This is a genomic window from Treponema sp. R8-4-B8, assembly GCF_054786175.1.
Window position 1 is genome coordinate 1 of the sequence record NZ_BDHE01000489.1, and the last position, 115,343, is coordinate 115,343.

Consider the following 115,343-nt stretch of genomic DNA (forward strand, 5'->3'; position numbering starts at 1 on the left):
CATGGCCGCGGCCTGAACTACCCTGCCGCCATTTTTTTCGATAAAGAGCCGCAGTTCGTTAAAGGAACCGCCGTTGGAGAAAACGTCATCAACGATAATATAATCGCGTCCTGATTTAACTTCGCCGTCAAAGGAAGGCCTGAAAGCGAAGCGGTGCCATTCGTCTTTTCCCGTGCGGTGCACCCTGTTAGTTTGGATAATATTGTTATTAACTTCCAAGCCCGTGCGGTTTCCTATGTATTCAGCGAGAGCTTCGGGTATTCTGTTTTTGCCTTTTGCTTCTTCTGCGTGAACTGGCACAACGATCGCTTCAGGGTATTTAAGTTTGAGCGTTTTTAACAGCGCCTGATTTTCCGGCAATTTAAGAAAGCTGTGGACGAGGCTGAGGGCGGCAATGCGGTCTTCATGGTTTTTGGCGTCGTCGTAATCGTAATGTTCTTCGAGGAGCTTCCAAGGTTTGGAGTAAGAGTCATCAAGGTCTATAAAGCGCATAACGGGGGGGAAATCGGGGTTCCAGGAGCCGTCATAACTCATTTTTTATCCTCGAAGCGGAATTCGATTTTCCCGGCGGCAAGTTCGAATTTCGCGTTAAATTCCTTTCCCGTTTTGCCGCTGACGCATTTTTTGACTTTGGTCAGTTTGCCGGAAAGCAGGGCTTGAACGTCCGCATGGGTAACGGCCGCTTGGGAAATATTTTTCCAAATTACAAACTTGCACAGGTTTTCCGCCTTGTAATTGCCGCAGTAATAGCTTTTTTGCCCTTCGTAAACGTCTCCGCCGCAGAGGGGGCATTTGCCGAGCGATTTTTTCTCGCGCCGGTACGCTTCCATGCCGGTGTTTTTTACCGCGCCGCGCACAAAGCATTTAATGCCCTCGATGAAGGCGGCGGTATCGTCGTGCAACTGTTCTTCCCATCTGGTGGTTTCCGGAACTGATATAAACGCCGCCAGATCGTCATTTTTTAAAACGTTTTCGATGAGGAAATTTCCGTCATCTGAAATGAGGATGTTTTTTCCCTTCAGGGAGACGTATTTTCGGTCAACAAGTTTCTGAAGTATCGAGCCGCGCGTCGCGGGCGTTCCAAGCCCCGTTAGGTGCTTTCCATCGTCTCCCCGGGGATTTTCCATCAGCTGCAGCAGGGAGGCGAAAGTGTAATGTTTTTTCGGTTCGGTTTGTTTTTCTTGAGCGTCAATTGATATTACAGGATACTCTTTATTTTCTTCAAGATTGGAATAATCTTTTTCCGGGTCTTTTCCGTCATCAATTCTATCATCATCAACGCCTTCAGAACCATATTTCCAACCTGAGTTTATCACTTCAATGCCTTTTCCTATAAATTTATGTCCTGAAATATCGACATCGATTAGGACGGAATTGTAAACATAGGGCGGTTTAAGGACGGTAAAAAATCTTTCGTACACAAGGTCGTATACAAATCTTTCTTGATCAGAAATGTCTAAAGGAAGAATGCCTAACGGAATAAGCGCGTGGTGATCCTGAAGTTCGGCAGAATTGAATATTCTTTTGTTGGAGGCGTTAATGAGGGAAATATCAGAGCCTTTAATATTTTCTTCATGCTCAGTTCCGGCATTAGAATATTCTTTTTTTAAAATCTCATAGATATTTTTAACCAGTTCAACATTATCGTCGCCCATAACTCGTGAAGGGGTGCGCGGATATGATAATATTTTATGTTTTTCATACAACGCCTGGGCGATTTCAAGCGTTTGTTCCGGGGAATATCCGTATTGTTTGTGGGCTTCTTTTTGGAGGGCGGTAAGGTTGAACAACTGCGGCGGCGGCAATGTTTTTTTCTCTTTGTTTATTTTTACGAGCGTTCCTGTTTTTACGGATTTTTTAATTTTTTCCATTTCTTCAATCTTTTTGACAACGGCTGCAGAAGAAAACCGAGTTGGAAATTCTTCATTATCGGGATTAAAGAGCTTTACCGAAAAGGGGGCGAAAACGTCCGGCTCATTAAAATTATTTCTGTTCATTACTGCCCGTATCTCAAAATATTTTTGCGAAGTGAAATTTTGGATCGCTTTTTCGCGCTCGTAAACCGCGCCCAGTACGGCGGTCTGCACGCGCCCGAAGTGCAGCAGTTTGTCCGTTTTCAGAGTGATAAGGCGCGTGAGGTTCATGCCTATGAGCCAGTCGGCGAACTGCCGGGCGAATCCCTGATCGCGGTAGGGTTTATATTCAGCTAACGGTTTGGCGCTTTCAACGCCTTTTTTTATCACTTCCGGAGTGAGGGCTTCGGAGACCCAAAAACGCCTGGCGTTGGCATAATTTGCGAATCCGACGTAATCGAGCAGTTCCGCGCCGATGACTTCCCCTTCGCGTTCCGCGTCGGTGGCGAGCAGGAACGGATCGTTTTTATGCCGGGCGAAGCAGCTTTTTACGGCGGCAAGCTGGGCTTTTGTTTTTTCGATTGCCTTGAATTTGACCTGATCGGGAATAATGGGCAGGGATTCAATATCCCATTTCTTCAGGCTGGGATCGTAGTCTTCGGGGGAATAATTCTCAAGAAGATGCCCCAGGGCGCTGACGACGCAGTGTTCGCCGTTTTCATAATAGTTTTCCTTGCGCGTAACGCCGAGGGCGTCCGCGAAAGCCTTCGCCACTGAAGGTTTTTCGGTGAGAATAAGCATGATTAATCCTCCTAATTATTTATTCGCGTTAAAAAACGCTTTTGCAAATTCGGGCGGGGTTATCGCCCTTATATCCGATCTTTTAAGCCCTAATCCTTTATATTCAGCTGCAAACAGGCGACGACAAGAGAAAGAGCTTTTTCCATGTCTTTTTCCGTATGCTTCGCATTAGAGAAATCGGTGCATGGAGGCGCTGCTAGAACGCCATAAACATTTTCAGGCGGGGAGTATGTGCGCATGTCGTATTTAGGGAGAGTAATAAGGCGGACGTCATATCCGGCGTCTTTATAAGGCTTGCTCCATGAGCCTGTCCCTCCGCACAGGTCAAGAATTATTTTTTTCATAAATTAATCCACCTAAAATAAATTGAATTGGTTTTGAACGGAAGAACCTTCCGCGAGTTTGGCTAGCGCGGGGTAATTGATTTTTCCGCGCCGTTCGAGGATGTACCAGAGGCGGGTGTAGAAACCGTCGTCATGCGCGAAAGCGCCTGATGAATGTTTGTTGAGCCAGCCTGCGGCGCGTTTGAGCTTGTCAACGCGGGAGGCGCGGACGCGGAACAGGATTTTGACTTTTTTTGAGAGTCCCGGAAGGGAAACGCCGTCATCATTCTGAAGGTTGCGAATAACGCACGCTTCGCGGTAGGTGATATAAGTGTAGTACAGGATGACGGCGGCGCCTGGTGCGTAATAAAGGAGCGTGCGTTTTTCAGCCTGATCATATGTTTTCCACGAGTGGGGGCCGTCCGAGTAGAGGGTGTAGAAAGAATTGTGATCAGGAATGGTGACACAAAGATGGTTCTTCATTTTTGACTCCTAGCCCGAATTCCCTGTTGAGGGCTTTAATCATGTTTTCACGTTTTTCGACTTCCGCCGGAACGAACGGATTGAAATTTATGTATATGTCATCGACTTTTTGCAAGTATTCATCCCGCCTGTCGGGAGTTAAGATTCGCAATTTTTTAAACAGGTCTATGTTTCCGGATGACGAATCTTTAGGGAGGGAGCAGAGTGGGCATTTCTCAAGCTCTTTGTCATGAACGGCGCCGCAGACCGGGCATTTAATTTCAACTAGCGGCGGCGGCTTTGGAGGCAGTTTTGAAAGTTTAAATTTCTCAACCAAGTTTTCAGCAAAAAACAACTTGAAGAAAAGGCCGTCGAAATTGTCCGGGTTGCGCATTTCGACCTGTTTGTAGAGCCAAATTAAATAGCTTCTGTCGAGGAAGTTAAGGGACATGAAGGCGGCCGCCCTGGGGTAAAAGTCGGATTTTAGAATAACGGAGCGGTCAATTTCTAAAATGGCTTTTTTAACGTCTTCGGGGGATAAAGCTTCTGCCGCCGCCGTAAGGGCTTCCTGATGCTTTTCCGCGGTTAAATCGGGTTGTTCCGTAGCGGTAGTAGTATTATTTATATATGTATTAGTAATATGGGGTGAAGTTTCTTCATCACCCTCCGGTGAAGTTTTTTCATCACCCCGGCGAAAATTATTCACTGCCGGTGAAGTTTCTTCATCACCCTCCGGTGAAGTTTTTTCGTTGCCCCGATGAAGATTATTCACCACCGGTGAAGTATTTTCATCACCCTCCCCATGAAGCAATTTCATCACCGGTGAAGTTTCTTCACTACCCTTATTTTTGTTATTTTCAGGCAAAAACTCCGGCGCAACCATATAGTCGCAGAATTTCAGGTTTCTTTCAAATCTTTCATATTTATTGATATAACCCTTCTTGACAAGCCCTTCCAGAATGGTAAAAACCTGCCTTTTTGAAATTCCCAGGGAGTCTGCGATATACTTCCCTGAGCCTTCGTATTTTGACTCTTCGTCCTGCGAAAAGCCGTGAATCATGGCGTAAGCCATGAGCTCGTTGCCGGACAGTTCCAGCCTGTTGACCATCCATCCCAAGATGGTGATGTAATTGTGATCTTTCATTAATTCCTCCCCTCCCAAATTGAAACGTTACACGTAACGATGCACGTGTACACAAAAACGCTTCTACTAATGGAAGTAGAAGAAGAGAATAAAAAAAAGCCCGTATCCGGAGGGGAGTCCGGATGCGGGCTTAAAAAAAACACAAAGGCGGGAAGCCGCCTTTAATTTAACGGTTAATAGATTTTATGGATGACGATTGATCCCGCGGCGCCTGAAGCTGAGCCGCCGCCTCTAGTTTCGTTGCGGTTGTTGCCGCCGTCCGAGCCATTTTGCGCCGCTTTCGCATTGCCGACGACTAGAGAGATGACCGGGGTAGAAAAAACGGATGAGCTTGTCCACGCATTCGGGGTCAAATTAGAAGATGTGGAGACGGAGGCGGATCCCGTGACGGAGACAGGGTCGAGAGATTGGGATGAGGCTCCTGCTCCGCCGAGTCCGGCGCAATGGAGCCATGACTGAGGGCCCGTCGGGTATGATAAAGAGGCGGCCGAGCCTCCCAATCCGCTGTTTCCGGAAAAGGAGAAAACCGTTCTTACGGAAGCTGCCCTGTCACTGGTGTTTTGCGGGGAAGGATAACTACTTAGATTGAATGTTCCCGAGGGATAGGCCATCAGGAAAGCGATATTAGGCGATATGTTAAAGTCGGAAGCTGAGTAAGAGGCCGCGCCCTGTCCTCCCGCCACGGATGAATTTGAAGAGAGGAAGGAAGCAGCGGATCCTCCGTTGCCCGCGGCCGCGCCGGCGGATCCCCCGCCGAAGCCGCCACCAGCGCCGCCCGTTCCGCCAGGCGCGGAATAATCGCCAGAGCCAACGGCGCTTGACATTGAGAAGGAACCCGATCCTCCGCCACCGGCGCCCGGGCCCAACATCATAAACTTAAGCTAGCAGACAATCAAAAAAAGCGTTAGGATCAGAAAAGGGGCTATGAGCGAATATGAAACTCGTTTGCGAATAGAACAGTTGTTTTTGGGAATACGCAGTGAATGGATAAGAGAGGCGGCCCGGCTGACCGGGGATTTCAGCAGTTGGACCCGGCGGCGGGATATGCCGCTTGAAGACATCCTGCTGTGCACACTTGCGAAAAAAGGATTGAGCGCGACAATGGAAACACGGCATTATTTTCAAGAGGCGGAAAAAACAGAACAAACGGTAAGCAAGCAGGATTATCTGCGGCAGCGGCAAAAATTAAATCCCGCAGTATTCAAGATATTGAACCTTAAATACCTCAAACAGTTTTACGGCGGGCAGGAAGCGGCACAGTGGCATGGGTATCTGGTAATGGCGATAGACGGGAGCCGCGCGGAGATACCTAACAGTGAAGAGAACCGGCTGACATACGGGGAAAGCATAAACCAATACGGGAAGGCCGCGGCGCGGGCAAATCTTAGCGTCACGCATGACGTGTTTAACCGGTTTTTGTTGGACATCGAGATACGCCATTACCTGAGCAGTGAGGTAGAGGCCGCCAAAGCCCATATTGGCGCGCTTAAGGAAATAACGGGGGAACGGCCGGTGTTAATCATGTTTGACCGTAACTACGAATCGCTGGAATTCATGGATTTTCTGGAACAAAAGGGGGTAAAATACCTGATTCGGCTGCATAAGGGGCATTATGAGGCTGAGATATCCCAGATGCGCGGCGATGATGAGGAAGTGGAACTGGGTTACGGCAAAAAGCGGCTGTGGCGTCTGGGGAGGAAGTCGCCTGAACGGATGAGGGAACTGGCAGGACAAAAATCGAAGCGGGTGAGGATAATAAAAACGAAATTCGCCAACGGGGAAGAGGCGGCTTTTATTACGAACGCGCGGGAAGGGACAACTGCGGAGATGCTGGGGCTGTACCGGAAGCGGTGGGCGGTAGAACAAAAATACCACACGCTGAAAAACAAGCTGAAGTTTGAGAGCGTTACGGGAAAAGCGAGCATTTATGTGGAGCAGGACTTTTGGGCGCAAACCTTGGTGTTCAACATGGTGCAAGACCTCATAACCGAGGCTGAGTTCCGCGCGGTGAAAAAGGCGAAGAAAAAACGGCTGAAGTATGAAATGCGTATAAACGAGAACATCGCGATAGGATTGTTCAAGGAAAAGTTTATCCGGCTAATGATTGAGGAAAACGACAGCCGGAAGGATGAAATGTTCAGGCGGCTTACGGCGGACATGGAACGAAACATTGTTCCAATACGGACGCTGAAAAGCGCTCCCCGGAAATGGAAATATTACAATAAATACAAATGTAACCAAAAACCTTCATTTTGAGGCTTAAGTTTATGATGTTGGGGCAGGCTGCGTGCGATGTAAAAACATCTTTCGGGTGTTCCCCGCCGGAGAGACTTTGGAATAAAACAAAGAAAATTCAGAGAATAAAAGTTCGGCGACGTACCCTAGATAAAGCTTTCTAACTACCGCCATTTAGTCGCCGAAAGGCTCGTAGGCGGACTCTTACGAAGTTTTTACAGCGTGCGCAGCCTGCCCGCCTGTACTAAATAAATTCTTTGGGCATACATCGTGTTATCCGCGTTTGTCCAAGTCAAAGCTGACACCATGAGCATTAATTTTCACGCAACCAAACCCCACAAACAGTGTCTCAACCTATGTGAGAATAATAACAAAAAATTCAACGGCGGCTGTTCTGCCTTTTTATACAATTGGTGAAGAAATAGCAAATTCAGTACTCCACGGTATTGGCGCGCTTGTTGCGATAACGGGACTTGTTTTTTTGAGTCTGAAAAATACAGGATTTTTGGGCGGACATAGGGCTGCAAATATGGATATTGCGGCAACGGTTTTATTTGCCGCGACAATGACCGGAATGTTTTTGATATCAACCTTGTATCACGCGATACAACATCAAAGCGTTAAAAGTTTATTCCGTAAACTGGATCATTCGGTAATATTTGTTTTTATTGCCGGAACTTACACTCCTATATGTTTAAGCGGCCTTCGCGGAGCGTGGGGCTGGAGTCTTTTTGCGGTTGAATGGGCGCTGGCCTTGACCGGCATTATTCTGAACATTCTGGATTCTAAAACCATAAAAAAAGTTGAAATAGCGGTTTATATAATGATGGGTTGGGCAATAATTATCGGCTTCGTTCCCCTGATTCACCGCGTTCCGGTAATCAGCATAATTTTGTTATTGGCCGGAGGAGCCGCATATACACTGGGAGCCGTTTTTTATAAAAAGAAAAACATCAAGCATACTCATGTTATATGGCATACTTTTGTTATTATCGGAGCCGTATGCCATTGGTTTTCAATATGGCATTTAAATTAGGAGACTTGTCAATTTTAAATTTTTCGAAAGAAGTTCTCACTAAGATCACTAAGAGACAAAGATCACAAAGAAGAGGGAAAAGGGATTTTTGTCCGAAGGCTATGCTTAGGCTTCACGATAAGATAACGGACAAAAACACCTGATTCCTCTTTGTGTTCTGCGCACTGGCGTCAGCCTAAAGGCTGCCTTGCTTTTATTACAGACAGCGACATTTATTGGTGCTACGTTGTGCGGCATTAATCATCTACACGGCTACGCCATGCGTTCATTTAACGTGTGAGAACCTCTTTAGAATAATTTACTAATTACCCGCAGGAGCAGTCCCTGACTTGGGTTTTCTTCGGCGGCGTCTCTTTTTGGGGGCGGGTTTGCCTTCTTCTGCCGCGGGTTTTGGCGGCGTTCTTTTAATTGTTATTCCTTTGGAGGAAAGAAATTTCTTAACGGCGTATTCAAGTTCAAAGCGGGGAGGATTCATGGGCATGACAAATAGGCGGACTGTTTTGCAAATCTCTTTAAAATTTTCAATTGGGCCGGGTTTCCAGTCGCCCGTGCTTTCAAGATAATCGGAAAAAAGTGATGAAAGAGCCTGACCGCGCTGATTTTCAACGCCTTTTAAGGCCGCCAATGTTTGCAGATAACTTTTTCTAAAATTCGCGTTCTTATGCATCAGTTCTGCCGCTTGCGGCTGCATGTAGGAATAAAGCCCCATCTTATCAAGCAAATCTACAATTGCGCCTGCTTTATCAGAGTTTACAATTTTAAAAATTTCTTCCGTAAGGCGCGAAGGGGAAATTAGCTTAAGTAAATTTGACTGATTTACAATTTTCCTTTTTAAATTTAACGGAATGGAAAAACCTGTCGCGGCGGCGTATTTTACGGCGCGGATCATCCTTACGGGATCGTCCGTGAAAATAACAGAAAGATTAATAATGTTTTTTACCTGTTTGTTTTTTATGTCTTTCATGCCGTTTACATAGTCCACTACAATTTGCTGTTCGGGATCGTAAAATAGGGCGTTCATTGTAAAATCGCGGCGTAAAACGTCATCATCTATTGTCCCAAACGTATTACTTGTGTGTCCGTCTTTTAATGAGCGGAAAGTAGCGACTTCAAATATCCGCTCGCCAAAATACACGTGAACAAGACGGAAACGCCTGCCAATAATTCTTGAGTTACGAAATATTTTTTTTATGCGGCCGGGGCTTGCGGCGCTTACAATGTCAAAGTCTTTCGGTTTTTTCCCGAGTATCAAATCCCTTACCGCCCCGCCTACAATGTAAGAATCAAAACCCGCGCCTCTTAATCTTTTGATAATGCTGATAGCTTCGCCGTCAACATCGGCAAAATTTATCCCATGCTCGTCGCGAGTGTAAATAATCGCTTTTTTTATCAATTTACCGTCTTCTGTGGCGGAATATCTATATCTCATTCACAATGTTTATTTATCCATGAAAGAAGGTTGTCCATCACTTCTTCACGATTGGTTTCATTTAATGTCTCATGCCTGGCGCCCGGATAAAGCACAAACTCGCAGTCATTTATTCCCAATTTTCGGTACGCGTTAACTAAAGCGGTAGGGCTTTTGCTCATTTCGCCCACCGGATCATCGCTTCCCGAAAAAACATACACCGGTAAAGAACGTTTTATCCTTGCCAACGCGTCAGCGCGGTGAATGTTATACAGTAATTTTAAAAGGTCCCTGTAGAACCCTGAGGAACACAGGAATCCGCATAATGGGTCATTAACATATTTATCTACTTCTTCATCATCTCGGCTAATCCAGTCAAACGCGGTGCGGTTTGGCTTGAACGGTTTGTTATACGCCCCGTCCGCGATTGATTTGGCAAAGCGCGACACTTTACGCTGTCCGGTTAATGTCGCTATTAAAATCATTAAAGGCACTCCCGCCATTATTATAAAACCGTCGGGCCCTTTTGTCCCCGATAAAATACATCCGTTAATTAATAAATCGTCTGAATATTCAATATAATTTTGAACTATAAAAGATCCCCATGAATGTCCAAAAAGAAATATGGGAACATTTGGCGTTATCTTATGAATTTCACTGTTAATGGCATGAATATCGGCTGTTACATTGGCAACGCCGTTACCGTCGCCGCAATGCCCTAAAAGCCCTCCCTTGCCAATATCGTTTACGTCAGGATTAGCGGTCTTGCCGTGCCCACGTTGATCTGCCGCCCATACTTCTATTCCCGATTGGGTCAGTTTTTCCGCAAGACGGCGGTAACGGAGAGCGTGTTCTGCCATTCCATGAACAATATGAAGAATTGCCTTAGGTTTTTGCCCCTGGTCCAACCGCCATTGATAAAGATAAAGCTTAGTCCCATCATGGCTTTTAAAATAACTTTCGTTTTGAACCATGGGTAATTATAACTAATATAAGGTGTTATGGCAATGTATTATCTTTTAAAAACAGCCATGCTTTCCAAGTGCGCCGTCTGCGGATAAAAATCAAAGAATGATAGTTTTTTAAGGGAATATCCGCCGTTTGTTAATATTTTACAATCACGGGCAAGGGAAGCGGCATCACAGGAAACATAGGCGAGAACAGGCGGTCCATTCTGCGCCAGTACTTCAGCCAAGTTTGACGCAAGCCCCGCACGCGGCGGATCGACAACGGCAAAGCCAAATGAATCTTTACGGCGCAAAAATGCGCGCGGCCAATCTGTGTCACGAATAGCGAAAAATTCCGCCTCCGTCCCCCTTAAATTTTCCCTTGCAAGACTGACGGCAGCTTTATTTTCTTCCGCGAGTACTATTTTTGTAAACATATCTTTTAAAAAATAGGCAAATGTCCCTACGCCGCAATACAAATCCGCCATAGGCATATTGACATCAGCCTCTTCTGCAATTATTCGCAGTTCTGTAATTAGTTTTTCTAACATAAAGCAATTGCTCTGAAAAAAAAGCCCCGCGTCAATTAGAATCTCTTTATCCAGCAGCGTTATTTTCCCTTTTTGTCTGCCGCCCTCGCTTAATAACACCTCGTCTTTAGAAAAAACCGTAAATCGATCTTTTTCAACCGGCAATGTAAGTTCATTTCCTTCCCTGTTGTTCCCTTTTGGAGTCTTTAAAAGCTCCCTAATCCCCGCAACAGCCACTGGGCAATCTTGAATGTCGATTATTTCCCCGCTGTGCCGCCCCATAAGCCCGTATTGACGCGTTTGTGTCCCCTTTGCCTGTTGCCTAAGGCAGTGAAATTGCATTCTATTACGGTATTCCCACGGCGGCGAAGGGACAATAACGGTTTCTGGCGGTTGTAATTTTGCAATCCTAAGAAATAAATCTTTTAAAATTGCCGCCTTCGCAGTAAGCTGGGCGTTATAGTCAATATGTTGAAGATTACAACCGCCGCATTGGGAATAAAAAGCGCAAGCTGCGTTTACCCGCGCGGGGGACGGTTCGACAATTTCCAGCAATTCCGCCCTTGCCCATGTATTATGCTCTCGTTCAATACGGCAATAAACAGTTTCATCGGGCGCACCGCCTTCGACAAAAACAGGTTTCCCCTCAAAGCGGCCAAGCGCGTCTCCGCCCGGCGCGATACTTTCAAGGCGTAATTTGTAAACGTCTTTAATAGCCATTATAATGTAGTATACTTAAAATGATGAAATTTTTCCTGAAAAACTGCGTCTTATTGCTCTTTACCGCCTATCCCCTCTTCGCGCAAAGCGCAATACGCGAACAAGGCCTTGTAACAAACGATCCATTCTGGCGGCAAGCCCTTGGGGGAGCGGTGCTGTCTTTGCCCTCCGTTCAAGCACAATCCGCGGTTGTCGCCCTTGACGGCGGAAACATCAGGGCGTACTCTACGGCGGGGAAACCGTTGTGGAACTATTCCGCGAGGGGTAAAATAAGCCCTTATGTTACGCGCTCACGCGAGGGCTCTTCGTATTTTTCAAGAACTAACGGAATATTAATAGCGGTGAACCGCGCCGGACGCGAATTGTGGCGGCGCGATTTAGGCTCTCCTCTGTGCGCGGGCGTTGTTACAGGGTGGGACGGCAGATTGTTTGTTCCGGTTGAAAAAAAGATTTTTTGTTACACGGCGTCTGGAACTCTTTTATGGACAAAAGTTTTAGAATCCCCGTTTTTAATCGCGCCAAAACTTGACCATAACGGAAGCATAGTATTCGCGTTAAACAACAACGAAATTTGCCGTATGGATCATTTTGGAAACGCTAAAAATTGGCCTCTTACCAAAGCGCCTGTCGCGCTTGTTCCCGCTTCTCAAACGCAAATTATTGTCATGTACAAAGACGGGACAATGGAAGCGTTAAAATTACAAGAGGACGAAAAACTTCCCGCAAAAGGAAAAACAAAACCTTCGGCGCTTCCAAAATCTCCGGCGCTTCCAAAACTTCCTTCCATTCCGCTTGCTGCAATCGGCAGGGACGGCAATATCGCCGTCATCATGAATGACGGCAAGCTTGCGTTCATATCGGCTAATGAGAGAAAAATAATCTGGTCAGGTGACACTCATATAAGAGAAATGATTAAATCCGGCGGCAAACCTGAAATGGAAGCTGAGATGCTTTTTGATGAAAGGGGAATTTATATTCTTAGCAAAAACGGCGCGACTGGTTTTTCAAAAGACGGCAGAAGACTCTGGTTTACAAACCTGCAAAACGCAGCTTCAATACCCGCCTTTGGAAACGACGGAGTTTTGTATTCGGGGGGAAGGGACTGGATACTTTATTCCTATAAAATTGAAGATCGCGTTCTGCCGGAAATAAACGACCTTTACGGGCCAATTCCCGAAGGAAATTACGGTTTGGGACGCCCTCAGGTTTTTAATACGGTTGACATTCCTTTTAATGAAAACGAAAAAAAGGAGCAGCTTACGCTGATTACGGAAGCGATAAATTCAGGCAATGTGGGGGAAAACGAACCTGTCTGGACTACATTTTTACTAACGACTTCCGCGGGGCAGGAGCATATACAACTGCGGGTTGACGCTCTTAGACTTTTAGGCAAGATCGGCTCTCTGGAAACAATTCCCTGGCTTGTAAATATTTTTCTTAAAGATAATGAACCGACTATCAGAACAGCGGCCGTCTTAACGATAGGTGACATCGGCGTAGACCCGGAAGGATTCGCGATTGAAACATTTCTTCATTCGATAACTTATGACGGCAGTATAAAAGATGAAACTTTATTAATAGCGTTAGCCCAAGCAACAGGCGCGTTATGCCGTTTTTCAGGACCGCCGCTAAGCGGAACAGGTATAAGAATACTCACCCAGTTAAACGCCCCCAAATATCCGCAAGTAGTAAGAAAACAGGCAAACAGGGAACTTGCTTCACTTAGATAGCAAGAATTTTATCGAAAAATTTCACACAAAGATCACAAAGGAACAAAGATCACAAAGGGGGAGAGAGGGGTTTTTGTCCGTTATCTTATCGTGAAGCTCTTCCATGCCGCTATTACCCTAGAAGATGTATGCCCAATAAATGTAATGTATCAACTTTTTCAACCTCGTCCATAAGGCTGCCGCGATGCAAAAAAGCATTGAGTTTTATAAGATATTCTCCCAGATGAAAAAAGTGGTTTTTCTTTAGACCTTGCAGTTCTTCATCAACCTGTGAAAGTTTATTCTGAATCGCTTTTGTCTTGCTGGTATTATTGTAAATGGCAATATCTATAGCGACAATCGCGCCTAGGATTGAAGTAAAATAAGGAGCTAACACTTTAAGCAATTCAGTATTCATGCTGACAATTATAATTGATTCAAAGGCAAACAACAAGTTGAAAATTTACCACATAATCTCACTTTTTTTCCGTTTTTTCCTTGCATACTGCTCCGGCAAACACTAGAGTTAATATATGGAAGCTTTGCTCGCCCAAAAGAGGCGGATTCGCAGCCCGGTTGGAGCCGGAATGTTTTATCCCGAAGACAGGAAGGAAATCCTCAATTATCTAAGGTCTTTTAGTATGGAAGAAGGGCAGGGCGGCCACGCGAAGGCGATAATTGCCCCACACGGGGCATGGAGCTACTCAGGAACGCTGGTAGCGAAGGCTTTTTCCTCGGCAATGGGCAGAAGCGGCAACATCAAACGGGTGGTCATTTTAGGGCCAATCCATGATAAGAGGGAAAAAGGGCTGTTTTTGTCAAATTCTCACTCTTTTCATACGCCTATCGGGAATATTCCCGTTGACAGGGAAATGTCAGAAGAACTGGAATTTCACGGTAATTTTTTTGAAATCAATGATATTCCGCACCTTGGGGAACACTCAATAGAAATCCTCCTGCCGTTTGTAAAATATTGTTTTCCCGACGCGTCTATTGTTCCTATTTTAATGGGGCAGCCGAAAGCTCAGTACATTTACGACCTCGCGCAGTCTTTAAAGGCGGTAGTCGCGCCTGTTTTGGACGAAACATTGATAGTAGTTTCTTGCAATCTTTCCTGTAATACCGACCAAAAAACGGCTCAAGTCTTGGCTGAAGAAGTTTTGCGCCTTTTCTTTGAAAAAGATTCGCCCGCTCTCGCATCAGCTATTTTAGAGGGGCGTCTTAACGCCTGCGGCGGGGCGCTGGTCGCCGGTCTGTTTGAAAGCGGCCTGCTTGACAATACCCATGCCTGTACCGCCGATAACAACATGGTCAGCGCCATTAGCGCGGAAAACAACACCGTCTATTACAGTGAATTATCTTACATATAAGACGGGAATATTCAAAAAATCAAATTAGAGTTCCTTAAAGTTCAAAAAATTTGTCGATATTATAAGTATGCGTAAAATTTATTTTATTTTATTTGCTTTACTGTTTATAACATGTAAATCGCAGCCAAAAATTGAGGAATTGCCCGTCAATATAATTGAGCCTGAATTTCAAGTTATCTCGATCTACATAATTCAAGCTGATCTTGTCGTTACGGAATTTGAGGCGGTTATAAAAATTGACAACCCCAATGACTTTGCTTCTGTTTTGTCGTCGATAAAATATGATTTATACGGCAACAATTTTCATTGGGCGGAAGGCATTGCCAATGATATTTTAAATATACCGGCAAAAAGCTCACGCGAAACCAAGTTTCGTTTTTCAATGAATTTTATCAATACTAACAGAAGGCTATTAGACGATGTTATCGCCATGAGGCAGATTAAATACCGTTTCAAAGGTGAGGCTGACATGAAGTTTGATATTCCCAAATCCCATGTTTATAGCGTCAATTTTGATTGTTCCGGTCTTTCTGATGTAAAGAAAAAAGCGGACTAGGTTCCGAAGACCTCACACTAAGATCACAAAGGTACAAAGATCACAAAGAGGGAAGAGAGCAGTGAATAGTGAGCAGTGTGCAATGAGCGTGGGCTTTACGATAAGATTACGGACAAAAACTCCACTCCCTACTCCCTTTAAGATACAATAAAATCTATTACCCCGTCTATTGTGGTTTTGCCGGTTAGCGACATTATTAGCCTATCTAGACCAATCGCTACGCCTGAACAATTAGGGAAGGTTTTAAAGATTTTCCAGTAATCATGATCTACCTTGTGCTTTACAACCGCGGTTCTGTTTTTTTCGGCTTCTTCGCTTATAAAAAAATCTTTTACAGCCTGTGGATTGGTTTCCTCTGAATAGCAGTTTGCCAACTCTATTCCGTTGCAGTACAATTCCCAGCGTTCTACTGTGCGCCCGTTAGGTGATTTTTTGGCTAGGCAGGGGACAAAGGTGGGATAATCAATTAAGGCGACTGGTTTTTGAGACTTTAGTTGCGGTTCTACGGCGTGGATAAAGATTAAATCGTAAAGTTGCGGCGTTGTCAGGCCGGGCATTGGGTCAAGCCCCAGTTTACGCGCCTGCAAGTCCATGGCGGCTTGTCCTTCTTCCGCTGTGGCGAAAAGGTCAAAACCGGCCCATTTTGCAAAAGCGTCGGCTACTGTGATACGTTCAAACGATTTAATGTTACGCAATTTTTTTTCGCTTGCGCCGTTATTTGCCTCCGTGTTGCCATTTGAACAAAAGGAATCTTCGGTTAAGAAGGAAAACAGTTCCTCCGTCAGCGTTAGAGAATCCATATAATCGGCGTTTATTGTGTAGTACTCAAGCATTGTAAATTCGCTGTTGTGTAAATGGCCGCAGGATTCGCCGTTACGGAAACATTTGCATATTTGATATACGTTTACATTGTGCTTCGCGATTATTTTTTTCATCCAAATCTCAGGGGAGGGAATCAGCCAGAGAGGGCGGCTTTCTTTTTTGCTTCCGCGCGGGAAAAGACGCTCAGTTTGAAACACTTCAAGACACGATTCGGGGATTAAATCGCCGCAGAGCAGCGGGGTGTCCAGTTCAAGGTAATTTTTATTGTCAAAAAAAGAGCGTACCCGTTTAATGATAGCCGCTCTTTTATAAAGCATATCTAAATCCATAAATTAACTCCCTCTTTATATTTTACCACGAACCACATGAACTAGTAATCTGAAACATCTAAATATTCCCAAGAATATCCTCTCGCAAAGGCGCAGGAGACTGTAGGAAAACATCGGAGAAGAGGTTCACGCGAAGGCGCGAAGGCGCGAAGGCGCAAAGGACGCAAAGTTGTTGTTTGCAGGATCGTCGTTCTTCTTTCAAGATTTGTAGTTAAACTAATATATCTAGTCAATAATGAGCTGTCGGACATGAACTTTGCGCCTTTGCGCCTCTGCGAGAGAAAATTTGAGAATAATGTTTTGTAAGGTTTTAGATTACTTGTTTGTGTAGCTCGTGGTAGATAATACAGACTCCTTCCACTTTCTGCCTCGATCAAATTCATTTAAAAACATTCCAAAACTCGCGCAGCCGGGGGAGAGCGCCACAACGGTTCCTTTCGCGGCTTTCTCAACGGCGCAGAGGACGGCTTTGTCTAAGTCATCAAAGGGGCCGCTGTAAGAGACGTTGTTTTCACGTAACAAGGGGATTAGTTTTGCGCTGCCTGTGCCTTCAAGAAGGATGATCGTTTTTGCTTTTTTGACCGTGTCCGCGAGAGGGGAAAAATCAAGGTTTTTGTCGGTGCCGCCTGTGACAAGGATGAGGCCTTCTTGAGTTACGGAAGGATCGGTTAGCGCTTCGACGCAGGCGGCTGCGGCTTCTGGAATAGTGGCGGCGCTGTCGTTGTAGTAGCGTACTCCGGCGGCTTCATGGAAAAATTCAAGGCGGTGCTCGATGCCGGGGAAAGTTGACAGGGCGCCGCGGATAGCGTCCGCTTTTCCGCCAAGGGAGAAGACCGCGAGGGCGGCGGATAGCATATTTATTTTTTGATGACTGCCTGGTGTCAGTACTTGAGACGGAACCAATTCCGTAATTTCATCGGGGACTCCTTCCCAGTTAAGAAGACGCGCGATGCCGCGCCCGCTTGAATCAACGCAGCCGCCGCTTTGACCTTCGCTTAACGCTGAATGTATGTCGCGCTTTAAAGACCAGATTAGGGGGCGCGCTTTTGTTTCGGCGCGGAAACTTTTTCCCCAATCATCGTCCCCAGCGATTGTTACGCAGTTTGAGTCCTGGCCGCGGTAAATGTTCCGCTTGTCGTCGATGTAGGCTTCCATTGACGAATAACGGTCAAGGTGATCGCTCATAATAGATGTTAAAATTGCGGCCTTGGGTTTTAACAGCGGCTCGCCGTCGGCATTTACATAATTTTTTATGTCTCCCAACTGGAAGCTTGAAAGCTCAAGAACAACATCGTCATTTTCAGTAAGTCCGTCTAAAAATGTTAATGGGGAGACGGTGATGTTTCCGCCAAGATAGGCTTTGCCGACTTTTCTGTCTTTGGAGAGAATCCAGTGGAGGGCGGAGGATGTTCCGCTTTTTCCTTTAGTTCCCGTTACCGCGAAAAGCCTCGCCTTGGATTCCGTCAGGAAAAGGGAAAGATCGGTTTCTATTTTTTTGGAAGCCAACAAAAAAGGCGAGTCAGGTTTTACGCCGGGATTTTTTATTACGATGTCGGCGTTTTTAAAATCTTCAATTTCATGTTTTCCCAAAACATAGCGGACGGCGGGGCAATCAATTTTTTTACAAGCCACGTCCAACTCATTTATCGAGGGCATAAGAGTTTTCTCGTCTCTAAGGTCGGTAACCGTAACTTGAGCGCCGCGCCTGAGCAGAAAAAGCGCGGATTGGAGTCCTCCGCCGTGCAGGCCAAGCCCCATTACTAACGCTTTTATTCCTTTGTAATCCATGTTATCTTAATACCATGCCGATACTTATATGTAAACAGGTTGATTATGACTCAAAATGAAATTTGCGAATTTCTGCCGCTATTTGACGACACGGGGCATCCTATTAATTCCGGTTGGGCAAGGCAGGATTACCTTTCTTATGATCCGGCGCTGGTTTATGCGGCAAGGCACAGATTATCGGAATCGGATCGATACATAGTGCATACCCCGACTCACATGGTTGTCTTTGAAATAAGGGACGACGGCTGGCTTGGATATGTAAGTATTTCCGTCATCTCGCTTAGGGATAGAAAACGTTCCACACAGACTTTTAAGACATGGCTGCCTCTTGGCTCTTATAGCATGCCTGTCAGCAGTAAAGCGGGCAGTATTCGATGGCGCTTAAAAAAAACACACCTCGATTTTATTTACATGGACGGCGGGGCCAGGATCATTAAAACCGATATTCCAAAATTCGGGCGGCATCGAAGTTTGCGGGGCGAGCTGGTTTTAAGCGAATTTGACGAGTCTCAGTCGCTTATGACAAACCAGCAGTGGAGAAATGAAAAATACGCGTTTAGATACACATGCGTTTCCCCATGTTTTTTTGTCGAAGGGGTGATTCAATTTGGCGGTACGGAAATTGTTTTTACCCGCGGAAACGCATGGGGTATCCTTGACTGGAACAGGTGCGCCCGTCCAAATGCCGATATTCGTTATTGGGCTTCGGCCTGCGGAATAAGCGACGGCAAACAGCTAAGTTTCTGTGTTGGCTTCAGTTGGGCGGATTTTTCTCAGGGGACAGAAAACGGCTTTTTTGTAGATGGAAAACTGCACAAACTCGATCAGGTGACTTTTCATATCCCACTTTCTAACTGGCTTTCTCCCTGGCGTTTTACAAGCAACGACAACCGCCTAGAAATGACATTCCAGCCTCATCAGGAAAGGCTCGACCGCCGCAGTTTTTTATTGAATAATTTTACGCGCCATCAGGTTTTCGGTTTTTTTTCGGGAAAAGTTCAGTTGGATGACGGCTCATTTTTGGAATTTCAAAATTTAACCGGTCTGGCAGAACGTATCAAAATGAGGTATTAAGGTAGTTTTTACTAATTTTCATTAAAAAACCCTTGTTTTGTTATTTCCATTTTATTAAAAATTTGATATAATATATTCTAAAGGAAGTATATGCGGAAATTCTTATACAACTGGAGATTTTACTCATTTGGGCGCGAGCAGTACCAGCAATGTATGAGCAATTCATTTATTAATAACCTGCAAAGTTTAAAACAGGGAAATTTGCTTGTTACGATCTTTGTTGTTTTATACGCGGTTGTGCCTCTAACGGCGGAAAATTTTAATATCATTGGAGCGGGCGTTTGTTTTGTAGTAGCCTTTATAGCCATGTTGGCTTATTGGTACTCAAATTATGTAATGCAGCAAATCAATGTAAAAAATAGCATCATATACTTTTTAATTTCAATCTCCTACGCAAATTTAATATTTTTTGGCATATATCAAAATATTGTAACAACTCCGGACAAACCCGCTTCATTAATTTTTATCTTTTTCTCTATTTCTCTTTTATTATATGTTAATCCGCCTCATTTTAACCTGACTCTCGCGTTAAGCGCGGCGGCTATTTTTATCGCTTCGACAATTATTGTAAAGGCTAGTAATATCTGGATTTATGATATTGTACATATAATCATTGCCGGTTCTCTGTGTTTGTATTTTAGCTGGCATATTTCAAAATTACGAATGGGGTTGGAATTAAGCGCGTCTGAGCTTGAGGAAGAACGCAACAAATATGAAGATCAAAGCATTACTGACGAATTGACGCAGCTTAGAAACAAGCGCGATTTTACAAGCACCTTTCAAAGGTATCTTTCAACTTACAGGTCATCCGACGACTGGTTATGCGTCGCTATCGCGGATATTGATTTCTTTAAATATTACAACGACCACTACGGGCACCTGAAAGGCGATGATTGCCTGCGTGTCATAGGCGAAGTATTAAACGGCATAAAAGACGATTTGGGCGTTTATACCGCGAGAGTCGGCGGCGAGGAATTTGGCGCTTTGTGGTTTGAAAAAGATATCGCCCATGTTGATGATGTCATTACCCATTGGATGAATTCGTTAAACGCTAAAAAAATTCCACATGAAAAATCAAAGGTTTACGATTATATTACTATGAGTATAGGCGTATATGTTTCGCGGTGCGGAGCTTACCATGACACAAAAATCCTGTACGATTTGGCGGATAAGGCGCTTTATACCGCGAAACAGGGCGGGCGTAATTGCACTGTTATAAATGGCGATGATTTTAAAGAATACAAAATCAGCCTGAAAGACGAATGATTTTTACAATATGAATCTTGAAGCGTTTATTTTAGGCTGCGTCGGCATGATGCCCCTTCCCAACAGGCACCTGACATCCGTTTTATTAAGGCGTGAAGGAGAACTTTTCCTGTTTGACTGCGGAGAGGGAACCCAGGTTTCTTTGCGCCGCCTTAACCTGCGCTGGAAAAAAATCTCCGTTATTTTTATAAGCCATACTCACGCCGATCATGTCACCGGTATTCCCGGCTTATTAATGCTTTCATCTCAGGTTGACAGGGACGATCCTCTTTACATAATAGGCCCACCGCGTATCGCCGAGTATATAGAAACAAACCGGCGCGTGCTTGATATGTACATTAATTATGAAATAATCGTAAAAGAAATAACGTCTCCCGGAATTGTGTACAAGGGTGACGGTTTTCACGTAAGGTGTTTCCCCCTGTCGCATACCAAGCCCTGTTACGGTTATGCTCTGGAAGAGGATATGCGCCCGGGAGAATTTTTTCCGCAAAAAGCGCAGGAACTTAATATCCCGATGGGAAAATTATGGGGTAAGCTTCAGAAGGGCGAAGTTATTCAAACTCCCGACGGCAGGGAAGTGCGTCCCGAGCAGGTTGTTGGCCCAGCGCGGCAGGGGCGAAAATTTTCCTTTGTTACGGATTCTCTTGCCCTCCCTGAAATTTCCACTCATGTCATCGGCTCCGATCTTTTTGTCTGCGAGGGAATGTTTACCCATGATTTGGCTGAAGACGCGCATGAAAAAAAGCACATGACTGCGGTAGAGGCGGCACAATTAGCCGCTTCATCGCAGGGCATAAAAAAATTGGCGCTGATTCACTACAGCCCCCGTTACACCGATTACGAATTAAAACAGCTCCTTGCCGAAGCGCAGGCTATTTTTCCCAATACGGTTCTTACCAAAGACCGGTATGTTTTTCAGATTGAATTTGAGAATGACAACTGAAGTTGCAAAGAAGAGATCTACCACGAACCACACGAACAACGACACGATGTATGCCCAAAGAATTTAATAGCGAAAAATATTATCACTCTATACAAAAGCCGGACATACGCAAAGCCCTTCCGGTGATTAGTGGCGTGGCGTTTATCGCACTGGCGGCCACCTAAAGGCGGCCTTGCTTTTATTGGGGACTGCGGCATTTTTTGGTGCTCTCAGCGTGTGGCATTAATTGAGCCACACCGCTTACGCGGTGCTTTTTGTGGCTGTGCACGCTTTGGCGTGGCTTGGTAGGCGATCCACGCCAAGATCACCGGCAGAGCTTTGCGTATGCCCGGCTATTACCTATAGTGAGATTTTTTTCAATATTTTTGTTTTGGGCATACATCTTCTAGCGGTAATTGGTACATCACAGTCTGGAGTTTTGCCAAACACAAAAAACATGAAAAAGCATAGAGCCTTATCAAAGGCAAAAAATCACAGTAAATACTGTAGTTCTCTCTTTGGCAAAACTCCTTAGCTAAAAGGCGTAGCCGGATTGCCATTCGCACCTTAAAAAAACGGCATTTTCCCCCAAATTCCCTATTGACAAATCCCCACAAAAACCGCAAAATACTCTTAGAGAGACAAAAAGTGGCTATTAATACACAATTACCGACAAAAACTGCCATAATTGGCAAAAAACTGTTGCTTAGTACCATACTACAGAACCGCTTCGGGCATTCGGAAGTGAAGGGTTTTAATGGCGGTTAATTACTTATCTAAAAAGTGTAGAATACCTCGCTATGACCGCGGCGCGGACGGCGCTCAAAGATGCACGGCAAAGCCGTGTAGATGGATAATGTGGCACAGCGTGGCGCTAAATAAAATCCCCATGTTGTATAAGTGCGCTGAACCTTTAGGTGAGGCAGTAGCGCCCGGAGGGATAAAGCTCGCCTCATTTTGTTCGTCTGGGATAAGCTGTTCGGCGCCGGGGCGTTTGGATTTGGTTCATCTACACGCCTTGTCGGCGTGCATTAATTGCCCCCCCCCCCCCCCCCCCCCTCCCTCTCCCCTTCCTCCCTCCCTCACCCTCTCCTTCCCTCTCTCTTACTCATTTTACTTTTTTATTTCTTATTCTTTTTTTTTCTTTCTTTTTTTTATATTTTTTTTATTTTTTTTTATTTTTTTTTTTTTTATTTATTTGTGGAACTCTTATGGGGGGGGGGGGGCCCCCGGGGGGAAAAACCGCCCCATTTTTTTTGTGTGGGAGAAACGTTTGCGGGCCGGGGGGTTTGGTTTGTGTTCTCTACCCGCCCTGTGGGCGGGCATTTATTTCCCCCCCCCCCCCCCCGTTGATTTTCACCCTCTAAATAGCCGCTTTAAAAATTTATACGGCTTTTTATCCATATTTACGCTTATTACAGGTATGGTCATATACCTTTTATTCAGAAATTTAAATAATATGTTGCTTTTTTCATGGATACCAAAACCTATATTTTTAAATAATAAATTAGTGCAATTACAACCGTCAGTATTTTCGGACATTCTACTTTACAACATACCCGATGCCCTTTGGTTCGTATCAGCAATATTATTTTTAAGATTTATCTGGTTTTACAAAACTAAAGAGCAAACCATATATATTATCTGTTTCTACATAATCGGATTTGTTTTTGAAATAAGCCAAATATCGGAAAAAATACCCGGTACATTTGATTGGCTTGATTTACTTTTTTTGTTTATAGGAGCTTTCGTAGAAGGCTTACTATATAAAAAATTCATTTTAAGGAGATTAGCATGAAAGAAAAAATGAAGTCGCACATCATTGCGGCAGGAGCTCTCGTGGTTTTTATTGTACTGGGATTGGCTTGCGCGACATCACCTGAAGCATTGGAACAACAAGCAGTTAAAGAGCGGGAAAAAAGGGTTAAAGGTTTTCAAAACAAGATGCGAAAAGACCTAATTGACCCTGCTCAAGCCGTAGTCGAGTTTTATCCTGATGATGCCCAAGGTGGTCTGCTTTTTATACAGCAAATTGACGACAAGGCAGTTAATTATGAAGGATACCAAAGCAGTTTTATGGGTAAATATGATTGTTATTTTTATCTTCAACCTGGGGAGCATAAAATTAGCAAAGTCCATTGGCGAAATAAAGCTGTAATTAGTAGTAGCGACGGATCTTCAAAATGGGCAGATAATTTGGAAATTACCTATAACTTTGAAGCTGGAAAATACTACAAATTATGGGGTGAAACTTATGTGTTTGATACTGGAAAGACAGGCCTATTTCGTTACGAGGATAGAGTTAAGCTAAATATAAGTCAACTTAATTAATCAGTAGTAGCGAATGTTACCTGACAATGCTTTTCGTAGTTAAAAGGCGCAAGCCTTTTACCAGCGTACCTTGCTTTGCAAGGTACGTTGCAAATATGGTTGGTACGGAGTATCTGATAACGTCTGCGTATCCAAAATATTGAAAAACGCCATGTATGTGGAGTTTATATGTCGACGGACAATAAACGTAAATTTTACATCTTAGGAGGATGAAAATGAAAAAGAATGCTTTTTTAACGGTAAGACTTACTGTTATTTTTACATTTGGGTTATTAGTAATAGGATGTGTTTCTACAGTAAAACTATCACCTGAATTGAACAAGGAAAATGCGGCAATTTTTTTAATTGATCATAAAACACGTTTTGTAGATACAACTACAAATACTTTGTATGATGGCGGTGTTTGGTCCTTAAAGGTAAAAGAAATTGATGGCAAAAGTGTTGATTGGAAACAATATGGAAAGGAAACAATCGTTTTAATGCCTCCAGGAGAGCATGTTTTAGAATGTTGGCTTCAATCCCAATCCATTGGCTGTTCTATTATCCAAAGCATACGCGTTAATCTTGAACCTAAAAATTATTATTTACGCAGCGACATATATCAAAACAACGATTACAGATCTCGGAGTGAATTGTTTAAAAACATGGATGATCTTTTTTACTTTTCTCTTAGTTTAAATAACTCCGAGAATTATCAATTTACATATAAAAACACCCCGCAATTCTATAAAGATTATCAAGAAGGTAAGAGTACGGTATCTTTAGATACGATTTCTGTAGTTTTAGATAGTAATAAGGGAAGAGAGATTGTTTCAGTTAAATATAATGGAACTGAGATTAAAAATAAATATAGTAATGCATGGCATTCATTTTCTTGGAAGAATGATAATATTAACTCAATCAGATTAGAACTATTGGGCAAAAATACATCTGAAGGTATTGCATTCTTCATAGGTGGATCGATAAATAATGAACAGAAGCCTTTAAATACATTTGATTCAGTGGAAATTGGTCAATCAGGCGAAAATAGACGACCAAATAAATTTGCTCCCATAGAAAATACTAATTGTTCATTCTGGACAGTTGAATCCGATATGACACTGCATTTCTCAATTAAGAAAGGTTCAGATGAGATATACAATATAATACTAAAATAATAGGCGCAAACGTATGGTACACGCTTTGGTGTCTGACATCAGGGCGTGTACAAGGTACATACAAGGGTATCTGACACCACTTTTTCATAGTGCCGATAGGTGACATTTGTACACTAGGGGTGGTGTAGTGGTTAGAGGAAGCGAAATGCTATCCACTAACCACTATCTACTAATAGCCGTAAGTGCAACGTATCTTCTCCCTCTTAGTGATCTTTGCGCACTGGCGGTTGCCTAAAGGCAGCCTTGCCTTTATAACAAACAGCGGCGTTTATTGGTGCTATGCTGTGCGACATTATTGATCTACACGGCTACGCCGTGCGTTTATTTAGCGTCTTCGTGATCTTCGGGTGAGTTTTTTCGTAAGGAGAAATTAATTTGAATGAAACAATCCATCGCTTTCGCCCTATTCTGTATCTTCTCCTCGCTTTCCTCGCAGGTTGCCTTCTCGCAGGACTTTTCTTCAATAGACAACGATTTACAAACATTGGAATCCTTGATAAACGATACTCTAACCAACACGCAAGAGCAGCAGAAACTATTGGAAGACTTGAAACAGAACTTGAACGCGAGCGCGGAATTAATAAACAACTACGAGAACACAATCAAAGAGCAAGAGAACTTACTGGCGGACTTACGGAAACAACTAACCGCAATGTCAGAAACCTACAAGAAGCAGTCTCAATTATCAGCGAGATACGCGCAAAACTCAAAGTTCTGGCGAACTTTTACGCTAATAGCGATCCCGGTAACAGCGGTAATTAGCGGCGGCGTGGTGTGGGCGGTGAGCAGGTAACTCTCTTTTTTTTACAACGAACCATGCGAACACTTTGGAATTTATTCATAATATTTCACACAAAGCTCACGAAGGTACAAAGATCACGAAGTGATAAATTGCTAATTAGCGCTAGAGGATGTATGCCCTATAAAATTCTTGAGTACAGTCAGGGCAGGCTGCGCATGGCAAAAACATCTTCTGGAATTCTCCGACGTAGGAGACTTGGGAATAAAACAAAGAAAATTCAGAGAATAAAAGTTCGGCGACGACCCCTAGATAAAGCTTTCTGCCCACCGCTGTTTAGTCGCCGAAAGGCTCCGTAGTCGGGTTCCCCAGAGTTTTTGCCATGCGCAGCCTGCCCTGACTGTACTGAATAAATTCTTTGGGCATACATCGTGTAGTAGTTCGTGGTAAAAATTCTTTCAATAATCCATGTTCCCAATACTGATAAAATTTGCTAATATGGCAATATGAACACAAACGCGAAGATAGAAGTAAAAAACCTGTCTAAACAGTACGGAAATGTGCGGGCGGTTACGGATGTTTCATTTTCCGTGGGGGATCAACAGGTGTTGGGTTTTCTTGGGCCGAATGGCGCGGGTAAAACTACCGTTATGAAAATTCTTACCGGTTTTCATTTTCCGTCGAATGGGACGGCATATATAGACGGTATTTCCGTTGAAGAACAGCCGCTGGAAATTAAAAAGCGGATTGGGTATTTGCCGGAAAATGTGCCTCTTTACGGGGACTTAACCGTTGATGAGTATTTAAACTTTGCCGCTCAGGCGCGGTTTATTCCAGTGCATGAGCGCGAGGCGGCAATTAACGCGAGCCTTGAAGCGTGCGGTTTAACAGCATTCCGCAGCCGCAAGATAGAGACGCTCTCCAAGGGGTACCGTCAACGAGCTGGTTTGTCGCAGGCAATTCTTCACGATCCGCCGATTTTAATCCTTGACGAGCCGACTACAGGGCTAGACCCGAACCAAATTATTGAAATTCGCTCCCTTATTAAAGAGCTGGGAAAACGAAAAACCGTAATTCTTTCCACGCATATTTTGCAGGAAGTGGAGGCGATTTGCACTCAGGTTTTGATTATTAACGAGGGGCGCATTGCGGCGCAGGGCAGCCCGGAAGAGATTGCAGGTACCATGAAGGGAGGCGACACATGGGAACTTATCCTGAAAGGGGTAAGCGAAGCCGGCGAGCCTGTTGATACGGGCGTTGTCGGTGGCAAGTTACAGTTATTAGGTGACATTTCCAACGTGTTGGTTGAAAGTACGGCGGACGGATGCGTTTGCGCCAATTTCTTTGTCCCGGCTGGACCAGAGGGTGAAAATCCGGGAGAGCGTATTTTTGATTGGGCGGTGGCGCAGAATTTAAAAATACTCGGCATGAGCAGGAAAAAAATCAGCATTGAAGACATCTTTGTAAAACTTACAAGCGATGAGAAAAAACAAATTCAAAATCAAGATCAAAATCAAGATCAAGATCAAAATTTGAATCGAGATCAAAATCAGAATCGAGATCAGAATCAAGATCAAAATCAGAATCAAGATCAAAATCAGGATCAGAATCAAAATCAGAATCAGAATCAAAATCAGGATCAAAATCAGAATCAAGATCAAAATCAGGATCAAAATCAAGATCAAAATCAGGAAAAAGGAGCGCAGTAAATGAAAAAATATATTCCATATCGCGCCCTGACTTTGGCGCGGAAAGAAATTTTTCAGTATTTATACGCGCCGGCGTTTTACGGGGCGGCGGTTTTCTTTCTTATGCTTTGTTCAATATGGCTGTTTTTTTTCCAGCAGTATTTCTCAACGGATCAGGCTACTCTGCGCCCTTATTTCGGCTTGTTTCCTGTAGCTTTTATTTTTGTCATTCCCGTGATCACCATGAAAAGCTGGGCGGAGGAAAGAAAAACCGGAACTGTTGAATTGCTATTGACCATGCCTTTTACCGAATGGGATCTTGTATTGGGAAAATTTTTCTCCGCGCTTTGCATGCTTGCCGTTATGCTGGTTTTAACAATACCGCTTCCGCTGAGTTTGTTAAGCATGGGGAGTTTTGACGCGGGAACTGTTTTTTGCGAATACCTTGGAGCGTTTTTACTGTGCGCGAGCGCGACCGCTTTGGGGTTGTTATTATCCTGCCTTTCTAAAAGCCAGGGCGGGGCGTTTCTTGGCACCGCGGTCATCTTAATGGCGGTAATGCTTATTAATAGCATTACGTTTGTACTTAACCTTCCGCAGTGGCTTGCACAGGGGATTAACTTTTTTTCGCTTACCTTTCATTTTGATAGTTTTTCCAAAGGATTAATTGATTCAAGGGACATCGCGTTTTTTATTTTAACCGCCGCGTTATTTTTATTTATCAACACAAGGGTTATCCTTTTTAGGAAATGGAGATAGCGAAGTATGACAAAAAAACAAGTTATCATTATTACAGCGTTATCTGTTATCGCTTTTATTCTCGCGTTAATGGTAAGCGGACGTTTATGGCTGCGTATTGATCTTACAAAAAACAAAGCGTATACAATTTCTAAAGTTTCGCGTAACCTTCGTAAAGAATTAACCGAACCTGTAAATATCACTTATTATCTTTCAAATAAACTTAGGACGGTTACTCCAGCGCCCGGCGAAATTGAAGACACGCTAAGGGAATACGCCGCGTATTCACGGGGAAAAATCCGCCTTACGGTGCGCGATCCGTTAAAAACAGGGCTTTCAAAGGCTGACGAGCTTGGCCTTCAGCCGAGGCAGGTGCAGACCGTGGAACAGGATAACGCGAGTCTTGTCACCGTATATTCGGGAATAGTTATTGAGTACCTTGACAGAATGGACGTTCTGCCGTGGGTAATATCTACGGATACGCTTGAATACGATCTTACGTCAAGAATACGCTCTTTGATAAATGACACTGAACGCCTGTTGGGAGTATTAATAGGCGACAGTTTCCGGCAACTAAGGGAAGATTACGGCTACTTGGAAGCCACGTTAGCTGAAGCCGGTTATAGAATGCGTTTGCTTTCCATAGGCGAAGATATTCCTGAAAATTTGCCGGCGCTCTTTGTGCTTGGAGGAACGGAAGACATGGATGACTGGGCGCTTTACCGTATTGACAGATATATACAACAGGGGGGGAAGGTTCTTTTTGCGGTAGAGGGAGTGTTCATAGACACCGTTAGCGGTTCTTTAGAAGCAAGGCTATATAGAAACCAGACGTTACTCGAAATGATTTCTTCTTACGGCGTAATTATCAGGCAGGAATTCGCGTTGGACCGCAGCGCGCTAACATTGCAGTACCAGACAAGGACGCAAAGCGGCGCGGTCCAGTACAGGATTACGCGTTATCCGCTTTGGATTGGCGTTTTGGGCGATAACGGAAACGTTAAACATCCTGTAAGTTCCGGGTTTTCCGGTCTTGATCTTTACTGGGCAAGCCCGCTTGAATTAGCTCCGTCTGCTTCCGTTCAGGCGGATGTTCTTTTTACAAGCACTCCGCAAGCATGGGTCATGAAAGAAGCTTTTTATACAAGCCCTGAAATACCCTATTTGCTTGAAATGGAAGCAAATGAAACAAAGGGCGTAAAGATTCTGGGAGCGGCCTTAAGCGGAATATTCCCAAGTTTTTTCAGGGGCAGCGCGAAACCTGTTCGCGAAGGCTCAGAGGAAGAACTTCCCGATATGCCGGGAAACGCGCAAGAGTCGCGGATAATTGTTGTAGGGGATGCTGATTTTGCCACTAACATGATCAACGCCACTCAGGCGAGGCACAACCTTGATTTTCTGCTTCGCGCCGCCGACTGGCTCGCGAATGACGATGATATAATCGGCATACGAAGCAGGCAGCCGCAGACAGGCCGCTTTGATAAAATTACGGATCCAAAAAGCCGCGCCGCCGTAATAAAAATTATTCAAATTTTAAATATCGGCTTTATTCCGCTTTTGGTAATTATCGCAGGCCTGTTTCTCGCGTCAAGACGCAGGGCGCGGGCGAGAAACGCTGAATTAAAATCCGTAAAGGAGAAAGACGATGACATATAAAAACCGCCTTATTTTTCTAGGAACGCTGATTGGAGTATTATTATTAACATATATAGCGAGCGTTATTTTTACTTCTGATATCGGCTCTAAATCATCATTATATACATGGCTTGATTCAAAAACCGCCGAAAAGACAATTAGAATAGCGATAAAAGACGCGGATAATGAATTTGAACTGAAAAAGAAAAGCGGACAATGGTTTGTTTCACATAACGGGCTTGAATATCCGGCAAAGCAATTGCGGGTGGAAGATTTTTTAAAAATCCTTACAACCCGCTCGGCGTGGCCTATTCGCTCCGCGAGCGCGTCCAACCTTGAACGTTTTGGCTTGGAGCAGTCACCTTCAAGGGTTACAATTTATGGGGAGACTGTTCTTCTTGATTTAATGGTCGGTTATGAGGACGCTTATAAAAGCGAAATATATTTACGCAAAGCGGGGCAGAACGAAGTTCGCGCGGGAGACAGCGCGATTAAGTCGTATATTTCAAGCCCTATTAACAGCTGGTATAACTTAAGGCTCATTCCTGAAACTGAGAATGGGGGTGTTGCTTTAAGCGCCGTACAAAGATTGTCGGTTTACAGGCCGCAGGAGACGCAGGTTTTTTCACGTAAAAACAGAAGATGGGAAATTTCCGGCATTACCGTTACAAACCCGGATCAAAACGCGGTAGACGCTTATATCCGCCAACTGTTATCCGTAGAAGGCGATAATTTTGAAAATTCCGTGAACAGCGCGAATCCGATGTTTGACAAAACAAGCATTGTGCTGGAATTGGGGAATGGCCGTATTGTTACAATTCGTTTTAGCGACGCGGATGAAACGGGGCGGAGATTAGCCCATGTAAGCGGCAGGGAATATATTTATATGATTCCAAAATGGCAAGTAGAAAAGCTCTTTAAAAACGCGGCTAATTTTGAGACGCAATAAACGCGCGGTATTTATCAGGATCGCTCTTAAACGCTATTATCGACGTTTTTGGATCGTTCTTTGCTTTTTTAAGCGCTTCCATAGCTTCCAGAATCAGGCGGTTGGCTTTACACAATCTGCCCGAGCGCGTGGATAAGCCGATACAAAGGCCGTAAGCCTCGCTGTAGCTTTTTGGGAATCTTTCCGTTATGCGCTTGTAAAAATTTTCCGACATGGCGACCGCCGCGTCAAACCCCGTTCCAGGAAGAATAACGGTAATGCCGCATTCCCCGTATTCAAAAAGCAGATCTCTTGAAGTAAAGAAAGTGACGGCTTCTTCGGCAGCCTGCCTGAAAACTCTTTCTTCGCCAATATCTGTAAAATCCATTATTAGAAGCGCCAAATCTTTATCTGACGAAGAACATCGGTGCAATTCAGAATCCAGCCTGTCAATTAAATATTCTTCCCAGCCAATTCCGCTTCGTGAAGAATAAAGCCCCTTGGGGCCGGATGTCGATTCCAAATCTTTAATTACGCGGGAAGTTTTTTCCGATTTAATGGGAACAAAAATTGATTCTGATTTAGCGCCTTTTCCCAACAGCGACTGTATCAGCAATGTAAAGAAAGAAACGGCGAATCCTATCAGTATAAGAAATAAAGTTTCTTTCATTATTTTAATAAATTCAGCATAGTCAAAGGCATCGGCTACGCCTTTGATATTCGCGTTACGCACGTCCAAAATCGCCAGCGGCTTGTAAAGATTTTCGTTTAAAAAATAAAATTTATTTTTAAATCTAGGCGCGTTATTTACCCATGTGATGGCATATCCCGGTTTTTTTTCAAAAGCGTTTCCGCCGTCAGGCCCCGTTATTATCAACGCTTCCAGGCTTTTGCTGTGGGAAAGCGCGTTATTTATAGCCTTAATGAATCTGTCGTCCATGAATTTCTGATTTCCTGCCGCTAAGGCGACATCGGCAATACTTGAAAATTCCTGTTCAGCCGTTATTTTGCGCTCGTCTATGCTTAAATAGATTCTAACCGCTCCTTGAACTAACGCGAAAAGATAAATGACTATGCAAAGGGCGGCGATAATCGAACCTCCGGGCGATGAATTCCCGGATTTCTTATTTTTTATTTCCATATTTATTATTTCTCTGATATAATTATCGGAAGTTTTTATATGCAAATAAGAGATTATTCATTGCCCGCGGGGTGGTATCCCCGAGACGGAGAAGCGGTTTCCGCGTTTTTATCGGAGTTTGATAATGTAAAACGCTCCTGCCGCGCCGCAATTATGCCCCACGCCGGCTGGTACTACAGCGGCAGGACAGCCGCTCTTGGGGCGGCAAGCCTTCAGCGTGACGCCCAGACGGTGGTTATTCTAGGCGGTCATTTGGGCGCGGAAAGCCCGCCCCTATTCGCCATGGAAGACGCGGTAAGAACCCCTTTCGGTTCCATGCCAATAGACGCCGCTTTACGCTCCGCTTTGTTGAAAGAAATCGGCGGCGCGAAAGACATTTACCGCGATAACACCGTAGAAGTTCTTTTGCCAATGGCGCATTATTTTTTCCCCAAGGCGAATTTATTGTGGCTTCGCCTTCCCGCCGCGATAGATTCTTTTGAAAGCGGAAAAACCATATCGCGAATTGCGGCGAAATTAAACCGTAAAGTAACGGTTTTTGGTTCCACGGATTTAACCCACTACGGACTGAATTACGGCTTTTCGCCGCAGGGCAGCGGAGAGGCTGCTTTACGCTGGGTACGCGACGTAAACGACGCCGCTTTTATAAAAGCAGTTGAATCCGGCGACAGCGAAGAAGTTCTGCGCCGCGCTGAGGAGGATTATTCCTCATGTTCCGCAGGCGCTGTGTTAGGTGCAATGGGTTTTGCCAAAGTGGAGGGATTGCAAAAAGCGCGGCTATTGGCGTATGCCACAAGCGCCGACGCCGACAAGAGCGCAGTTCCCGATTCGTTTGTTGGGTACGCGGCGTTTGCGTTTGATGTTTAGTTTGGGAAGAGGTCTCACGAAGAGCACAAAGAGACAAAGATCACAAAGAGAGGGAAGGGTGACGGTCACCCGTTTTTGACAAAAACGGCTTTTTTGTCAACTCAAAAAGGTCGCCTTTCGCTCTTTGACAATTATTAGAAATGTGTTATTATTTTATTATGAGTATATATAAACCTTTCAAAGAGAGTCAAAACAATAACATAATGAGTGAGGGATTTTATGGCTAATAAATACATTTCTAAAAACTGTGACATACCTCCCTTTGACCGCGGCGCGGACGGCGAGATAAATCTCGCCTCAGTTTGTTCATCGGGGTTAAGCTGTTCGGCGCCGGGGCGATTGGGGGTGGTTCATCCACACGCCTTAGGCGGCGTGCATAATATGCCCCCCCCCCCCCATTCTCCCAGCAATATCAGGGGCAACAAAATGAAAACAAACCCCATAGCACCGCAAACTGCCCGCTATTCGCTTCTTCTCGCTCTTCCCTTTCTTCTTTTTTCTCTTTTCATTTTTCTTTCGTCATGTGATTTGTTCACCGGGCCAAAGGTTGACCTGTTTCAAGTAATCAGTGATGAGGTGGATTGGGCTAACGCCGCGAAACTGACTGTGACCGTGGCGTTCCCTCCGGAATGGGGGAACAGCCCTCAGAGCGGGGAAGGCAAGTGCGGCGACACCCGCTTGGGCTACGAGTTTGGGGTGGAGTTTACGCCGCTGTCGGGATTCGGCTTTGAAAAATGGCTTGCCTTTAAAACCGCCGATTACGCTGATCTGGACAAAAATTTAAGCAGCGGCGAGGTTGAAAGTTCTTCCCTCAACGACAACGGGGTTACGATAACAGAAAGCGTTAGCGATACCGGAGCTAGAACGGCGAAGGTGACAATCAACATTAAAGAGCCGGTAACGCTCGTGCCTTGGTGCGACCCGAGGCCGCGGCTGACACAGCAGACCAACCCGCCGCTTAACCCCATACTGACGCCGTTCCCGTTTAATCAGATTGTAAACGTCTGGTTCAACATGAATATAAAACCCGAAACGGCGGTGTTAGGTGAAACCGTCACAGTTACGGGCATATACGCGAGCAACGTGGGGAACAGCGCGCGCGGGCAGCCGTTCAACGGGGACGGGGATTTGTCGGCTTATTTTACGGTTGGGTTTCCGGCGGCTAACCGCATGACGCTTACGCCGATAGAGGAAACTGCGAGCGAGCTTGCCCTGCTGTCGATCACCGTGACAGTGGGGCCGGGGGTGCAAAATTCAAACGGGGTGGCGATGGCGCAGGCTGAGGTTATCAGCTACCAAACAGATTCAAGGGAGGCGCAAAAGGCGTACCGCGCCGAATACATCACGGCTAGCAGGAACGGGACGAACTGGTTTGGGGACTCTGCCGATTACCCGTGGAACAGCCCTTCGATAGACAGGCGGTTTAACCAAAGCGACAAGAAAACCGCATATCTTAAATTCTCCGTGAATCCGCCTGAGGGTGCGCCTTCCGTGCCGAACAAAATAAAGGTCGTCGAGAGAATGGCGTATAATCTGAGCGGCGGCCCTTCCATTCAATCGTCACTTGATAAGGAATGTACGGACTTTACCCTGTCGGGCGGCGTGTACACGTTTACCTACGCTTTGCAGACGGACAGGTCGGGCATTATTCAAATTTTAATATTGCCGTGGTATGACGACGCCGACTCCCCCGTGTATCCGTTGCAGGTTAATGAGGCGGTCTCGGAAGGGCAGTATGTTACGGTCGTGATGGACCTCTTGGCCCCCGACTTAGACGTAAGTAATCTTAACGCGAAGCTGAACGATCCGTCCTCGTTTGATACGGTAGGAAATAAAACCGTCCACGTGTATGGCGCGGGCGCGGAAGTAATCCTGACGGTGGACGGGCTTGAAAACCTCGCGGACAACGGGTCGCAGGGTGGCATTAGGGCGGCGCAGGCGTGGGGGCTTCCGTGGACGATGGACGAGGCGCGCGTCCTGTACTGGTATGCCCGTATCGGGGAAGATAATCAGTCGGTGAAAAAAACAAGCGAAAAGCTCAACGTGTATGACGGGCTGACGCTGAACAAGACATGGAGCCCCGAAAGCATAAGCGACTTAACGGCTTCGGGCGGCTATAGCGTGTACGTGAAGTTTGAAGACAGCATGGGGAACGTGTCCGACTGGAAGGACACCAGCCTCATTGTAAAGTATTCGACGGCGTACATTTATCCTGTTACCGGTCTTCAGGCGGTTTGCGACCTCGCCGGAAATTTGATAACGGCAAGCTGGTATATCCCGCAGGGGATGATTGGCGCTTATGTGTCCGTGAACGGCGTTGTGACTACCGTGGATGTCAGGGATTCGCACAGTAAAAGCTCTCACAGTTTTTCTGTTCCGGTCATAAACAAATCTGGCGTGAGTAACGGGCAGGCGGTAAGCAATGTCCAGAGATACGAAATCAGCGTGGTTGCGTATAACGCCGCGGGCAAGGCGGAAGCGCAGACGCTTTTTGTCTGGAATATCGAGGGCATGACTGTTACGCAGGGCAACACCGTTATCCTGACCCAATCTAATTTTGAGGCGGCGCTTGCCGCCGGCAGCGAAAATAACTTTGTCCTTACCGAAGACGTAACTCTGTCAGGCTGGACGCCTGTTGCGGGAAACTTTACCGGAAAGTTCTACGGCAACGGGCATACGGTTAGCATTATTGATACCGTTAGAGATAACGAAAACATTAGCGGCATCAAAGTTGCGCCCACCGGACCCGCCAATATGGGGCTGTTCGGCGAAGCGTCGGGCGGTTTTATCCGCGACCTTACAGTGCGGTATTCATGCGAAATAACCCGTTCCGGCATGACCCATTTCGGCGGTATAGCCGGCATTATGTCGGGTACGGCGAATTTGGAAAACACGCTGGTTTTGGGCAGTTTTTCAGTTGAGGTAGACACTGACAATGATATGGAAGTTGGGGGCTTCGCGGGGAGAATGAAAGACTCGGCAAGCATACTAAACGCCTACGGCGGGCTTGATCTTACAGTGGAACACCCCTACAGTAGTGAAACTTTGGGTGAAGGTAGCTCAGTTTACATGGGTGGTATTGCGGGAATTATTATGGGTGACAAAATAGCAAATAATGACATAAAAGTAAATGTTGAAAAAGTAACGGTTGTGGGAAGTATTAATGTTAATGCCGAAGCTCGTAAAGCTGGAATGTTTTTGAATGGGGAATTACAATTTGAGTATGATCAAGGTCTTAACTTGGGAGGGCTTGTGGGCTATATTTACGATGCTGAACTGAATGATTCCCATTACCGGCAAGGGAACATTATTGTATATTCAAAATCTGGAGACCTCAGTATTGGAGGTGCCTTTGGGATAATTGGATATCGTCTAGCAGTAATGGAAGAAGCAGGAGGAGATGAATTTTATTTTTATATTCCTGCCATAATAAAAAATTGTTCTACTGTTGTTGGAACATTTGAAAACACATATATCAAAGATTCGGAAAAAAGTATTGGGGGTTTTGTAGGCATTTTTTATAATGGAAATATTGATAACTGTTATTCTGAAAACCATCTAACAATAGATGCAAGCTTAATAATTGATAGTGATTCTGTCTTTTGTATAGGAGGTTTTATCGGCCATTCATATAACGACATTTCATACTGTTATTCAAAAGGTGATATAAATTTAATTTCTAGTTCATATGTTCTTGTCGGTGGTTTTATAGGAAACTCGGAGGGAATTACTAAAAACTGTTTTTCAACGGGAAATGTGAGTGTGTCATCAAAAGGTACCGGTGGTGCAGGGGGGTTTGCTGGTTATCAAGTGACTAAAACCATCGAAAACTGTTACTCTCTGGGAAATGTGTTTGTCGTATCAAGTGAATACTTTCTTGTGGGAGGTTTATTAGGTTTAGGTACGGGAGCTTTTAATAATAACTTTTCTACAGGCGCACTAACCGTTCAGAATAATAATGGAGGAACAGGGGGTCTTTTGGGCTCTTATAATGGTGGGGGCGGTATAAAAAATTGTGTTGCTCTTTGCACAAACGTCAGGGTTACTTGTCCCGCCGCTCAACCTAACATCGGGCGGGTCTGCGGGACTATGGCAAGTAGTACTTCATCTATCAACTACGCTAACGGTGATATGACGCTCTCAAGTCGCACGGCCAACGGCGCGGCATGGACTGCTGTTACCCCGTCTTCGACCGGAGCCGCCACAAAAGACGGCATAAGCACCTACGAAGACAAATTCCGCGACCCGGCTTTTTGGAGAGGGCTTGGTTTTTTAGACAAAGACTGGATTTTCACCACCACGACTGGTATGCGCCATCCCATTCTGCGGACAAGAGACGGGTCGGAGATGGGGGGACAGAGGTAAACAAAAGAAAAAAGAAGAGAGAAAAATGAAGAAAGAGAGGGAGTATTCTCTTTGTGTTCTTTGTACCTTCGTGATCTTAGTGTGAACTTTTTCGAATAAATTTCCACGCAGCCAACAAAAAAAATGGCTGTCTGACCACAGCGGTCAGGCAGCCGTTAAAACTTTTAAGGTTACTGTTTTCTCATTGTTACTGAGTATTCTGCGCGGTTATACCTGTTGATACGCATGTTCAAATCGTCGTTGAGCAAAGGCTTCAAGAATTTATACGATCTTCCGGCCTCGGGACAGGTGAAGGAAATGGCGGGTTGGGTTCCTTCCATGGTAACCTTAAAATCTTGAATTGTTTTGTCGGAAAAGTCGTACAAAACTCTTCCGTCAGTACTCAAGATTCTGATGTTGTTTGATGTGAAATCCCATACTGCGTCGTAGTTGGCATCCAGCCATTGCCCTAAGGGGAAATTCCCCAGATAGATGGGATCCGCTGACAGCGCTCCTGCTACTGTCAATAGAATGATAAGAATCACAATGATTTTTTTCATTTATATATCTCCTATGAATATTAAGATAATAATTTACGGAAGAAGATAAAATAGATTTTTGCATGTTATAAGAAGATAACTAAAAAATTAAAATAAGTTTGTTAAAAACTTACAAAATTTCACATAACGCTCTTATGAGAAAAAGCCTCACACAAAGAACACAAAGAAACAAAGATCACAAAGGGGAAGAAGATGTTGTTGTCCGAAGTCTAAGCGTGGGCTTCACGATAAGATAACGGACAAAAACCTCTTATTCCTCTTCTTTGTGTTCTTCTCTTACTTTGTGTCCTTTGTGTGAATTTCTTTGCGAATAATGTCTTGACAAATACGCAATTAGATATATACTTATATATAGAAATAATAAATATTTTTAATATTTTAGGAGTTGTGTATGGCAAAAATAGGCAAAATTTTTCTGGCTATTTTTATTTTTGGAGGAATTTTTGTTTTTCCGGCTGTATCACAACAGCAATTGACAAAAGCAGAATTACAAATCATTTATTTTGAGTATCTGTGTAAGGAAGGATATAATCCTTCAATTGACAAAGACGGCGATATTCTTTTTAAAGTGTCAGGAAATAGTTATTTTATAATCGTAGATGAGAATGATCCTCAGTTTTTCCAAGTTTATATGGGGTTTAAGATGGATACCATTTCCACGGAGGATGCTCTTAACGCCGTAAATTATTCAAACAGGTGTTCAAAAGTCGTAAAGGTTTACTTTTCCGCAGACAGAAAAGTTGTCTCCATTACCGCTGAATTGCTCTTAAATGATCCAAAAGATTTTATTCCTGTTTTTTCAAGGACTATTTCCTTAATTCAAAACGCGGAGAATAATTTTATTTCACAGTTAAAATAATTTTCTAAAGAGTTCACACAAAGATCACAAAGGAAGAGAAGGACACAAAGGGGGATCAGGGGGTTTTGTCCGTTATTTTATCGTGAATCTACGAGTATTTTATCTATTTGTTTAATACAATGATATTTTGTCGATTCGATTAGTTCTGCGGTTGTTTTATTGTTTGTGCTACGGTGTTTAAGGGCGGCGGCTGTTGGCAGAAGCGTGGTGAGGATTTGTTTTTCTTTTTCATTTAGTTTGTTTAAATAATTGCCGGTTTCGTTTGGGGTTGGCAGGGCGGCTATGTCTTTGCGGTATTGTTCCAAAAAGGCTGTTCCGCTCATTGTTGTTTTATTTTCTTTGTAAATCGCTCTTTGTACATTCGCGTTTTTACGCGCGTAGTTTAAATTGATAGGCGCTCCAAGTCCCGGTTCGCTTTTTATTTCCGCGTCCATTGTTGCGGCTTTTTCTTCTAGTTTTTTGCGGTAGAAACGTAAAGAGGCCGTCTCATAATAATCTTTTTTTTGTCCGTCTTCGTTGGGAAGGAATGGGGCGCGGTAGAGAAAAGCGGATAATTGCGCTTCCATAGGAGCGAGGCGGGTTTGTTTTCTGTTAAAATAGGGGTAGATGTACGTTCCCCTCGCGTAGGTTTGACTGCGAATGTAGGAAAAGTCAGCGCCGAAAAGCGTTATGTGTTTTGCGCCCAGAGTTTGCGCTAGGGAAAGAGCGGCGTATGTAACGTTTCCGCCTGATGTGTCCAACTGCGGGAAATATTTCCAATGGGCGCATAAATAGCGGGTAAGAGGATGGCCGCTTGAAAAAAAGACGGGGGTGAATTGGGATAAACCGCAGAGTAGGGGAGGGCTTGCGATGTCAAGGATTAGGGGAATCTTTTTGCCGTTTTGGTTAATAATGCCCATAAAGTGATAATAACTTATGTGCTGGCAGTCAATTGATACTACAGCGTCCACTACTATGTTGTTGTGTAACAAAACGCCAAGGGCGGTGTCGGCGCATATAATAAAGCCGTTACGTGATTTAAATTCCGCAAGAGAAGAAATTTGAGTATCCAGCGAAGGGCCTGCGGCGACTATCGCCGCTTCTTGAATGGGGTTTTCTCTTTTTTCCGCAAAAAAATTATTTGTTTGCGTATTTTTTATATTGCGTATAATGTTGGAAAACCAGCGCAAGCCAAAATGAGACTGAACCGAATAATCGCCTGATACGGCGTCAATTGCCTGTTGAATCGCGGCGGCGGCTTTCTCAAATTTTAATTTATCGTGCTCTGTTCTTGTTCTTAGCGGGAAGGTTTTTATGCCGCCGCAGAGAGCGGGGATAAAATTTTCTATGACAAAAGATTTTATTTCTTCTTCGGTTAAATCTATAAGTACGCTAACTCTGCCGTTATTCAGCAGTTTTGAATAATCCCTGTTCGCGAAAAGTTCCGCTATACCGTCTTTATTAAAATCAATTATAACTATGTTTGAAGTTGTAAGCTCTAAAGCGGCATGGGCGGCAAAACCGCCGCCGAGTCCCAGAAAAATTACAAAGTCTGTTTTGCCTATCGTTGACACAAGACGCTGGGCTTCGCGTATCGGATCAATCATGGAATGTAAAGGCAGGGAGCCGCCGTCCTTGTTAATAATCGCAGGTACCGTCTCTCCGTTACGGGATTTTTGGAATGTATAGTAATTTGCGTTATTCATGTACTGCCTTCGCGTAAATGGCTTTTATTGCCATTTCCAATTCATTCTCCGTTACTTTATTTTCGCCCGGAAAAAGCAGGGAATTAAGTTCCTGTTTTAAATTTTGCGCGTATTGCGAATTTTTTATCGCATTTAACAGGGCATGTATTCCTTTTTCACAAAAATTATTTGAGTTTTCATGGCTTACCGCGCTAAAAAAACTATCAGTATTTTTTAACCCGTTACCCGCCGCAGGCTCTCCGTTCTTAAAAATTTTATTGCCGCCAATAGAAAATATTCTTTTTGGCCACTTCTCCAACTGCTCCTTAAACCATGATTCGTATATGCCCATGCTGCCGCCTTTGTGAAGCAATCCCGCCCTCGCGTAACTTTGCGAATAAAAGGGAATAAAACGGTTTGCGCTGCCGTAAAACAGGCTGTCAAAACTGTACGGTCTTGCGTGCGTTCTTATGTCGTGATTTGAAAAATCTAAACCTGCAAGGTAGATATTGCCGTTTGAAAGAAGCATTGCAAGTTCCACGGCGGTTGCCGTTACCGTTCCTTTTTGCGGGATAATCACAGACGGCAATTTAAGCTCATGAAGAATAATGCTTTGCCAAAAACTTCCGTCGTTTATAATCAACTTGGCGGTGTCGGCGCATTGGGAAGGCAGGGCGGCGCATAAATTTACGGCAAGAGCGCTTGTTTTTTTATTTCTGTAAAAGGGGTATATGTGTTTTAACGCCCAACAGCCGCCGTCTGTGGCAATGACAATATCCGCCGTTATTCCCGCCGATGACAGCGCGAGAACCGAAGAAGACGCGGCAATGATTAGGCAATTGTTACGCGCTTTTTGAATAACTGGCATGGCTTGTTCAAGGCTTGGGCCTGAGCCTGTAATAATTACCGGAATTTCCATTTGCCTGTATAAAAGAGTTTGTTTAATATTCCCTATGTTTTTAAAAAAATTCCTTATCCATCTTTTTCCAAAAGTAGCCGTTGTTCTTTTTTCCGCGTCGGCGCGTTTTAAAAAAGAGGCGACGGAAGAGAGTAGTTTGACATACGCTTCTTTGTAATAGTTTAAAGAGGGGCGCCATTCAATTACGCGAATACGGTCGATGTTAATTTCACGAATATGGGTTTCTAAAAACTCAATTGTTTTCGCGGTATCAACACCGGTTAGGGTATGCACTTGCGCGGAAGAAGATTGCGGATAGTAATCCGCTTGCGTATAGTAATCCGCTTGCGGAAAGCTTTCCGCGTGTAGAACCAGTATTTTGCTTTTTTTAAATCTTTCCTGTAATACTGGAATAATGTAGCCAAGACCCGGCTCAATTAAAATAAAACATTCTATCGCGTCGTTTAGATTTAGGGAGTCAATGTAGCGCAAGGCTTCCGCCTGCGGATTGTAACGCGAATGAAGCCATGCGCCATGTTCGGATAAATCGGCGATTATACCAACCCCAAATCCTTAAAGAGTTTTTTGTAGGAATCGAAGTATTCTGATTTAGCGAACTCTTCGATTTTTTCTTCCGGTAGCGATTCAAGAAGCTGATCCATGTAACTGAGGATGTTTCTAAGCTCAGACCGCAAGCCCGAAGGAATTGAAAATTGATCTTTCCCGCCTGTAGGCAACGCGGCTGGTTGCGGCGCAGGCGCCTGCATTATTATTGGAGCAGCCATTTGTGGCGCGGGTTGCGGTGCAGGTTGCGGAGTGTACGCTGGTTGAGGCGGGGGAGCCGCTTGTTGTTGAACAGGAGCGGGAGCTTTTGGAGCGGCAGGCTGTTTAACGGGAGCCGCTTTTGCCGGAGGTTCAGGTTCCATTACATTGTCAAAATTGTCGGCTGAAAAATCTTGAAAATCGTCAAAAACGACAGGTTCTTCAAGTTCGTTATCAAAATTACTTTCAGTAATTACATTATCAACAGCTTTATTCAGGCTTTCCGTATCCAATGAATCTTCCGGAATTTCTTGCGCGGGTTCAATCGCTTCTTCATCTGTTGATTCAGTATCGTCTGCTAAAGAGGGGCCGCTATCCAAGTCTAACTCGGAATCAATTGACAGATCATCAAATGAATCAAGGTTAAAATCGTCTCCGTCCAGAGTAGGTTCTGTCAGTTCATCGTTAATGCCTTCCGCCGATAATTCCGGTTCGTCAATTACCGCGTCCGACAGATCTAAATCACCGCCTTCTTCAAGATATGAGCTGTTTTCCGGCGTTTCAGTAATTGGGATAGGAGCGCCTTCTTCGCGGAGTATGTCAAGTTCGTCGCTTTTCGCGGGTTCTTCATCAATGGTTAACGGCTCGTCGCTTGAAAGATCGGCAAAATCATCGGCGGCAAGGGACGTGTCTTCGGTTGTTGCGCCGCCCTCCGTCAAGTCGGGAAGATCATCAGTGGCAAGGGATGTGTCTTCGATTGACGCTCCGCTATCAGACAAGTCGGGAAGATCATCAATAGTAAGAGATGAGTCTTCGGCTGCCGCGCCGCCTTCTGCCAAGTCAGGTAAATCATCCATGACAAGGGAGTCTTCGATTGCCACGTCACTTTCAGGTAACGCTAAATCGTCTGCGGCAAGGGATACGTCTTCGGTCGCCGTGTCACTCTCAGGTAACGCTAAATCGTCTGCGGCAAGGGATACGTCTTCGGTCGCCGTGTCACTCTCAGGTAACGCTAAATCGTCGGCGGTAAGGGAAACATCCTCGGTCGCCGCGTCAGTTTCGGGCAACGCTAAATCGTCTGCGGCAAGGGATACGTCTTCGGTCGCCGTGTCACTCTCAGGTAATGCTAAATCGTCGGCGGTAAGGGAAACATCCTCGGTCGCCGCGTCAGTTTCGGGCAACGCTAAATCATCGGCGGTAAGGGAAACGTCTTCGGTTGCCGCGTCAGTTTCGGGTAACGCTAAATCGTCTGCGGCAAGGGATACGTCTTCGGTCGCCGCGTCAGTTTCGGGTAACGCTAGATCATCTGCGGCAAGTGCGGAGTCCTCGGTCGCCGTGTCAGTTTCAGGTAACGCTAAATCGTCTGCGGCAAGTGCGGAGTCCTCGGCTGGCGTGTCTCCTTCCGACAAGTCAGGTAAAGTATCAGCGGCAAGATTTGCGTCCGCAATTTCATCAGGAGTAATATCAATATCTATATCAATATCTTCAAGCTCTGAATTGGCATTATCGGGAGCGGCTTCGCTGGCCGTGGGATTATCGTCAACGGGAAATTCATTTTCGGGAGTTTCTTCGGTTCCCGATTCTTCGGTGAAATCCGCCGAGTTGAGGATATTGTCAAGCTCATCGCCCGTAAGAGCGATTGCCTCATCCTCTTCATCGTCGATTGTTTCAGGCACTCCCTCTTCCGTAGTGCCGCCACTAGTTAGTATGTTGTTAAGTTCGTCGCCTGTAAGCGCGATGGCTTCATCATCGTCATCAGAGAAAAAACCGCCGCCTTCCGCGTGTTTTTCTTCTTCCTGCGGCAAAGCGCGGATATTGGCAAATTCTTTTTTAAGTTCTGTAAGTTCGCTTCTGATAGATGAAAGTTCCGAAGCGATTTTTTGAAGAAGCTGGGTTGATATTCCTCCGTCTCCAGACTGGTCGGCGTTGAAGTCATTTTGAACTGAGGTAATATTGTTTTCAATTGATTTTACCGTCGGGAGGGTTATATCTTCAGCCTCGAATTCATCGTTAGCTGTAACTGCGCCGTCTATGACGCCGTCTGTGACGCCGTCTGCCGCGCCGCTGTCGAATTCATCAATATTTAAAGTTTCACTGTCCGCAGTTTCACCGCTAAGTTCTTCCGTTGTTAAATCATTTTCTTCAGGAGCGCTGTTTTCGGTTTCAACTGTTACCTTTTCGCTTGTCGGGGCTTCAAATTCATCAAAAGAAGCGTCTTCGATCTCAATATTTTCAGTTACTGCGGGCATGCCAAGCTCTTCATCGGAAGGCATGTTAAGATCCGCAAGATCCGTCTGAGAGGCTAACGGGTTATCGTCAACATCAAGCTCTATGTTATCATCCGGAAATTCTATTTTTTCAGATTTGGAAGGTCCTGAGGCGTCGTCAATGTCAAATACCGCATCGTCAATAGATAATGATTCATCGCCTGAAGAATCATCCGCAGCCGGTAACGCAAAATCATCAAGATCGGAGGTTAAGCCTGTTTTTTCATCCGCAGAAAGAATTTGTGGTTCGCCTTTTACCCATACGCCGTATTCGTCAAGTTCTTCCGCGCTGCCGATATTCGCGCGATCAGAGTATATCGAAGGTTTTTTATTTCTCGCCATGAACCGCTCCCTAAATTAACACTTATGGTCAATTATCGGTACTTTTTCCCATTTTCAATAGCCTATATCAACTTATAGATTAACCTATGGAAATAGCGTTGTCAATGCTGGTTTTAAATAGATTTATTTTTTAATGAAAAGTGTTTTAATCGAAGAAAGTTTAAAGAATAAGGGAAAAACAACCGTAAATCGAACCATGAAGATATTTAAATATCTCATAGGAATTTGGACGGCTATTGCCGTTTATACGCTTTTTTCGTTAATAGGCGGACATTCGGGCCTCCCGGCGTATAATTATCTTTTAGCCGAGAGGGATCGGCAGCTTGAAAATATCAAAGATTTGGGAAATATAAATGAGGATTTGGAAAGGACGAGGTTTAACCTGCAATACGATCAGGATACCCTGATGGTTCATGCCCGTCTTATGGGGTATGGACAGGCGGATGAACGTTTTGTCCGAATTGTCGGTCTTGGAAACATGAAAAATGACCCTGTAACGGCAGGAAATGTATATATTGCTTCAAATCCTGATTTTATTTCCGACAAAAGCATTAAAATAGCGGCTCTTTTCGCTGGTTTGTTGGTTTTTGCCTTTCTTTTTATGCTGGAAATTATAGAATCAAAGTCCAGATAACGACAATTATTGGAGTCCTCGCCTGAATTCACGGGCAATTTCGCGTTTTAGGTCTTTTTCGCGGATTCCCGCCCTTTTATCATAGGCTTTTTTCCCTTTACACAGCCCTAATTCCACTTTTACCCTGCTTTTTTTAAAATAAAACGACAGCGGGATAAGGGTATAGCCCTTTTCTTCCACCTTCCGATTGATCCTTTTTATTTCCTCTTTATGCAAAAGCAAACGCTTTTTTCTGTCCGGCTCATGGTTAAAAATCGATGAAAAGGGATTTTCCGCGACTATCAGTGAGCGCAGCCAAACTTCGCCGTTTACCACTTCCGCCCACGAATCGGGGAATGAAATTTTTCCGTCTCGGAACGATTTTACCTCCGTCCCAAAAAGCTCAATTCCGCACTCATAAGTTTCATCAATCGAATAATCGTGCCGCGCCTTACGGTTAAGCGCGATGATTTTTACGCCCTCACCCATGAGTCACTCTTTCATTGCCGGAGCAATTAATAAGCGGAATGTTACGATTGGAGAGGACAGATCGGGGGGCAGGGAAGCCCTTGTTTCCGCCGAATTTGCCGTTTGCCTGCCGCGCAGTAAACGTTCAGGGGAGCCGACAAGTTGTTTTGCCTGATGTGACGCGGCTGCAATTTGAAGCGGGGAATACGGGTCGCAGCACCATTCCCACCCGACATTTTTCATGTTGCCAATGCTTTGTGCGGCAATTGACCATTCTTCTTCCGTAGGAAGCCTTACTTCCATGTCCTGCGGCAGTCTTAACGCCATCCACTCGCAAAAGCCTTGAGTAGCGTACCAAGTAACGCCTGTAATGATATTTTTATCGATTTCCCATGGATAACTTGAAATTTCCTGAGGATAATAATCGATCTGCTGTTCTTTCCACTGCGGGTTTTCGTCAAGGAATGTTTCAAATAATGACCTTGATACCGGGTTTTCGCTGATCATAAAACTCGATGAAAATCTTATAAAATTTATTCCCGCCAGCCTTTGGCTTCCTATAACAGCGCCTGTTTGCGGTATTGCCGGTACTGCGGATTGTTTTTTAAACCACTTGGATGCCTCAATAACGGAGGCCTGTTCTCTTGGCAGTACCTGAGAAAGCCATTTTGCCGCGCCCGGGTTTTCCGATAAAAACGCGAATATGCCTGAAATTGAGTTTACAAGCGCGACTGGGGAGGGCGCGTTGCCGCGGTTATCTAAAAGTATTTTAGCGCGGACAAGGTCGCGAATAGCGGCTTTTGTGACGGCAAAACCGGAGGCGGCAAGTAAAATCTGCCGCATATCGTCATTTGATTTATTAGCGTATCCCGCGCGGTAAGCGCCTTCCGAGAGGCTCATAGGTATCTGCCATGAGGCGGTAGGTTCTCCAGCGAATGTCCATGTGGCGTAATCTGCGGCATAATAGGCAAACGCGGCGGCGGGATCCTGAGTATTTAAGGTAAACTCGACTTTGTAGCGCAGAGGGAAAAAAAGCGATAAAAAGTAACGGGCAGGGATTTCATGAATAGCGCTTTGGCTTTCAAAGCCCGGCATAACTGCCTCTATGGTGTGAGTTCCCTTTGAAACGGGGATTTTGCTCCCAGAGACTCCCCTGTAAACACCGTCAATTCTGACAGCCGCGCCCGCAGGCTCTGTTTTTACGATTAAAACCGCCCCCGGATTTTTTAAACCGGGATACAAAAGCAGGAAAAAGAGTATTAAAAGCAGAATAAATGAGTATAAAGCCGTAAGATACACGCCGGGGCGTATGCCAAAAATAGGCTTAAATTTAACTTGAATTTCGGTTTCAGTCTGTTTTTCCTGCATGAGGCATTATATAACTATTTATTGATTTATTCTATATAAAAAAGAGCTGTCCGATTTGTGTTTCGAACAGCTCCATGCCCCTTGAGGCATATCGGAATCATAGTGATTTGGGAGGGGAACTACAATCCCGACATTAAAAGTATCGGACAAGAGCCTAGTTTTCATGAATAATATTTTTTAGGAAATTTGCCCCAAAAATCTCTCGCAGAGGCGCAAAGGCGCGAAGTTGTTGTTCGCAGGATCGTCGTTTTTCCTTCAAGCTTTGTCGTCAAGATTATATATCTTGATCAAAGATGAGCTTTCGGACATAAACTTTGCGCCCTTTGCGCCTCTGCGAGAGGTCTTTTGTTAATATTTATTCTTCTTCTTGAATAGTAAGGTCTACCGCTAAAGAGACACGGTAGGTTTTGCCGCGTTGGATATTAAGCGTCCTTGTCAAAGTATAGTCGCCTACTTGGAACTTTACCTCGTGCTGGCCTGGGTCTACTGTGACGGATTCGCGGCCACGAGGGATTAGGGTGTTGTCAAGGTAAATTTGGGCGTTTTGAGGGGCTTCAAAGACGATAATTGGGGTGGGGTCCTGCAATTCTATGGTTAAATCGACGATTTTCGCCCTTTCTACTACAAAGCGGCGGCTTTCGTTGCGGTAATCTTCTGAAAGAATGACAAGATGATGCTCGCCTTCGCGTAAAAGTATCTGTTCGGAAATGTTGGGTATTACAACGTCGTCAATTAGGACTGTAAAGGGCTTGTTTTTTAGTTGGGCGGGGTAGCGGGGGATTAGTCTGACCGCCCCTTCATCGCTTAAAATGGGTCTTGCGGTAAAGTTGAATGACATATTTTCAAACTCGTCGGGCAACCCTTTGGAGACTTGCATCAGCCTGAAAATAATTGGAAATGAAGACGGTTGTATAACGCCTGTAGGGACGGTTGCCGATGTAGTCGTTCTAAGCCCATGCTGTTGGCGTATCGGGATTTGGTAGATAATCCTTAATCTTGACGGAAGAGGTTCAAAGGCTATCCGTCTGCCGTCCATGTCGGCTATCCCGTCCGCCGTCTGCGGATTAATGTTGTTGTAGATGTACATGCCAAGAGAACCGCGGTACGGCAGCCAACTCTGGGGAGCGGTAATTTCAATTTCAACGCCCCTTAAAAAACGCGTCTCCGCTCCCAGATTGATTATTACCGCGCTGTTAATTCCAATGGTAATGGCGTTATCCGCCGAACCGGGAGATACTTCGACAATGCCCTCAATAACGGCGCGAAAAGATTCCGCCTGCAACTTTAAACATGAGAAGAACAAGATAATCGCGAGAGTAATTTTAGACTTGGGCATACACCTTCCGTTTTTTACCCAATACTCAGGGACGGAGCCTTCCTGCCGGGTCAAACGCTTTTCCGTCCTGCCGCAGTTCAAAATGAAGATGCGGTCCTGTGGATTGGCCTGTCGATCCAACTCTGCCTATAAGGTTACCTGATTTTACGTCTGTTCGCAATACCGTTTCTATAGATTGTAAGTGTCCGTATAGGCTTTTCCAATTATTACTATGGCTAATAATAATATAATTTCCGTAAACAGGATCAAATCCCGCCGCCGTTACAACGCCGTCCGCCGCGGCAAAAACCTCGGTTCCTTCCGGCGCGGCAAAGTCTATCCCCTGATGCATCGACATACGGCCCGTTATCGGGTCCTCCCTGATGCCGTAACGGCTTGTTACGCGGTACTGCCGTAACGGAAACCTGAATCCGGAGTTAAGAAAAAACGCCCTCTCCGTAGGGGTAAAATCCGCGCCGGGAAAAAATAAAAAAGTTTCCTGTTTTCCCAAACTCCTGATTTTTATTTCAACTCCCCCCTTGTTGTTCTGCCTTGCCGCCCCTGTAATTTTTTCCAAATCTGTCTGCAAGTTCGACGGAATAAAGATTCCCGGGCAGGATGGAAGCAGCAAGGTTTTTCCAGTTTCTAAAGACGCTGGGCTTTCAAGACTGTTTAAACTTGCCAATGCCGAATACGGCATATTCAAACGCGCCGAAAGGGAGAAAATATTATCATCCTCGCGGGTTGTGTATTGATAAATTGTCAAATATTGCGCCGTTTCTTCGGGTGGAAGGCGGTTTTTTGTGTTAAAAACGCGCCTCCTGTTGCCCTCGACATCGCTGATATACTGTTTAAAGCCGGTATCGCCCGGGTCAAGCCGCTTTATTACGGGGAAATCCTGACTAAAAACAGGCAGATTTAAGAATATTAAAAAAAAGGCAAGGGATACGCCCTTGCCAGTGAACGATTTTGACAAACCTTACTCTGCGGAAATTGCTTCTGTAGGGCACGCGCTGACGCAGGTTCCGCAATCGGAGCATTTGTCCGGATCAATCTGGTATTGACCATCTTTTTCAGCAATTGCTTCCATCGGACATTCACTAACGCATGATCCGCAACTTACGCAGGCGTCACTGATTTTATGAGCCATATTAAACCTCGCTTTTTCTTAGAATAATCGTATGATAACATATTAATTGATATAAAGCAAGTCAAAATAAGCCGAAAATTAAGTATGATTTTAGTCGGTATTATAATTGGCGTAATAATTCTGGCGGCTATGATTTATCTGGCAGTCGATAAAAAATCAAGCTTTGTTATACGTTTGGCGAGTCTTGGCGCAATAGCGCTCATGTTTATCGCCTTAATTATCTGCATTATAATTGTTGTTTCCGACGATAAAGTGCCTGTCGATCCGTCTACGTTAATTGTGGGCGCTCCGCCTCCGGTAAAGGAAAAGAAAAACAATTTACTTCCCATAATTTTATCCATAGTTATTATGCTTGGGATGTTTATATTTATCGCAGTTTTAGCCATGAAGGAACACAAAAAGAACCTGCCCAAGAAAGGCGATGCGACCGCCGCCGCTAAACCTATTTCTAATTGGTGAATTTGCTTTTTAGCGTTTCTAAAGCGGCTATAACCTTATCGCACCATGAGTCAAATTCAGTGTCTTCCTGCTGTAAATCGGCGTTGGCAAGGACATTGGCGACTGTCATTTTTATGCCTTCGTCCGCCCTCGTTTTTGCGGTATAACCTGGCACTAGCCGTTTTAGTTTGGTATTGTCAAAAACTACGGAATTGGCTTTATCTCCTAAAAGGCCTCCTTTAAAATCGTAACGCCCCTGCGATAAGTCTTCCAGAAATTCGCTTGAGACATGAACGGCCTTTAATGGGACGTTCAGCGCGTCGGCTATAATTTGATAAATCTGATTCCATGTTAGGCTTTCGTCGGAAGTGATATTTATTGCTTCTCCGACAGCGTGGATATTTCCCATTATGCGGACAAAGGCGCGGGCAAAATCGCTGTTGTGAGTCAGTGTCCACAGGCTGGTGCCGTCGCCGTGAATAATGACAGGTTTGCCGTCTAACATTCGTTTTAACACCTGCCAACTGCCTTTGGAACCGTGAACGCCAAGAGGGACGCTCCTGTCGTCGTAAGTGTGGCTGGGACGGACAATGGTTATGGGAAAACCAACGTCGCGGTATTTTTGCGTTAAAAATTCTTCGCAGGCGATTTTATCTCTTGAATAGCGCCATAACGGGTTCGCGAGCGGAGTGCTTTCGGTAATAAGGTATGATGAAAGCGGTTTTTGATACGCGGACGCGGAGGAGATAAAAATGTACTGTTTGCAAAGCCCGTTTAAAATGTCGAAGTCTTTTTGCACATGTTCGGGAACAAAGGCGAAAAAGTCGGCGGCGACATCGAACTTGTTTCCCTTTCCTACCGCCTTTTCCAGTTTTTCGCGGATAACGGGCGCTTCTTCCACCCTGATATCGCAGGCGATATGTTTAATTTCCAAATCTTTAAATTCGCTCTTGCGGTTTCCCCTGTTAAGCAGATAAAGCTCCCACCCCAACTGAGCCGCCCGTCTTGTGATCGCGCTTGAAATAGTGCCTGTTCCGCCTATAAATAAAACTTTCATGGTTTCTCCTTTAACCTAATTTACCGCATTATTGCCACTGAGTAAACCATTTTATAGAACGTAGTTTTATCCCGTTAATTAAAGTATAATTAAAAAGGAAGGGGAATTTAACGCAATATTAATGAAGAAAACCGGATTTTTTACGCTGCTTTTTATTTTCCTCTGCGCCGGAGTTTGGGGAGGTGATTATACTTGGACTGGAGGGGTTTTGGATGATGATTGGAATAATCCGCTTAACTGGGAAGAAAGCGGTTCACCCACTACTGATTGTCCTGGTGAGAACGATACAAATGATAATGTAATAATAGGCAGCGGCGCTAGCGTTACTCTTACAGATGATGTTCCCTATGCTTTAGGCAGCCTTGAAATTGACGGCGCAGACCTTGATTTAGGCGGTTTTTCGCTTACAGTAGACACATTAAAAATTAAAAACAACGCAAACGTTCTTAACTTTGACGCTTCTCTACTTACGGTAGCCACATTAGAGATTGACAACGCAAGTTTTGAATTAACCAACTCTTTGCTTACGGTAGACACATTAAATTTTATAAGCGGAAATCTTGATATTGATAGCAGCAGCGTTTTAACGGTAACAGGGATTTTTACTCAGGATGATGGCAATATTAATTTAACAGGCGGCACTATAGAAGCTGGAAACATAACACAAACAGGCGGAACTATTGACATTACAGGTACGGGAAATCTTAAAAGCGATTCGAATATAACGCAGACTACCGGCGGGATAATAACCGGAGATAAACTAATACTGGACGCGGCAGGAGCGATAACGCTGACAGAAGCTAATGAAGTTGCAGAGTTGGAAATAACCGGAGCCGGCGGGACGGTACAGTTTGCAAATAACGTCGCTCTTGAAGTGGCAGGCATAAGCGGAGTTGGCAATAATGACGTAACGATAACAGTAACAACCGGAGGAATAACACAAAGCGCGATAATAGAAACTTCGGGAACGTTATCATTGGACGCGGCAGGAGCGATAACGCTGACAGAAGCCAATGAAGTAGTGATACTGGAAATAACCGGAGCTGGCGACGCGGTAGAGTTTGCAAATAACGGTGATCTTGATGTGGCAGGTATAAGCGTAGTTAGCGGTAATAATGTAACGATAACGGTGACAAACGGAGACCTTATAGTTGACGTTATTAACTCAGGCGGTGATATTACTCTTGAAGCCGATGGCAATATAACTATTGGGATTGGAGGAATAACTGTTACAGGCGTTGTAAAACTTGAAGCCAGCGGGGATATAACCGTTAGCGGAAAAATAACCGCTAATCAGCTAATAGCAATAGCCTCCGGCGCCGTAACAGTTGATGAAATAGAAATAGATTTGTTAAACCACGGAAATGAAGGTTTAAACGCGGCGATTTATATAGAAGCGGATACATTTGCCGTAACGGCAACAACCTCAGGTTCAATTATTCCAGGAGGACCAGGGGGACAGCTTTGTTTAGTATTAAATAACCAATGGACAGATACCTATAGCGTTGTTGATGGCGCCCGTTGGCATCAGCATATTACGCAAAATATTATCAGTAAGCATTTGGTTTATTATAACGGTTCCGCGCCGCCTAATTTTAGCAATATTTTTGGCCCTTATAATCCGGCTGATTATACATTTATTGATTTTACTAATGCCGTTAATAATGTAATAGACGGCGTTTCATTTACTGTAGTTTCACCATATAATATTTATATCATTGATGTTGGCATCGCCGCCCCTTCGGTTGCTTTCAAGGTTATAGGTTCGGGAACAATAGAAATTCACGGTGTTTATGAATCTTCAAGCCTGAGTCTTGAGCCGGGAACCGGTGGCGTAAAATTTGTTGACGCAGAAGTAAAAATTACAGTTGGCGATTTTGATAATGCGGCCGCCTCATTAATGCTGGATGGAACAGAAAACAGCATAACCGCCGCAAATATTAAATTAAACGCCGTTAATGGCGGCGGTAATCTTTTTACGCTAACAGGAAATGTAATATTTAACGAAGCGGTAAATGATGTAACATATTTAACAGTAACAGGAGCGGCGGAATTTTACGGCGATGTGAGTAATGTAGAGGAATTAATTGTAAATGGAAATACCGCAATAAATAAGGATATTACTACAACCGGGAATCAAACTTATAACGGAATTGTAATATTAGGCGATGATGTGGAATTAACGTCAATTTCCGGATTAGTAGAACTTGGCGAGATAGACGGTAATAATAATTCTTTTAAAATAACCGGAAACGCGCAATTTAACGAAGCGGTAAATAATGTAACAAATTTGACAGTAACAGGAACGGCTGAGTTTAGCGGTGAAGTGAGTAATGTAGCGGAATTAAAAGTTGGCGGAGCCGGTACGATAAGCGCGAACATTACCACCACAGGAGATCAAACATACGCCGGAGTTGTAACGTTAGGCAGCGCTGTAATTTTAAAGGGTGACAAAATTCATTTTGAGAGTACGGTTGACAGCGACAGTACTGAACGCGCTTTAACAATAATAGCCGCAACTGTTCAATTTGACGGTGAAGCGGGCGGCGTTAATCAAATAGCCAGCGTCAGCGTGACCGGACTGAGCGTAATAAACGCGAATATTACCACCGCTGGAGATCAAACTTATAACGGAACTGTAACGTTAGGCGATGATGTAACTTTTACGGGAAATGCGATTAATTTTAAAGATACAGTTGATAGTGACAATAGCACTGGGCGTAATTTAACGATAACAGCTGTGAATGTTCAATTTGACGGGGCGGTGGGTGGTGATCCTTCCAGGCCTATTGCTAGTGTTACTGTGACAGGAGCCAGTGTGATAGGAGCGGATATTACCACCACGGGAAATCAAACTTATAATGGAACCGTAACGCTGGCAGGAACGGGCGCGAGGAAATTAACCTCCAGTGGCGGAGAAATTGCCACAACGGGGACTGTTACAGCCGCGAATGGAATTACCGTTGACTCGCATGGCAATATAATTATTGGCGGTGGAGGGATTAACGCCGGTACAACAGGAACAGTTTCTTTGAAATCAGGCGCGGAAATAAATATAAATGGTTCAATTGAAGGTTATCAGCTAACAGCGATGGCGGGTAATAACGTGAATGTTGCCGCCGCTGTAACTATTAACGTAACAAGTTCCGGAGATCATGATTCTCCTCCCGGTGACGGTTTAGGCGCGGCAATATACATTGAAGCGAATGATTTTAAACCAGTCGAGCATAAATCCATTACTCCCGGAACAGGAACGCTTTGTCTGGAACTGGCCGTTGAATACGCGCAAGACGGTTTTGACGATTATGTTATAGGCATTTATCATGTGCATAACTTAGCAGCCGTATCTACGGTAAAAAGTTTAGTTTGCTATAATGGCGCCATATCAACCACTGACGATTTTAAAGATGAGTTTAAACCGGCAGATTACCATTATATTGACATTTCAGATTCATCGTCTGAATATACAGTAAACCATGATAAAAATATTGTTATTTACAAAATTGGCAATACTAATAAAGAAGTGACATTTACTGTAAATGATCCCGCTCCTACAGGCTCAATTACAATTTACGGCGAATATTCCGCGGATAACCTTATCCTTAATCCGGGAACCGGCGGCGTTTTGCTTAAGGACGCTAATGTGGAAATAAAAGCCGGTAATTTTAATATTACAAATGTTCCGCTAACGCTTGACGGGACGGCGGATAACAGTATAAAAGCCATAAATATAACGCTTTCAAACGTGATTGCGAACGGTAAAAATTTAACGCTTGAAGCGTCAGGTAACATATCAATATATGAGATTGCAAATGGTAAAAATTTGACGCTTAAGGCGTTAGGTGCCATATCCATTGGACTGATTAACGCCGATGTTGTTTTATTTGGCGGCGGTTTGGAAGCGTCGCCGCTTGAAATAAGCGTATTAGGAGAACTTGGCAATACGGTAATTATGAAGGGAAGTTATGTCAAAGTAGAAGACGGCGGCTATATTGTTCAGGCGGACGGAAAAACTCTTGAAATTGAAGAAAACGCGGTTCTTGATATAAGTACGGGCTCATGGAGGATTGGAAACGGAACGTCGGCAGTGAATAGTTTTACAGGGTATTATGGCGAGTTAAAACTCGGAGAGGATTCAAATCTAATAACAAATAATTTTAATTTAATCGGCGCTTCCGTTAATACATTCACTGTGAATAATTCAGGATGGGCGGCTGTCAGCGTATTAGGCGATGAAGTAAATATAGGAAATTCTGTTAATTTAAGGCCTTCTGGCGGCAGTTACGCGAAATTCATTATTAAAATGGACGGAAATGGCGATCAAACTCTCGCATCCGCGCAAATACTTGGCAGCCTTCATATAGGCGTAAATTCTTATACGCGGTTAAAAAATAATTTAGGACTGTCGGGCGGGATGTACATTAATAATACGTCAAACACGCAAGGCGTTTTAGACGCGGGAAGTTATAACATTACATTGTACGCGGAAACAAGCGGCGGACAAAAAGACGGATATTCAAACCCTATTGTCGGACGTTGGAGAGTTGATGGCGTAACTGAGACAATAAGTACGAACGCCCCTGTTTACGATTATCCAATGAGCGGCGCTTTTCGTCAGGAGCCGGGCGGTTATGTCGAGTTTAAAAAAGGCGCGTTAGACGGAGACGTTTTCTTTGAAATAATCGGCAATACCGTATGGCAAAAATTTATCTGCCGCGAGGCGGGAGCTGTAATTCAATTTTCCATGTATCCTGATCAGCATGTCTTCCTTGACACATTTGAGGTTAAAGGCGCTTCTGATAATCACATAACGCTTACCAGATACATAGATGCGGACGACGCCGCTAAAGCGGGTTGGAGCATTATCTATGATACTACAAAAACGCCTAACGGCGCGACAGATGGCGCGTTAATTGATAACAGCCTGCCAAGCGTCCCTGTTATGAGGGATTTAAAAAACGAGAGCGCTCCTTATGTTGAATTGTCAAAGTTCTGGAATTTCAACGTAATTTCCACCGGCGTAAAAAATCCCCTTGATATTGATAATCTTACAATTTATTTTAGCCACGCTTGGAATCAGAAAGCGCCGGTATCATCCGCCGGAATAGATGTAATTCCATTTTATAAAGGGGCGGGCGCGAATAGAAAAGGCTATTTTAATTATGATTGGGGCAGTGAAGGCCGCGCGATTATCTACAGTTTTGCCGAAGACGGCAACGGCAACGGAAAAGTTGACAGAATCCGCGTACAGACAAATGTCAGGTTAAACGCCGATTTTAGAAACTTCAATGTGGAAGTTGAAGGTTATAGAGTCGATGCCGCACGCGGACAATCAGCGTATCGTTTAGGCGTTCTAGCGCCTAACGGTTTTGATTTAGTCAGCCGAATAACGGGCGATGAGGCGGATGACGGCTCTTTTTACATTTACATTGAAGAATCAGATACGCTCTATGACGGCGCTCAAATAATATGGCGTGTAACGCAAAATAACTCTCTGACTGATATTACCCTGATGTTGTCCGTAGGTACGCGGGATTCCGGCGAAGTTTATAAAACAACCAGCACAATTCCTCCACGGGTAAGCTATGCCCTTACGCTCCCCGGCCACCCTCAAACATTCGCGCAAATGTCACAGCCTGTGTCATCTCACGGCGGCGCGTTAACAATTAACGGAAACAGAAGATCGGGAACTCAGGATTATGCCGTTATTGACAGAACGCCGCCTCGCCAATTCGCTCTTGAGTATAACGCTCCCGACGAGCCGCCAAAACAGTACAATGTAAATATTCCCGAAGGTTCGTTAAATTATCTTTTAGAACTTGATTCCCCGCCCTCCGCCGCTTCTTTGGCGGCTCTTCCTCCCGTCGGCATAAACGTGCCGGGCGAATACTTTACGTTAGACGGCTTAAAAGACCTGAATGTCCGCGTACTTGATTGGAGCGATCCAAAAGTTGATGATGATTCTTATTTCCTTTATCCGCCGCCACGTTATCCCATTGATTGGAATTATTCCCGCTATGCCGGCTATTCGGGCAACAGCCATGTTCAAGGACAGGGATTGTCAGGAGACGACAATAATGTTACTCAGGTATTTCTTCCGCCGTTTGATATTTTAACTCCTGAAATGATGAGAAGGCTTGAAACTTACGCGGCGGAAACCGCTGCCGGAGCGTCTCCGTCTGTATTGCGCGTAACGCCTGATGATTTTGCCGATACAAACATTGATAATAAAAAACGCCGGAGTACCGACGTGCTTGTATCAATTACTCCGCAGGACGGTTCTTCTTTGAATTGTTTTGCGTGGCCTGTGTGGGCAAGGTACGATGTTGTGTCTTCAGGGGTTGTTTGGGAGTTTGACGGGACAAAGTATCTTGAAGATTCCGATGAAAATGATATAGCAGTCCAAGTAAGGTTGTTTAACATTAATGATTTTAACGCGCTTGGGTTTAACAGTTTAAGTTTATTCTACGGTTTTGAAGTCCCCGTTGAATGGCGTAACCCCGCCGCAGCCGCGGAAAGAGGCAAGAGTACAGGCGGTTTATGGCTCCCCAGAGATATGTCGAATAACAAAAATCCGCTATTCAACATTGTTCCCGACAAAACAATTGATATCGCGACCGGCCGCGTCGGCTTTTTTCCCGCCAACAATTCTCCTGTAACAGCGGCAGGGCAATTATTTACGTTTGACATATCAAAAAGCGATTTCTCTAACGGCGGGAAAATTGAATTTGTGTTAAGACTGGAAGGAAATAGCGGCGATCCAAATCTGTTTATAGCGCGGCTGGACGCTCCGCCGGGCGTAATCCCAAGCGACTGGTACGCGCGTATCCGCACATTCAGTTTTGACATTTTAAATACGCGCCAACAGCGCGGCGGCGTTACAATTTTAAACAATGTCATCAATTCGGATAAAAAAGAAATAACTTATATCCGCTATAATCTTCCGCGCTCCGGCAGGGTAACGGTTCAAATTTACACGTTGGACGGAACGCTGGTTAAATCAATCAGGCGCAATGAACAACGCGAAGCCGGAACTTATGTAGACACATGGGACGGCTCCAATAACGGAGGAAGAGCGGTAGCGCGCGGAATGTACTTTGTGCGCGTTGTAGGCCCCGATATAGATGAAATCAGAAAAATAATGGTTGTAAAATGATGAAAGAAAAAAACGACAACGCAAGCTGCGATAATGCAAAGCGCGATACCACAGAGAGCGACAGCTCAAAAAGCGACAGTACAAAGTGCGCCCAATCAAAGAGCGCCTTTGCCGCTATCATTGGCCGTCCAAGCGTAGGCAAATCAACTCTCCTTAACAAAATGTGCGGCGAAAAAGTCGCCATTGTAAGCAAAGTGCCGCAGACGACACGTAACGCGATTAAAGGAATAGTGAACCGCGAAGAAGGGCAATTGGTTTTTGTTGACACTCCCGGGCGGCACGCAAGCGAAAAGAAAATGAATAAAAAGCTAATGGAAGTTTCCACCCGCGCTTTAATGGATAGCGACCTTGTTCTGTATGTTTTAGACGCCCTTCGCGCTCCAGGGCAGGAAGAAGAGGAAATTACCGCCCTTCTAGCCCCGTTATCTGAAAAAACAGTAATCGCCGTGAACAAAATGGACGCCCCCGGCGCGGACTTTCCCCGCGCAAAAGAATTTCTTGCCCCGCGTCTGCCCTCTGCCGCAAATGAGCGCATCTTCCCTGTTTCCGCCAACACAGGCGCAGGCCTTGACGACTTACTTCGCGCCTTATTCGCCCTAGCCCCCGAAGGCCAGCCGCTCTACGGAGACGAATACTACACTGATCAGGAGACAGGTTTTCGCATAACAGAAATTATCCGCGAACAGGCGATTAACCGCCTGCGCCAAGAACTGCCCCATTCACTGTACGTTGACATCGCCGACATGGAATTTAAAGATGAGAAACTTTGGGTAAGAGCGTTTATCATCGTAGAGCGCGAGTCTCAAAAAGGCATGGTGGTAGGAAAGGGCGGAGAAATGATCAAAGCGATACGACTTGCCTCTTTAAAGGAATTGAAGCGCATATTTGATTGGAAGATTGATCTTGATTTGCGCGTTAAGACAGGCAAGGACTGGCGGCACAATGATCATACTCTTAGGAAAATAATCGATTAATGCAGTGAGCAGTGAGTAGTGAGCAGTGAGCAGTGGGGAGTGAGCAGTGAGCAGTGAGCAGTGAGCAGTGGGGTTTTTGTCCGTTATCTTATCGTGAAATTTCAAGCTCAGCCTTCGGACAATAACCCCTTTCCCCCCTTTGTGATCTTTGTCCCTTCGTGATCTTTGTGTGAGTTCTTGCCAAAAAAATTATTTTTTTTCGCGGGTTTTTAGAAGTTTTATGAAATCAATTACAAATTTGCGTTTTTCATCATCAAGCTGTTCCGCAAGCCTTGCGATTATCTGCACGTCGTTGTTTATCTCTTTTAATTCCTTGCTTTGTTTTTTTTCATTTCCGGTGACAAGGTACTCTGCCGATACCCCAAGAGCTTGGGCGATTTTTACGCCCGCTTCAATCGAAGGAATATTGTTTTTTTCTCTTAAATAACTGTCAATAGTCTGCTTTTTTACCCCTGAAAGTTTAGCCAATTCCTTTACTAACATATCAGAATTGACCAATTCGGCCTTCAGATTTTCCCTAAATCCCATGTTTTAACAATATGATAAAAACACTAAAGGATATTTGACATTATCAATATACTACTATACATTTATGGAATATTAGTAGTATAATACTATTATATTATTAGAATGTTCATATTCCTTATTTATAGCAAGGAAGTAAATTAATCAATGATTGACCAGATACGGTAATCATTAAAAAGGGGTTTTTCATGAAAAGTGCGTTAAAGGTTAAGCGCATAATGAAGGTTTTTTCCTTTGTTATGTCCTGTTTGGTTCTCTTTTTGGTTTTGGGTTGTAAAAGTGCAGGCGAAACTACAAGCACAGTTCCGGTTATGTATACGGTCGATCAAAGAACAAAATTTGAAATTTTAGGAGAAATTATTTATGAAAGCAAAGATAGAATCGGTTACGTTAGTTTGCTTAAAGCGGCGAGGAATCTGTATCCTGATTGCGACTATGTGATCGATATTATGATCGACCAGCGGACAACAACAAAGACAGAAACTACCAGTTATGGACTTTTAAGTTTTTTTTATAAAGATAAACAGTCTGTAAACACGGAAGTAACTTATATAATGCGCGGAACTGCCATTAAGTATATAAGGTAAAATCTTGTTTTGCATTAATAAAGATAACTTCATTTTTGGAGAATTAAAATGAAAAAGAAACTGTTTTTTGTCTTTTTGGGATTTTTTATTTTCAGCGCATTTCTAAACGCGCAATCGCTTGACGAGGCGATAATCGGCGCCGCGGTGAAAATCAGCAGAGACTTGCCTGCAAACACTAAAGTCGCGATTATAAATTTCCGCTCCGATTCGGTAAATTTAAATAATTATATAATAAATGAACTTTACGGGGCCATATTAAGAAACCGCAGGATTACGCCAATTATTTCCGATCAGGCTCAGCTTCAAAGTATTCAAGGCGATCTGCCTTCCAATGCGTCTGATACGATAAGCAAAGAATCCGCCCAGCGTATAATGCGCTTGTTGAACGTGCAGTATCTGATAACGGGTTCAATGGAGCGCGTTGGCTCCGAGTATAAAATAAGTTTTAACGCCATAGACACAAATGCGGAAATAAAGTCGCAGTACTCCACTTCTATAAATCCGCAAAATGATTCGCAGTTTGCGTCTGTTTTAAGTGACAAGCCCCAACCGTCTGCTTCTGTGTCTGTGCCAGCGGCTTCGACTTCCGCTTCAAAACAAAAACCTGTTACTATAGCTGCCATAGCGGGCGTTACCGTTCCGGTAACAGAAAGAACTCCGGTAACGGCAATTAAAGAAAACGCCCAATACAAAGGGACCGTAACATGGTCCCCGGCGGTATCGGGAACTTTTGCCTCAGATACCCAGTACACCGCGACTATTACGCTGACTGCAAAAAGCGGCTACACATTTGACGGGGTATTGACTGACTTTTTTAAAGTACCGGGAGCAATTGCAACTAACAGCGAAAATTCCGGCATAGTTACGGCGGTATTTCCCCCAGTTAAAGACCTTAAAAACGCTAAGTTTAATACGCTTGGCGTTTCGCTGGGCGTAGGATACCCTTTGGGGCCTGCTTATTTTATTACTACGGTACATGGTACGCTTGCCCCGTTTAAATACTCGTTTTTTAAGCTGGGCATGGACATAGGCTGGGAACATATTGGATATTATAAAGATGATTCTACTGAATTAGATGAATGTTTTTACCTGTATCCCTTTATTGATTACGCATTGTTTGTGCCGTTTACACCGACGGATAGGGGAAAAAGAAGTGGGGGCTGGTACATTGGCTTAGGTCTTGGCGAAATGATAGCAAATTACACGTTTGATGACGTAGGTTCGGTTTGGGATGCCTCTACTACTATGAATTTTTTTACAGGTGTAAACATATTTGGGTTTGATATTTTCTGCCGCTTTTGTACAGATTATAACGGATATTATGATCTACAACTATCGGTTGGGTATGTGTACAGGTTTAAATAGGAGTTTTATTATGCGAAAGAATTTTTTAATTAGTTTAGCCATTTTAATCGGCATGGTAATTTTTATAACTGCTTGTGGTGATCTAGCAGTATCAGATTACGGTGGAGGAGAAGATGAAGATAATTTAAATTGCACTGAAAATTACATTGATACGCCATGGAAAAAGGCGTTTAGGGCCAATGTTAGCTCACTTTCTACAACGCTTACTGCCAACACATGGGCAGATGGAAATCTTACCGCAAATGGCTGGAAGTGGTTCAAGTTTACCGCAATCGCAAGTACGCAATACATACACGTCAGTTTCGGTACGATGAATTCTAATAATAATTATGGCGGTCTGAACGTTCGGGTATATGACTCGACTGGCAAGACGATTGGAAGGGGTTTTTATAGCTACCGTTCTGGCAGCAAAAGCAAATACATTTCACGGTCGATAACAAGCGGACAGGTGTACTATATAAAGGTAAGTAGTTACAGTTATAGAGGCACGTACCGGATTGCGTTCAATGAATCCTTTGTCCCGCCCGCTACAACGCTTACCGCCAACACATGGACAGACGGTAATCTTTCCAATGGTGGCGAGCAGTGGTTTGAGTTTACCGCAACCGCAAGTACGCAATACATACACGTAAGTTTAGGCACGCTGAGCTATCTATACGTTCAGGTATATGACTCGAATCATAATACGGTCGTAAGCCAGATAAATTTATACCGTTACACTTCAATGTCTGTAACATCCGGACAGGTGTATTATATAAAGGTAACACCGTACAATCCCGACTATTATTATGACTATTATAGAGACAGCAACAGCGGCACGTATCGGATTGCGTTTAATGATTCCATTATCCCGCCTGACGCTACAGTAACTATGCTTACTGCCGACACATGGTCAGACGGCAACCTTTCCGCAAATGGCGAGCAGTGGTTTGAGTTTACCGCAACCGCAAGTACGCAATACATACACGCCGCTTTCGGCACACTAACTAATTTGTATGTTCAGTTATATGACTCGACTGGCAATACGGGTGGAGACCAGACAAATTTATCTAATAACAATAACGACAGAAGATACATTTCACGCTCAGTAACAAGCGGACAGGTGTATTATATAAGGGTAACGCCGTACAGTTCCAGTGGTAGCGGCACGTACCGGATTGCGTTTAATTCGACTACTGCACCTCCCAATTTTAGTCCGCTTTCTACAATGCTTACCGCCAACACATGGGCAGATGGTGATCTTTCCGTAAATGGCGAGCAGTGGTTCAAGTTCACCGCAACCGCAAATAACCAATACATACACGCAAGTTTCGGCACGCTGACTGATCTGTACGTTCAGGCATATGACTCGACCGGCAATGGCAATACGGTCGGAAATTGGACAAATTTATACGACAAATATTATGGCAGTAACAGAAGAATTTCACTATTGGTAACAAGCGGACAAGTGTACTATATAAGAGTAACGTCGGACAGTTCCAATAGCGGCACGTACCGGATTGCGTTTAATACGTCTACAACGCCGCCATCGTGAAGCAGTACTAAAGTGAAGTCCATCTAAAATTTTACAAAACATTATTCTCAAATTTTCTCTCGCAAAGGCGCGAAGGCGCAAAGTTCCTGTCCGATAGCTCATTATTGATCAAGATATATATTTTTGATTATAAATCTTGAAGGAAAAACGACGATCCTACGAACAACAACTTTGCGCCTTCGTGCCTTTGCGAGGTCTTTTTGTAAATATTTTGCAATTACAGAATACTAGTTCGTGTGGTTCGTGGTAAAATTCTTCCGAATCTTTTCGTATCACAACTGGGCAATAGTCTCCGCAGAGAGGCCGGTAACAGCTTGTATCTGTTCTGTTAAAAAGCCCATTGTTTTCATCTTTTGAGTGTTTTCGAGATTTGCTTCCTTACGGCCTTTTTTTTCAGCGTCTCTCATTCCGCTCCGCCAATCAAGTTCGCCTTTCATAAGGCTGGTTTGAAGCGCGTAAGCTTCATATTCCGCTGAAACTTTACGCAATGTGTCAGTAGCCATCGCTATTCCCTCCTCGTGGTTTATTATCTCTTTTATTTTAGTCCTTGGGTAATAATTTCCATGGGGAGACCGGTGAATTCCATTATTTCATTCAATGGGCGCCCTGCATTTTTCATCTTTTGGGCAATGTCAAGACAGGCTTCATTACGGCCTTCCCTATGCCCTCTTCGTTCAGCGTCTCTCATTCCGCTCCGCCAATCAAGTTCGCCTTTCATAAGGCTGGTTTGAAGCGCGTAAGCTTCATATTCCGCTGAAACTTTACGCAGTGTGTCAGTAGCCATCGCTATTCCCTCCTCGTGTTCTATTATCTCTTTTATTTTCTCTCTTTTTGTCTCATCTGTCAAATACTGAAAATACGCCGCCCATTGTTCCGCGTTTGTCTGACAGAAAATAAATAAATTCGAAGAAAATTCACACAAAGGACACAAAGGAAGAGAATATCACGAAGAAAAATCAGAGGTTTTTGTTCGTTATCTTATCGTGAAGCCCACGCAAAGCTCTCGGACAAAAACCCCTTCTTCCCCCTTTGTGATCTTTGTACCTTTGTGCTCTTTGTGAGATTTTTTTGAATTTATTCATTTTCAGTCAAGCGCCACGCATCTGCACGCCATATATAGGTATGTAATTTTTGAACCTTCTTTTGAAGGTTCGGTACAAAACTATATTGGAGAGCATTATGGAAAATGTTAACAAAAAACACAAGGACAGCGTTTTTTCTTCGCTGTTCAGCGACCCGGATGTCTTGAGGGAACTCTACTCGGCGATAGAAGGCATCACTATCCCGCCGGACACCCCCATCGACATTAACACGCTAACGGACATTCTTTACAAAGATCAAATTAATGACGTGTCTTTCATCATCGACAACCGCCTTGTTGTGCTGATTGAACACCAATCGTCAATTAATGACAACATCCCCCTTAGGCTGCTAATGTACATTGCCCGTTTATATGAAAAAATAGTCAACCGAAAAAAACTGTATCAGGCCAAACTTGAAAAAATCCCCACGCCTGAGTTTATCGTCCTTTACAACGGCAAGTATAAATACCCTGATTACAAAGAACTCAGGCTTTCCAATGCTTTTAAGGACATTAAAGGATTTAAATTAACGGATTTTGATAAAATACCATTGGAATTAATCGTGCATGTCTACAATGTGAACCACGGGCATAATCCCGAAATATTAAAAAAATGCGAAACCTTAGCCAACTACAGTATTTTTGTGGACAAGATTCGCGAATACCAGAAGAAAGAAAATTCGCTTGAAAAAGGGGTAAGAAACGCGATAAACTATTGTATAAAGAAGAACATATTGAAGGAATATTTGGAAGCCCATGGCTCGGAGGTATACAATATGCTGTTGACGGAATGGAATCAAGATGAGGCGATCGAAGTCGCGCGCGAAGAGGCTCGTGAAGAAGGACGCGAAGAAGGCGAGGAAATAGGTATGGAGAAAGGCAAAGTAATAGCACGTGAAGAGTACCGTCAATATTTTCTTGGGTTATTAAATCAAGGGCTAACGATAGATGAGATAAAAGAGCGACTTGAAAAAGAAGGAATTTTTGGAAAAGCACGGCTCGGAGGTATACAATATGCTGTTGACGGAATGGAATCAAGATGAGGCGATCGAAGTCGCGCGTGAAGAGGCTCGTGAAGAAGGACGCGAAGAAGAGAGGAATTATTTTATTGAATTATTAAACCAAGGTTTAACTAAGGAAGAAATTATAGAGCGACTTCAAACGAAAGAAGAAGATTCTTGAAGCTTATATCTTCAAGAAGAATTTACCACGATAAGATAACGGACACCCCCTCTTCTCTTCCTTTGTGATCTTAGTGAGAACTCTTATCGGTATTATCCCAAAAATTTATTAGTCTCCGCAAGCAAGTCATCAAACGTATCCACGCACTTAAGATCGGAACAGTCTTTACGGATTTTCTCCGGAGCGCGGAAGAGGCACCCGCCGTCGGCTTCGCGAATCATCGCTAAATCGTTAAAAGAATCGCCCGCAGCGAAGATACGCATATTTATCGACTTAAAGGCTCTTACCGCTTCTTTCTTGCCATTTTGCTGGCGCAAACGGTAGCCCGTAACAGTTCCGTCATTGTCAACTTGCAGTGAATTGCAAAGTAGGGTAGGCCATGACAACTTCGCCATTAGAGGTTTCGCGAATTGTTCAAAGGTGTCCGATAAAATTACAAGCTGGGTTTTTTCGCGCAGGGCGTTGGTAAAATCAATCGCGCCGGGAAGCGGGTCCATGCCGGAAATAACTTTTTGAATGTCGGGGAGTTTTAAATTGTTTTTTTTGAGAAGATCGATGCGGAAGTTCATCAATTTGTCGTAATCGGGCTCGTCCCTAGTCGTCCGGCGCAACTCGCTAATGCCTGTGGCTTCGGAGAATGCGATCCAAATTTCCGGGACAAGGACTCCTTCAAGATCAAGACACACCATGTTCATGCGGGTATAATAACATAGAGAAGAAATTGTTTCCAGAGTTTTGGAGAAAAAATGACAAGCTTGAAAATACGCAACCCTTTTAACGCGCCCGTTTATTACGAAGAAACCGTTTCCAGCACTATGGATGTTTCCCGCAAATTGGCGCGGGAAAACTCGCCGCACGTCGCGCCGTCTGGGACTGTCATTTTAGCGGATTTTCAGGAAGCGGGACGAGGGAGGAAACAGGATCGCCGCTGGGAAATGGAACGCGGGGCGAATCTGTCTTTTACAATTCTGTTTAGAATTTCAAGCATCGAAGACATTCCCCCCGCTCTCACTTTAAGGGCGGGGCTTGCCGTCTGTCTTGCCATTGAAGATTTCGCGCCGTGTTTGCAAAACTCATGTTTGATTAAATGGCCTAACGATATACTGATAATGCCCGTGCGTGGCGAAGGTTATAAAAAAGCGGTTGGAATTCTCTGCGAAGCGGACGGCGGAAACGTTCATCTTGGAATAGGCGTAAACGCGGCGCAAAAAGAGTTTCCTTCCCACCTGCGGGAAAAAGCGACAAGTATCGCTATTGCCGCAAGCAGGGATATTTCGCAGGAAGAGCGTTACGCGTTATTAGAAAAAATTCTTTCGCGCCTTTACAGAGAATTGACTGCGGCAAATAATTGGAAAGAGCGCCTAGAACAAAAACTGTACAAAAAGAATGAACAAGTTCTATTTATAGAAGGCGCCGCCGGTTCCGGCAAAGAAGTAAAAGGCCGCCTTGTCGGTATTACGGAAGGTGGCGAACTTTTGATTGTCCCAGATGGGGAAACAAAACCGTATCCTTTCATTACCGGCGAACTGAAATTATTCTAAAGAGTTCACACAAAGATCACAAAGGAACAAAGAACACAAAGGGGGAATAGGGGGTTGTTGTCCGAAAGCTTAGCTTAAAATTTCACGATAAGATAACGGACAAAAACCCCTTATCCCTCTTTGTGATCTTATAACCTTTGTGATCTTTGTGTGAGGTCTTTTCATATTAATCAAAATATGATAGAGTAATATAAAAAAGAGAGGTAACAAATATGGCATCTTTATCAATTCCTGCCGCCAATGGAATGGCGCATGATTTATTGGCGCTTGGAGCGTTAGTAACAAGGCTCGATCCCGGTATTATTCCCTTTGCGGAGGCGAATGAATATCTTTTGCATGTTTCAGGCGGGGAGTACAATGTGGCGACAAATCTGTCCACTTGTTTCGGCATGAAAACCGCTATAGCGAGCGCGATGGTAAATTATCCAATCGGGCGCAGAATAGAGTACGCCGTGCAAAAGGCGGGAGTTACTCCCTATTTTAAAAGATTTGAACATGACGGAGTGCGCGGCCCTAACATGGCTATCGTTTGGAGCGACCGAGGGCAGGGAGTGCGCGCGCCTGTGGTTTTTTACAACCGTTCCAACGAAGCCGCGCAACAGCTAAAACTGGGAAGTTTTGACTGGGACGCGATTTTTAAAAAGGGCGTACGCTGGTTTCACTCTGGAGGAATTTTCAGCGCGCTTTCGCCCACTACAAGCGGGTTGGTAATAGAGGCGATGCAGGCCGCGAAAAAAGCGGGCGCTGTAGTATCTTTTGATTTAAATTACCGCGCGAAACTGTGGGCGGTAGCCGCCGCCGAACAAGGCCTTAGCGCTGCTCAGGCGAGCGAAGGCGCGGCGAAGACATTACGCAAAATAGCGAGTTATGTTGACGTGCTTGTCGGTAATGAAGAAGATCTGCAAAAAGGGCTTGGCTTAAAAGGGCAGGACGTTGAATCTAAAGGCAAACTTGATCCGTCAGCTTTCTTCGGCATGATGGAAAGCGTAACAAAAGACTTCCCCAACATAAAAGCGGTGGCGACAACGTTACGCGAAGTTCATTCCACCAACCGCCATTCATGGAGCGCGGTTCTGTGGCTTGACGGCAAAACGTACCAGGCCCCCACGGCGGAGCTTGACGTATACGACCGCGTAGGCGGCGGCGATGGTTTTGCCGCAGGCCTCTTCTACGGACTGTTGTCAGGCAAATCGCCGGAAGACTCCTTGCGTCTTGGTTGGGCGCATGGGGCGCTTGTAACCACCACGCCAGGGGACACTTCTATGTTCAGTCTTGATCAAGTGGAAGCGTTTGCTAAGGGCGGCTCGGCGCGGATACAGAGATAATTCGGAGAAGATTCACAAAGAAAAGTATGCCAAACAAAAAAATATCAATTCAAAACATGATATACGAAATTCGCGGCCAAAAAATCATGCTCGACCGTGATTTAGCCGGGTTATATGGGGTAGAGTTAAAAGCTTTGAATCAAGCTGCCAAACGTAATATTAAGCGTTTTCCCGCAGATTTTATGTTTCAATTAAAACAGAAAGAATGGGATATTTTGCGGTCACAATTTGTGACCGCAAACTTATCTAAAGTCCGTTATCTTCCTTACGCTTTCACCGAACACGGCGTACTAATGTTGTCAAATGTACTCAATTCGGAAAAAGCAATCACCATGAGCATACAGATAATAAGGGTTTTTGACAAGTTAAGAAAATACGCTCTAAAGCAAACCTCAAAAGATTTCCGTCTGGAGGAACTTCATAAGCTCTTAATGCTCCACATAAAAAATAGCGACAACAAATTTTCAGAACATGACGAAGCAATAAGGCAAATTTTCAATGTCCTAAACAATCTCATAGAGCACCCTCCAAAAACAAGAAGGATTGGGTTTAACGTAGATGATTAGGAACGCGTACTGGTATCTGATTGTTCCCCACTCCCTACTCCCCAAAGTACTCCTTAGCGTTTCCAAACGAAATATCTCTAACAATTTTTTCAAGCTTAATCATGTCACACGGATACTCCCCGTTCTCGACCCACTTGCCGATTAAGTTGCACATAATTCTGCGGAAGTATTCATGGCGCGGGTATGAGAGGAAGCTGCGGCTGTCTGTCAACATTCCTACAAAGGCGGGTAACATTCCTAAGTTGGCAAGGACGCGCATTTGCTCTTCCATGCCGTCTCTGTGGTCGCAGAACCACCACGCGCAGCCCAACTGCATTTTACCCGCGCAAGTTGAGTTCTGAAAACCGCCCATGATTGTCGCGAGAGGGTAGTAGTCTTTGGGGTTTAACGAATAGAGAATGGTTTTTGGAATGCCGTCCGCCTCTTCGCCGCGAAGGCTCATCAGGTCAAGAAGAGCTGATAGATTTTCACATAACATCTTGTCATTTACCGCGTCATACCCCGTATTTACGCCTAATTTGATATATTGCTTCGTATTAACATTGCGGATACATGAAAGATGAAGCTGCATTACAATATTTTTTTGGGCGTACAAATTTCCCAAAGAAGCGAGCATCAGCGTTTTATAAGCGTCTATTTCCCCTATTGACGCTTCTTTCCCGACCATGACTTTCTTAAAAGTTTTTTCAACATCTTTAATTGAAGTTTCATTATAAGGAACATATTCAAGCGCGTGATCAGAGGCGCGGCAGCCCATTGATATAAAGAAATCCAAACGCTTTTCAAGCGCGGCAAGAATGTCATCGGGAGTTTTAATATTTATCCCGCTTGTTTCAGACAGCGATAAAATATACTTTGCAAAATGAGGATGGTCAATTTCAAAAACCTTATCGGGGCGGAAAGTTGGTATTACTTTTGTCCCTATTTTTCCAATAGGCGCGACGCCTTCGGCAATGGCGCGGTGATATTCAAGCGAATCGACAGGATCGTCCGTCGTGCCTACCGCGTAAATTTTCATTTTTTCAAAAATGCCCTTTACTGATAATTGCGGCGTTTGAAGGAGGGCGTTTGCCTTTTCCCAAATTGCCGGAGCGCTTTTCTCCGTAAGCGGCTCGTAAATGTCGAAGTAACGCCGCAGTTCAAGATGAGTCCAATGGTACAGCGGGTTCCCGATTAAATTTTCCACAGTACGCGCCCATGCCATGAATTTCTCATAACTGGACGCGCCACCTGTAATGTATTTTTCTTCTATGCCCAGGGCGCGCATCATCCGCCATTTATAATGATCTCCCGAAAGCCACGCGTCCGCTAGATCGCCCATCTTTTTATTTTCCGCTATTTGAGACGGAATAAGATGGCAATGGTAATCAAAAACAGGTTCGTCCCTAACCGCGTTATACAAACCGCGTGCCGTCTCATTTTCCAATAAAAAATTCTCATCCAAAAATTTTTTCGCCATAATTACTCCTTAAATAAAACATACTTGTTTATTTTACTATAATATGCCAAATTTAAATATGCCTGCGCGCGTTTCATTTAAAATTTCAATATTGATTTTTCTTGGCAGTCTTGCCTGCGCGGTGGGAATGGTTTTTTTGCTTAATTATTTGCTTTCCGGCCCAAGACTGGGGCCGCACTATGATTTTCTTTTAAAATATAAAAAACCGGTTGTGGCCAATGAAATTTTAATTATCGAAACTGATGAATTTATAGAAGGAAGTGATTTTTTTACAGTGCTTTTAACATTAACGGAAATGGAAGCCGCCAATTTGATTCTGTCGGGCAGGCTTTCGCCTTCTACAACGCCCATAACATTGACGGACGCGGATATCAGGATGTTTTTTTCCGATGAATACAACAGGTTAGACTCGAATATCCGTAATTTGTTTGAAGGCATCCGCATGGGGTTTGTTTCTCCAGCGCAGGCGCCGCTTTTTGTGGAACAGGTTGTAGATTCGGCGCAGCAGGGCAAAGAGCGCCTGATTAAAATTTTAATTGACAGGGACGAGGAGTTGGTCCGTTCCGTCGCCGTCTTTGGCAATTATCTTGACGCGTATTCAAAGCCGCTGTTGGACAAGGACGGAAAATTAAGGCGCGTAAAACCCGTTGAGATTGACGGGTCTTTTGAAGATCCTTTGTTCGCGAGTTTAAAAAACCGTTATGCGATTTCGCAGATTGAAACAACTGATAAAAAACTGATTTTATGGCTGCGCGGGCATGACGGAAAAGATTTGGATATAACGATGGATAATGACGGCAATATTATTACGCCGTGGAACTGCGATTTTCGCAGAGTTAATATCGAACTGTTTCGCAAATATGAAGAAACGGGAAACGCCATGCTTGAGCTTTTAACGCAGGCAAATGAATTAAAGGTTTTTTCTTCAATTTTACCGGAACAGATCCCGCTGTTTATCGGCGAATACGCGCTGTCGCTTCTGGAAGATTTGATTAAATCACCTAACAGCGAAAACCGCTCGGCGTGGATAGCCGCGAGGGCGAATTATTTTAAAAGCCTTGATGATTTTTTTGCCGGTCCTACGGAAACGGATATTATAAGCGGATACGAAGAATTAATCGCGGATACGGATTCGTCAAAACAAAAAGAACTTGACAATTTAATCGGCATAAAAAATGAATTGGTGGATATATTCGCGTTAATGCGCGAAACTTACGCGGAATTGTCTTTTAGCCGCATAAGATTAAGAAATGAGCTTGAATTGTCCCTTTGCATAATGGGAAATGAGCCAAACGTAAAATATTCCGCCATGCTCGCTAACGCTCTTATTACGGGCAGCCATATAAAACCTGTCCACTGGCGTTATGTGATCTTCATGTCAATTGCCGCCGTTTTTGCCATATTAATAATTATTTTTATGATGCGGCCTTTAGTCCTATTGATTGTCGGAATTATTTTAAGCGTATTGTCCACGACGATATTCAGCGGGCTCTTTATTTTTTATTCTTACTGGATGGATCCGCTTATAGTTATGGGGGCGTCTTTAGTTTCTACTTTTGTGTTGTTTTACTGTAAAAGCTCATACTTAAATTACAGGGCGCGGGCTTTCCGTTCCGCTTACAGAACGGCTGTTTCTAAGGATGTTTTGCGGAAATTAATAAATTACGGCAAGCCCGGCATTTCGGAAGTTAACGTTTCTTACGCGGCGGTTATCGCTATTAAAGATGTAAATCTTTTTGGAAAAGAAGAAAAAGAAGCGGCAAAGGACGCGGGAAAGATGAAAAGGGCTTTTTACGCGACCGTGAAAAAAATCCTTTTTAATTCAGGAGCCGTTATCGCGGGTTTTGAAGGAGACACGGTACTTGCCTGCTACGGTTCGCCCCTTGAGTTACAGCCAAAATTGACAGCGCACAAGTGGGCAGATGACGGGCAGCCCATAGCCAAGTCATACCATCCAGCCGATAAAGCCTGCGCCCTTGTAAGGCAGTTGCTGTTAAAAGAAAAAATAACGTGGAAGTTCGGCATAGACGCGGGTAATTGCGCTTTTTCATGGGCGCCTGAGACCGGGTTTTCAGTAAGCGGAAGCCCTGCGGTAAAAGCCAGAGCTCTTGTTACAAAAACATCCCGTTACAAAGGACGCGCTTTTATTACAGATTCAGTCCGCGAAAAAATAGGTCTTGACGCGGAAGAAACCGCTTCAATTTCCGTCGGCGGCGAAACATTTTTTGAGTTAACCGGAATCTCTAAAAACCGCGGTTAAATATTTAGAGATTCCTTAAAGTTTATTTTTTGGCCTTGTAACAACTTTTGTAATAGAGCTATTCTGACCCATCCACAGTCTCGCGTTAGTTTCGATATTTGTAAGTTCGGCGGTAACAAAATAAGTCCTAATACTGCGGTTTCCCTCCCTGTCAACCATTGTTCTTAACGAACCTGTGAGCATAAAATCCGCGCCTGTTTCTTTTCCGAGACCTGCCGTAGTTTCTTCACTGGCGTTTCCCAACTGATCCTGCCTTTCAGCGCGAAGAGCGGCTCTTGTGTCGCCCCCCGCGACAAAATCAAGTTTGCCGCTGTTAAAAATCACGTTTTCCATAGTGGAGGAAATAATTTCCGTATCAATGTGTTCGTCACTCGCGTTCTTAAACCTGCCGACAATAACAACCGGTTTTTTGCTTCCCCTTGCCTTGATTTCCTGATTGACTCTCACGTTTGAAAGACAATCATTAATCAAACTTTCGCAGACAATTTTAACGTCAACTGCGTTCCAATAGCCGCTTAAATCATTTTGACTGCCCGACTTTATACGTTTAACATCCGTTGTCGCGCACGAGGACAGTAAAAGGAACGTACACAATATAATTGATATTTTTTTCATTTTAATTTCTCCTATTTTAACTTTACAGACTGTAAAAGGTTAAGTTTGCCGCTTTTAACGGTTACTTCCGAAAAATTTTCGCTGTAAATAATATTATTTCCGTTACAATAATTTATTATAACAGAATATTTTCCCGGATCAAGATTAATGCCGCCGATGTAAGCCTTGTCCGGCAGATAACGGGACATCCTAATATCGGCTCTTTCCGAAGCGTCCGTTGCCACTCTTGCGGCAACCGCCATTATTAACCCCGCAACCGCTATTGAGTCATTGTTGTTTTCCGCCGCCATTGCCGCCACATCGGCAACGGCATATTTAATAATAGTGCGGATATACGTCTTAATATATATATTAGAATAATGGGCGTTAAAAGTTTCCTGGATTACATCTCCCATATTTTCAAGCAATTCAAGCTCGAATCTTTTTGAGCCGTTAATTTCCACTTCTATCCTGTTTATTTGACTCGGTCTTTTTACCAGTACCGGAAGCCTAAAGACGGCAGTTTGCAATAAAGGGTGTTGAAACGGAAGGTATTGAATAACAGTCTGTTCTTCTTTTACAGGGGATAACCCTGTAAAAGTAATAATGTTAAGTCTTGCCATTCCAGCCGGAACGTCCCGCGCGTCCTCTACGGCCATTGGAACGTCGCCGCCGTAAATATTTCTTTGAGTCGAATATGCCCTGTAAACCTGATTAAATTCAATACGCGCCGAGTCAGTATTTCCTTCAGCCTGATAAAAAAGCGCCCCCAGGTAACGGGCAAGCGCTGAATTGGAGAAATTTACGGATTTCGCGTCAGGAAGGCCGCTAATCCCTGTTTCATTATTAACCATGTCATTTAAATCGGAGCCTGTTTTTGGATCTTTATAATCGTATTTTCGCGAAAGCATATCAAGCTTTCCGTTTGAACTGCTTAATTTTCTTATTTCAACTAACGCTCCTTCTATGTCGTTTCTATTGTAGTAATTCAGCGCGTTAAAAACATTTATATATATATTCTCAAAATCCTCACCCGGATATTCCTTTACATTATCGTTGACGATGTATGATAAAAAATTTTCCGATATGCTTTTCGTGTAAGCCTCTTCAATTAGCCGCTCCGCGTTTTGCAAATCCGCCGATGAAGACGCGTAATTGCCCGCGTAATGTTCAAGCATCCCCTTATCCAGAAAAAGCATGACCGCGTTTTTTTGCGAGTACATAATTCTTTTGCCTTTCTGTTTCTTTACAATTTCATCAACCGCCTGCGGATAATTTGACTGCTCTATGGCGTTGTCAATTTCCTTATACGCGCCTGAACTTATCGCGCATGATATAATAGAAGAAATTAGTAAAAGTATTTTAATAGCTTGAAAAGTAATTTTAATTTTGGTGCGACTTTTCGTCATTTTGTATTTTTATCGGTTTTTTAGATTTTGTCAAGTGACTCGATATTGAAATCTTTGCGTTATCCAGTACAGCGAAGTTCATGCCCGTCTTTGATTTGCAACGCCGGAATTTTCAGCGAACACTCCGCTGTAACTTTGGTACAACGGGGCGCGAAGGGACAACCGCTTTCGGGATTTGCGGGATCGCTCACTTTTCCGGGAATGGTTAATAGGCGCTCTTTGGAATAATGACTCCCGAAACTTGGGGAGGCGGCAAGGAGAGCGGCAGTGTAGGGGTGGAGCGGGTTGTTTGTAATTTCAGCCGCGCCTGCGGATTCCATTATAAGGCCGCCGTACATTACCATTATGCGATCTGATATTTCCGCTACCAAATCAATGTCATGGCTTATAAAGATGATCGAGATATTACGCTTTCGCCGCAGGGCTTTTAAAAGTTCCACTATTTGTTTTTGTATTGTCAAGTCAAGCGCCGTAGTCGGCTCATCGGCGATTAAAAGTTCGCAGCCTTGCGCGAGCGCGAGGGCGATTCCTATGCGCTGAAGCTGTCCGCCTGAAAATTGATGCGGAAAATTTGATAGGCGCTCCGTGCCGTTATCAAGACCTGTTTCTTCAAGAAGAGAGGCGGCGCGTTTCGCAGATTCTTCTTTTGTAATGTCAGGCTCGCTGTTTTTGAACGTTTCAAAAAATACGCCGCCGATATTCTGGAGCGGATCATAAGAGCGTCCCGGCTCCTGAAAGATCATGCCAATCTTTTTTCCCCTGTATTCACGTAACGCCTCTGTTTCAAGATTTATTAATTCCTTGCCCTCATAGCAAATAGAACCGTAAATATCCGCATTCTTGGGATGAAGCCCGGGAATCGCCAAAGTGCTTACGCTTTTTCCAGATCCGCTTTCACCTACAATGCCTAATGTTTCGCCTTTTTGCAAGGTAAATGAAACTCCGCGTACCGCTTGAATGCCGACATAGTCTCTGCCGCGCTGTACATTGAAAGTTACGGAGAGATTGCGGACGGTTAGAAGGGGAGTGAGCAGTGAGCAGTGAGCAGTGAGCAGTGAGGAGTGGGGAGCGGCGCTACCATTTTGGGGAGTGGGGAGTGGTGGGGCGACACTGCCGACTTGGGGAGTGGGGGACGGCGTAGCATTGGGGAATTGGGAGCGACTATTGAGGAATCGGGAAATTTTTTGAAGCAGTTTCATTAATCCCCATTTTTCATTTTTTGTACCGCCTATGTGATACGGATCAAAGAAGTCCCTGAGAGCGTCTCCAATAAAATTAAAGCCGAGTGTTACACCTAACAAAAACCATACGGGAGTCAAAAGCCACGGGAACGCTCTTAAATTCGCTATTGTTGACAAATCGCGCTTAATAAGGGAACCCCAGCTTACGGCAGGGTCGGTAATACCCAAACCAAGATAGGAAAGAACTGTCTCCGTCATTATAAAACCGGGAATGCTAAGGGCTACGCTGACAATTAAAAGGCTCGCTATTTGCGGGATTATGTGCCTAAAAATAATTGTCACTGAAGGGATCATTTCCAATTTGGCGTTAAGGACAAATTCTTCGCGCTTTATCGCGTGTACCATGCCCCTTATCGTGCGGGCGGAGCCGGGCCACCCTACAAGGGAGAGTATTACCGTTATCATCATATAAGACTGGCCGGGGTCCATGTTAGACGCCATAAGGGAGCGCAGGAAAAGTATCAGGTACAGGGAGGGGATGAGCATTAAGAATTCCGACGTTCTCATAATAGACCAGTCCGTAATACCGCCAAAGAAACCCGCAAGGCCTCCGGCAAGGCCGGCAAGGGCAAGCGAGATAAATGTCGCTACAAAGCCAATGGTAAGAGAGACGCGAGAACCGTAGACAATGCGCGAAAAAAGATCCCTTCCCAAGTTATCCGCGCCCATTAGAAAAACCGGGTAATCGCCTTGCGCGGTTGTAAAAAGATGGCGGTTCGCGGGAATGAATCCCCATAACATATACGGCTCCCCTTCGCCGAAGAATTTAATGCTGGAATATAAATCGCGGATACGCACATACTTCCATGTCACCGTGTTTGTCGTCCTAAGTTCCTGCGCCTGAATTTTTCCCTTGTAAAAACGGGCGTTTGGCGGATGGTAACTTTTATCCGCGAATGAAGTGTTAGGCGAATATGGAGCGAAGAATTCCGCGAAGAGCATCATAAAATAAAGAACGGCAAGGCAGATAAATGAAATTATGGCGACTGGCCTAATTTTTATATAGTTAAAAAACTTTTTCACGTTTTACTCTTTCCCGTACCTGATACGGGGGTCTACAAGCGCAAGCATTATGTCAGCTAACACCATGCCTGTCAGCACGAGGAAGGAAATAAACATTATGTTTGCCAGCACAAGATTAATGTCCTGTTGAAGAACTGCCTCATACATGAGCCTGCCCACGCCGGGGTAGGCGAAAATAATTTCCAGTATTAAAGAGCCTGAAAACAATCCGGCTAAAAGGTTGGCGCTGCCTGTGATGTAAGGGTTTAGCGTGTTGCGGAAAGCGTGGGCAAAATAAACGCGCCATTCGGCTATGCCGCGTGAGCGCAATGACATGATGTAAGGCTGTCCAAGCTGGTCAAGCATAGTGGCGCGGATCATTCTTAAAGAGCCGCCAATCCCGCCCAGAAAAGAGGCAAAGAGCGGCAGGAATATGTGGTGCATATAAGAGAAAACAAACTTGCCGGGAGCCTGCGAAAAAGGAAAGGGCGGGTATGCCGTTACGGGAAAAAGTCCCGATACTGAGGCGAAGAGCTGTAATAGTATTAAAAGAAGTAATCCGGGGAAGGCGTGAAGCACAAGGGCGAAAAATGTTACAGCATAATCGGCTTTTGTCCCCGCCTTGGTGGAAAAATAAACGCCTAACGCGAAAGAAAAAATTGTGATAAAAATTAGCGATATAATATTTAAAATTAAAGAATTTACTATTCTTGAGGAAAGAAGAAAAGAAACAGGGGCGCGTGAAATCAAACTTACTCCAAGGTTATGCTCGACAATAACATGTTTAAGCCAGAGAAAGTACTGTTGATAAAACGGTTTGTCAAGCCCTAGTTCCGCTCTTCTTGCCGCAAGCTGATCGTCAGTCATCGTCTGCCAGTTTTGTCCGGCTTTCCCCTGGTTTTCGTTGAACATTTGCTGCATCATTATCTGGTCTACAATGTCTCCTGGCGCGAGCGCCATAAGTCCAAAGACCGCAAGCCCCAATAGAAAGAGCATTACCGTCATGGTTATAAGCCTGTTTATAATATAGGATAGGAGCGGAAAACGCCGCTTAAATAAACGCAGGGGTTTTAATAAAACGCCGGGAATGTAACTTAATTTTTTCAGCATGTTTCCTCTAAGAAAACATTTTAGACTTTAGAATAGTATTAGTCAAGTTTTTATTATCCGCCGGTTCATTCTATTTATTAAGTATTTTCCCTATCCTGTTTTTCAGATCGTTTGCTTCAAACGGCTTTTTGATATAATCAACCGCCCCCATTTCATGCGCGTGTTTTATGTCTTTAGGATCGTTTGATGACGTGAAAAACGCTATCGGGGTATCGTGCAAACCGCCTATCGCTTTTATTCTGCTGTAAGTATCCCATCCGTCCATGTCCGGCATTATTAAATCCAATAATATTAATTTGGGAACCATACCCTGATAAAATAAACCAAGCGCTTCTTTGCCCGATTTGGCGGTAGATATCTCATAATCATCTTGCAGTACGGATTCCACCATTTCAAGATGGATAGCGTCATCGTCAACGACAAGGATTTTTTGCTTTTCATTCCCAACGGTATTGTTAAATTTTTGCGTTTCCAGTTTTAATGATTCAAAGTTACGGTTGTTTTCCAAACTCATGTCATTAACATGGCTCACTGAAACATTTATCTGATTAATGCCCTTCAGTATCTCGTTCATGCCTTCTACTGTTTCTTTGCTGATTTTTATAAATTCATCAGTTTCTTGAACAAGCATCTCCCCTGATTCCGCCATGTTATCAGACCCTTTCTTGACCGAAGACGTTACGTCTCTAAGGCGGCCTATGGATTCCAGTATTTGTTTTCCGCCAACTTCCTGCTCTTCCATCGCGTTTAGAATATTTTGCTCGTGCCCGGAAACAGTTTTTACGCTTGAGTCAATAGCGCCAAAACGCGCCAACACGTCATTGGAGGATTTGGTTATGTCCTTTAGGGTATCCGCCACCTTAACGATTGGTTTGCTAATATTCGCAGTAATAATTAACGTTAATAAAACGCTTATAATTAACGCAACGATAATTAACAATATGATAATTCTTTCAAACGTCTTGCCAATATTGTGGACTTCATTTATTTTGTCATCAAGCAAAACGCCATACTGGTTTTGCATTTTTTCCAAGCCGGATATAACCTCTAGCGTTTTCGGTAAAACTTCCTCTCTGAATTTCTTTACCGCTTCATTTTTTTCTCCATTTTTAATGCGAACTTAATATCGAAGAGATACTTGTTCTTGTATCCGCCAAGTTAAGAATAACATCGGATGAAGATGTAAGTTTTTTGTTGCTATATAACCCTGCCGCGCCAAGAAAAATTCCTATTGCGACAACAATTGCGAAACCGCCAAAAAGTTTTGTACGAATTTTCATTTATTTTCTCCTTTACCTTTTGGATAAAAAATTTGTTTTATGTTTCTTCTTTTATTCCACTTTGAACCGCGAAACTTCCCGCATTAAATCATTTATGGCTTCACGGTTTTTGGTACTTACCCCATTGACGTGGTTTACCGCTATATTTATATGATCCGCGCCGGTTGCCATCTCGTTCATGCCGCCGGTTATTTCCTGAGTTGCTTTTTCAAGATTACTGCTTTCCTGTATCACTTCCTTCGCGCCTTCAAGCATTTGATTGGACGCGCTTTTAACCTGCAGAGTTATTTCGTTTACTTCGCTGACACCTTCAAGTACCTGCTTGCTCCCCGTTGTCTGTTCCTCCATTGATTTGCGGATACTTTCTTCTTGATCCGCAACGGTTTTTACGCTTGTGTCAATCGCAGCGAATTTACCAAGCACGTTTTCCGTAGAATGCATTATTTTGTCAATTGAGCTTTTTATTTTTTTCAACACTGTGCCAATTGTTTTGGACTGTTCGCCGGAGCTTTCAGCCAGTTTGCGGATTTCATCGGCTACTACGGCGAAGCCCTTGCCCGCTTCCCCCGCGTGCGCCGCTTCTATAGCAGCGTTCATCGAAAGTAAATTTGTCTGGCTTGCGATGTTTTTCATCACAGCGTTAATCTCCAACAAGCCTTCGGATTCGTGGGATATTTCTTGAATGTCCCCCGCCATTTCCTGCAAGCCGGAGCGTCCCACTTCGGAGGCTTCCCTTAATGTCTTCACATTACTTGCGTTATTAATCAGCGTGTTGGTAACCGAACTGATATTTGCCATCATCTGCTCAATGGCGGACGAAGCTTGCGACATATGTATAGTCTGGTTTTCAACATGGTCATTGAGTTTATGAATGTTTACGGTAAGTTGTTCCATAGTCGCGTGGGTTTCGCTGACGCTGGCGCTCTGGTTGATAATTCTGCCTTTGATACTCTGGATATTGGCGTTAATTTCGTTCACTGCGGCGGCGGTCTCGTTCATGTCACTGGCAAGGGTATCGCCAATTTCAGATAGCACATCGGATTCTTTTTTAACATTTTTGACGAGGCTTTTTATTTTTTCCAGTGTCTTATTGAAGTAAAGGGCAAGGCTGCCAATCTCGTCTTTGGAACGGATAGTAATAGTTACGGTTAAATTTCCTTCGCCTTCGGATATATCTTTTAGGGTATGTACTAGCATATTGATTGGTTTGGTAATGCCCTTCGCAATAAGAAATACAGTTACCGCAGCAAGAGCGATAACGGCAAAGGCGATGATAAAAAGTGTTTTTGTATCACGCTGAACCTTCATGTTTGCCAGTGATTCAACTTTCTCATACTTTTCCGTGGCTCCCTGAACAACCTTATCCACGCTTTTACGATGTGCTGTATAGAGGGCTTTAAGTTCATCACGGACGAGTCCCCTTGCGTATTCACGGTCGCCTTTTTGCATGGTGGGAATAAACTTGTTAAAGACAATATCATAAAACTGTATTGCCGGATCGTATGTATCTTTCAGCATGGTATCACGTAACGCTCCTTGTTCCAGGAGAGGTTCATTTATCCAGAACTGGTGGCGTTCATTATAATTGGATTGAAGCCGCTTGAGTTCCGCAGAAAGATACTCTATTTGGGCAGTGTCGGTTTCATCAACCATTTCCAAAACGTCCATATATGTTTCAATGATGTACGCTGGTGGCGGAAGCACGTCAGCGATTAAATCTTTGCTCATAACGATTTGATTGTAGAGGTCTCCGTGAATACGGAGGGTATTCAATGTTGAGAACGAAATCAGACCGAAAATGGTATATCCGGCTATGAAGACGACCAGTAACAGAATTAGTTTTTTGCCAATACTAATATTTGCAAATAAATTCCTCATTTCTTTTCTCCTTTGATATAAATACCTTGTTCAATTATTTTTCTCTGGAATAAATAATCCAGTTTGCATAATTTTTCGTAGAGATTATTTAAGTTGTCATATAACGACAGCAGAGGACGCAGGTCGTTTTTTGTTTCTGCTTCCTCAATTGTTAAGCGCTTGCTTGTTTCACATAATGTAGCGAAAGAACAAGGCTGTATTGTTTTAGGCATAAAACACTCCTTTGTGTTGTACGAGATAAAATTATATAAAACAAGGTGCGACAAAAGTGCGACAAAAAGGAAACTTTTGATTAAATTAATTTTTTTTCTTTAATGACTTAGCTTGTTTTATGTTATAAATGAACAATGAAAATTCATGGCGGATTCTTACATATCGGCTTCTAATAAAAGTTTTAAGTTTGATAAATATTGTCATAGTAGACAAAATTATACAAAACAAGGCGCGACAAATATGCGACAAATTCAAGGGGTTTTCAAAAATGTGTACCTGTTACGCCCATTCTTTTTGGATTCGTATAAAGCTTTATCGGCGGCTTTGATATAATCGCTTCCATGCTGTAAATGGTTAATTGCATCGGTTGTGCCGCCAATGGAGATAGTAACATTATTGGCTATATCGCTTGCTTCGTGGGGTATCTTGAGTTCACGCACTTTTTCCAGCATTTTTTCAGCAACTAATTGTGCGCCGTTCTCATCGGTATTCGGCAAGACAACTGCAAATTCTTCACCGCCGTATCTTGCGACAAAATCTTCGTCCCTTATTATACATTGAGAAAGAGCAGATGCTACCGCTGTAAGGCAGCTATCTCCCGCGTCATGTCCGTAAGCGTCGTTGTATTTTTTAAAATAATCTATGTCTATCATTAGTACGCTTAAAATGCCGCCGGTACGGGAATGGGACTTTATTATTTTTTTTAAGCTACCGTCAAGATAACGCCTGTTGTAAATTCCGGTAAGCTGATCGATTATGGTCAAATTTAGAAAATCACCTAATGTTCCTATTTCATCTTTATATTGCTGTCCTTCTTGAGGCTTCAAATCCAGATCGGTAAAGGTTTGTTTTATTGTTCTTACCATTTGGTTGAGCGGCTCAAGTATTAACGCAATAAATATATTGAAGAATATAAAAACAAAAGAAATGACCGCCATCATTACGCCAAAAAGAACAGTCATGCCCGTTTTCAGAAATCCTATGGCAGTAACAGGGCGCACGGCGGTTATATACCAATTTAAAGCCGGAACCGAGCTTACCGGAATTGAGGTAATTGCGATTATTTGCCTTTTTGTTTTTGCCTTAAAATATTCTATTTCTCCGGTTTGTAATTCTTTCGCTCTGGCAAGAATTTCCTCTCCTGTTTGGTTTAACACTTCGGTTATGTTTGTTCTTTTTTCAACAAGGTCAATGTCTTTTGCCTTGATTATTTCTCCGGCTACGGTAAAGAAATATAATTCTTCTGTTCCCGTATTGTTATGATGTATGGCATTAATGAAATCAGACAGGTCTACGCCGGTTCCCACTATGCCGACAGATTTATGATTATTATTAAGAACAGGCACGTCTATCCATAGCATTGTTTTTTTTAGCCCGACATCGAAATTAACCGTCAAAGTGTAAGGGGTGGGATTTTCAATGATTGAGTTATACCACCATGAGCTTTCATCTGACGGGTCTATTGTGTAGACATATTCATCGTTGAAATAATATTTTTTATCGGTGTCGCTTATCCAAAAAACACTGTTTCCGGTAAATGCCCTGCGGTATCCGGCTATTTCTCCTAATGCGATTTGTTTCATTTCTTCAGCATCAGGGTTAAGGAAGTACCATTGTATCAAGGGAGAATCAGCCATTCTTAGGGCAATGGCTATTTCGCTGTTCATGGACGCTTCCAGTTTAAGCCGTTCAATTTCAATAATTTGCATTAATTCACGTCCGGCGTTATCATACTGGATTTTGTTCATTAAAATGATAAATGTTAAACTTCCTGGAATGAAAATAAGCAGAAACAAAATAGAAGAAAAAGCGATAAACCTGCGCCGCATGGAAGTTTGCCGTTTTCTGGAAACTGGTATTGAAAAAACATTAGTGTATTTCATTATTTCTACCCCACCAATCTTAAAATTAAACATATTATACAAAACAAGGCGCGACAAATGTGCGACAAAAAATAGTACCGCCAATTTCTTGACGGCACTAGGGGAAATCCGTGCCGGAAAAGGAGTGAACCGACACGGTGTTTTTTTAGTGTAGAAATTATACAAAACAAGGCGCGACAAATATGCGACAGAAAGGGAAGTTTTTAACAGATTTTTTTACTTTTAAGTGCGACAAAAGCGCGACAGATAAAATATTTTATTCTCCTACATCATCATATGCAACATCGCCACCATGAAAAATACATTCATATATTTTGATTTTATTAAAATATATTTCTTCAAATCCATTAAACCAATGAAAATCTCCGTTTATTTTACAATAATAGGAATAGTATCCATTTTTATATTCAAATGGACCACGATACGGATATTCTTTTGGTACATTTAATAAGGCTTCCTTTAGGAAATCACCGGAAAAATTATCTCCTATTACCCTGCCAATATAGTTCATAGACCAAAATGGGATGTTTTTATTCCATAATGCTTCTTCCCCGGCAAATTTTGATCCGCCCAAATATGAATCAATATACTTTAAATTTTTCTCTGAATATTGTAAATCGTGAGAATTTGGTCTTGATGAGTCAGTCTGATTACCCTTTCCTGCATAAGTTGCTTTTTTTGCACGAATCAAAAAATCAATTACATTTTCGTCCATAAAAATATAACCCCCAAAATATTGTAATGTTTTTAATTCTCAATACCATTCTTCCATTTAAACCAATCACCTATAACTGTCTTTTCGATTGAAAAATATTTTTTAGACATTGTAACAATAGGGTCAGCTATTCTCAAGCGTTCTTCAAAGGGAATTCGTTCGTCTGCCAAACATTCGTCTACGAGTACGTTTCTAATTTTGCATACATAAATTTCGCTTTTATTATCATTATCAAGAGGAAGTGTTTTATCAACTTCAAGCTCAAAACTAAAAGGACTATCAATCGGTATTGGCACATCCAATACTTCCCCTTTTATAGATTCAATTATTTTTGACTTATCAACTTTATATCCGGAATTACTGCCCAAAAAATCAGCAACAGGCAATAATGACTTTGATATTAAAGAAGCGGAAAAAACACCAGTCGAGCGTATCCTGTCGCGGGTAAGTTTATCTTCACCGATACAAGCTACAAATTTAAATTCTTCATCATGACAGTATGTTGCCCAACAGAAAAGACCATAGTTAGGCTGTCCGTCTTCTCTATAAGTACCAAATAAAAACAGGCATTGCGGACAAAAACGATTCGATGCGGTCTGGGAAATCTTTTTCATATTTTTCTCCTTTTTACTATTCTTAACACCTCTAAAAAATAATTTTCCCTTCATACGGGACTGGTATAAAGTATACCATAATCCAAAAATAAAAAATTAACATTTTTCATCATTTTTCAATATTTCCTAAAATATTTTAATTATACTATTTTTAATACATATTTAGTTTCCCTTTATAATTATTTGCCGCATTTATTAATGGACCTTTTACGCCCATCATAAACGCTATATCACTACTCCTTATTGATAATAATTTATCGCCTATTTTTAATGATAAATTATTTAATATGTTTTTTGAAACTGTAAATCCGCCAGTTGTCTTGCTTCCTGTTATCAGAAATACTCTGCCTTCAGAACAAATATTATATTCATTGATTGCCTCTATTGGGAATTGTATAGAAAAATCATTTCTTATGACCGACCAGCCAAAAACATATTTTCCACCTTTCCTAATTTGGGGCATATTTTCCTCCAGTATTTTATTGTATTTTTAGCCTCATACCTTTATCATTATCTTCATTAAATCCCAGTTTTTTGTATAAATTATACCCGTCATCAGTTGCTTTTAAATCTATGCCGCTTACTCCAATTAATTTTGCTTCTTTTATTATTTCTTCAATTAATTTTTTCGCAATTCCTTTTTTTCTATATTCAGGAAATGTATATACATTCAATAATGTTCCAACTTTACCATTTATTAAATTTGGATTTGCCGGATACTCCGATATAATTAAATATGCCACTGAAACAACATTTCCATTATATTCTCCAACTATACCAAAAAAATCATTTTTGTCAATATGTTTGTTGAAATATGATTTTAAATTCTCTTCTATATTAGTTTTATCTGTGTTATTTATTGTATCAAAACAATCTGTTAAAAATGTTAATCGTAAATCAATGAATAATTCCATGTCATTTTCATTTAATTTTCTGAATACAATATTTTCTTTTATAAAATTATCCATTATATCATTATGCATAAATCCTCATAATTGCGGATAAATTACCAAATATTGAGTTACTTCTAAGTCATTAAGCCATTCTGTAAAATTTTCTACATCATTTACATCTATAGGAGACAAGTAACATTTTTTTCCTACAAGTTTCTTAAAATACATAACTTTCTCCTTTTCTGATTATTATTACAAATATACTCTTTTGTCAATATATCCAAAAATACTTAGGGCAACTTGCACCTAACGTCCGGCGGTAAACGACGTTTTTTTGCGCCCGATAAGGAAAACCGCGCAGCGGTTTTTCGGGCGCAAAAAAATGTGGGTGGAGTGAGGCGTGGGAGCCTTCAGGCGACCTAGCCGAACGGAACCCCGAGCCGCCGTAAGGCGGCGATGCGTTTACCGACCTGTTAAGCGCAGGTTTTGTCTTACTGTTCTGTTTATATCCACTTTTTACTAACTTTTCAATAGTTATTTTTAGATAAATTTATATTCCAATGATATTAAGCGTGTCTTGAAGTAGACGCATAGCCATAATCGAATAAATTTATATTCCAATGTTATTAGGCGTGTCTTGAAGAAAACGAACAGCCATAACCGAATAAATTTATATTCCAATGTTATTAAACGTGTCTTGAAGTAGACGCATAGCCATAATCGAATAAATTTATATTCTAATGTTATTAGGCGTATCTTGAAAAAGACGAAAAGCCATAACCGAATAAATTTATATTCCAATGTTATTAGGCGTATCTTGAAGAAAACGAAAAGCCATAATCAAATAAATTTATTATTCCAATGATATTAAGCGTGTCTTGAAGGAGACGCACAGCCATAATCGAATAATTTTATTAGAATAATTATTTAGATCAGAATTAATCATATCTTGTAGGTTACGCTTAGCCTTTATTGGAATAATCCTTAATTTAATGCAAAACTTGCGCTTAACGTTTTGGCTGTTTACGACGGTTTGCAAGCCCGAATAAGCAAACCGAAGGTTTGCAGGGCTTGCAAACTGTGCTGGAGTGAGGCGTGGGAATGGAGCGAAGCGGAATGACCTAGCCGAACGGAAGCCGAGCCGCCCAACGGGCGGCGATGCGTAAACAGACCTGTTAGACGAAGTACGGGCGTACACCATTTTTCTTTATATTACTTATATTTATAATTTCATATCATCGAAATTTACATTGTATTTTTTCCCTTGATTAAATAGAACGCCTTTTGTTAATTTTATACATAAAATACAGGTATTTACATCGTCTTCATTGACATGACCATTCGAATACCATTCAGCAAATACTTCACGTAATTTAGCCATAACGACCGTATTTTTTTTATTGAGAACGTGTCCAATATTTTTACCTATACCACTTGCGGTAAACCATTCCCCACAAACAGCAACTTCAGGATTCTTTTTAATTTGTTTCATTTTATTCGAGAGTTTGTATGTAATAACATAAAATAAACCGTTCTCATAATAACCATTAACAATACGAACAAATGGTCTATTTTTATCTATTGTTGCAAGTGAAACAAGAGTATCACGCCCAAACCTTTTGGCTATTATTTTAAATGCTTCATTATCCTTACTCATTTATTTGCCTCCAATATTTTAATTGTACCTTATTATTTATATTTTGCCAATTCATTTTTAAGATAATTTTAACAATTAAAACATATTTAGCCCGTATTTTGTCTAACTACTTTTAAGCGAAGTGATGTTAAAAAATGGTGTCGGACACCACCTACAGGCGCGACAAATTCATATTAATTTTTGTTTGCTTTGCAGATAAGCGGCGTCAATTTCAGCCCAACTGTACTGCGCCATGAATTCGCCCGCATAAGAATTAGCCGCTTTTGCGTTGCCGTTAAGCATTTCATAAAAATCGCATGACAGTTTGTCAGGGGCAACGGCTAAATTTTTCCATTTTCTGATTATTATGTCTTCGACATTCAAAGATTTTAGCGTCTTGATTAAATCGGCTACCAAGTGCCGGAAGTGGCTTTGCGTGGCGGGCGAGTCGTCTTTGTCTTCCCAAATTACGGCGATAATTTCATTATTGCTGCATAACGCCCCTTTTCTGCTTACAAGATATGCAAATAATTCCTTTGTTTTGGAACGGGTAAACAAAACCGGGTTTTCGTCTACAAAAACTTCAAAATTACCGAAAGTCTGCACCCGCACCCTTTTATTGGGTTCCGTCTTGACAGGAAAGCGAAGGTTTTCCAGAGCTTCTTTAACCGCTTCTTTGGTAACGGGCTTCATTACATAATCGCTTGCCTTGACCGTGTAGGAATCCAGGGCGTACTTTGAATATCCGGTTACAAATACGATGTTGGTCTTAGCGTTAATTTCTTTAAGTTTTTGCGCGAGTTCAATGCCGTTCATTCCCCACATTTCTATGTCCAAAAACGCAATATCGAATACGTTTTCTTTCGCAAAGTCAAGCAGTTCTGACGGTTTGGAAAAACTGTGAACCTCATCGTCATGACACGCTTCTTTAATTGACGAAACAAGTTCCTCCAGAGCTAAAACATTATCGTCTATGGCGAGTATGTTCATTTTGTTTGCGCCCCCTGATTGCCGTTTTTCGGAATCATTATCGTAGCGGTCGTCCCCACGCCCTGCTTGCTTTCTATTTCAAGCGAGCCGCCGCATTGCGCGGACAGCCTTAGACGGACATTTTTAATCCCGATGTGCTGTTGTCCGTCATCGGCGGTTTTACATGAATCAAAACCTGCACCGTCATCTGAAATAATGACAAAATAAAAGCTCTTTGTTTCTATCGATGAAATCTTAACAGTGCCACCGCCTTCTTTTTTTCCTATGCCGTGTTTTACGGCGTTTTCAGCAATGGGCTGCATGGTAAGGGCGGGAAGCGTGAAATTATCTGCTTTAATGTCGTATATTACCTTTAGCGCTTCACCGTACATGGCTTGTTCCAAATTCATAAAGCCTATGGTGTGGTTCAGTTCATTTAAAAAAGGGATTGGCTCCGTGCGCTCTAAAAGATTCATGTTTCCCCTGAGGTAATTTGAAAAATTTATAGTCGCTTTTTTTGCTTCGGCGGGGTCTTTATCGCACAGCCTTGATATGACGGCGAGGGCGTTGTATAAAAAATGCGGCTGTATCTGGGAAAGCATGATCGAGATACGGCTTTCATTAAGTTTCTTTTCCGTTTGCAATTTGTCTTCCAAAATCGTTTTTATGTCCGTTGCCATCGAGTTCACGGCGTTCTTGATTTTGTCAAACTCATCGTTGTAACTGCCCTCTATCCTTGCGTCCAAGTTTCCTTCAGCGATTTTCCTAATTCCTGTTACCAGATAATTAACAGGACGGAGAAGTCCGCCAACAACCAGATAAATTAAGGCGGTTATGACGACGACCGTTATAAGCAGAAGCATTACCGAATCAAGCAGAAGGCGGTTGCGTTCCTGATGATAATCACGCTCCGGTACAAGGGCTACAACGGTAGTGCCGTTTTCGTTTTTGTAGCCTGCGTAATACAGATTGTCGTCTATATTCAGCCACGAGAACCCGTTACCAGAGCTTACCGTTTTATACCAATCTTTATCCGATACGTCTGACTTGTCTCCTTTTGGGTGCGCTGTTATAAATCCGTTAGATAACACCATGCCAAAGCCGTTTTTACCTATTTTAGTTTCTTTTATAGTCTTGTTAATATTGATTTCTTTCTGTAATCTGCCGATTACGTCCGCATTAAAACCAATCTGGATAAAGCCGCCGTTTTTCCTTGCGATTCCGGTATAATGATTGATGTCGCCAACATCGTCTTTGAACACGGACGCTCTAGGTTCTTCGCTTAATACGGTTATGGTTCCGTTTGCCAGTTTCATATACTCGTTGGTAGTTTCGTTTAACTTATAATCAAAGCCTATGTATTTAGGGACGCTGCTGGCGATAATAATGCCGTTTGAATTGGCAACGCTTAATTCTATAATATCAAGCGGTTTGGCTATCCGCAGTAATTTTTCAGTAGACAACTGACCGGGGGTATTGTCCAGTATATCCACGACGGTCTTCGCTATCGCAATATGTTTTTCGTTGAGCGTTTGTTTGGTAGCGTCAAGTATGATATTCAAATGCCTGATTTGCGCTAAAATGCTGTCGGCAAAAATTTCCATATTGGCGTTGGTTTTTGTTTTCACGGAAGAGTCCAATAGTCTGTAATTGATAAATGAGACGATCAGAACGGAAACAATAAATATAGCCAATATCGGGATTAGCACTTTGATTTTGAAACTTACTTTTTTTTCACGCATATTTTTCTCGCTTTGGAATGTTTGTCATTTTGATATTATACCAAACAAAGTGCGACAAATGTGCGACAAATAGGGAAAATTCCTGTATGGACGGAACTTTCATCAGACATTAATAAACTTACCGAAAAAATGTTAAAGGATATACAGAAAACGGTTAATCAAACAGTAAGGGCAATTAATGTATCTTTACAGGAAAATTCGGAGACGGAAAACAACTTGATGGTTATTCTATTTATTAAGTATTTTCCCTATCCTGTTTTTCAGCTCATCAGAATTAAACGGCTTTTTGATATAATCAACCGCCCCCATTTCATGCGCGTGTTTTATGTCTTTAGGATCGTTTGATGACGTGAAAAACGCTATCGGGGTATCGTGCAAACCGCCTATCGCTTTAATTCTGCTGTAAGTATCCCATCCGTCCATGTCCGGCATTATTAAATCCAATAATATTAATTTGGGAACCATACCCTGATAAAATAAACCAAGCGCTTCTTTGCCCGATTTGGCGGTAGATATCTCATAATCATCTTGCAGTACAGATTCCACCATTTCAAGATGGATAGCGTCATCGTCAACGACAAGGATTTTTTGCTTTTCATTCCCAACGGTATTGTTAAATTTTTGCGTTTCCAGTTTTAATGATTCAAAGTTACGGTTGTTTTCCAAACTCATGTCATTAACATGGCTCACTGAAACATTTATCTGATTAATGCCCTTCAGTATCTCGTTCATGCCTTCTACTGTTTCTTTGCTGATTTTTATAAATTCATCAGTTTCTTGAACAAGCATCTCCCCTGATTCCGCCATGTTATCAGACCCTTTCTTGACCGAAGACGTTACGTCTCTAAGGCGGCCTATGGATTCCAGTATTTGTTTTCCGCCAACTTCCTGCTCTTCCATCGCGTTTAGAATATTTTGCTCGTGCCCGGAAACAGTTTTTACGCTTGAGTCAATAGCGCCAAAACGCGCCAACACGTCATTGGAGGATTTGGTTATGTTATCTATGGACGCTTTTATTTTTTTAAGCATCGACGCGGTGGTCTTAGACTGCTTCCCCGATGACTCGGCAAGTTTGCGGATTTCATCGGCTACTACGGCAAAACCCCTTCCCGCTTCTCCGGCATGAGCGGCTTCAATTGCCGCATTCATAGAAAGCAGGTTTGTCTGGGCGGCGATATTGTTCATTACCGAGTTTATTTCCAGCAATCCTTCGGAATCATGCGCTATTTCCCGTATCTCCTGAGCGACTAATTGGAGTCCGTTTTTCCCATTTTCCGACGCTTCCGTTAATACGACGACGTTTTTAGCGTTATCTGCCAACGTCTGCGTTACCGAGTGAATGTTAGCTGTCATTTCTTCAATGGCCGATGACGATATGTTTACGCTGTCCCTCTGTTGTTCTATCATCTTGTTAAGGCTGTCAATATTTTCTTTAATATTCCCTACCGCCTTGCCCGCTTCTTCAGCGCCGTTTTCCTGCTTGACCATAAGGTTCTTCATGCTGTCAAGGTTCGAGCTAATCTGCTGTACTGCTGTAGAGGTTTTGCCCATATTAATTGAAAGTTCAAAACTGGTATGGTTAAGCCCGTTTATTTTGTATTTTATCGTCCCAATTCCTCCGCCAAGATGTTCGCAAAAAGAATTCACCATACCGGCGATTGTGCCAAGCTCGTCTACGGAACAAATAGAAATTCTCTTTGTAAGGTCTTTCTGTTCTGAGGAAAGATTTTCAAGCTGCGCGATAACTGAATTAAATGACAGTCCCGTATTTTTTTTAAGCGTAATCGCCAGACAAAAAATACAGATAAAAAAGACTATCAGCGGCAGCAATAAAAATGACACGGCAGTTCCTTTAAGCGCATCCAAGTTTCCGCCAAAGCGATGAATACCCAGCATGGTGACGGAACAGGTAAAAAGGAGGGTAACAAGGACTCCCGCCATAGGAATGATCCATGCCTTTGCTTCCTGCCGTTTTTCCCGGCAATCAAGGGGGTATCTTGTAAAATTATGCGCTAACAAAGTACGTGAAACAAGACCGTCACTCGCCACATAAATAAATGTTCCTATCAACATTCCAAAGGAAAGGGAAGCCAGAAACAGCAGTCCCTTTATGGAAGGCTCAATACGAAGATAATTGCCCATGAAGACAATCCCAAGGAAAACGGCGTGGGTGGCCACATTAAAAGCGATCCTTTTAATAGGAACGGATCCTATTTTTTTTAGCCACAGCATGTACTGCTCCCCGTCCAGTTTTGTAAAATAGTTGTAATCAAAATAAAGCGCTCCGTGTCCTAGAATAGCGCAATAAAGAATCAGAAAAATGACGGCTGGAATGCCAAGCCGGAAGCGAAGCTGGGAAAAAGAACTGCCAAAGAATAGCATTATTAAAAAATCAGCCGCTATCATTGCGAGGCCCGTCCCTAAAACAAGGATTAGAAAATTATATTTTTGGTTTTTCATATTTTATTCCTATTGTTACTATATATATATCGCAGTTTTTAAAATAAAACTTATCATTTTTGATTATTTTTGATGAGTTATTTTAATTTTTTCCAGAAATTTGAAATGTCAAAGATAATAACTTTTTTTCATATATTATTACAACGATAAAAACAATGAATGTGTGTTTTTTTTAAGAATCAAAAAAGAAAGATAATATGCGACAGAATAATCTATTTTCCTTCCATTTCAATCAAAAGCCGCACGGCTTCCACGGCTGTTTTAATCGCAGCTTCAGTATCGTGGCAATGCGGGTTGCTCATTCCCGCTTTTTCCCGCTCCTGATTCCACACCACGTTAAGAACGCATCCCGCGCGGACGCCGAGGATTTGGCTTACTATATAAAGTGTCGAGCTTTCCATTTCTGATGCGAGGCATCCGGCTTTTATCCACGCTTCCCATTTGTCTTTTAGCTCGTAACCTGACGGCATACGGTCGGGACTGTGCTGTCCGTAAAAAGAATCTTTGCATTGAACAATTCCCGCGTGCCACTTTTGATTTAAATTTTTCGCCGCCTGAACAAGCGCGTTTGTAAGGTCAAGGTTTGCGACGGCGGGGAATTCAATCGGTACGTACTCCTTTGTAGTTCCCTCCATGCGTATCGCTCCGGTAGCGATAACAATGTCGCCGCCAAGAACTGGAAGAGCCATGCCGCCACAAGTTCCGATGCGGATAAAATTACGCACTCCTGTTTTAAACAGCTCCTCTACGGCAATGGCGGTGGAAGGGCCGCCCATTCCGGTTGAAATTGCCATTACGGTTTTTCCCGCTATTTCACCTAACCAAGTTGTGTATTCGCGGTTCTGATGAAAAAAACGCGGGTTATCAAAATGCGAAGCTATTTTTTCAACGCGTCCCGGGTCGCCGGGAAGAATAGCGTATAACGCGCCGTGGCTGTCGTCAAAATCAACGTGGTATTGCTTTTCCATAATTTTCACTCCTCACAAATAATTATTTGCGGATGCTTTATCGGCGCCCTTTATCATACGGTATGCCTTCCGCCCTCGGAGCTTGCGATGATTTTGAACTGAACGCTAGAACGACCAGCGTGGTAACGTAGGGAATTATTTTGTAGACGACGCTTGGAATGGAAATCGCGCTCAGGAAAGGTATGCCCGAAGACGCTGAAGATATCGCCTTCATCAGTCCGAAGAAAAAGGCGGCTGATAAAATGCGCCCGGGTTTCCACTGGCCAAAGATTAAAACCGCTAACGCTAAAAATCCGTAACCTGAAACTTCCGCGTTAAACTGCGTGGATGTCGGGATGATAAAGACAAGCCCACCAAGACCGGCAAGCGCCCCTGAGATCATAACGCCGGCGTAACGCATGTTGTATACGTTTATTCCGGCGGAATCGGAGGCTTGCGGATGTTCGCCGCAGGAGCGCAGACGAAGTCCGAAGCGCGTTTTATAAAGAATGGCGGCTGAAATCGCGAGGATAAGGAAACCTATGAACGTGGTGATATAGGCGTTTTTAAAGAACAAATCCCCAATAAATGGAATGTCGCCTAACAACGGAACTTTCTCGATACGGAACTGGTTTACAAACGGGATCTGCTGGACGGTGCGGATCATTCGCGCGATGTAAATCGCCACAGCGGGAGCCAGCATGTTGATCGCCGTGCCGCTGATTATTTGATCGGCTTTCATGTTGATACTGGCGTACGCGTGAAGGAGCGAAACCACAACGCCGGTTATCATGGAGACCAGCACCGCCAACAGCAGAATAGGCTGTCCGGGAATGAAATGCTGCAATATGCTGATGAACAAAACTCCGGTAAACGCGCCAAAGATCATGATGCCTTCAAGAGCGATGTTAATTACGCCTGAGCGCTCGCTGAACATTCCTCCAAGCGCGACTATCAACAGCGGAATGGAAAAAAACATGGTTTGCTGGACAAGAAAATACAATATGCTCATGTTTCGCCTCCCATTCGTTTTTTTAGGGAGTTAAAAAAGTTTTTAACAAGGAGCGCGAATGCGCTGAAATAAATAATTACGCTGATAATTATTTCGATTACCTGCGGCGCGAAATTGTACAACTGCATATTAAAGCCGCCTTCGTTAAGGTACGCTATTAACATACCTGAAAAAATTATTCCCAGCGGATTGTTCAGTCCCAAAAGCGCGACTGGAATGCCGTTAAAGCCTTCCGGCGCAAGAACGTCAACTACGGTGATGCCCTTGCCCGAACCCGCAAGGTACAGTAACGCGCCGCCAAGACCAGCAAGAGCGCCTGCGATTGTCATGCTGAGAATAATGCTTCTCTTTTCGTTGATTCCCGCGTAACGTGCGGCTTCGCGGTTAAAACCGCAGGCTTTAAGCTCGTAACCGAAGGTAGTTTTTTCAAGAATAATATAGATCAATACCGCGAATAAAATGGCGATAAAAAATCCCGAGTTCGCGCTTGAAACATTATAACCGTCGCGGAAAATATGATTCATCCCTATTTTTGGAATATTTGCAGTCTCCAGTACGCGCATGCTCTGATTCCTCAGGGAATCAAACATTGTTTTTGTTACGAGAAAATTTACCAAATAAGTGCCAGTGTAATTCATCATTATGCAAGATATTACTTCGTTCACGTTAAAAATGGCTTTGAAAAAACCGGGTATAGCGCCCCAAAAGGCGCCGGCAAGCACTGCTGCGATTAAAGCGGCTATCCAATGCAAATGTCCGGGAAGAAAATCGCATTTAACGCCGACAAGAACCGCCGCATAAGCGCCAGTGATAAACTGACCAGAGGCTCCAATGTTAAAAAGACCCGTCTTGCTTGAAAAGCCGACGGAAAGACCCGTCATAATTATTGGGGTGGCAAAGTATAGAACTTGCCCAAATTCGCGCATATTTGAAAATCCGCTCGCAAGGATCGCGCCAAAACCTTCAGCGGCCTGTGAAACGTTGCTAATTAAAAGAATTACAAATCCCGCAAGCAGGCCTACTAAAATCGCGGCGACGGAAGAAAGGGTATTTATTACAGGAGGAGTAAGTCCGCTGTTTAAAAGGTTTATTCCTTTTTGAAGATTTATCTTCATGCCGCCCCCTGCTTTGCGGCTCCCGCCATATAAAGACCAAGTTCTTTGTAACTGACTTCTTTTGGTTTAACGTCGGCGACAATTTTTCCCTCAAATATAACGAGGATTCTGTCGCTGACATCCATCACTTCGTCCAGTTCAAGCGAGACTAAAAGCACTCCCTTTCCCTTGTCTCTCTCCGCCACAAGCTGTTTGTGGATATACTCGATAGCGCCGACATCAAGCCCTCTTGTCGGCTGAACGGCGATAAGCAGGCGCGAATCGCGCGATATTTCTCTAGCGACAATCGCTTTCTGCTGGTTGCCGCCAGACATGCTTCGCGTTATAGAGTGCGCCCCCTGACCGGAACGAATGTCAAATTTTTCAATCAGTTCGTCGGCGTATTTATAAATCTCATTAAATTTAAGAAAACCGTTTTTCTGAAAACGGCTTGTAAAATAACTTTGTAAAACCAGATTAAACGCGAGGTTGTAATCCAGCACAAGGCCGTGTTTATGCCTGTCTTCGGGAATATGCGCCATGCCCCTTGAGCGAATATCGTTATGTGTAATTTCCCTCCCCTCAAGAAAGACGCGCCCTGTCGCCTCAGTCATTCCGGCAATAGCATGGATCAGCTCCTGCTGCCCGTTCCCGTCAATTCCCGCTATGCATAAAATTTCCCCGGAACGGACCTCAAAACTCGCGTTATTTACAAGCGCCTTATCGTGTTCTTTGCTTTTTACGGTAAGGTTTTCTACTTTAAGAATCACGTCTCCAGCCTGCCGCTCCGTTTTTTCCACGGACAGGTTTACTTTTCTGCCGACCATCATTTCAGATAACTCTTCTTTGGAAACGGAGGCTACGTCAACCGTCCCAATATATGTCCCCTTGCGAAGAACGGTACAACGGTCGGCGACGGCTTTTATCTCTTCAAGTTTGTGCGTGATAAACAAAATTGATTTATTTTCCGCGATAAGGTTTTTCATTATATGCATTAATTCTTCGATTTCCTGCGGAGTAAGCACCGCGGTCGGCTCGTCGAAGATCAGGATTTCATTTTCGCGGTAGAGCATTTTCAGTATTTCAACCCTCTGCTGCATTCCGACCGTAATGTCGGAAATTAGGGCGTCGGGATTAATTTCAAGTTTATAGCGTTTGGACAATTCAATTATCTGGGCGCGGGCGTCGTCAAGTTTTAACATTCCGTACTTGACCGTCTCCGCGCCAAGAATAATATTTTCCAGAACCGTAAAATTATGAACAAGTTTAAAATGCTGGTGAACCATTCCGATTCCCAGCTTTCTCGCGTCATTCGGCCCGTTGATATGGACAACTTCGCCGTTTTTTTTAATTTCGCCCTTTTCAGCCTGATACAGGCCGAAAAGGACGCTCATAAGGGTTGACTTTCCCGCCCCATTTTCACCTAACAAGGCGTGAATCTCTCCTTTTTTTAATTGAAGAGTGATATTGTCATTGGCTATGATGCCCGGAAATATCTTTGTAATTCCGAGCATCTCAACAATGTAGTCCGCCACGCGTTTACTTTACTTCCGTAATTCTGGATATGGTAACGGGGACTACTTTGGGGCTTCCGTTGCTGTCAAGGTTATCCACTCTGGGAATTTCGCCGGATGCCAGCTTTGCGAAAATACTGTTGTAATCAGCTTGATTGAAATTCTGGAATTTTGAAGACTGCATTGGAAGGCCGACGCCCTGATTATCGGCGGCGAAAACTAAAGTCTGTCCGCCTGGGAATTTTCCTTTGTAATAATCGGCAATACAGTCGTAAACGGAAATCTGAAGCCCCTTCATCGCCGAAGTAATGACGGTTTGAGATTCGCCAGATTGATCCACGTCAACGCCAATTACTTTTTTGCCGGCCTGTTCAGCCGCGGCCATTACAGAGTTGCCGACGGCCCCTCCGCATGCGAAGATTATTTCTATTCCGCTGTTGTACCACGACGCCGCAAGCGTTTGGGCTTCGGGTGTGGCGGCAAAACCGCCCGTATAATGGTAGTTAATTGTAATTGCGCCGGCAGCCAGTCCTAATTCCTTAGCCGCATATTCCGCGCCCTGGACAAAACCGTAACCGTAACGGACAACGGCGGGAACCGCCATTCCGCCAACAAAACCGAGTTTCCTGTTGCCGTCTTTTACAGCCGCGTATCCCGCAAGAAAACCCGCCTGATCTTCAGCGTAATTGACGCCTACTGTATTATTGCCTGTTTTAAATTGCGAATAATCTTCGTTGTGCGGCACGCCGTCTACCAGAATGAAGTTCACATTGGGATAGCGATCCTGCGCGTGAAAGACCGGAGTTTCAAAAAGGAAGCCCGGAGTAACTACTATTTTTGCTCCGCCGCGGACTGCCAGATCAATCGCCGTAAGATAGGCGTCGTTGCTCTGCTCGGCAGGCTGATAGTATTTGTGGGAAATGTTCTTTTCTTTGGCATATTGAACCAACCCTTCCCATGAACCCTGATTGAAAGATTTATCGTCAATGGTGCCAAGGTCTGTTACCAGCGCGAGATCAAATGTTTCCGCGCTCTTCTTTTGATCCTGCTTTTTTGAGCAGCCCGAAAGTAATACTAAAATAGCAAATAAAACTAAAAATGTTTTTTTCATAAAAAACTCCCCTTTAATTATTTTTATTTATATTATAGAAATCGTAAAAAAATGTCAATAGGGAATTTTACGAAAAATTTTCTCACAAAGATCACAAAGGTACAAAGATCACAAAGAGGGAAGAAGGGGGTTTTGTCTGAAAGCTAAGCCTGAACCTCACTATAAGATTACGAACAAGAACCCCTGATTCTTCTTTGTGATCTTCTCTTCATTCGTGTTCTTTATGTGAGGTCTTTACAAATCAAGTTTCATTTTTTTCTTCGTTTCTTTTTTTTATGATGATCCTCGGCACATAAAACAACAGGCCTGATACGGCATAAACAGTAAATATTATAAAAAATATATTTTGAGGATATACGACGACGACAATGATCAATACGATCATCAGAGCGAGAAGTTCTATGGTTCTGACTTTGGATAACTTTATTCCTTTGAATGACATATATGGGATATTGGATACCATGAGAAATGAAAGAACGACAATGACGATGGGCATAACTCTGAAAAATGTCGGCATGAGCGTCATCAAAACCGGAATTGTCTTGAAGTTAAGCGGAAAATCTCCGGGACCTAAAAGCTCATAGCTCAACACAAAGGAAATTATAACGCCGGCGGAGGCGGGAGTAGGAAGCCCAACAAAATGTTTCTGTATTTCCCCACTCTGCGCTAACACATTAAAACGCGCGAGACGAAGGGCGCAACAAAGCACATAGAGAATGGCAATGGCAACGCCTATCTTCCCCATTGTTTTTAACACCAGCATATACATCATTATGCCTGGAGCCATTCCAAACGAAACAAGATCGCTAAGCGAATCCAATTCCATGCCAAAATCACTGGTTGTATTGGTCATTCGCGCGATTCTTCCGTCGAGGATATCGCAAGCCAACGCTCCGACTAAAAGCCATGCGGCTTTAATAAAATGCCCATCAATAGAAGAAAAAATAGACAGAATGCCGAAAGCCATATTTCCGCAGGTAAAAAGTGAAGGGATGATAAATATTCCGTCTTTTAATGTTACTTTTCTCATTTTATTTTCTCCCCATTACCGTGATGCCCGCTTTTGTTTTATCTCCGGGTTTTACGTCTATCGCCGCCGTTTTTGGCAGGTGCAGATCAACCTGAGAACTGAATTTAATCATTCCTATTTTATCTCCCGCTTTAAGAGTATCGCCGCTCTTCACCCACGACACGCATCGCCTTGCCACCAATCCCGCGATTTGGCGCACCACATACACGCCGCCGTCATTCTGAATAGTGATAATATTTTGCTCATTTTCAGATTGCGCCAGCGGATTCCACGCCGCGTAAAATTTTCCGTCCTTGTGCGTCACGTCAACGACAGTCCCGCTTACTGGCGAGCGCTGCAAGTGGACGCTAAAAATAGAAAGAAACACCCGTATAATTTTTTGCTCTCCCTCTTCAGCAACTTCCATAACCGTTCCGTTACAAGGGGAAAGAATAACCCCCTCTCCCCGCGTGATTTCAATTTTTGGGTCTCTGAAAAAATACGCGCAGAACAGCGCAAAAACGATAAGAACGCACCCCAGCGCAAAACAAACAATAGTTACGGGCATCAATCCCGTTTTAATGGAACCAATCAAAAGCGCCGCGCCTACCGCAAGAGGGGAAAAAATAAAGGGATAACCTTCTTTAAGAATTGACATCAGAACCTTCCTCTGTACCCGCCGCAGGGTGTTCCCGGCGGTACTTTTTTTCGATTACCTTTAAAACAATAAATTCGCCGACAAATATCAGCCCCATAATACAATATGTTACGCCGCCGTTGTAAATGCCCCAAACAAGTTCCGAACTGAAATATACCGTGATTATCGCGATAACGGCGTCAACAAAGAAAAACACGCACCATACCACGCTTGCCTTGAAACAGAAACCGTCAAATATTTCTTTTGGGATTTTAGTTTTTATTGATTTGTCAAAAATATCGATAAAATAGTACGCAAGCGGCGGGGGGAAGATAAATGAAGTAATCATTATGGTTAAATACGCGATAGAAGCAAGGGCGGGATACAGCTTTATTATAATTGGCGAATCGTCCAGGCACAGGCTGATTACCCCGATGACGCAAAGAATCAACGGGCTGACAAAAAGAGCCACAGTGTGTTTGCCCTTGTAATGCCTGCTGTTGACGACGCTGTAGGCGATGGCGAAAATGATAATACCGATTGAAAGATACCGTATCGGCAGTTTAAAAACGACCAGAGCGCAAAAAACTAGAATAGGGTACATAACTGCTATTAAGCCAAATAGGTATTTTGCCCCATGCTTAAACTTAAAACTTTTCATTTATTCTAATATTATTTTATAGCAAATTATTTTAAGTTTTGCAATTAGGGCGGGTTATAATTTTGTATTTATAGCCCGGTTAATCATGTATTGAACATTTGCGTTTGCGTTTTGCGCGGATATTCTGGTGTCAGGATTCATGTTTGGAAAAACGCGGAAAATTTCATCCGCAAACGCCTGTCCTATATTTTCGATATTTTTAAAATCCAGAATCACCTCTTTAAATAATTCAAGCCCGCTTAAGATTCGCCTTGCCTGTGAACGCGATACCAAGTCATCTGTGTTTGTTAAATTTATCGGGACGATGGTTCTGTCAAAATCACCCGGTACTTCCGTTGAAAATTTATCAAAAATATCTTTTAGTACCGTAGCGCTGTTGTTCGCAAGACGCATATACACAAAAGTGGAAAACTTTGTCCTGCCCGGTTTTATATTGTTATCCTTCTGTTGGTTGGCGGCATAAGTTATTCCCTTGGAAATAATGATAAAATCGTCAAAAGCTTTTGAAGTAAAAAAAATGCCTTGCCCGGAATGCCGGGATTTATCAGTTGTGCGTTTACCCTTTGCCAATTCGATTATCGCGTCTTTTTCGTCAGAAAGTTTAAATTTTTGCTTAATATTGTAGAAAATGCCAATTCCGTCATCAGAGACGGACAGGCTTGTAAACGCCTTATTTTGATTAATTGCCAAATCAATGTTTTTCCCTTTGGAGTGTTCTATGGCATTATTGAAAATCTCTAAAAATCCATAAGTCCAAATATTCTTGATATTTTGAGGAACGCCTATAAAATGTTTTTTTATGTCGTTTTCCCAAATGGCGTCTTCGGATAAGGTTTTGTTAATTTTATAAGTATATTTTTTCTGCTTTGACGTTATGACATACTGTCCTGATTTTTTTGTTAATTCCTTATCCGATAACAACTTATTAATATGTTTATATACCGCCGGCAGGGAAATATCAAACCGCTGTGATGTAAGCGCGGCAATGTTTTTATTGTCCGTTATGTTTGTCAGTATAAAATCGCGAATTTCTTCGCCTCGTTCACGAATTCCAGGCATTGTTTTCCCTTAATTACCTATAAACCTTATCGATATCCCATGTAAACCTTATCAGTAATACATGTAAACCTTATCAATGTCTATTATAAACCTTATTATTGAAAAAAATCAACCTTATTCCAAAAGATTTCTCGCTAAGATCACTAAGGAACAAAGAGCGCAAAGTGGGAATAGGGGCTATGTGTGAGCTTCAAGATAAGATAACGGACAAGAGTCCCCACTCCCATACACGATGTATGCCCAAAGAATTTATTTAGTACAGGCGGGCAGGCTGCGCACGCTGTAAAAACTTCGTAAGAATCCGCCTCGCACTGGCGGCCACCTAAAGGCGGCCTTGCTTTTATTGGGGACTGCGGCATTTTTTGGTGCTTTCAGCGTGCGGCATTATTGATCTACACGGCTACGCCGTGCGTTTATTTGGCTGTGAGCCTTCCGGCGACTAAACAGCGGTAGTTAGAAAGCTTTATCTAGGGGTCGTCACCGGACGTTTATTCTCTGAATTTTCTTTGTTTTATCCCAAAGTCTCTCCGGCGGGGAACGCCCGAAAAATGTTTTTACATCGCACGCAGCCTGCCCGCCTGTACTCAAGGATTTTATTGGGCATACATCTTCTAGCGGTAATGGACATTTTATTTCCCTCTTTTTTGCTTTCTTCGCTCTTTTTCAAAGGCTTCGTCAACCGATTCTTTCACAATATCCCTTAATTCAGAAATAATTGACTCTTGGAGTTTTTTCAATTCCATAGCAGGGGAAAGCGGAACAATAAAAAGATCATATATTTCAATATTCATGGCTTTTGCAAGCCGTTCTATGATCTCAACTCTGGGTATATAACGAGCCAATTCTACCATTGCCAGATAATGGGTTGTAATATCCGCTTTTTCCGCTAATTGAACCTGTGTAAAACCGCATTTACGGCGATTTTCACGCAGATTTCTGGCAAAAGTTTCCTGTATATCGACTTTTTTTCCTTTCATTACTTACTTTGTAATAATATATGGTGAAAACTTGCTTGACACATTGAGATAGTTTCAATTATTATTGAGTATGACTGATAGTTTTCTATGATTAGTATTGAATTTAGAGTGCTTTATTCAGAAATAATTTCTGAATTATATATTTTGTCGGCAGACAAAATACGCAAACTATTTTTGATGGGTATAAAGCCGTATTTGGCTATATATATCAATTTGCCGTTGGCAAATATCTGTCCAATATCGGACAGTTAAATCTACATGATTGCCGTCCGTAGGAGAAAGGCAACCGCAAAGCAAGGATTCTTTAGAAGGAGGAACAAAAAAAATGAAGAAATCAATTGAAGAAATTGGACAACTATTGAACTATGAAAAACTCAGCGCAATACGTCTGCTTGAGTTACCTAAAATCGAGAAGGGAGACATTCCCAACTTTATCAGTTGTCCCAAATACGAGAAGGCGAAAACAAAACTTGAACAGACGATGGAGCGCTATCAAAGCAAGGTGGATCGGTGTAAAGAAGCGATGGAGCAAACCGAGCAGAACATTGAAGATATGAAGCAGCAACGGTCCAGATTAGACCCTGGTACCGGTTTTTTTGTCGATACGTCAGATGCTCAGGCAGTCGCGAGGTATAACGATCGCCTAAATCAGACGCGCAAGATGACAGACAAAATCAACCAAGCCATCGATAAATATAATGACCTGCTCGATAAGTACAAAGAAGCAGTTGAGGAAGCCAATGCGAAGCGGGAAGAACTCGCTCTTGAAGCATTACTCGTCATTGATGAGGATATTGTCGGGATTCTTGATCGCTGTACGAAGATTGTCGACAAGCTGGATGGCAGTGAGAACCCCGAAGATCTTGTTGCGGCAATCGACATTTGCTTGATTGAATTGCGAATTTTCGCGATGTTCGAGGAAAAGATCGAGGATAACGCCGCTCGGAAGGATTGCCGCGAACGCATCGCTGAGGTCAACAAGATGTTTGCGGCGCTCTGCGCCAATGAGCAAGTGATGAATCACTTAACGGGTATTTACCAGCAGAATTTAAGCCTTGTGCAAAAAAACAGCGATATACACCAACAAGTCGTTAAAGTACTGGGTTCCGTGGATCAGGGAAAACTGTCCTCAATAACGCAATCTGTGAATAATGTCATTTCAGAACAGATTAACACAACTTTCGAGTATAAAGGTGTTATCGACCCTACTAAACTTGATGAGATCATTGGGCAAATCACAAAAACAATCGCCGCTCTGAACCAGAGTATTGTAAAGGCAAATGAGGCCTTAAAGACAGCTGATAACCTAGCAAAGTCTGGAGTAAGCGCACACAAACAAGCTGAAACATTACTAACTTCGATGAAGGCAAACGTCGAAGCCATGAAAAATGATATTTTACCAAAGGGACATTCCTTGGTACAGATGATTGAGGAGGCTGTTATTGATGACTTCTACAACAAGGAACTACGGCCAGCGGTAAAAGAGTTACGCCAGCATCTTGTTGGCGTGATTGGCGAGGAGAATCTCACCGGTATTGTTAATGGTGGAGAGGATCGCTTCTCGTTAGAAAAGACGGATAAGGCGATCAAACAGGCAAACTTGGTTCGGCTGCAATCCACATTGGACAAGGTTCCAGAACATGTCCAAAAGACGACCGGTCTGATCGCAGCCGCTGAGTCAGATATTCAGGAAGCTGGCAAGGTTCCAAAGCAGAATGCGGACTCTTTAAACACCGATCTGAAAGGAAGGTACATTCGCGCCTGCTTCCCTGTGTTCGGATGGATATCCGCTATCGGTATCTTTAGGCGAGTTAAGGAATTCGAGTCTGCATTCCGCAGCATGAACCAGATTTACCGTGACCTCGGAAACACTTTGCTTGTAAAGAACAAAAAAATGACTACTGTTGTCATGATACTCGGCGGTATTCTTGGTTTAGGTGGAATAGCGGCCTTTTTCATATTGAAATTAAGCAACAGCGTTGGTGTGAATGTTGGTGTCCCAGGTACAGTGTTATTGCTCTACATTATTGCCGTCTTGATTCTGACTTCGGTGGGAAAAAAGCTTCGAACCTTTTTAGGTATTTCCGCTAGAGATCAACAAGACAAGAATGCGACTGAGACAGAAACTTCTAAAGCGATAAAATAATTCGCAACGTATAATATTTGTTACCTAAATCCATAGTGCCGTCAATTCGTTGGCGGCACAGTGAGCGCAATGGTAACGCAACAGCAACTAACACAACTTTTTAATCACCAAACCTTTGGTTTCCCTTCCGGTTTGATAACCTTGACATCATCGCCTGACGGCTCTATAAGAAAAAAACCTTGATTTAATGCGTAATCTCTTGGCTTGGGTTTCATTACCATTGCAGCTATCGCCCCTAGAAATTCCCTTTTGTCGCCGTGGTCATCGGCATACTTGCGTACTTTTTCCATGCGTTTTATATGGTCGTTTATGTCCTCAATTTCGAGGGTTGACATTACTTCAATTATCATTGCTTGAGTGATATTATCAATAACAGCGTCAATCTCGGCATGTACGTCTTTGGCAATTTTATAACTTATAATACGATCAAAAGTAAATCCAAGTTGATTAAATTTGATAAGCATATCCCAAGACTTAACATATTCAACAAGAGAATTAAATGCTTCGTTAGGACCAAATATATCTTTGTGAATTTCTCGTATAGCTTCCCATGTTTCTTTTTGGAGTTTTTCAATTTCTTTTAAATCTTCCTCTATATCGTCCCATGTAACCTTTTTGGGCGCCTTCTTTACGGCTTTTTTGACTGTCTTTTTTACTGGTGTTTTAGTCGGCATTTGCGTCTCCTTCGGAGTCGTTTTCCTTTGTATTAAAAATACCCGAAAGTTTGATTGCGGACAAGGGGAAAATGTGTTTGAATACTAAAAAATTTGTACTATGTAAACGCAGCGTATCTGACATCTTGAATAATTCATTCATTTTTTGCTACAATATAAAAATGTATAAGCAAGTTGACTCAAAAGTAAATTTTCCCAAACTTGAGGAAGAAATCTTAAAATTTTGGGAGCAAAACCATATCTTTGAAAAATCCGTATCCAATAGGGAAGGGCAGAGCGAATTCGTTTTTTTTGACGGCCCCCCCTTTGCCACAGGGCTGCCGCACTTCGGGCATTTTGTCCCAAGCACAATCAAGGACATAATCCCCCGCTATCAGGCGATGAAAGGCAAAAAAGTCGAGCGCCGTTTCGGCTGGGACTGCCACGGCCTTCCCGTCGAAAACTTAATCGAAAAAGAACTCGGTCTTAACTCAAAAACCGCAATCGAAAACTACGGCGTAGCCAAGTTTAACGAAGCCTGCCGAGCCGCCGTCCTGCGTTATGTGAAAGAATGGCGAGCCACAATCACCCGCCTCGGACGCTGGGTAGACTTCGACCACGACTATAAAACAATGGAACCCTATTACATGGAAACAATCTGGTGGGTAATGAAAACCCTCTGGGATAAAGGCTGCCTCTACGAAGGCCACTATATACTCCCATACTGCCCCCGTTGCGCTACGGTTCTTTCAAATCACGAACTCAATTTGGGAGGGTATAGGGATGTACACGATCCGGCGATTACTGTGCGGTTTAAAGTGAGGGGGGAAGTCTCCCCCCACGCTCCGGCAGCTTCGCAGCCTACGCTACCCCCCTCAGCGGGGGACACCCCCGCAACGCCCCCGAACACTTATCTGCTCGCATGGACAACAACTCCCTGGACGTTGCCTTCGAACCTCGCCCTCACTCTCGGCGCAGACATCGACTATGTATTAATCGAAGACCTCCCCACTACCAACTATCCACTATCCACTTCCCCCGATCACTACATACTAGCGGAGGCTCGCTTACCCGCCTATTACAAAAACAATACCGACTACAAAATCATCTGGCGCAAAAAAGGCGCGCAGCTTGCCGGTCTTCAATACGAACCGCTGTTCCCTTACTTCAAAGACGCGCCTAACTCTTTCCGCACATTCCTCGGCGACTTTGTCACTACCGAAGACGGAACGGGCATAGTGCATACGGCGCCCGGATTCGGCGAAGATGACGCGCGCGTACTCAAGGGGACGGGCATACCCGTCATCTGCCCGGTTGATGATGAGTGCCGCTTCACGCAGGAGGTAAGCGACTTTGCGGGCGTTTTTGTAAAAGACGCGGACAAGGCAATCATCGAAAAATTAAAAAGCGAAGGCAAACTTATAAAGCGCGAACAGATACTCCACTCCTATCCGCATTGTTGGCGTTGTTCAAGTCCGTTGATCTACCGCGCCGTCGGCTCGTGGTTTGTCAACGTAGAAAAAATAAAAAAAGATATGTTAGACGCGAACAGCCAAATCTACTGGGTTCCCGAACACATCAAAGAAGGCAGATTCGGCAAATGGCTGGAAGGCGCCCGCGATTGGGCAATCAGCCGAAGCCGCTATTGGGGAAACCCGCTTCCAATCTGGCGATGCCCCGACTGCGGAAAAACAATCTGCGTCGGCAGCCGCGCCGAATTAAAAGAACTCTCCGGCGTATACCCCGAAGACCTTCACAAACATTTTGTCGATGAAATAAAAATCCCCTGCTCCTGCGGCGCTAAAATGACGCGCATACCGGAAGTATTAGACTGCTGGTTTGAATCAGGCGCGATGCCCTACGCGCAGAATCATTATCCCTTTGAAAACAAAGAATTTTTTGACAGCCATTTCCCGTCGGACTTTATCAGCGAGGGATTGGATCAAACGCGCGGCTGGTTTTACACCCTCACCGTCCTTGCGGCGGCTCTCCTTAAAAAGCCGGCTTTTAAAAACTGTATAGTCAGCGGCCTTGTCCTCGCAAACGACGGCAAAAAAATGAGTAAAAGCCTCCGCAATTTCACAGACCCAAACGAAGTGATAAATTCTTTCGGCGCTGACGCTCTGCGTCTCTTTCTGGTACATTCCGCGGTAGTAAAAGCCGAAGACTTACGTTACAGCAATGACGGCGTGCGCGAAATAATGAAAAGCATCATCATCCCCCTGTGGAACGCGTACAGTTTTTTTGTCACTTACGCCAACATCGACAAAATAACCGCGACAGGCGCGCCCGAAAAACCCGCTAATCCTCTGGATCAATGGATACTTTCAGAAGCGCAAACCCTTGTTGAAAAAACCGCAGCCGCGCTTGACGCTTACGACCTAAGCCGCGCCATAGACCACATCCTGCGCTTCATCGACCTTTTGAACAACTGGTACATCCGCCGTTCCCGCCGCCGTTTCTGGCGCAAAGAGCAAGACAGCGACAAACTTGAAGCCTACGGCGCTCTCTATGCCGCGCTTAAAACATTGATAACTGTCGCGTCTCCCTTCATGCCCTTTACCACAGACGCTATCTGGCAAAACCTGCGCTTACAAACCGATCCCGAATCGGTACATTTAACGGACTATCCCGTCCCCGACGCAAAACGCCGCGACAGCGCCCTTGAATTCCGCATGGCGGCGGTAATGTCCGCGGTTTCAATTGGCCGCTCCCTTCGCTCCCAGTACAACATCAAAGCCCGCCAGCCGCTCAAAAAAGCGGAACTTGTTACGCGCAATGAAGACGAGAAAAAAGCGTTACTCGGCATGGCGGACATAATCCGCGAAGAACTCAATGTAAAAGAACTTATCTTCTCAGACAAAGAAGAAGACTTGGTGGAGTACGAAGTAAAAGCCAACTTCCGCGTATTGGGAAAAGAACTTGGAAAAGACATGAAATCCGCCGCCGCCAAAATAGAGACGCTAAACCACGCGGAGATTCAAAAAATTGTGCAAGGCACTCCGCTTTCGATTAACGTTCCCTGCGAAGGCGGCGAAAGAGCGATTGTACTGACAACCGACAAACTTGACATCCGCCGAATCGAAAAAGCTAACCTTCGCGTCCTTAACGAAGGCACTCTAACCGTCGGCCTTGACACTGAAATTACCCGCGAACTTTCAATGGAAGGCGACATCCGCGATTTAATCCGAGGCATACAAAACACCCGCAAAGAAATGGGCCTGTCCGTAACCGACCGCATAGAACTTTGTTTACATGGCGTGGACTCACTTAAAGAGGCATGGGACAACTATAGTGAAACAGTCGCCGCAGAAACCCTGGCTGTCAAAACCCAATGGGCAAAAGCAGCCGGGCAAATCCCCATTGAAGCCGGAGACGAGACATGGCAAGTGAAGATAGTAAAGCAGTGAGAAGTGAGCAGTGAGCAGTGAATAGTTAATAGGAAAGAGGGATAATGATATGAAAACTATTTATGTTGACAGCACGACTAGATTACGAACAAAATCTCTACACATTTCTCACTGCTCACTGCTCACTACTAACTTCTCACTGTTTACCACTCGCCGTTCACCGCTTGCTTTTCGCTTCTCACTGCTCACTGCTCACTGCTCACTGCTCACTGCTCTCTTATTCCTCTCCTGCCAAACTACTCCCAAAATCCCCAGCATAAACCTTGAAACAGCCGCCTCTCTCCCCTTTGAAAGCGGCGCTTATACATACGTCTTTGCGGACGCGAAACGGGCGCGGCCTATTATCAATCTTTTGCCCATTGAAGAATTGAACAATAAAGAGACAAGGCAATTGTTGGACAAAACCAGTTTCTTCGCCGCCGCGTTATTTCAGCGGGGAGACGGACGGCGTTATCAAATTGCTGCTCAGGGCAGCTACCCCAGTTCCAATGCGGCGCTCGCGATGTCCGCTAACAAAAACTGGCAAAAGCGGCGTTCCGGCTCAGGCGTTGAATACTGGTATTCGCCCGACAGCGGGGTTTCCGTATTGATAGGCGCTTCCCATGCCTACGCCGCAGCCTCGTATTCCAATGAACCATTTGAACCGTATACGCCGCCGCCGGGAGTGGAAATCCCCAAAGGATTTAATGAATTCCGCAAAGACTCCCCTCTCTCCTGCTGGGTAACAACCCCTCTAGTACTGTTAAACAAAATGTTCGCCGGATTACCGGCACAGTCCATTTTAAATCTTTTTTTCAACCTTTCCCCCGCACCTGAAGGAAAATACGAAGCTGTAATCAGACTGCAATTTGAAAACACGTCCCACGCCAAAGGCATGGCGGTGCTACTCACCATCGCTTCCAGCTTTTCAACAGACCCGCTTCTTTCGGCCTTCCTAACCAATCCGCCCATAGTAAACGGAACCGCTCTTGACATCCGCTCAACCCCCCTCAGCGAAAAGGAAATAAAAGCCTTACTGAAACTTCTGATTTAAAACGGGACACTAACCAACTGAGTTTAATTTGTACAGAAGCCTATCGTTCTGGTTTTTGGAGGATGTTCGATAAGATTGTTCAGGGCGATAATTATTTCATTTACCCTTTTGTCGTTTTTCTCGATATAGAGCATGAGCAACTTTCGCAATTCGGCTATTTGTTCATTAGTATCAGTTTTATCAAGCACATAATGCCTTAACTGAACAAAAGTACGCATGATACTGATGTTTACATTGATCGCTTTTGGGCTGTTAAGGACAGATGCCAACATTGCAATGCCTTGTTCGGTAAAAGCATAGGGCATAAAGCGTCTGCCGCCGTGCTGTAAACTTGATATTCCATTTTGGAATATCAAGTTTTCCCATTCGTCTTTGGTAAGTTGAAACATAAAATCACTTGGAAAACGCTCAATATTACGCTTTACGGCTTTATTCAGATTAAATGTTTCAACTTCATACAATGAGGCAATGTCCTTGTCAAGCATGACTTTTTGTCCGCGAATCTCGAAAATCATTTTTTGTATTTGCGTCAATTTATTTGCCATATATTTGCTTTATCACAATTTTGATAAAATGTCAGTACTTTTTTTACCGTATTAGTCCGAGCCGACTGAGTTTAGTTTGTACAGAAGCCTATCGTTCTGGTCTTTGGCGGATGCTCAATGAGATTGTTCAGCGCGATTATTATTTCATTTACCCGCTTGTCGTTTTTCTCAATGTAGAGCATGAGGAGTTTTCGCAACTCTGCAATTTGTTCATTAGTATCTGTTTTATCAAGCACATAATGCCTTAATTGAACAAAAGTACGCATAATACTGATGTTTACATTGATTGCGCGTTCTGTATTAATTACGCTGGACAGCATTGAAACGCCCTGTTCTGTAAAGACATAAGGGACATAACGCCTGCCGCCCCAATTATTCTTTGAGATCACAATTTGTGATCTCAAAAAATTCCATTCATCATCTGTTAGTTGGAACATAAAATCGAGTGGAAAGCGTCCAATGTTACGTTTGACAGCTTGATTCAAAGACCGTAGTTCAACTTCATACAATGCAGCAAGGTCGCTATCAAGTATAACTTTTTGTCCGCGAATCTCGAAAATCATTTTTTGTATTTGCGTCAATTTATTTGCCATATATTTGCTTTATCACAATTTTAAAAAAAAGTCAGTATCTAAAAAAATGATTCCCCTTTCTCCCCTTTGTGAGCTTTGTCCCTTTGTGCTCTGCGCACTGTCGGTCACCTAAAGGTGCCCTTACTTTTATTACAGACAGCGGCATTTATTGGTGCTACGTTGTGCGGCATTATTCATCCGCACAGCTTCGCCGTGCATTTATTTAACGTGTGTGAACTCTTTCGTATAAACTCTTGCGCCAAATTAGCATTTTCATTATATTTAAAACAATCATGCCAACTTATGAATACGAATGTAAAAGCTGTTCACATAAATTTGAGGTTTTTCAGTCTATTAATGATCCGCCCATTAAAGACTGCCCCAAGTGCGGCAAAGAAGTTCGCAGGCTAATTTTTGGCGGGACAGGCGTAATTTTTAAAGGCTCAGGCTTCTATGTCACCGACAAAAATAAAAGCTCAGGCGATAAATCCGCTAAAAACGCAACCGCAGCCGACGCGAAACCCGCTCCTGACGCAAAGCCCAAAAGCGGCGAAAATTCTCAATCAACGCCGGCAACTCAGGCGGCGCCAGCGGCGTCTGCCCCATGTAGTGAGTGTCCTAAAAAAGGCGTTTCACCCTCCTGTCCGGCGTAAAAAAATACCGATAATTACAGAAATGAGTATTCAACAATTATTCGTGTTTTTAGAGGTTAGTAATTGAATAAAAAACCGCGTTTTTTTTGTGATTATTGCGGCAATGAAGTGGGCAGCGAAGTAAAAAAATGCCCGTACTGCGGGCGTATTTTCGCCTCCGTCCGCTGTCCGTCCTGCGGCTATTCCGGCCAGGACAGAATGTTCCAAAACGGCTGCCCCATGTGCGGCTATTCAGCCCCTCCGTCTCCAAAACAGAAAAACCCAAAAATGAAGCCGCCTAAAATAAAACACCGCCATGCGGGCGAACCTATCCCTTTTTGGACTTATATTGTCACTTTTATCGCTCTTTTTGCTGTGATTGCGTTTCTTTCTTATTTTATTACTAGGTAAAATGTCTGCCGCTTTTCATATTAGTTCTTTGAAACAGGCGGGGAAATATGATGATTCAGGACAGATAGAATCAGCAATCTCGTCCCTGTCTACCATGATAAATTTATCGTCTTTAAAAGCATAATATGTTTTTTTATCTTGCTGATACAAAAAATCATTGAGCAGACATGAGGATAAATTGATAGGCATTACTTTGTTCCTGTTTTCCTCAAGGCAGAAACAACATCAGCAACTATTTCATGCTCTTTTTTCTCAACAGGGTTTGCCTTTATTGAGTTTTTAATATCAGGATTATCAATTTGCGTATCTAATGAAGTACGTGGAAAAATTTTTGGATTCATTAGGCTTACTTCTCTCTTATAAAACTTATCCATAGCTCTCTTTTCCATCCTTAATATTTTAATTTTTAGTAGTTTTTATAAGTATAATACATGTTTACAATCCGTCAATAAATAAATATATAAAATAAAATGAAAACTGTAGAATTTGCCGTTTTTCCTATACATTTGTGTAGTTTTTTCGTTTTGCAAGCTTTTTTGCATTTTTTTTCCTACTTTATTACAAAATAAAAAGACCTCGCAAAGGCGCAGAGGCGCAAAGGTTGTTGTTCGCCGGATCGTCGTTTTTCCTTTCAAGCTTTGTAGTTAAACTAATATATCTAGATCAGCAATGGGCTATCGGACAGGAACTTTGCGCCTCTGCGCCTTTGCGAGATGAAATTTGAGAATAATGTTTTGTAAAGTTTACTGCTCTTATCACAAAAAAAACTGCCGCCGCTAAGGGTGGCAGTTGTCGCTATCTTGTGCTACAGAGGACTTATTTTTTAGTATAGGTTGCTGTAGATGATTTACCGGTTTGTGGATTAGTTGGAGTCATAGTAAGTTTGTTGCCGCTTACAGAATATGTTGCTGTTTGTGATACAGAACCTGAACTTAAATAATCACCTAACAATGCACTAATCTCAGCTATTGTATACCATCTTGATTCAAGTCCATACATCGTACCATACATATGAGTAATCGTAATTGTTATTTTATTACCACTTGTGGTATAAGTTCCTTTCCCCTGTGGCGTACCATTCATTTGAGCTTCATAATTTCCATTATTGAATGTATATTCGGCTGTACTGCCGGTTGGCATATTATCCATAACCCATGTTCCATTAAGAGCAGGGTCTGTACCGCCTGAATCGTCCTCACACCCAAAAACCGTCATTCCGAATACCAGAACAATTACCAGTATTCCCAACCAGTTTTTCCTATTTGCCATATTTTTCTCTTTAATTCAGGCCTCAATTTTCTTTCTGTACCATTATTTCAACGAAATCCATGTACAATTTTTAAAAATGCCTGATTTACTAATAATATAAATATTATAATAATATAGAAATATATCAACAATAATATAATAATGAGTCTTGAACGGCTGGTTATTGATAATATAAAGAGAATTCGTAAAGAAAAGGGAATTTCGCAGGAAAAACTGGCTGAAAAATGCGGTATTAATACCAGTTATATCGGTTTAATGGAAATTTTGTCCTGCCCACGCTGAACTTGCCGTTTTAGACCAAAGCATATAAGGTGGCTGCCGCAGGAGTGCGCAGCTCACAAAGGTACAAAGAACACAAAGGAAGGGAGAGGGACTAATGAGCAGTGAGCAATTAGCAGTGAGCAATGTTGTTGTTCATTATCAATGCGTAAGCTTTCACGATAAAATAACGGACAAAAATCTTCTCTCCATGCGCTGTATCACAGGCATGGAGAATGATTTTTTTATTATCACTGTTTTTTAAATTGACTAAATTGAATTGTTGTTTTGGCTTTAGTTAGATTATATTTAGAAGGATTTTTACCAGTTGTATAAAAATAGATGGTATCATCGTCAAAATTGTCTGGTGTGTTTTTAACATCTAAATAAATCCAAATAAAATAATTACCTATACCGGTAAATGGCTGAGCATTTCTTGATATTAATGGGATTGTAACAGTTGTGTTGCTAATATTTTCTATACCATAAGCAATTATTTTTGTATAATCTTCGTTAATATAATTTTCGCTAATAAATACTATGATATACTTTCCGGTTAATGTGACTCCACCTTCAGTTTCAGGAACACCGGCAATAACCAGAGTTTTTTTCACACCGTTGTCATTAATACCGCTGCCACTGCCGCCACCAGCCTTATAATATGTTCCCGCAGAAAGGGGAGGATAAGCATTGGATAGTTCTAATTCTTTACCGGAAATTGAAAAGGTTGTCGTTCCAAATTCTCTACCAGAAATCTTAACAGTAATGGTGTCTCCACTAACAGTATAAGTAAATCCAGTATCCTTTCCGAGTATCAATAGTTTCCCGTTACTGGTAAATTCGTAGGCCTCCTCATCCTTGCCGGAGTTTGCGGCATCCTGTGAGTAATACCATTTCCCAACAAGCGGGCTATTACCGCCTAAATCGTCCTCACACCCAACAACCGTCATTCCGAATACCAACACAATTACCAGTATTCCTAACCAGATTTTCCTGTTTGCCATTTTTTTCTCCTTAATTCAAGCATTAATTTTCTTTCTGCACCATTATTTCAACGAAATCCCTGTACAATTTTTTAAAATGCCTGATTACTAATTATATGAATTTTATAATAATATATAAAATATATCAATAATAATATAGAAATATATCAACAATAATATAATCATGAGTCTTGGGCATCTGGTTATTGATAATATAAAGAGAATTCGTAAAGAAAAAGGAATTTCACAAGAAAAACTGGCGGAAAAATGTAAAATTAATACCAGTTATATCGGTTTAATGGAAATTTATCGAAATATTCCTAAACTTTCTACAATAGAGAAAATAGCTGAGGCTTTGGATGTTGACCCCTTGGAGCTTTTTGGGCAAGAAATCCAATATCCTGCAGGAAAACAAAAAAACTTGTTTAAAAAAAGGATTTTATCTGCTGTGGATAGGGAAATTGATAAAATATTGGGTCAGTAGCGTACTATAACATCTAAAACTAAACAAAGCATTATTTTCAAATTACCTCTCGCAGAGGCGCAGAGGCGCAAAGTTTCTGTCCGATAGCCCATTTCTTATAAAGATATATAATTCTGACTACAAATCTAGAAGGAAAAACGACGATCCTACGAACAACGACTTTGCGCCTCTGCGCCTTTGCGAGATGTCTTTTTGTAAATTTTTAGCTGTAACAGCCCATAAATCAATAAATAAAAATTCACATTTTTTTTCAAAAGTGCTTGACATTTTTTTTAAATTTCTATAGATTTTGGTTTCTACCCCTTATTTTTCTTAGGGGCAAGGAGACAGTCTAAAACTGTGTCTAAGTATATTAAGGAGTTTTTGAGGAATGCCTACTATTAACCAGTTGGTTCGTTTTGGACGGCAGAAAGTTACTTCTAAGACGAAATCCCCGGCGCTTAAATCCTGTCCGCAAAAGCGGGGGGTTTGTACACGTGTAATGACCGTAACGCCCAAAAAGCCCAATTCGGCTCTTAGAAAAGTTGCCCGTGTGCGGCTTTCCCATGGGACGGAAGTTACCGCTTATATTCCGGGAATCGGACATAATTTGCAGGAACACTCAGTTGTTTTGGTAAGAGGCGGGCGCGTTAAAGACCTCCCCGGCGTGCGCTACCATATTATCCGCGGCGCAAAAGATACTTTGGGCGTGGCAGACCGCAAGCGCGGACGCTCCAAATACGGCGCGAAACGCCCCAAGGCTTAGGTAGATTATGGGCAGAAAGAAAAAAACGATAGATAGGGGAATCCTCCCCGATCCTAAATACAACAGCGTTGTAGTTTCCAAGTTTGTAAACAGAATGATGTGGGAAGGGAAGCGTTCCCTCGGGCTTCGCATAATTCATGAGGCTCTTGATATTCTTCAGAAAAAAACAGAAAAGCCCCCCCTTGAAGTTTTTTTAAAAGCTTTAGATAATGTAAAGCCTGTAATAGAAGTTAAGTCCAGACGCGTTGGCGGAGCGACTTATCAGGTTCCCGTAGAGATTCGGGAGTCAAGGCGCGAAGCCCTCGGTATGAGGTGGATAATAAGCGCTGCCCGGGCGCGCTCGGGAAAAGGCATGGGAGA

104 protein-coding genes (1 of these 104 running past the window's edge) are annotated in these 115,343 nt (G+C 43.3%); 41 read left to right on the forward strand and 63 right to left on the reverse strand.

The window, feature by feature from the left end:
* The 6 genes from ACYVRA_RS15180 to ACYVRA_RS15205 form a co-directional block, all read right to left on the reverse strand.
* Positions 1 to 534: hypothetical protein (locus ACYVRA_RS15180; RefSeq protein ID WP_461253575.1), on the reverse strand; the 534-nt coding region annotated here is incomplete at its 3' end.
* A complete protein-coding gene (locus ACYVRA_RS15185) occupies positions 531 to 2,654 on the reverse strand; it encodes a type IA DNA topoisomerase (RefSeq protein ID WP_461253576.1) in 2,124 nt (707 codons plus the stop codon). The genes ACYVRA_RS15185 and ACYVRA_RS15180, both read right to left, overlap by 4 nt.
* Positions 2,655 to 2,743: 89 nt before the next feature.
* A complete protein-coding gene (locus tag ACYVRA_RS15190) occupies positions 2,744 to 2,998 on the reverse strand; it encodes a hypothetical protein (RefSeq protein WP_461253577.1) in 255 nt (84 codons plus the stop codon).
* A 12-nt stretch (positions 2,999 to 3,010) separates the two neighbouring features.
* The gene (locus ACYVRA_RS15195; RefSeq protein ID WP_461253578.1) at positions 3,011 to 3,460 is read right to left on the reverse strand and encodes a hypothetical protein; all 450 of its coding nucleotides are present in this window, start codon (positions 3,458 to 3,460) and stop codon (positions 3,011 to 3,013) included.
* Positions 3,429 to 4,583 carry a hypothetical protein gene (locus ACYVRA_RS15200; RefSeq protein ID WP_461253579.1) on the reverse strand — a complete coding sequence of 385 codons (1,155 nt, stop codon included), beginning with the start codon at positions 4,581 to 4,583 and terminating at the stop codon, positions 3,429 to 3,431. The genes ACYVRA_RS15195 and ACYVRA_RS15200 overlap by 32 nt, the downstream gene beginning before the upstream one ends.
* Positions 4,584 to 4,756: 173 nt before the next feature.
* The gene (locus ACYVRA_RS15205) at positions 4,757 to 5,455 is read right to left on the reverse strand and encodes a hypothetical protein (protein WP_461253580.1); all 699 of its coding nucleotides are present in this window, start codon (positions 5,453 to 5,455) and stop codon (positions 4,757 to 4,759) included.
* Between the two features lie 52 nt (positions 5,456 to 5,507).
* On the opposite strand from ACYVRA_RS15205, the gene ACYVRA_RS15210 reads away from it, so the two are divergent.
* Together ACYVRA_RS15210 and trhA are read left to right on the forward strand one after the other, a co-directional pair.
* Positions 5,508 to 6,839: an IS4 family transposase gene (locus ACYVRA_RS15210; RefSeq protein ID WP_461253581.1), complete on the forward strand. Its 1,332-nt coding sequence runs from the start codon at positions 5,508 to 5,510 to the stop codon at positions 6,837 to 6,839.
* Positions 6,840 to 7,176: 337 nt separating this feature from the next.
* Entirely contained in the window at positions 7,177 to 7,854 is a 678-nt protein-coding gene (gene trhA / locus ACYVRA_RS15215; RefSeq protein ID WP_461253582.1) for a PAQR family membrane homeostasis protein TrhA, read from the forward strand.
* 301 nt (positions 7,855 to 8,155) lie between these two features.
* Here the strand turns inward: trhA and pcnB are convergent, their stop codons facing one another.
* From pcnB to ACYVRA_RS15230, 3 genes are read right to left on the reverse strand one after another with little or no spacing between them, the layout of a single operon-like run.
* Positions 8,156 to 9,283 (reverse strand): polynucleotide adenylyltransferase PcnB, encoded by a 1,128-nt coding sequence (gene pcnB, locus ACYVRA_RS15220; RefSeq protein ID WP_461253583.1) that lies wholly within the window; start codon positions 9,281 to 9,283, stop codon positions 8,156 to 8,158.
* Complete coding sequence (locus ACYVRA_RS15225) at positions 9,280 to 10,236, reverse strand: lysophospholipase (RefSeq protein ID WP_461253584.1); 957 nt, start codon at positions 10,234 to 10,236, stop codon at positions 9,280 to 9,282. The genes pcnB and ACYVRA_RS15225 overlap by 4 nt, the downstream gene beginning before the upstream one ends.
* 38 nt (positions 10,237 to 10,274) lie before the next feature.
* On the reverse strand, positions 10,275 to 11,459 hold the full coding sequence (locus ACYVRA_RS15230; RefSeq protein WP_461253585.1) for a class I SAM-dependent RNA methyltransferase: 1,185 nt from the start codon (positions 11,457 to 11,459) through the stop codon (positions 10,275 to 10,277).
* Positions 11,460 to 11,479: 20 nt separating this feature from the next.
* Between ACYVRA_RS15230 and ACYVRA_RS15235 the strand changes: the two genes are divergently transcribed.
* On the forward strand, positions 11,480 to 13,189 hold the full coding sequence (locus ACYVRA_RS15235) for an outer membrane protein assembly factor BamB family protein (protein WP_461253586.1): 1,710 nt from the start codon (positions 11,480 to 11,482) through the stop codon (positions 13,187 to 13,189).
* Positions 13,190 to 13,301: 112 nt separating this feature from the next.
* Here ACYVRA_RS15235 and ACYVRA_RS15240 read toward each other — a convergent pair whose 3' ends face one another.
* Entirely contained in the window at positions 13,302 to 13,586 is a 285-nt protein-coding gene (locus tag ACYVRA_RS15240; RefSeq protein WP_461253587.1) for a hypothetical protein, read from the reverse strand.
* 115 nt (positions 13,587 to 13,701) lie between these two features.
* Here ACYVRA_RS15240 and amrB (ACYVRA_RS15245) point away from each other — a divergent pair, with 115 nt between their 5' ends.
* Positions 13,702 to 14,538, forward strand: coding sequence for an AmmeMemoRadiSam system protein B (gene amrB, locus ACYVRA_RS15245; RefSeq protein WP_461253588.1), 837 nt, complete (start codon positions 13,702 to 13,704; stop codon positions 14,536 to 14,538).
* Positions 14,539 to 14,605: 67 nt separating this feature from the next.
* The gene (locus tag ACYVRA_RS15250; protein WP_461253589.1) at positions 14,606 to 15,094 is read left to right on the forward strand and encodes an LEA/WHy family protein; all 489 of its coding nucleotides are present in this window, start codon (positions 14,606 to 14,608) and stop codon (positions 15,092 to 15,094) included.
* 137 nt (positions 15,095 to 15,231) lie between these two features.
* On the opposite strand, the gene ACYVRA_RS15255 is transcribed toward ACYVRA_RS15250, so the two are convergent.
* Positions 15,232 to 16,245 (reverse strand): amino acid--tRNA ligase-related protein, encoded by a 1,014-nt coding sequence (locus ACYVRA_RS15255; protein ID WP_461253590.1) that lies wholly within the window; start codon positions 16,243 to 16,245, stop codon positions 15,232 to 15,234.
* A 315-nt stretch (positions 16,246 to 16,560) separates the two neighbouring features.
* A complete protein-coding gene (gene murD / locus ACYVRA_RS15260; RefSeq protein ID WP_461253591.1) occupies positions 16,561 to 18,033 on the reverse strand; it encodes a UDP-N-acetylmuramoyl-L-alanine--D-glutamate ligase in 1,473 nt (490 codons plus the stop codon).
* 45 nt (positions 18,034 to 18,078) lie between these two features.
* Here murD and ACYVRA_RS15265 point away from each other — a divergent pair, with 45 nt between their 5' ends.
* From ACYVRA_RS15265 to ACYVRA_RS15310, 10 genes are all read left to right on the forward strand, one after another.
* Positions 18,079 to 19,107, forward strand: coding sequence for a DUF2804 domain-containing protein (locus ACYVRA_RS15265; RefSeq protein ID WP_461253592.1), 1,029 nt, complete (start codon positions 18,079 to 18,081; stop codon positions 19,105 to 19,107).
* A 90-nt stretch (positions 19,108 to 19,197) separates the two neighbouring features.
* Positions 19,198 to 20,373, forward strand: coding sequence for a GGDEF domain-containing protein (locus tag ACYVRA_RS15270; protein ID WP_461253593.1), 1,176 nt, complete (start codon positions 19,198 to 19,200; stop codon positions 20,371 to 20,373).
* 10 nt (positions 20,374 to 20,383) lie between these two features.
* Positions 20,384 to 21,319, forward strand: coding sequence for a ribonuclease Z (locus ACYVRA_RS15275; protein ID WP_461253594.1), 936 nt, complete (start codon positions 20,384 to 20,386; stop codon positions 21,317 to 21,319).
* Positions 21,320 to 23,092: 1,773 nt separating this feature from the next.
* Positions 23,093 to 23,629: a hypothetical protein gene (locus ACYVRA_RS15280; RefSeq protein ID WP_461253595.1), complete on the forward strand. Its 537-nt coding sequence runs from the start codon at positions 23,093 to 23,095 to the stop codon at positions 23,627 to 23,629.
* 215 nt (positions 23,630 to 23,844) lie between these two features.
* Positions 23,845 to 24,786 carry a hypothetical protein gene (locus ACYVRA_RS15285; RefSeq protein ID WP_461253596.1) on the forward strand — a complete coding sequence of 314 codons (942 nt, stop codon included), beginning with the start codon at positions 23,845 to 23,847 and terminating at the stop codon, positions 24,784 to 24,786.
* 379 nt (positions 24,787 to 25,165) lie between these two features.
* A complete protein-coding gene (locus ACYVRA_RS15290) occupies positions 25,166 to 25,579 on the forward strand; it encodes a hypothetical protein (protein ID WP_461253597.1) in 414 nt (137 codons plus the stop codon).
* A 452-nt stretch (positions 25,580 to 26,031) separates the two neighbouring features.
* Positions 26,032 to 27,234, forward strand: coding sequence for an ABC transporter ATP-binding protein (locus ACYVRA_RS15295; RefSeq protein WP_461253598.1), 1,203 nt, complete (start codon positions 26,032 to 26,034; stop codon positions 27,232 to 27,234).
* On the forward strand, positions 27,235 to 27,972 hold the full coding sequence (locus ACYVRA_RS15300; protein ID WP_461253599.1) for an ABC transporter permease: 738 nt from the start codon (positions 27,235 to 27,237) through the stop codon (positions 27,970 to 27,972).
* Positions 27,973 to 27,978: 6 nt separating this feature from the next.
* On the forward strand, positions 27,979 to 29,607 hold the full coding sequence (locus ACYVRA_RS15305) for a GldG family protein (protein WP_461253600.1): 1,629 nt from the start codon (positions 27,979 to 27,981) through the stop codon (positions 29,605 to 29,607).
* Complete coding sequence (locus tag ACYVRA_RS15310) at positions 29,597 to 30,535, forward strand: DUF4340 domain-containing protein (protein WP_461253601.1); 939 nt, start codon at positions 29,597 to 29,599, stop codon at positions 30,533 to 30,535. Before ACYVRA_RS15305 ends, ACYVRA_RS15310 begins: the two co-directional genes overlap by 11 nt.
* Here ACYVRA_RS15310 and ACYVRA_RS15315 read toward each other — a convergent pair.
* A complete protein-coding gene (locus ACYVRA_RS15315; RefSeq protein WP_461253602.1) occupies positions 30,516 to 31,655 on the reverse strand; it encodes a nucleotidyl cyclase domain-containing protein in 1,140 nt (379 codons plus the stop codon). The genes ACYVRA_RS15310 and ACYVRA_RS15315 overlap by 20 nt on opposite strands.
* A 39-nt stretch (positions 31,656 to 31,694) precedes the next feature.
* On the opposite strand from ACYVRA_RS15315, the gene amrB (ACYVRA_RS15320) reads away from it, so the two are divergent.
* Both amrB (ACYVRA_RS15320) and ACYVRA_RS15325 read left to right on the forward strand, forming a co-directional pair.
* On the forward strand, positions 31,695 to 32,522 hold the full coding sequence (amrB, locus tag ACYVRA_RS15320) for an AmmeMemoRadiSam system protein B (RefSeq protein ID WP_461253603.1): 828 nt from the start codon (positions 31,695 to 31,697) through the stop codon (positions 32,520 to 32,522).
* A gap of 219 nt (positions 32,523 to 32,741) precedes the next feature.
* Positions 32,742 to 36,887, forward strand: coding sequence for a GLUG motif-containing protein (locus tag ACYVRA_RS15325; protein ID WP_461253604.1), 4,146 nt, complete (start codon positions 32,742 to 32,744; stop codon positions 36,885 to 36,887).
* A 170-nt stretch (positions 36,888 to 37,057) separates the two neighbouring features.
* On the opposite strand, the gene ACYVRA_RS15330 is transcribed toward ACYVRA_RS15325, so the two are convergent.
* Complete coding sequence (locus tag ACYVRA_RS15330; protein ID WP_461253605.1) at positions 37,058 to 37,426, reverse strand: hypothetical protein; 369 nt, start codon at positions 37,424 to 37,426, stop codon at positions 37,058 to 37,060.
* A 391-nt stretch (positions 37,427 to 37,817) separates the two neighbouring features.
* Here ACYVRA_RS15330 and ACYVRA_RS15335 point away from each other — a divergent pair, with 391 nt between their 5' ends.
* Positions 37,818 to 38,285 carry a type III secretion system chaperone family protein gene (locus tag ACYVRA_RS15335; RefSeq protein ID WP_461253606.1) on the forward strand — a complete coding sequence of 156 codons (468 nt, stop codon included), beginning with the start codon at positions 37,818 to 37,820 and terminating at the stop codon, positions 38,283 to 38,285.
* Positions 38,286 to 38,362: 77 nt separating this feature from the next.
* Here ACYVRA_RS15335 and ACYVRA_RS15340 read toward each other — a convergent pair whose 3' ends face one another.
* The 3 genes from ACYVRA_RS15340 to ACYVRA_RS15350 all read right to left on the reverse strand — a co-directional run bounded on the left by ACYVRA_RS15340 (position 38,363) and on the right by ACYVRA_RS15350 (position 44,218).
* A complete protein-coding gene (locus ACYVRA_RS15340; RefSeq protein WP_461253607.1) occupies positions 38,363 to 39,970 on the reverse strand; it encodes a 6-hydroxymethylpterin diphosphokinase MptE-like protein in 1,608 nt (535 codons plus the stop codon).
* A complete protein-coding gene (locus tag ACYVRA_RS15345) occupies positions 39,963 to 41,339 on the reverse strand; it encodes a 6-hydroxymethylpterin diphosphokinase MptE-like protein (protein ID WP_461253608.1) in 1,377 nt (458 codons plus the stop codon). Before ACYVRA_RS15345 ends, ACYVRA_RS15340 begins: the two co-directional genes overlap by 8 nt.
* Before the next feature lie 62 nt (positions 41,340 to 41,401).
* Positions 41,402 to 44,218: a hypothetical protein gene (locus ACYVRA_RS15350; protein WP_461253609.1), complete on the reverse strand. Its 2,817-nt coding sequence runs from the start codon at positions 44,216 to 44,218 to the stop codon at positions 41,402 to 41,404.
* A gap of 196 nt (positions 44,219 to 44,414) precedes the next feature.
* Here ACYVRA_RS15350 and ACYVRA_RS15355 point away from each other — a divergent pair, with 196 nt between their 5' ends.
* Positions 44,415 to 44,852 (forward strand): septum formation initiator family protein, encoded by a 438-nt coding sequence (locus ACYVRA_RS15355; protein ID WP_461253610.1) that lies wholly within the window; start codon positions 44,415 to 44,417, stop codon positions 44,850 to 44,852.
* Positions 44,853 to 44,858: 6 nt separating this feature from the next.
* Here ACYVRA_RS15355 and smpB read toward each other — a convergent pair whose 3' ends face one another.
* From smpB to ACYVRA_RS15380, 5 genes are all read right to left on the reverse strand, one after another.
* Positions 44,859 to 45,320, reverse strand: coding sequence for an SsrA-binding protein SmpB (gene smpB, locus ACYVRA_RS15360; RefSeq protein ID WP_461253611.1), 462 nt, complete (start codon positions 45,318 to 45,320; stop codon positions 44,859 to 44,861).
* 3 nt (positions 45,321 to 45,323) lie between these two features.
* A complete protein-coding gene (locus tag ACYVRA_RS15365) occupies positions 45,324 to 46,667 on the reverse strand; it encodes an SUMF1/EgtB/PvdO family nonheme iron enzyme (RefSeq protein WP_461253612.1) in 1,344 nt (447 codons plus the stop codon).
* A 355-nt stretch (positions 46,668 to 47,022) separates the two neighbouring features.
* Positions 47,023 to 48,003 carry a hypothetical protein gene (locus ACYVRA_RS15370; RefSeq protein WP_461253613.1) on the reverse strand — a complete coding sequence of 327 codons (981 nt, stop codon included), beginning with the start codon at positions 48,001 to 48,003 and terminating at the stop codon, positions 47,023 to 47,025.
* A 25-nt stretch (positions 48,004 to 48,028) separates the two neighbouring features.
* Positions 48,029 to 48,958, reverse strand: a complete 930-nt coding sequence (locus ACYVRA_RS15375; protein ID WP_461253614.1) for a M23 family metallopeptidase — start codon at positions 48,956 to 48,958, stop codon at positions 48,029 to 48,031.
* A gap of 3 nt (positions 48,959 to 48,961) precedes the next feature.
* Positions 48,962 to 49,132 carry a DUF362 domain-containing protein gene (locus ACYVRA_RS15380; protein WP_461253615.1) on the reverse strand — a complete coding sequence of 57 codons (171 nt, stop codon included), beginning with the start codon at positions 49,130 to 49,132 and terminating at the stop codon, positions 48,962 to 48,964.
* An 84-nt stretch (positions 49,133 to 49,216) separates the two neighbouring features.
* Between ACYVRA_RS15380 and ACYVRA_RS15385 the strand changes: the two genes are divergently transcribed.
* On the forward strand, positions 49,217 to 49,591 hold the full coding sequence (locus tag ACYVRA_RS15385) for a hypothetical protein (RefSeq protein ID WP_461253616.1): 375 nt from the start codon (positions 49,217 to 49,219) through the stop codon (positions 49,589 to 49,591).
* On the opposite strand, the gene ACYVRA_RS15390 is transcribed toward ACYVRA_RS15385, so the two are convergent.
* Complete coding sequence (locus ACYVRA_RS15390) at positions 49,581 to 50,627, reverse strand: SDR family oxidoreductase (protein WP_461253617.1); 1,047 nt, start codon at positions 50,625 to 50,627, stop codon at positions 49,581 to 49,583. The genes ACYVRA_RS15385 and ACYVRA_RS15390 overlap by 11 nt on opposite strands.
* Before the next feature lie 121 nt (positions 50,628 to 50,748).
* On the opposite strand from ACYVRA_RS15390, the gene ACYVRA_RS15395 reads away from it, so the two are divergent.
* Positions 50,749 to 57,783, forward strand: a complete 7,035-nt coding sequence (locus ACYVRA_RS15395) for a FlgD immunoglobulin-like domain containing protein (protein ID WP_461253618.1) — start codon at positions 50,749 to 50,751, stop codon at positions 57,781 to 57,783.
* Positions 57,780 to 58,757 (forward strand): GTPase Era, encoded by a 978-nt coding sequence (gene era / locus ACYVRA_RS15400; protein WP_461253619.1) that lies wholly within the window; start codon positions 57,780 to 57,782, stop codon positions 58,755 to 58,757. Before ACYVRA_RS15395 ends, era begins: the two co-directional genes overlap by 4 nt.
* A gap of 189 nt (positions 58,758 to 58,946) precedes the next feature.
* On the opposite strand, the gene ACYVRA_RS15405 is transcribed toward era, so the two are convergent.
* A complete protein-coding gene (locus tag ACYVRA_RS15405; RefSeq protein WP_461253620.1) occupies positions 58,947 to 59,285 on the reverse strand; it encodes a helix-turn-helix domain-containing protein in 339 nt (112 codons plus the stop codon).
* 185 nt (positions 59,286 to 59,470) lie between these two features.
* Between ACYVRA_RS15405 and ACYVRA_RS15410 the strand changes: the two genes are divergently transcribed.
* Genes ACYVRA_RS15410 through ACYVRA_RS15420 form a run of 3 tightly spaced genes read left to right on the forward strand, consistent with a single transcriptional unit; the run spans position 59,471 to position 62,768 of the window.
* Positions 59,471 to 59,869 (forward strand): hypothetical protein, encoded by a 399-nt coding sequence (locus ACYVRA_RS15410; RefSeq protein WP_461253621.1) that lies wholly within the window; start codon positions 59,471 to 59,473, stop codon positions 59,867 to 59,869.
* Positions 59,870 to 59,917: 48 nt separating this feature from the next.
* On the forward strand, positions 59,918 to 61,234 hold the full coding sequence (locus ACYVRA_RS15415) for a hypothetical protein (protein ID WP_461253622.1): 1,317 nt from the start codon (positions 59,918 to 59,920) through the stop codon (positions 61,232 to 61,234).
* Between the two features lie 10 nt (positions 61,235 to 61,244).
* Positions 61,245 to 62,768 carry a hypothetical protein gene (locus ACYVRA_RS15420; RefSeq protein ID WP_461253623.1) on the forward strand — a complete coding sequence of 508 codons (1,524 nt, stop codon included), beginning with the start codon at positions 61,245 to 61,247 and terminating at the stop codon, positions 62,766 to 62,768.
* Positions 62,769 to 63,040: 272 nt separating this feature from the next.
* Here the strand turns inward: ACYVRA_RS15420 and ACYVRA_RS15425 are convergent, their stop codons facing one another.
* Both ACYVRA_RS15425 and ACYVRA_RS15430 read right to left on the reverse strand, forming a co-directional pair.
* A complete protein-coding gene (locus ACYVRA_RS15425; protein ID WP_461253624.1) occupies positions 63,041 to 63,271 on the reverse strand; it encodes a hypothetical protein in 231 nt (76 codons plus the stop codon).
* Positions 63,272 to 63,303: 32 nt separating this feature from the next.
* A complete protein-coding gene (locus tag ACYVRA_RS15430; protein WP_461253625.1) occupies positions 63,304 to 63,552 on the reverse strand; it encodes a hypothetical protein in 249 nt (82 codons plus the stop codon).
* A gap of 395 nt (positions 63,553 to 63,947) precedes the next feature.
* Here ACYVRA_RS15430 and ACYVRA_RS15435 point away from each other — a divergent pair, with 395 nt between their 5' ends.
* A complete protein-coding gene (locus tag ACYVRA_RS15435; RefSeq protein ID WP_461253626.1) occupies positions 63,948 to 64,892 on the forward strand; it encodes an Rpn family recombination-promoting nuclease/putative transposase in 945 nt (314 codons plus the stop codon).
* Complete coding sequence (locus ACYVRA_RS15440) at positions 64,864 to 65,031, forward strand: hypothetical protein (RefSeq protein ID WP_461253627.1); 168 nt, start codon at positions 64,864 to 64,866, stop codon at positions 65,029 to 65,031. The genes ACYVRA_RS15435 and ACYVRA_RS15440 overlap by 29 nt, the downstream gene beginning before the upstream one ends.
* A gap of 92 nt (positions 65,032 to 65,123) precedes the next feature.
* Here the strand turns inward: ACYVRA_RS15440 and thrH are convergent, their stop codons facing one another.
* Positions 65,124 to 65,726 carry a bifunctional phosphoserine phosphatase/homoserine phosphotransferase ThrH gene (gene thrH, locus ACYVRA_RS15445; RefSeq protein ID WP_461253628.1) on the reverse strand — a complete coding sequence of 201 codons (603 nt, stop codon included), beginning with the start codon at positions 65,724 to 65,726 and terminating at the stop codon, positions 65,124 to 65,126.
* A gap of 51 nt (positions 65,727 to 65,777) precedes the next feature.
* Between thrH and ACYVRA_RS15450 the strand changes: the two genes are divergently transcribed.
* The 3 genes from ACYVRA_RS15450 to ACYVRA_RS15460 all read left to right on the forward strand — a co-directional run bounded on the left by ACYVRA_RS15450 (position 65,778) and on the right by ACYVRA_RS15460 (position 68,463).
* Entirely contained in the window at positions 65,778 to 66,572 is a 795-nt protein-coding gene (locus ACYVRA_RS15450; RefSeq protein ID WP_461253629.1) for a biotin--[acetyl-CoA-carboxylase] ligase, read from the forward strand.
* Positions 66,573 to 66,784: 212 nt separating this feature from the next.
* Positions 66,785 to 67,897, forward strand: a complete 1,113-nt coding sequence (locus ACYVRA_RS15455) for a PfkB family carbohydrate kinase (RefSeq protein ID WP_461253630.1) — start codon at positions 66,785 to 66,787, stop codon at positions 67,895 to 67,897.
* Between the two features lie 26 nt (positions 67,898 to 67,923).
* Positions 67,924 to 68,463 (forward strand): ORF6N domain-containing protein, encoded by a 540-nt coding sequence (locus ACYVRA_RS15460; RefSeq protein WP_461253631.1) that lies wholly within the window; start codon positions 67,924 to 67,926, stop codon positions 68,461 to 68,463.
* Positions 68,464 to 68,497: 34 nt separating this feature from the next.
* Here ACYVRA_RS15460 and uxaC read toward each other — a convergent pair whose 3' ends face one another.
* Positions 68,498 to 69,922 (reverse strand): glucuronate isomerase, encoded by a 1,425-nt coding sequence (gene uxaC, locus ACYVRA_RS15465; protein WP_461253632.1) that lies wholly within the window; start codon positions 69,920 to 69,922, stop codon positions 68,498 to 68,500.
* 58 nt (positions 69,923 to 69,980) lie between these two features.
* Between uxaC and ACYVRA_RS15470 the strand changes: the two genes are divergently transcribed.
* Complete coding sequence (locus tag ACYVRA_RS15470; RefSeq protein WP_461253633.1) at positions 69,981 to 72,182, forward strand: hypothetical protein; 2,202 nt, start codon at positions 69,981 to 69,983, stop codon at positions 72,180 to 72,182.
* 15 nt (positions 72,183 to 72,197) lie between these two features.
* Here the strand turns inward: ACYVRA_RS15470 and ACYVRA_RS15475 are convergent, their stop codons facing one another.
* The 28 genes from ACYVRA_RS15475 to ACYVRA_RS15610 all read right to left on the reverse strand — a co-directional run bounded on the left by ACYVRA_RS15475 (position 72,198) and on the right by ACYVRA_RS15610 (position 101,842).
* Entirely contained in the window at positions 72,198 to 72,797 is a 600-nt protein-coding gene (locus tag ACYVRA_RS15475) for a penicillin-binding protein activator LpoB (protein WP_461253634.1), read from the reverse strand.
* 11 nt (positions 72,798 to 72,808) lie between these two features.
* A complete protein-coding gene (locus ACYVRA_RS15480) occupies positions 72,809 to 74,185 on the reverse strand; it encodes a COG3014 family protein (protein WP_461253635.1) in 1,377 nt (458 codons plus the stop codon).
* Positions 74,186 to 74,244: 59 nt separating this feature from the next.
* Positions 74,245 to 76,449: a dipeptide/oligopeptide/nickel ABC transporter permease/ATP-binding protein gene (locus ACYVRA_RS15485; RefSeq protein WP_461253636.1), complete on the reverse strand. Its 2,205-nt coding sequence runs from the start codon at positions 76,447 to 76,449 to the stop codon at positions 74,245 to 74,247.
* Between the two features lie 3 nt (positions 76,450 to 76,452).
* Positions 76,453 to 77,538: an ABC transporter permease gene (locus ACYVRA_RS15490; protein WP_461253637.1), complete on the reverse strand. Its 1,086-nt coding sequence runs from the start codon at positions 77,536 to 77,538 to the stop codon at positions 76,453 to 76,455.
* 70 nt (positions 77,539 to 77,608) lie between these two features.
* Entirely contained in the window at positions 77,609 to 78,562 is a 954-nt protein-coding gene (locus ACYVRA_RS15495; RefSeq protein WP_461253900.1) for a response regulator, read from the reverse strand.
* A gap of 85 nt (positions 78,563 to 78,647) precedes the next feature.
* Positions 78,648 to 78,818, reverse strand: coding sequence for a CHASE3 domain-containing protein (locus tag ACYVRA_RS15500; RefSeq protein ID WP_461253638.1), 171 nt, complete (start codon positions 78,816 to 78,818; stop codon positions 78,648 to 78,650).
* Positions 78,819 to 78,869: 51 nt separating this feature from the next.
* Positions 78,870 to 80,696, reverse strand: a complete 1,827-nt coding sequence (locus tag ACYVRA_RS15505; protein WP_461253639.1) for a HAMP domain-containing methyl-accepting chemotaxis protein — start codon at positions 80,694 to 80,696, stop codon at positions 78,870 to 78,872.
* Entirely contained in the window at positions 80,693 to 80,908 is a 216-nt protein-coding gene (locus ACYVRA_RS15510) for a hypothetical protein (protein ID WP_461253640.1), read from the reverse strand. Before ACYVRA_RS15510 ends, ACYVRA_RS15505 begins: the two co-directional genes overlap by 4 nt.
* A 252-nt stretch (positions 80,909 to 81,160) precedes the next feature.
* Positions 81,161 to 82,792 (reverse strand): diguanylate cyclase, encoded by a 1,632-nt coding sequence (locus tag ACYVRA_RS15515; RefSeq protein ID WP_461253641.1) that lies wholly within the window; start codon positions 82,790 to 82,792, stop codon positions 81,161 to 81,163.
* Between the two features lie 256 nt (positions 82,793 to 83,048).
* On the reverse strand, positions 83,049 to 83,507 hold the full coding sequence (locus ACYVRA_RS15520) for a DUF5680 domain-containing protein (RefSeq protein WP_461253642.1): 459 nt from the start codon (positions 83,505 to 83,507) through the stop codon (positions 83,049 to 83,051).
* 32 nt (positions 83,508 to 83,539) lie between these two features.
* A complete protein-coding gene (locus ACYVRA_RS15525) occupies positions 83,540 to 84,121 on the reverse strand; it encodes a flavin reductase family protein (protein WP_461253643.1) in 582 nt (193 codons plus the stop codon).
* 151 nt (positions 84,122 to 84,272) lie between these two features.
* Positions 84,273 to 84,584, reverse strand: a complete 312-nt coding sequence (locus tag ACYVRA_RS15530) for a hypothetical protein (RefSeq protein ID WP_461253644.1) — start codon at positions 84,582 to 84,584, stop codon at positions 84,273 to 84,275.
* Positions 84,585 to 84,600: 16 nt separating this feature from the next.
* Positions 84,601 to 85,104 carry a GNAT family N-acetyltransferase gene (locus ACYVRA_RS15535; protein WP_461253645.1) on the reverse strand — a complete coding sequence of 168 codons (504 nt, stop codon included), beginning with the start codon at positions 85,102 to 85,104 and terminating at the stop codon, positions 84,601 to 84,603.
* 6 nt (positions 85,105 to 85,110) lie between these two features.
* Positions 85,111 to 85,242 (reverse strand): hypothetical protein, encoded by a 132-nt coding sequence (locus ACYVRA_RS15540; protein ID WP_461253646.1) that lies wholly within the window; start codon positions 85,240 to 85,242, stop codon positions 85,111 to 85,113.
* 994 nt (positions 85,243 to 86,236) lie between these two features.
* On the reverse strand, positions 86,237 to 86,671 hold the full coding sequence (locus ACYVRA_RS15545) for a pyridoxamine 5'-phosphate oxidase family protein (protein ID WP_461253647.1): 435 nt from the start codon (positions 86,669 to 86,671) through the stop codon (positions 86,237 to 86,239).
* A 168-nt stretch (positions 86,672 to 86,839) separates the two neighbouring features.
* Positions 86,840 to 87,640: a response regulator gene (locus tag ACYVRA_RS15550; protein WP_461253648.1), complete on the reverse strand. Its 801-nt coding sequence runs from the start codon at positions 87,638 to 87,640 to the stop codon at positions 86,840 to 86,842.
* Positions 87,637 to 89,361: a sensor histidine kinase gene (locus tag ACYVRA_RS15555; RefSeq protein ID WP_461253649.1), complete on the reverse strand. Its 1,725-nt coding sequence runs from the start codon at positions 89,359 to 89,361 to the stop codon at positions 87,637 to 87,639. The genes ACYVRA_RS15550 and ACYVRA_RS15555 overlap by 4 nt, the downstream gene beginning before the upstream one ends.
* A gap of 228 nt (positions 89,362 to 89,589) precedes the next feature.
* Complete coding sequence (locus ACYVRA_RS15560; protein ID WP_461253650.1) at positions 89,590 to 91,821, reverse strand: methyl-accepting chemotaxis protein; 2,232 nt, start codon at positions 91,819 to 91,821, stop codon at positions 89,590 to 89,592.
* Positions 91,822 to 92,033: 212 nt separating this feature from the next.
* Positions 92,034 to 92,789, reverse strand: coding sequence for a uridine phosphorylase (udp, locus tag ACYVRA_RS15565; protein ID WP_461253651.1), 756 nt, complete (start codon positions 92,787 to 92,789; stop codon positions 92,034 to 92,036).
* Between the two features lie 37 nt (positions 92,790 to 92,826).
* Complete coding sequence (locus ACYVRA_RS15570) at positions 92,827 to 93,780, reverse strand: ABC transporter permease (protein WP_461253652.1); 954 nt, start codon at positions 93,778 to 93,780, stop codon at positions 92,827 to 92,829.
* Positions 93,777 to 94,895, reverse strand: a complete 1,119-nt coding sequence (locus ACYVRA_RS15575; protein ID WP_461253653.1) for an ABC transporter permease — start codon at positions 94,893 to 94,895, stop codon at positions 93,777 to 93,779. The genes ACYVRA_RS15570 and ACYVRA_RS15575 overlap by 4 nt, the downstream gene beginning before the upstream one ends.
* Complete coding sequence (locus tag ACYVRA_RS15580) at positions 94,892 to 96,388, reverse strand: ABC transporter ATP-binding protein (protein ID WP_461253901.1); 1,497 nt, start codon at positions 96,386 to 96,388, stop codon at positions 94,892 to 94,894. The genes ACYVRA_RS15575 and ACYVRA_RS15580 overlap by 4 nt, the downstream gene beginning before the upstream one ends.
* Positions 96,389 to 96,413: 25 nt before the next feature.
* Entirely contained in the window at positions 96,414 to 97,499 is a 1,086-nt protein-coding gene (locus ACYVRA_RS15585) for a BMP family lipoprotein (protein ID WP_461253654.1), read from the reverse strand.
* 241 nt (positions 97,500 to 97,740) lie between these two features.
* The gene (gene pssA, locus ACYVRA_RS15590) at positions 97,741 to 98,529 is read right to left on the reverse strand and encodes a CDP-diacylglycerol--serine O-phosphatidyltransferase (protein ID WP_461253655.1); all 789 of its coding nucleotides are present in this window, start codon (positions 98,527 to 98,529) and stop codon (positions 97,741 to 97,743) included.
* Between the two features lies 1 nt (position 98,530).
* On the reverse strand, positions 98,531 to 99,166 hold the full coding sequence (locus tag ACYVRA_RS15595) for a phosphatidylserine decarboxylase (protein ID WP_461253656.1): 636 nt from the start codon (positions 99,164 to 99,166) through the stop codon (positions 98,531 to 98,533).
* Positions 99,153 to 99,806 carry a COG4648 family protein gene (locus tag ACYVRA_RS15600; RefSeq protein WP_461253657.1) on the reverse strand — a complete coding sequence of 218 codons (654 nt, stop codon included), beginning with the start codon at positions 99,804 to 99,806 and terminating at the stop codon, positions 99,153 to 99,155. The genes ACYVRA_RS15595 and ACYVRA_RS15600 overlap by 14 nt, the downstream gene beginning before the upstream one ends.
* Before the next feature lie 54 nt (positions 99,807 to 99,860).
* Positions 99,861 to 100,865 (reverse strand): STAS-like domain-containing protein, encoded by a 1,005-nt coding sequence (locus tag ACYVRA_RS15605; protein ID WP_461253658.1) that lies wholly within the window; start codon positions 100,863 to 100,865, stop codon positions 99,861 to 99,863.
* Between the two features lie 629 nt (positions 100,866 to 101,494).
* Positions 101,495 to 101,842, reverse strand: coding sequence for a helix-turn-helix transcriptional regulator (locus ACYVRA_RS15610; RefSeq protein ID WP_461253659.1), 348 nt, complete (start codon positions 101,840 to 101,842; stop codon positions 101,495 to 101,497).
* A gap of 325 nt (positions 101,843 to 102,167) precedes the next feature.
* On the opposite strand from ACYVRA_RS15610, the gene ACYVRA_RS15615 reads away from it, so the two are divergent.
* A complete protein-coding gene (locus ACYVRA_RS15615; protein ID WP_461253660.1) occupies positions 102,168 to 103,988 on the forward strand; it encodes a PspA/IM30 family protein in 1,821 nt (606 codons plus the stop codon).
* A gap of 104 nt (positions 103,989 to 104,092) precedes the next feature.
* On the opposite strand, the gene ACYVRA_RS15620 is transcribed toward ACYVRA_RS15615, so the two are convergent.
* Positions 104,093 to 104,662, reverse strand: coding sequence for a hypothetical protein (locus ACYVRA_RS15620; RefSeq protein ID WP_461253661.1), 570 nt, complete (start codon positions 104,660 to 104,662; stop codon positions 104,093 to 104,095).
* Between the two features lie 161 nt (positions 104,663 to 104,823).
* Between ACYVRA_RS15620 and ileS the strand changes: the two genes are divergently transcribed.
* Together ileS and ACYVRA_RS15630 are read left to right on the forward strand one after the other, a co-directional pair.
* The gene (gene ileS / locus ACYVRA_RS15625) at positions 104,824 to 108,051 is read left to right on the forward strand and encodes an isoleucine--tRNA ligase (RefSeq protein WP_461253662.1); all 3,228 of its coding nucleotides are present in this window, start codon (positions 104,824 to 104,826) and stop codon (positions 108,049 to 108,051) included.
* A gap of 49 nt (positions 108,052 to 108,100) precedes the next feature.
* A complete protein-coding gene (locus tag ACYVRA_RS15630; protein ID WP_461253663.1) occupies positions 108,101 to 109,084 on the forward strand; it encodes a hypothetical protein in 984 nt (327 codons plus the stop codon).
* A gap of 23 nt (positions 109,085 to 109,107) precedes the next feature.
* Here ACYVRA_RS15630 and ACYVRA_RS15635 read toward each other — a convergent pair whose 3' ends face one another.
* Together ACYVRA_RS15635 and ACYVRA_RS15640 are read right to left on the reverse strand one after the other, a co-directional pair.
* On the reverse strand, positions 109,108 to 109,629 hold the full coding sequence (locus ACYVRA_RS15635; protein ID WP_461253664.1) for an ORF6N domain-containing protein: 522 nt from the start codon (positions 109,627 to 109,629) through the stop codon (positions 109,108 to 109,110).
* Between the two features lie 71 nt (positions 109,630 to 109,700).
* A complete protein-coding gene (locus tag ACYVRA_RS15640; RefSeq protein WP_461253665.1) occupies positions 109,701 to 110,222 on the reverse strand; it encodes an ORF6N domain-containing protein in 522 nt (173 codons plus the stop codon).
* Between the two features lie 272 nt (positions 110,223 to 110,494).
* Here ACYVRA_RS15640 and ACYVRA_RS15645 point away from each other — a divergent pair, with 272 nt between their 5' ends.
* Both ACYVRA_RS15645 and ACYVRA_RS15650 read left to right on the forward strand, forming a co-directional pair.
* On the forward strand, positions 110,495 to 110,854 hold the full coding sequence (locus tag ACYVRA_RS15645) for an FmdB family zinc ribbon protein (protein ID WP_461253666.1): 360 nt from the start codon (positions 110,495 to 110,497) through the stop codon (positions 110,852 to 110,854).
* A gap of 63 nt (positions 110,855 to 110,917) precedes the next feature.
* Positions 110,918 to 111,244: a zinc ribbon domain-containing protein gene (locus ACYVRA_RS15650; RefSeq protein ID WP_461253667.1), complete on the forward strand. Its 327-nt coding sequence runs from the start codon at positions 110,918 to 110,920 to the stop codon at positions 111,242 to 111,244.
* A gap of 15 nt (positions 111,245 to 111,259) precedes the next feature.
* On the opposite strand, the gene ACYVRA_RS15655 is transcribed toward ACYVRA_RS15650, so the two are convergent.
* The 3 genes from ACYVRA_RS15655 to ACYVRA_RS15665 form a co-directional block, all read right to left on the reverse strand.
* A complete protein-coding gene (locus tag ACYVRA_RS15655) occupies positions 111,260 to 111,433 on the reverse strand; it encodes a hypothetical protein (protein ID WP_461253668.1) in 174 nt (57 codons plus the stop codon).
* A complete protein-coding gene (locus ACYVRA_RS15660; protein WP_461253669.1) occupies positions 111,433 to 111,633 on the reverse strand; it encodes a hypothetical protein in 201 nt (66 codons plus the stop codon). The genes ACYVRA_RS15655 and ACYVRA_RS15660 overlap by 1 nt, the downstream gene beginning before the upstream one ends.
* Positions 111,634 to 112,060: 427 nt before the next feature.
* Positions 112,061 to 112,513, reverse strand: a complete 453-nt coding sequence (locus tag ACYVRA_RS15665) for a hypothetical protein (RefSeq protein ID WP_461253670.1) — start codon at positions 112,511 to 112,513, stop codon at positions 112,061 to 112,063.
* Positions 112,514 to 112,654: 141 nt separating this feature from the next.
* Here ACYVRA_RS15665 and ACYVRA_RS15670 point away from each other — a divergent pair, with 141 nt between their 5' ends.
* Positions 112,655 to 112,795, forward strand: a complete 141-nt coding sequence (locus ACYVRA_RS15670; RefSeq protein ID WP_461253671.1) for a helix-turn-helix domain-containing protein — start codon at positions 112,655 to 112,657, stop codon at positions 112,793 to 112,795.
* 94 nt (positions 112,796 to 112,889) lie between these two features.
* On the forward strand, positions 112,890 to 113,036 hold the full coding sequence (locus ACYVRA_RS15675) for a hypothetical protein (protein WP_461253672.1): 147 nt from the start codon (positions 112,890 to 112,892) through the stop codon (positions 113,034 to 113,036).
* Here ACYVRA_RS15675 and ACYVRA_RS15680 read toward each other — a convergent pair.
* The gene (locus ACYVRA_RS15680; protein WP_461253673.1) at positions 113,023 to 113,775 is read right to left on the reverse strand and encodes a hypothetical protein; all 753 of its coding nucleotides are present in this window, start codon (positions 113,773 to 113,775) and stop codon (positions 113,023 to 113,025) included. The two genes, ACYVRA_RS15675 and ACYVRA_RS15680, sit on opposite strands and share 14 nt — an antisense overlap.
* 163 nt (positions 113,776 to 113,938) lie before the next feature.
* Between ACYVRA_RS15680 and ACYVRA_RS15685 the strand changes: the two genes are divergently transcribed.
* The 3 genes from ACYVRA_RS15685 to rpsG all read left to right on the forward strand — a co-directional run.
* Entirely contained in the window at positions 113,939 to 114,238 is a 300-nt protein-coding gene (locus ACYVRA_RS15685) for a helix-turn-helix domain-containing protein (protein WP_461253674.1), read from the forward strand.
* A 370-nt stretch (positions 114,239 to 114,608) separates the two neighbouring features.
* The gene (gene rpsL, locus ACYVRA_RS15690) at positions 114,609 to 114,983 is read left to right on the forward strand and encodes a 30S ribosomal protein S12 (protein WP_461253675.1); all 375 of its coding nucleotides are present in this window, start codon (positions 114,609 to 114,611) and stop codon (positions 114,981 to 114,983) included.
* A 7-nt stretch (positions 114,984 to 114,990) separates the two neighbouring features.
* Positions 114,991 to 115,343, forward strand: partial view of a 30S ribosomal protein S7 gene (gene rpsG / locus ACYVRA_RS15695; RefSeq protein ID WP_461253676.1) — the 5' portion only. It continues 118 nt past the right edge of the window; 353 of the gene's 471 nt are visible here — the first part of the coding sequence; its start codon is at positions 114,991 to 114,993; its stop codon lies beyond the right edge, outside the window.

Bases quoted from the DNA above. Each gene is read 5' to 3' on its own strand.
- ACYVRA_RS15185 (WP_461253576.1), bottom strand. From the start codon at position 2,654: ATGCTTATTCTCACCGAAAAACCTTCAGTGGCGAAGGCTTTCGCGGAC.
- ACYVRA_RS15190 (WP_461253577.1), bottom strand. From the start codon at position 2,998: ATGAAAAAAATAATTCTTGACCTGTGCGGAGGGACAGGCTCATGGAGC.
- ACYVRA_RS15195 (WP_461253578.1), bottom strand. From the start codon at position 3,460: ATGAAGAACCATCTTTGTGTCACCATTCCTGATCACAATTCTTTCTAC.
- ACYVRA_RS15200 (WP_461253579.1), bottom strand. From the start codon at position 4,583: ATGAAAGATCACAATTACATCACCATCTTGGGATGGATGGTCAACAGG.
- ACYVRA_RS15205 (WP_461253580.1), bottom strand. From the start codon at position 5,455: ATGATGTTGGGCCCGGGCGCCGGTGGCGGAGGATCGGGTTCCTTCTCA.
- ACYVRA_RS15210 (WP_461253581.1), top strand. From the start codon at position 5,508: ATGAGCGAATATGAAACTCGTTTGCGAATAGAACAGTTGTTTTTGGGA.
- pcnB (WP_461253583.1), bottom strand. From the start codon at position 9,283: ATGAGATATAGATATTCCGCCACAGAAGACGGTAAATTGATAAAAAAA.
- ACYVRA_RS15225 (WP_461253584.1), bottom strand. From the start codon at position 10,236: ATGGTTCAAAACGAAAGTTATTTTAAAAGCCATGATGGGACTAAGCTT.
- ACYVRA_RS15230 (WP_461253585.1), bottom strand. From the start codon at position 11,459: ATGGCTATTAAAGACGTTTACAAATTACGCCTTGAAAGTATCGCGCCG.
- ACYVRA_RS15235 (WP_461253586.1), top strand. From the start codon at position 11,480: ATGATGAAATTTTTCCTGAAAAACTGCGTCTTATTGCTCTTTACCGCC.
- ACYVRA_RS15240 (WP_461253587.1), bottom strand. From the start codon at position 13,586: ATGAATACTGAATTGCTTAAAGTGTTAGCTCCTTATTTTACTTCAATC.
- amrB (WP_461253588.1), top strand. From the start codon at position 13,702: ATGGAAGCTTTGCTCGCCCAAAAGAGGCGGATTCGCAGCCCGGTTGGA.
- ACYVRA_RS15250 (WP_461253589.1), top strand. From the start codon at position 14,606: ATGCGTAAAATTTATTTTATTTTATTTGCTTTACTGTTTATAACATGT.
- ACYVRA_RS15255 (WP_461253590.1), bottom strand. From the start codon at position 16,245: ATGGATTTAGATATGCTTTATAAAAGAGCGGCTATCATTAAACGGGTA.
- murD (WP_461253591.1), bottom strand. From the start codon at position 18,033: ATGGATTACAAAGGAATAAAAGCGTTAGTAATGGGGCTTGGCCTGCAC.
- ACYVRA_RS15265 (WP_461253592.1), top strand. From the start codon at position 18,079: ATGACTCAAAATGAAATTTGCGAATTTCTGCCGCTATTTGACGACACG.
- ACYVRA_RS15270 (WP_461253593.1), top strand. From the start codon at position 19,198: ATGCGGAAATTCTTATACAACTGGAGATTTTACTCATTTGGGCGCGAG.
- ACYVRA_RS15275 (WP_461253594.1), top strand. From the start codon at position 20,384: ATGAATCTTGAAGCGTTTATTTTAGGCTGCGTCGGCATGATGCCCCTT.
- ACYVRA_RS15280 (WP_461253595.1), top strand. From the start codon at position 23,093: ATGAAAGAAAAAATGAAGTCGCACATCATTGCGGCAGGAGCTCTCGTG.
- ACYVRA_RS15285 (WP_461253596.1), top strand. From the start codon at position 23,845: ATGAAAAAGAATGCTTTTTTAACGGTAAGACTTACTGTTATTTTTACA.
- ACYVRA_RS15290 (WP_461253597.1), top strand. From the start codon at position 25,166: ATGAAACAATCCATCGCTTTCGCCCTATTCTGTATCTTCTCCTCGCTT.
- ACYVRA_RS15295 (WP_461253598.1), top strand. From the start codon at position 26,032: ATGAACACAAACGCGAAGATAGAAGTAAAAAACCTGTCTAAACAGTAC.
- ACYVRA_RS15300 (WP_461253599.1), top strand. From the start codon at position 27,235: ATGAAAAAATATATTCCATATCGCGCCCTGACTTTGGCGCGGAAAGAA.
- ACYVRA_RS15305 (WP_461253600.1), top strand. From the start codon at position 27,979: ATGACAAAAAAACAAGTTATCATTATTACAGCGTTATCTGTTATCGCT.
- ACYVRA_RS15310 (WP_461253601.1), top strand. From the start codon at position 29,597: ATGACATATAAAAACCGCCTTATTTTTCTAGGAACGCTGATTGGAGTA.
- ACYVRA_RS15315 (WP_461253602.1), bottom strand. From the start codon at position 31,655: ATGGAAATAAAAAATAAGAAATCCGGGAATTCATCGCCCGGAGGTTCG.
- amrB (WP_461253603.1), top strand. From the start codon at position 31,695: ATGCAAATAAGAGATTATTCATTGCCCGCGGGGTGGTATCCCCGAGAC.
- ACYVRA_RS15325 (WP_461253604.1), top strand. From the start codon at position 32,742: ATGGCTAATAAATACATTTCTAAAAACTGTGACATACCTCCCTTTGAC.
- ACYVRA_RS15330 (WP_461253605.1), bottom strand. From the start codon at position 37,426: ATGAAAAAAATCATTGTGATTCTTATCATTCTATTGACAGTAGCAGGA.
- ACYVRA_RS15335 (WP_461253606.1), top strand. From the start codon at position 37,818: ATGGCAAAAATAGGCAAAATTTTTCTGGCTATTTTTATTTTTGGAGGA.
- ACYVRA_RS15340 (WP_461253607.1), bottom strand. From the start codon at position 39,970: ATGAATAACGCAAATTACTATACATTCCAAAAATCCCGTAACGGAGAG.
- ACYVRA_RS15350 (WP_461253609.1), bottom strand. From the start codon at position 44,218: ATGGCGAGAAATAAAAAACCTTCGATATACTCTGATCGCGCGAATATC.
- ACYVRA_RS15355 (WP_461253610.1), top strand. From the start codon at position 44,415: ATGAAGATATTTAAATATCTCATAGGAATTTGGACGGCTATTGCCGTT.
- smpB (WP_461253611.1), bottom strand. From the start codon at position 45,320: ATGGGTGAGGGCGTAAAAATCATCGCGCTTAACCGTAAGGCGCGGCAC.
- ACYVRA_RS15365 (WP_461253612.1), bottom strand. From the start codon at position 46,667: ATGCAGGAAAAACAGACTGAAACCGAAATTCAAGTTAAATTTAAGCCT.
- ACYVRA_RS15370 (WP_461253613.1), bottom strand. From the start codon at position 48,003: ATGCCCAAGTCTAAAATTACTCTCGCGATTATCTTGTTCTTCTCATGT.
- ACYVRA_RS15380 (WP_461253615.1), bottom strand. From the start codon at position 49,132: ATGGCTCATAAAATCAGTGACGCCTGCGTAAGTTGCGGATCATGCGTT.
- ACYVRA_RS15385 (WP_461253616.1), top strand. From the start codon at position 49,217: ATGATTTTAGTCGGTATTATAATTGGCGTAATAATTCTGGCGGCTATG.
- ACYVRA_RS15390 (WP_461253617.1), bottom strand. From the start codon at position 50,627: ATGAAAGTTTTATTTATAGGCGGAACAGGCACTATTTCAAGCGCGATC.
- ACYVRA_RS15395 (WP_461253618.1), top strand. From the start codon at position 50,749: ATGAAGAAAACCGGATTTTTTACGCTGCTTTTTATTTTCCTCTGCGCC.
- era (WP_461253619.1), top strand. From the start codon at position 57,780: ATGATGAAAGAAAAAAACGACAACGCAAGCTGCGATAATGCAAAGCGC.
- ACYVRA_RS15405 (WP_461253620.1), bottom strand. From the start codon at position 59,285: ATGGGATTTAGGGAAAATCTGAAGGCCGAATTGGTCAATTCTGATATG.
- ACYVRA_RS15410 (WP_461253621.1), top strand. From the start codon at position 59,471: ATGAAAAGTGCGTTAAAGGTTAAGCGCATAATGAAGGTTTTTTCCTTT.
- ACYVRA_RS15415 (WP_461253622.1), top strand. From the start codon at position 59,918: ATGAAAAAGAAACTGTTTTTTGTCTTTTTGGGATTTTTTATTTTCAGC.
- ACYVRA_RS15420 (WP_461253623.1), top strand. From the start codon at position 61,245: ATGCGAAAGAATTTTTTAATTAGTTTAGCCATTTTAATCGGCATGGTA.
- ACYVRA_RS15425 (WP_461253624.1), bottom strand. From the start codon at position 63,271: ATGGCTACTGACACATTGCGTAAAGTTTCAGCGGAATATGAAGCTTAC.
- ACYVRA_RS15430 (WP_461253625.1), bottom strand. From the start codon at position 63,552: ATGGCTACTGACACACTGCGTAAAGTTTCAGCGGAATATGAAGCTTAC.
- ACYVRA_RS15435 (WP_461253626.1), top strand. From the start codon at position 63,948: ATGGAAAATGTTAACAAAAAACACAAGGACAGCGTTTTTTCTTCGCTG.
- ACYVRA_RS15440 (WP_461253627.1), top strand. From the start codon at position 64,864: ATGCTGTTGACGGAATGGAATCAAGATGAGGCGATCGAAGTCGCGCGT.
- thrH (WP_461253628.1), bottom strand. From the start codon at position 65,726: ATGAACATGGTGTGTCTTGATCTTGAAGGAGTCCTTGTCCCGGAAATT.
- ACYVRA_RS15450 (WP_461253629.1), top strand. From the start codon at position 65,778: ATGACAAGCTTGAAAATACGCAACCCTTTTAACGCGCCCGTTTATTAC.
- ACYVRA_RS15455 (WP_461253630.1), top strand. From the start codon at position 66,785: ATGGCATCTTTATCAATTCCTGCCGCCAATGGAATGGCGCATGATTTA.
- ACYVRA_RS15460 (WP_461253631.1), top strand. From the start codon at position 67,924: ATGCCAAACAAAAAAATATCAATTCAAAACATGATATACGAAATTCGC.
- uxaC (WP_461253632.1), bottom strand. From the start codon at position 69,922: ATGGCGAAAAAATTTTTGGATGAGAATTTTTTATTGGAAAATGAGACG.
- ACYVRA_RS15470 (WP_461253633.1), top strand. From the start codon at position 69,981: ATGCCTGCGCGCGTTTCATTTAAAATTTCAATATTGATTTTTCTTGGC.
- ACYVRA_RS15475 (WP_461253634.1), bottom strand. From the start codon at position 72,797: ATGAAAAAAATATCAATTATATTGTGTACGTTCCTTTTACTGTCCTCG.
- ACYVRA_RS15480 (WP_461253635.1), bottom strand. From the start codon at position 74,185: ATGACGAAAAGTCGCACCAAAATTAAAATTACTTTTCAAGCTATTAAA.
- ACYVRA_RS15490 (WP_461253637.1), bottom strand. From the start codon at position 77,538: ATGCTGAAAAAATTAAGTTACATTCCCGGCGTTTTATTAAAACCCCTG.
- ACYVRA_RS15495 (WP_461253900.1), bottom strand. From the start codon at position 78,562: ATGCAAAACCAGTATGGCGTTTTGCTTGATGACAAAATAAATGAAGTC.
- ACYVRA_RS15500 (WP_461253638.1), bottom strand. From the start codon at position 78,818: ATGAAAATTCGTACAAAACTTTTTGGCGGTTTCGCAATTGTTGTCGCA.
- ACYVRA_RS15505 (WP_461253639.1), bottom strand. From the start codon at position 80,696: ATGAGGAATTTATTTGCAAATATTAGTATTGGCAAAAAACTAATTCTG.
- ACYVRA_RS15510 (WP_461253640.1), bottom strand. From the start codon at position 80,908: ATGCCTAAAACAATACAGCCTTGTTCTTTCGCTACATTATGTGAAACA.
- ACYVRA_RS15515 (WP_461253641.1), bottom strand. From the start codon at position 82,792: ATGAAATACACTAATGTTTTTTCAATACCAGTTTCCAGAAAACGGCAA.
- ACYVRA_RS15520 (WP_461253642.1), bottom strand. From the start codon at position 83,507: ATGGACGAAAATGTAATTGATTTTTTGATTCGTGCAAAAAAAGCAACT.
- ACYVRA_RS15525 (WP_461253643.1), bottom strand. From the start codon at position 84,121: ATGAAAAAGATTTCCCAGACCGCATCGAATCGTTTTTGTCCGCAATGC.
- ACYVRA_RS15530 (WP_461253644.1), bottom strand. From the start codon at position 84,584: ATGCCCCAAATTAGGAAAGGTGGAAAATATGTTTTTGGCTGGTCGGTC.
- ACYVRA_RS15535 (WP_461253645.1), bottom strand. From the start codon at position 85,104: ATGCATAATGATATAATGGATAATTTTATAAAAGAAAATATTGTATTC.
- ACYVRA_RS15540 (WP_461253646.1), bottom strand. From the start codon at position 85,242: ATGTATTTTAAGAAACTTGTAGGAAAAAAATGTTACTTGTCTCCTATA.
- ACYVRA_RS15545 (WP_461253647.1), bottom strand. From the start codon at position 86,671: ATGAGTAAGGATAATGAAGCATTTAAAATAATAGCCAAAAGGTTTGGG.
- ACYVRA_RS15550 (WP_461253648.1), bottom strand. From the start codon at position 87,640: ATGAACATACTCGCCATAGACGATAATGTTTTAGCTCTGGAGGAACTT.
- ACYVRA_RS15555 (WP_461253649.1), bottom strand. From the start codon at position 89,361: ATGCGTGAAAAAAAAGTAAGTTTCAAAATCAAAGTGCTAATCCCGATA.
- ACYVRA_RS15560 (WP_461253650.1), bottom strand. From the start codon at position 91,821: ATGAAAAACCAAAAATATAATTTTCTAATCCTTGTTTTAGGGACGGGC.
- udp (WP_461253651.1), bottom strand. From the start codon at position 92,789: ATGGAAAAGCAATACCACGTTGATTTTGACGACAGCCACGGCGCGTTA.
- ACYVRA_RS15570 (WP_461253652.1), bottom strand. From the start codon at position 93,780: ATGAGCATATTGTATTTTCTTGTCCAGCAAACCATGTTTTTTTCCATT.
- ACYVRA_RS15575 (WP_461253653.1), bottom strand. From the start codon at position 94,895: ATGAAGATAAATCTTCAAAAAGGAATAAACCTTTTAAACAGCGGACTT.
- ACYVRA_RS15580 (WP_461253901.1), bottom strand. From the start codon at position 96,388: ATGCTCGGAATTACAAAGATATTTCCGGGCATCATAGCCAATGACAAT.
- ACYVRA_RS15585 (WP_461253654.1), bottom strand. From the start codon at position 97,499: ATGAAAAAAACATTTTTAGTTTTATTTGCTATTTTAGTATTACTTTCG.
- pssA (WP_461253655.1), bottom strand. From the start codon at position 98,529: ATGAGAAAAGTAACATTAAAAGACGGAATATTTATCATCCCTTCACTT.
- ACYVRA_RS15595 (WP_461253656.1), bottom strand. From the start codon at position 99,166: ATGTCAATTCTTAAAGAAGGTTATCCCTTTATTTTTTCCCCTCTTGCG.
- ACYVRA_RS15600 (WP_461253657.1), bottom strand. From the start codon at position 99,806: ATGAAAAGTTTTAAGTTTAAGCATGGGGCAAAATACCTATTTGGCTTA.
- ACYVRA_RS15605 (WP_461253658.1), bottom strand. From the start codon at position 100,865: ATGCCTGGAATTCGTGAACGAGGCGAAGAAATTCGCGATTTTATACTG.
- ACYVRA_RS15610 (WP_461253659.1), bottom strand. From the start codon at position 101,842: ATGAAAGGAAAAAAAGTCGATATACAGGAAACTTTTGCCAGAAATCTG.
- ACYVRA_RS15615 (WP_461253660.1), top strand. From the start codon at position 102,168: ATGAAGAAATCAATTGAAGAAATTGGACAACTATTGAACTATGAAAAA.
- ACYVRA_RS15620 (WP_461253661.1), bottom strand. From the start codon at position 104,662: ATGCCGACTAAAACACCAGTAAAAAAGACAGTCAAAAAAGCCGTAAAG.
- ileS (WP_461253662.1), top strand. From the start codon at position 104,824: ATGTATAAGCAAGTTGACTCAAAAGTAAATTTTCCCAAACTTGAGGAA.
- ACYVRA_RS15630 (WP_461253663.1), top strand. From the start codon at position 108,101: ATGAAAACTATTTATGTTGACAGCACGACTAGATTACGAACAAAATCT.
- ACYVRA_RS15635 (WP_461253664.1), bottom strand. From the start codon at position 109,629: ATGGCAAATAAATTGACGCAAATACAAAAAATGATTTTCGAGATTCGC.
- ACYVRA_RS15640 (WP_461253665.1), bottom strand. From the start codon at position 110,222: ATGGCAAATAAATTGACGCAAATACAAAAAATGATTTTCGAGATTCGC.
- ACYVRA_RS15645 (WP_461253666.1), top strand. From the start codon at position 110,495: ATGCCAACTTATGAATACGAATGTAAAAGCTGTTCACATAAATTTGAG.
- ACYVRA_RS15655 (WP_461253668.1), bottom strand. From the start codon at position 111,433: ATGCCTATCAATTTATCCTCATGTCTGCTCAATGATTTTTTGTATCAG.
- ACYVRA_RS15660 (WP_461253669.1), bottom strand. From the start codon at position 111,633: ATGGAAAAGAGAGCTATGGATAAGTTTTATAAGAGAGAAGTAAGCCTA.
- ACYVRA_RS15665 (WP_461253670.1), bottom strand. From the start codon at position 112,513: ATGGCAAATAGGAAAAACTGGTTGGGAATACTGGTAATTGTTCTGGTA.
- ACYVRA_RS15670 (WP_461253671.1), top strand. From the start codon at position 112,655: ATGAGTCTTGAACGGCTGGTTATTGATAATATAAAGAGAATTCGTAAA.
- ACYVRA_RS15675 (WP_461253672.1), top strand. From the start codon at position 112,890: ATGAGCAGTGAGCAATTAGCAGTGAGCAATGTTGTTGTTCATTATCAA.
- ACYVRA_RS15680 (WP_461253673.1), bottom strand. From the start codon at position 113,775: ATGGCAAACAGGAAAATCTGGTTAGGAATACTGGTAATTGTGTTGGTA.
- ACYVRA_RS15685 (WP_461253674.1), top strand. From the start codon at position 113,939: ATGAGTCTTGGGCATCTGGTTATTGATAATATAAAGAGAATTCGTAAA.
- rpsL (WP_461253675.1), top strand. From the start codon at position 114,609: ATGCCTACTATTAACCAGTTGGTTCGTTTTGGACGGCAGAAAGTTACT.